Raw genomic sequence first — 115,343 nt, forward strand, 5'->3', positions numbered from 1 at the left:
CACTTTTTGCAGCGTGTGCAGCGGCTGATCTGGTTGACCATCGGGCTCTCGGCCCTGGCCACTGCCCTGCTCGGCGCCTGGGCCGCGCGCAGCGGCCTGCGCCCGCTGCGGCGCATGAGCGAGGTCGCTTCCAGTGTCTCGGCCCGCTCGCTGACCACGCGCCTGCCACAAGCGCAAATGCCGATCGAACTGGCCGAACTGGCCCAGGCCTTCAACGCCATGCTCGGGCGCCTGGACGACGCCTTCCAGCGCCTGTCGGCCTTCTCCGCCGACATCGCCCATGAACTGCGCACGCCCTTGTCGAACCTGCTGACCCACACCCAGGTCACCCTGACCCGCCCGCGCGAGCTGGAAGACTATCGCGAAGCCCTGCACGGCAATCTGGAGGAGCTGCAATGGATGGCGCAACTGGTCAATGACATGCTCTATCTGGCCAAGGCCGACCACGGCCTGTTGATGCCCCATCGCGAGCCGCTGGCGCTGGATGAGGAAGCCGATGCCCTTCTGGAATATTTCGCGCCCTTGGCCGAAGACGCCCAAGTGCGCTTGAGCCGCACCGGTGAGGCGCGATTTATCGGTGACCGGAGCATGCTGCGCCGCGCCCTCTCCAACCTGCTGGACAACGCGCTGCGGTTTACCGCGGCAGGCGGGGAAGTCAACGTGGGCATGAAGGTGATCGAAGGACAGATTCAGCTGCACGTGGAAAACAGCGGCGAGGGAATTGACCCGGCACTGCTGCCGCGTTTGTTCGACCGCTTCTACCGGGCCGATCCTGCCCGGCGTGAAGGCAGTAGCGAACATGCGGGATTGGGGCTGGCGATTACCCAGTCGATCGTTCGCGCCCATGGTGGGTCGATTCGTTGCGAATCGGTTGGGGGGTGGACGCGGTTTGTGATTGAGTTGCCGGTTGGGATTTAGATGATTGCCCGATTTGAGGGCTTCATCGCTGGCAAGCGATAGGACCGCAAAGCGGTCCCAAAAACATCACTCGTACCGCAAAGCGTAAGCCGGCTGGATCTGCGCCGCACGCCAGGCCGGGTAAATCGTCGCCAGGAAGCTCAGGGTAAAGCCTGCCGTACAGATCAACGCCACGTCAAACCACTGCAGCTCCGATGGCAAGGTACTGATGAAATACACATCGGAGGTGAAGATATGCTGCCCGGTGAGTCGCTCCAGCCAGCCGACCAGGGCACTGACATTGATGGCCGCAAAGACCCCGAGGATGCCGCCGATCAGGGTGCCGACGATACCGATCACCGTACCCTGAACCATGAAGATCGACATGATCTGCCGAGGCGTGGCGCCGATAGTGCGCAGGATGGCGATGTCCGCCCCCTTGTCGTTCACCACCATGATCAAGGTTGCGATGATGTTGAAGGCCGCGACCGCGACGATCATCAGCAGCAACAGACCGATCATGGTCTTTTCCATCTTCATCGCACTGAACAGGCTGCCTTGGGTATGGGTCCAGTCATCGGCCTTGAACTGATCGCCCAGGCCCGCGGCAATCGCCCCGGAAACCTGCGGCGCACTGTACAGATCCTTGACCTTGAGCCGCACGCTCTGCACCTGGTTCGGTTCCCAGCGCTGCATCTGCGCGGCGTCCGCCATATGGATCAGCGCCATGGAGCCGTCCAGCTCGGCGCCCACCTTGAACACGCCGACCACATTCAGCCGCTGCATGCGCGGAGTAATCCCGCCCGGTGCCGTGCTGACTTCAGGGACAATCAGGGTCAACTTGTCGCCGACATTCAAGCGAAAGCGCCGCGCGGTGATTTCCCCGACCACCACGCCGAACTCACCGGGCTTCAGGTCGTTCAAGCGACCCTGGACGATATGGTCGGCAACGATCGAGACCTTGCCTTCCTGGGCCGGGTCGATGCCGCTGATCTGGATCGGCTGCATCGCGCCCTTGTAGGAGAGCATGCCCTCCATTTCGGTGAAGGGCACGGCGGCCAGCACTTCCGGGTTTTTCAGCGCGGCAGCGGCAACCGGCTGCCAGTCGTCGAGCGGCTTGACACCCAGAACGGTCGCATGGGGAACCATGCCGAGGATGCGCGAGCTCATCTCCCGCTGGAAGCCGTTCATGACCGACAGCACCACGATCATGGCCAGCACGCCCAGTGCCAGGCCGATCATCGAGGTCATGGAGATGAACGAAATAAAATGATTGCGGCGCTTGGCGCGGGTATAGCGCGCGCCTATGAAGATCGATAACGGTCTGAACATTCCGGGGCACCGTAAGAAAAATAATGGACCCGGCACTTCCCCGCCCGGAGAAGCGCCGCGCACAGTCGGATCAGATGGCGACCAGTCGGCCTTCTTCCAGGCGCAACACCCGATCCATCTGCCGGGCCAGGTTCAAATCGTGGGTCACCACCAGGAACGCCGTGTGCGACGAGGTGCTCAACTCCAGCATCAGGTCCTGAATACCCTGGGCGGTATGGTGGTCGAGGTTACCGGTCGGCTCGTCGAGCATGACCAGGCCGGGACGGTTGACCAGCGCCCGGGCAATCGCCACACGCTGGCGTTCGCCACCGGACAATTCGGCTGGCTTGTGACCCAGGCGATGGGCCAGGCCCACGCGCGTCAACAACGCAGTGGCCCGCTCGCGCGCTTCGGGAATCGCCGTACGGCCGATCAGCAGAGGCATGCAGACGTTTTCCAGTGCGGTGAATTCCGGCAATAGGTGATGGAACTGATAGACGAAGCCCAGCGCGCGGTTGCGCAACAGCCCACGGGCCCGCTCGCCCAGCGCCGAGAGTTCTTCGCCAGCCAGCCAGACGCTGCCCTTGCTCGGCGTGTCGAGCCCGCCGAGCAGGTTGAGCAAGGTACTTTTGCCCGACCCGGAACTGCCGACAATAGCCACGCGCTCGCCAGAGTGCAGCTCCAGCGCCAGCCCCGACAACACTTCGACAGACTCCGGGCCTTCCTCGTAGGACTTGCCCAGGTTGCGGCAACTCAGCACTGCTTTATCACTCATGCCCAACTCACTCATAACGTAGCGCCTCCGCAGGCTGGGTGCGCGCAGCACGCCAGGCCGGATACAGGGTGGCGAGGAAACTCAGGACCAACGCCGCACCGCAGACCATCAGCACATCTTCGGCCATGAGTTGCGACGGCAGGTAGTCGATGAAGTAGACGTCCGCGTTCAGGAACTTGTGGCCGATCAGCGTTTCCAGCCCGGCAATCGCCGCGCTGACATTGAGCGCGGCGAATATTCCGACCACGGCGCCGATCAGGGTGCCGACAACGCCGATCACCGTGCCCTGGACCATGAAAATCGCCATGATCTGGCCCGGCGTCGAACCCAGGGTCCGCAGGATGGCGATATCGCCCTTCTTGTCGTTGACCACCATCACCAGCGTGGAAATGATGTTGAACGCCGCCACCGCGACGATCAGCAGCAGCAACAGGCCGATCATGGCCTTCTCCATGCGGATCGCCTGGTACAGGTTGCCGTGGGTGCGGGTCCAGTCGCGGGCGTAGTAGTCGTCGCCAAGCTTCTGGGCGATATACCAGGATGCGCGCGGCGCCTGGAACAGGTCGTCGAACTTCAGGCGCAAGCCCTGCACCTGATCGGCCTTCCAGCGATGCAGGCGCGACAGGTCCTCGATATTGGTCAGGCCCAGGTAGCCATCGAGCTCACCGGCGCCGACATGGAAAATGCCGACCACGGTAAAGCGCTTCATGCGCGGGAACATCCCGGCCGGGGTCACCGTGACCTCGGGGGCGACGAAGGTCAGCTTGTCGCCGATGGCAAGGCCGAGCTTGGTTGCCGCCTTGTCGCCGATCATGATCCCGAACTCGCCGGGTTTCAGCGCTTCGAGCTGGCCTTGCCTGATGAAGGCATCGATGATCGAGACGCTGCGCTCCCGGGCCGGGTCGATGCCGTTGAGCAACACCTTCTGCACTTTGCCCTCATGGGTCAGCAGGCCCTGCATCTGAGTGAACGGCGCAACCGCCAGCACTTGCCGATTCTGCTTTACTTGGTTGGCAAGAGCCGGCCAGTTGCTGATCGGTTGACCGGTTTCGAGGGTCGCATGGGGCACCATCCCCAGCACACGGGTACGCATTTCATGATCGAAGCCATTCATGACCGAAAGTACGACGATCATCACGACCACGCCAAGAGCGAGGCCGATCATCGAGGTCAGGGAAATGAACGACACAAAATGATTACGGCGTTTGGCACGGGTATAACGCGTACCGATATATACGAAGAGAGGTCTGAACATGTCGGGGCTTGTTCGGAGGAAAGAGGAACGTCCTTGTGGCGGGGCTTGAAGAGCAGCTTTACACTCAGACCACCGCCGCTACCATGGGTTCGCCATGTCGACATTAGATGAAGAAGATCGCCGCGAATACTACCGTATCGAGGATCGGATCGCACTGGAAATTAGCCCTCTGACAAGCGCTGACACGCTTGGCACGGACTTGTTGCAAGATGCGTCGCCACTGTTCAATCTGCTCAGTGAACTGCACCTGAGCGAATTCGAATCACAGCACCTGCTGCGCCAGCTCAGTGACAGCGACCGGCCCCTGGCCAATTTCCTCAAGGCCCAGAACAGGCGCATCGACCTGCTGAGCCAGGTGGTCGCGCAAACCATCCTGGGCAAGATCGGCGAGCCGCAACCGGTGGTTCTTTCCGAAGGCGGCATCGAGTTCAGCCAGGCTCAGGCCTACGCTCCCGGCACGCTTCTCTCGGTCAAAATGGCCTTGATGCCGCAGGCATTGGGGATGTTGTTGCGGGCCCGTGTCACCCACTGCGACGCGACCCCGGAAGGAAGCTTCGAGATCGGCGCTCTATTCGAGGCCCCTACCGACGCCCAACGGCAATTGCTGGCCCGCTATATTTTGCAGAAACAGGCGCAGCAGCGGCGCAGCGCCCGTGAGCACAGCGCACCAAACGCCATCTGACCTGATCTGCGAAGCCACTGGCGCTACCTGACACTTTTCTTGAAGGAACAAACGTGACCCTTATATATGGCCACCGCGGCGCCAAGGGCGAAGCCCCCGAAAACACCCTGACCAGCTTCCAGCAGTGCCTCAAGCACGGTGTACGGCGCTGCGAACTCGATCTGCACCTGTCTTCGGACAACGAGCTGATGGTGATTCACGACCCGAGCCTGCGGCGCACCACCGACCGACGCGGCAAGGTGGTCGAACATACGGCGGCCGAACTGGTCACCTACGATGCGCGCAAGGGTGGCCCGGGCTGGGTCAACCCTTGCCCGATTCCGAGGCTCGAGGAGTTGTTCGAGAAATGCGACTTCGACCACTGGCAACTGGAAGTCAAGAGTGCTTCGCGCATGCGCGCCGCGACCACGGTACTGGCGATCCGCGAATTGGCTCAACACTTCGGGTTGCTGGAAAAGGTCACCGTCACTTCAAGTTCGCGGGAAGTCCTCAAGGCAGCGCTTGAGCTGACCCCGGACCTGTCTCGCGGCCTGGTCGCCGAGTATGCCTGGCTCGACCCACTGAAGGTCGCGCAGAACTACGGCTGCGAGATGCTGGCCTTGAACTGGACGCTGTGCACCCCCGAGCGCCTGGCAAAAGCCCAGCGCCAGGGTTTGCATGTCTCGGTATGGACAGTCAACGAACCGGCGCTGATGCGCCGGCTCGTCGACTTCGGCGTAGATAGCCTGATTACAGACTTTCCCGGTTTGGCCAGCGCCACGCTCGAGAATTGCTGAAATCGGTCTCCCCGGCCGGCTCAGGCCACCGGCCGGAGTCGCTTAAAAAAGCCGGTTGAGGCCATCGTACGCCGCTACCCGATAGGCTTCGGCCATGGTCGGGTAGTTGAAGGTGGTGTTGACGAAATACTTCAGGGTATTGGCTTCGCCCTGCTGGTTCATGATCGCCTGGCCAATGTGGACGATCTCCGACGCCTGATAACCGAAGCAGTGCACGCCAAGCACTTCCAGGGTTTCGCGGTGGAACAGGATCTTCAACATGCCCTGTGGTTCACCGGCAATTTGCGCGCGCGCCATGCCCTTGAAGAACGCCTTGCCGACTTCGTACGGCACCTTGGCCTGGGTCAGTTCCTGCTCATTCTTGCCGATCGAGCTGATTTCCGGAATCGTGTAGATGCCGGTCGGCACATCGTTGACGAAGCGCCAGCTGCCATTATCGACAATGCTGCCGGCGGCCGAACGCCCCTGGTCGTGGGCGGCACTGGCCAGGCTCGGCCAGCCGATCACATCGCCGGCGCCATAGATGTTCGGCACACAGGTGCGGTAGTTCTCGTCCACTTCGATCTGGCCGCGGCTATTGACCTTGACCCCGATGTTTTCCATGCCCAGCTTGTCGGTGTTGCCGGTACGACCGTTGCACCAGAGCAAGGCATCGGCCTTGATTTTCTTGCCGGACTTGAGGTGCAGGATCACGCCGTTGTCGAGGCCTTCGACACGATCGTATTCCTCGTTATGGCGCACGGTGATGTTGTTGTTACTGAAGTGATAGCTCAGCGCCTGGGAGATCTCGGAGTCCAGGAAGCTCAACAGCTGGCCACGGTTGTCGACCAACTCCACCAGCACGCCGAGACCACTGAAGATCGAGGCATATTCGCAACCGATCACGCCAGCGCCGTAAACGATGAGTTTGCGCGGTGTGTGGCCCAGGCTCAGGATAGTGTCGCTATCGTAGATACGCGGGTGGTGGAAATCGATGTCGGCCGGGCGATAGGGGCGTGAACCGGTGGCGATGATGATGTGCTTGGCCACCAGCTTCTCGACCACGCCGTTGGCGCACACCACTTCGACGGTTTGCTCGTCGGCGAAGCTGGCGGTGCCGAAGAACACGTCGACCCGGTTGCGGGCGTAGTAACCGGTGCGCGAGGCGACCTGCTTGGAGATGACCTTTTCCGCGCTCTTGAGCACGTCCGGGAACGAGAACCAGCGCGGCTCACCAATGGCCCGGAACATCGGGTTGGTGTTGAACTGCATAATCTGCCGCACGGAGTGACGCAAGGCCTTGGAAGGGATGGTGCCCAGGTGAGTGCAATTGCCGCCGACCTGACGCCGACTGTCGACCATCGCTACCTTGCGCCCTGCTTTTGCGGCATTCATTGCCGCACCTTCCCCAGCCGGACCGGAACCCAGCACCACTACGTCGTAGTTGTAGACAGCCATGCGTACTCCTTCAGAACGGGCCGAGATGCCACTTTGGCATTCTCCGGCTACATCATGTCGCGCTCGGCAACATGAAAAAAAATCGGCTGCAGTCTAAACAAGCCTGAGCGCCGCGAACATTAACCCTTGGTCGCGTCGTAGGCTATTTTTGTCTGCACTACATCGTCAATCAGTTGCAACAACTGACCCTGAACTATTCATTCGCATCCATCTGCTCGAAAGCCGGTGTGACGCGAGTGGCGAAACCCTTATCGGCATGCATCACGAAAAATGCTGCGATTTCGTGTTGCAGCGCATAGTCCCAGCCTTCCTGCGGCCCGAGAATCATCAACAGCGTGGAGAGGCCATCAGCCATCAACGCCGAAGAATCGAGCACTGTCACTGCCGCCAACGCATGTTCCACGGGCCTGCCGGTGCGCGCATCGAGCGTGTGCGAGTAACGCTTGCCATCGCGCTCGAAGTAATTGCGGTAATCGCCAGATGTGGAGACGCCATAACCGTCGACCGAAATGATCTGCTGGGCCGTTTGACGGTCGTCACGCGGCACTTCCAGGGCCACGCGCCAATGGCTTCCATCGGGCTTGCGCCCGGCCGCACGCAACTCGCCGGTCACTTCGACCAGGTAACTGGTAACCCCCAGCGCCTGCAGGCGTTCGACCACCTCGTCTACCGCGTAGCCGGCAGCGATGCTGTTGAAGTCGACCTCCACAGCGGCATCCTTGCAGAGCCTGTCGCCTTGAATGCGCAAGTGCCGGTACCCGACCCGTTGCCGGGCACTGGCCAGCGCCTGCGCATCCGGCACCCTCGCCTCACGTGCCTGCGGGCCAAAGCCCCAGAGGTTGAGCAAGGGCCCGACCGTCAGGTCAAAGGCTCCCTGGCTTTGCTCGGCGAGCTGCTCGCCGACCTGCACCAGTCGCAGCAAAGGCTGCGGCATCACCTGACAGCTGTTAGCCGGCAAGACATTGAAGCGCTCGATGTCCGAGTCGCTGCGGTAGGTCGAAAACGTCCGGTCGATCACGGCCAGCAGCGTCTCGACCTCGCCCTTGACCTCTTCAGGCCCCGGGCTTCCCGGCGAACGCACATACTGAACCGTAAAACTGCTGCCCATGGTCGGGCCACTGACGCGCTCAAGCGAATCACCACCATCGCACCCTGCCAGCACCAGTACCAGACTGATCAGGCTGCAGATTCTCGGGCATGGATTCAACACAGACTCCCGTGCAGATGACAAAAAAAACGGGAACCTTGAAGGTTCCCGTTTTTCACGACTGAGCTGAAGCTTAGCGTGGGAAAGCTGGCGGGTTAACGTCAGCCATGTCTTCCATTACACGCACTACCTGGCAGCTGTAACCGAATTCGTTGTCGTACCAGACGTACAGAACAACGCGGTTGTCGTTGCAGATGGTGGCTTCGGCATCGACGATACCGGCGTGGCGCGAACCGACGAAGTCGGTGGAAACCACTTCCTGGGAATTGACGTAGTCGATTTGCTTGTGCAGATCGGAGTGCAGCGCCATGTAGCGCAGGTACTCGTTCATCTCTTCACGGGTGGCGGCTTTCTCGAGGTTCAGGTTGAGAATGGCCATCGACACGTTCGGCGTTGGAACACGGATCGCGTTACCGGTCAGCTTGCCGGCCAGCTCAGGCAGGGCCTTGGCAGCAGCAGTGGCGGCACCGGTCTCGGTGATGACCATGTTCAGCGCGGCGCTACGGCCACGGCGAGAACCCTTGTGGAAGTTGTCGATCAGGTTCTGGTCGTTGGTGTACGAGTGAACCGTCTCAACGTGACCGTTGACGATGCCGAACTTGTCGTTGACAGCCTTGAGCACCGGCACGATGGCGTTGGTGGTGCAGGAAGCGGCGGACACGATCTTGTCGTCAGGGGTGATCTCGCCGTGGTTGATGCCGTGAACGATGTTCTTCAGCTTGCCTTTGCCTGGCGCGGTCAGGACGACGCGATCGATACCCGGGCAGGCCAGGTGCTGGCCCAGGCCCTCGGCATCACGCCATACGCCGGTGTTGTCCACCAGCAGGGCGTTTTCGATACCGTACTGGGTGTAGTCCACCTCGGTAGGGTTCTTCGCGTAGATAACCTGGATCAGGTTACCGTTGGCGGTGATGGTGTTGTGCTCTTCGTCGATGGTGATGGTGCCATCGAACGGGCCATGCACCGAGTCACGACGCAGCAGGCTGGCACGTTTGACCAGATCGTTCTCGGCGCCTTTACGGACGACGATGGCGCGCAGACGCAGGCCGTCGCCACCACCGGTTTTTTCGATCAGGATGCGCGCCAGCAGACGACCGATACGACCGAAGCCGTACAAGACCACGTCAGTGCCTTTGCGGCCGGAACCGTTCTGCTTACCGACGACATCGGCCATTTCGTCGCGGACGAACTGCTCGGCAGTGCGGCCTTTGCCTTGTTCCTTGAACTTGACTGCCAGCTTGCCCAGGTCGACCGAGGCAGCGCCGAGCTTGAGTTCGCTCATGGCCTTGAGCAGCGGGAATGTCTCGTGTACCGACAGTTCACTTTCGTCGGACTGGCGATGGCGAGCAAAGCGGTGGGCTTTGAGAATCGCGATGACTGAACGGTTGATCAGGCTGCGGCCGTAGATCGAACTCACCACATTGTTATTGCGGTAGAGCTGACCGATCAGCGGAATCATCGCCTCGGCGAGCGCTTCACGATCGATCCATTCACCAAGACACTGGTCGGGCTTCTGAGTCACGGGAACCTTCCACATGTAGGGACAGAAAAAAGGGGCTACATTATGACGCCGTGCAACATTTCGATCAATGAGCGCCTGTCGCCCCCCTGTTTTTCAGGTGCTTCCCCCCGCCAGACATGCATTTCACCCGCACGAAACTGACAGCCGAGGCCTGCGCCCGGTACAATTGTTGTCTTTGTCGCAACGCTTGGAGCTCGACCTCCCGTGCCAGTTCTGCGTCTACCGAAACTCCCTGCCGTCGCAGGTAAACAACACTGGGGCAATTTGCCAGGCGCCGCCCTGAGCCTGGCCATTGCCGAAGCCGCCAGCGCCGCGAAGCGCTTTACCCTGCTGCTGACCGCCGACAGCCAGAGCGCCGACCGGCTTGAGCAGGAGTTGCGCTTCTTCGCCCCGAGTTTGCCGGTCCTGCACTTTCCCGACTGGGAAACCCTGCCCTACGACCTGTTCTCGCCGCACCAGGACATTATCTCACAGCGCATCTCGAGCCTGTATCGCCTGCCGGAGCTGGATCACGGCATTGTAGTGGTGCCGATCACCACGGCCCTGCACCGGCTGGCGCCCACCCGTTTTCTGCTCGGCAGCAGCCTGGTGCTGGACATCGGCCAGAAGCTCGATGTCGACCAGATGCGCACGCGCCTGGAAGCCAGTGGCTATCGCTGCGTCGACACGGTTTACGAGCATGGCGAGTTCGCCGTGCGCGGGGCGCTGATCGACCTGTTCCCGATGGGCAGCAAACTGCCCTATCGGATCGACCTGTTCGACGATGAAATCGAAACCCTGCGCACCTTCGACCCGGACAGCCAGCGCTCGATCGACAAGGTCGAATCGATTCGCCTGCTGCCGGCCCGCGAGTTCCCCTTGCAAAAGGAAGCCGTGACCCAGTTCAAGGCGCGCTTTCGCGAACGCTTCGACGTGGACTTTCGCCGCTGCCCGATCTTCCAGGACCTGAGCAGCGGGATTACCCCGGCCGGTATCGAGTACTACCTGCCGCTGTTCTTCGAAGAGACGTCGACCCTGTTCGACTACCTGCCCCAGGATACCCAGGTGTTTTCCCTGCCCGGCATCGAACAGGCCGCCGAGCATTTCTGGAGCGATGTGCGCAACCGCTACGAAGAGCGCCGCATCGACCCGTCACGCCCCCTGCTGCCACCGGCCGAGCTGTTCCTGCCGGTGGAAGACTGCTTCGCCCGGCTCAAGAGCTGGCCGCGCATCGTCGCCTGCCAGGATGACGTGGCTGCCACAGAGCGCTTCCCGGCGCAGCCGCTGCCCAACCTTGCCATCGAAGCCAAGGCCAACCAGCCACTGGCAGCGCTGTCGAACTTCCTCGATGAATTCCCCGGCCGGGTGCTGTTCACGGCAGAATCGGCCGGGCGCCGCGAGGTGCTGCTGGAGCTGCTCGAGCGCCTGAAACTCAGGCCCCAGACCGTCGACAGCTGGAGCGATTTCGTCAGCGGCAAGGACCGCCTGGCAATCACCATCGCACCGCTGGACGAGGGCCTGCTGCTGGAAGACCCGGCCCTGGCGCTGGTCGCCGAAAGCCCGCTGTTCGGGCAACGCGTGATGCAACGCAGGCGCCGGGAAAAACGCAGCGACGCCAGCAACGATGCCGTGATCAAGAACCTCACTGAGCTGCGCGAAGGCGCGCCGGTGGTGCATATCGACCACGGCGTGGGCCGCTACCTGGGCCTGGCAACCCTGGAAATCGACAACCAGGCAGCCGAATTCCTGACCATGGAATATGCCGAGGGCGCCAAGCTCTACGTGCCCGTGGCCAACCTGCATTTGATCGCCCGCTACACCGGCAGCGACGACGCCCTGGCCCCGCTGCACCGGCTGGGCTCGGAAGTCTGGCAGAAAGCCAAGCGCAAGGCCGCCGAACAGGTCCGCGACGTGGCCGCCGAACTGCTCGACATCTATGCCCGCCGCGCCGCCCGCGAAGGCTATGCCTTTGCCGATCCGTCAGTGGATTACGCCACTTTCAGCGCCGGCTTCCCCTTCGAGGAAACCGCCGACCAGCAAACGGCCATCGAGGCGGTACGCGCCGACATGCTCGCGCCCAAGCCCATGGATCGCCTGGTCTGCGGCGACGTCGGCTTCGGCAAGACCGAAGTGGCCATGCGCGCGGCGTTCATCGCGGTGCACGGCGGGCGCCAGGTCGCGATCCTGGTACCGACCACCCTGCTCGCCCAGCAACACTACAACAGCTTCCGCGATCGCTTCGCCGACTGGCCGGTGACCGTGGAAGTGATGAGCCGCTTCAAATCGACCAAGGAGGTCAACGCCGCCGCGGCCGACCTGGCCGAGGGCAAGATCGATATCGTCATCGGCACCCACAAGCTGCTGCAGGATGATGTACAGATCAAAAACCTGGGCCTGGTGATCATCGACGAAGAGCATCGCTTCGGCGTGCGCCAGAAGGAACAGCTCAAGGCCTTGCGCAGCGAAGTCGACATCCTCACCCTGACCGCCACGCCGATCCCGCGCACGCTGAACATGGCGGTCTCGGGCATGCGCGACCTGTCGATCATCGCCACGCCGCCGGCCCGGCGCCTGTCGGTACGCACCTTCGTCATGGAGCAGAACAAGAGCACTGTGAAAGAGGCGCTGCTGCGTGAGTTGCTGCGCGGCGGCCAGGTCTATTACCTGCACAACGACGTAAAAACCATCGAGAAATGCGCTGCCGACCTGGCCGAACTGGTGCCCGAGGCCCGTATCGGCATCGGCCACGGGCAGATGCGCGAACGCGATCTCGAACAGGTCATGAGCGACTTCTATCACAAGCGCTTCAACGTACTGATCGCCTCGACCATCATCGAAACCGGCATCGACGTGCCCAGTGCCAACACCATCATCATCGCGCGTGCCGACAAGTTCGGCCTGGCCCAGCTGCACCAGTTGCGCGGCCGGGTCGGGCGCAGTCACCACCAGGCCTATGCCTACCTGCTGACGCCACCGCGCCAGCAGATCACCCCGGATGCGGAAAAGCGCCTGGAAGCGATCGCCAACACCCAGGACCTGGGCGCCGGTTTCGTGCTGGCCACCAACGACCTGGAAATCCGCGGCGCCGGCGAATTGCTCGGCGATGGTCAAAGCGGCCAGATCCAGGCCGTGGGCTTTACCCTGTACATGGAAATGCTCGAGCGGGCCGTGAAGGCGATTCGCAAGGGCGAGCAGCCGAACCTGGACCAGCCGCTCGGTGGCGGCCCGGAAATCAACCTGCGCTTGCCGGCCTTGATCCCCGAGGACTACTTGCCGGATGTGCATGCCCGGTTGATCCTGTACAAACGCATTGCCTCGGCCGCGGACGAAGAAGGCCTCAAGGATCTGCAAGTGGAAATGATCGACCGCTTCGGCTTGTTGCCCGAGCCCACCAAGAACCTGGTGCGCCTGACGCTGCTCAAGCTGCATGCGGAGAAGCTGGGCATCAAGAAGGTCGATGCCGGCCCGCAAGGCGGGCGCGTCGAGTTCGCCGCCGAAACGCCGGTAGACCCGCTGGTATTGATCAAGCTGATCCAGGGCCAGCCCAACCGCTACAAGTTCGAGGGCGCGACGCTATTCAAGTTCATGGTGCCCATGGAGCGGGCCGATGAGCGTTTCAACAATATCGAAGCGCTGTTCGAGCGCCTCACTCCTAAATCTGCTTGAAGGAAGCACCATGCGTTTTATCCGTTCCCTGACCCTGCTGCTGGCACTGTTCGCGCCTGCCGTCTTTGCCGACGGCCAGTACCAGGTCGACATGATTCTGGTGCGCCAGAATGCCGTACCGGCCGTCACCACCGCGGTCGCGCCCGAAGACTGGGCGGCCGGTGCGCCGGTCATCAACGCCAAAGACGAGCGCCAGCCGGGCCTCACTGCCGAACTGGAGAAGCTGCAGGCCAGCGGCGACTACACCGTACTGCTGAACAAAGCCTGGCGGCAAAGCCTGGGCGAAACCCCCAGCAGCGTCGCCATCAGCGAAGGAAAGAGGCAATTCGGTCATTTCCCCATTGAAGGCAACCTGAGCCTGAGCCTGAACAAAACTACCAACGTGGTCGCCAATTTCTGGGTCAACCAGATCGACGGCAATGGCACCCTCACCGCCAGCGAACAGCTCACCCAGGAAAGCAAAACCCCCAGGAACGGCGATCTCATCTTCCTTGACGGCGGCCACCTGGCCCTGCTGATCAAGGTGACGCCGCTTTGAAATGAACGAGCGCCTGATCGACAACCTGCAGCCACGGCCTCGCCTGTGGCTGGGCAGCATCGAGTTCAGCGCCTTTGAACCGCGTAACGGCCGGATGCAGCGCTACATCCAGCACCGCGCCGCCCTGGCCTTCGGCTATGCCGGGGAATATGTCAGCAGCGCGAAAAATAGCGCGATCCTCAAGCATCAGGACCAGGAAACCCTGCGCATCCTGCGCCAGCCCGTGGCTGAAAAAGCCTTGCGCGAAACCCTGCAGAAAATCGGTTTCAAGATTGCCACCCGGCAAAGCAAGGCACTGCCCGAGAGCGCCGGCGACCTGTTCGAGTTGCCCAGTGACGGCGCCTGGTTGAGGTTCATCCTCAACGACCTGCCGGGCTTGCGCGAATCGGGCTGGGAAATCGAGTATGCCGAGGACTTTGCCTTCGACCTGACCCCGGTCGACGATTGGTACGCAGTGATCGACGAAGCGCCGGAGCGCGACTGGTTCGACCTGGAGCTGGGGATCGTGGTCAATGGCGAACGGTTGAGCCTGTTGCCGATCCTGCTCAACCTGCTGCGCACCCATCCGGAGTTGCTCAACCAGGCGATGCTGGCCAAGCGCCGGGACGACGAGCAGATCCTGGTGCCGATCCATCACACCCACAACGCCCGCACCCGCCCGCTGCAAGTCGCCCTGCCCTATGGCCGATTGAAACCGGTACTGGCCACCCTGGGCGATTTCTACCTGCGCGAGCCGGGCGAAGTCAGCTTGCGCCTGCCCACGCCTGATGCCACCCGGCTCAATGGCCTGCAGGACATTGCGCTGACCTGGGAAGGCGGCGAGCGGGTTCGCAGCCTGGCCGAACGCCTGCGCGACATCCGCACCCAGCCCGCGCAAATACCCGAGGGGCTCAACGCCACGTTGCGCCACTATCAGGTTGAAGGCCTGAGCTGGATGCAGGCCCTGCGCGAACTGGAGGTCGGAGGCATCCTGGCCGACGACATGGGCCTGGGCAAGACCCTGCAGACCCTGGCCCACCTGCTGACCGAAAAGAACGCCGGACGCCTGGACCGCCCGGCCATGGTGGTCATGCCCACCAGCCTGATTCCCAACTGGCAGGACGAAGCCGAGCGCTTCGCACCCGGGTTGCGCGTGCTCGCCCTGCATGGCATCGGCCGCAAGAAATACTTCGATCAACTGCAGGGCTATGACCTGCTGCTGACCACCTATGCCCTGCTGCCCAAGGACATCGAGCAGCTCAAGCCGCTGGCCTTGCACGTTTTGATCCTGGACGAAGCCCAGTACATCAAGACCCCCGGCAGCAAGGCCGCCCAGGCCGCCCGGCAACTCAATGCACGCCAGCGCCTGTGCCTGAGCGGCACGCCACTGGAAAACCATCTGGGCGAACTCTGGTCATTGTTCCACTTCCTGCTGCCCGGCTGGCTCGGCGACATTAAAGCGTTCAACCGCGATTACCGCGTGCCCATCGAACGCCAGGGCAACGAAGAACGCCTGCAACACCTGAACGCCCGCATCAAGCCGTTCCTGCTGCGCCGGACCAAGGAGCAGGTTGCCACCGAACTGCCGGCCAAGACCGAGATGGTTCACTGGGTCGAGCTCACCGATGCGCAACGCGATGTCTACGAGACGATGCGCCTGGCGATGGACCAGAAGGTCCGCGCCGAAATCACCCGCAAAGGCGTGGCCCGCAGCCAGATCATCATCCTTGAGGCACTGCTGAAACTGCGTCAGGTCTGCTGCGACCTGCGCCTGGTCAGCAGTGCCACGCCACCAGCGCGCGGGAGCAGTTCGGGCAAACTCAGCAGCTTGCTGGAAATGCTCGACGAACTGGTTGCCGAAGGTCGTCGAATCCTGTTGTTTTCGCAGTTCACCTCCATGCTTTCTCTGATTGAGGTAGAGCTGCAGCACCGCGGGATTGCCTATGCACTCTTGACCGGCGAAACCCGCAACCGCCGAGCGCCGGTGGAAGACTTTCAGAACGGCAAGCTGCAGGTTTTCCTGATCAGCCTCAAGGCCGGTGGCGTCGGCCTCAACTTGACCGCGGCCGACACGGTGATTCACTACGACCCTTGGTGGAACCCGGCTGCCGAGCACCAGGCGACCGATCGCGCGTACCGCATTGGCCAGGAAAAACCGGTGTTCGTCTACAAGCTGATCACGCGGGGGACGGTCGAAGAGAAAATCCAGCACCTGCAGCAGGAGAAATCGGCACTGGCAGCCGGCGTGCTGGATGGGCGCCAGGCCGGCGACTGGAAGCTGCAGGCCGATGACATCGAAGCGCTGTTTGCGCCGCTGCCGGGGCGCCGGCGTAAGTAGCACTGCCTTGGTCTGGTTCCGAAATCGGTTGCGCGCCTATCGCTGGCAAGCCAGCTCCCACGGGGGGCGTGGTAAAGCACCCCCCCCTTTTGTGAACAACATAGATCACTGTGGGAGCTGGCTTGCCAGCGATGCGGCCAGTACAAATACAACCCAACCTGACGCCAGCCCACTAACAACCATTCCCACCCCATCAGCCGTTCAAACCGGCAATGGCGCAAACAATGCCTCTATATCCTGCGGCTCAAGCGCCCAGCCTTTTGTCCCCCCACCCTCTAAAACACCCGCCGCGAGCTCAGCCTTCTTCTGCTGCAACTGTTGAATTTTCTCTTCCAAAGTGCCTCGGGCAATGAGCTTGCAGACAAACACTGGCTTGTCCTGGCCAATGCGATAAGCCCGGTCCGTCGCTTGATTTTCCACAGCCGGGTTCCACCAGGGGTCGTAGTGAATCACAGTATCGGCAGCGGTCAGGTTCAGTCCGGTACCGCCCGCCTCAAGGCTGATCAGAAATAGCTGGGTTTCGCCAGCCTGAAACCGCTGTACAGGTGTGCGCCGATCATCTGTTTCGCCCGTCAGTATCGAGTAGGCAAGATCACGCCTGTGAAGCTCTTCTTCAATAAGTGCCAGCATTGAAGTGAACTGGAAAAACAACAGGATTCGACGATCTTCGGCAACCAGCTCATCGAGCATTTGCATCAAGCTCTCGATTTTTCCGGCACCCGAGCGCGCAGCTTTGGTGGCAGGAATGTTCTTGACCAAGCGCAGATCACAACAGACCTGTCGCAACTTGAGCAACGCCTCAAGGATGACAATCTGACTGCGACCTATGCCACTACGGTCAATTTCGTCACGAACTTTCTTGTCCATTGCGACTCGCACCGTTTCGTAGACATCCCGCTGCACGTCGCTCAGCTCGACCGAATGGACGATTTCAGTTTTGGCCGGCAGCTCGCTTGCGACAAGTTCCTTCTTGCGCCTGAGCATGAATGGTTTGATGCGTGCGACCAAATGCCGCAAACGCTAACGATTGCCATGCTTTTCGATGGGCGTGCGATAGTTTCGATTGAATGTCTTGCTGTCGCCCAACCATCCGGGCAGCAAGAAATGGAACAACGACCAGAGTTCGCCCAGGTGGTTCTCCAGCGGAGTACCCGATAGGCACAAACGTTGTCGAGCCTCCAACTGTCGAGCAGCCTGGGCGGCCTTGCTGGTCGGATTCTTGATGTTCTGTGCTTCATCCAGAATCAGCACGCTCCAGGCATGCTGACCTAAGGTTTCGAGATCTCTCGGCAACAAGGCATAGGTTGTCAAAATCACATCGTATTGCGAAAACCGGCTGAAATCCTTCTGCCGATTGCCGCCATAAAGCGCCAGTACGCGTAGCTGTGGCGTAAAACGCAACGCTTCATCGAGCCAGTTGGGAATCAGGCTGGTCGGCATGACCACCAGGGCAGGTCGATCGAGGCGCCCCGCTTGTTTCTCACAAAGCAGGTGAGCGAGAGCCTGCAACGTCTTGCCCAAGCCCATGTCATCACCAAGAATGCCGCCAACCTCAAGGTGGCGCAGCGTCTGCTCCAGTTCAAGCCTTCGAGTTGATAGGGGCGCAGCGTCGCATCAAGCCCTGTTGGCGCCGCAACATGGCTAGCTGTCGCTTCATGAAGACGCCGGGCAAACTCACGCAGGCGCTCGCCGCCGCTCCATGCCATTGGCAAGCCATCCAGCGCGCTGAGACGAGCAGCATCCGGTGGCTGCAGGCGCAGCGTGCGGCCCTGGTGTTCGCCAAGATAAAGCTCGCCAAGCGTTGCCAACAGCATCTTGACCCGCGCGTAGGCAACGCGACCTTCAAGCTGCCTTTTCCGAACCGCCAGATATTCAGGTCAACCATTAAACTTTCGTCGTCTCGACGATTTGCCAGCACGCCCGGCTCCATCAAGTCCGGGCGGCTGCGCATCAGATGCAGCACGATGGGCAGCAAACTATGGCGCTCTCCATTGACGACGATACCCAGCTCCAGATCAAACCATTCGTGTGCCGTCGACTCTTCGACATCCGCGTACCACTGCTCCACCCCCTGGAGGTCGAAATGAAAGTTGCGGTGGATCTCGACCTGCCAACCTTCTGCTCGCAGCACCGGCAGATGAGTTTCCATGAAGGAAAGCCAACTCTCGTCGTCCGCTAGCTCGAACAACTCACCGGCATTGTCAGGTAGCGCGCCACTCTTTTTGCGGAGCGCTTTAAAGCCCAATTGCTGCAAGCACTCGCGCAGTGTTTTCTCGATTGCCGGCTGACGCTGGATGCGCTGGATTTCGCCGTCGCGTACAACAACAAGCTCGTCGATGCCTTTCTCTGCCGACTGTCCCGCATAGGTAAACAGCAGGCCGGCATGATGCTGCAACCGGTCCTTTTCACGGAAAGATTTGGGGTCATAACTGCCCAGCGCGAGCCGAGCTTGCGGCTCAATGCTGTCAATTACTCGCGCACTCAAGACCTCAGGGGTCGGGATGCGGATATCACGCAACTGTAGGCGATGGCTGAGCAACATGGCCATGCGCACCGGAACTTCTGGTGCCAAGGTGATGTGACATGCAGTTTTATCATCGAAATCATGCAGCAACCGTCCTATCTTGTGATGCTGTCTGTCCAGATAATAAAGCGGCTCTACCGCAATCACCTGCGCACCCGAACCGTCGGGGTATAACCACTGCCCCCATGCCGCCCACAAGGGGATGCGCCGGGCGATAGTTATTGGCACGTGCAACCACCAGCAAACGCGCAATCCTGATTTCCGACTCAAGCAAGTGCCTGGGCTGGCGCATCAACATTTCATCGACTGCGAAAACGGATTTGATATCGCGTAGGCTGCCGTCCTTTAGCTGACGCCCCTTGTAGAGGTTCAACGTCCAATGACCTGCCTGGGTGTACTCGGGAATGAGCCTGTAGAGCAACCTGACATTTGCCGGATAGGCTTGGCCATCGACCACCGGAGCGGGAAAGCTGCTTATCCAGCTTTCCAACGCACGATTCAGAGAGGTGGGGTGCGCACTGGTTTCACCCTGCACAGCTGGATTCTGCAAGTAAAACATGACGGCAGCGCAATGCTTGCAATCACTGATCACGGGGCAGGAGCAGGAGAAGTCCAATATTGGCGCATCGCCTGGTACAAGCACCGAGATGCTCTGCTCATATCGATTACCACCCGACCCCATGCACGCGGCATAGATAGTCGACTCGGTTATCTCGATGATATCCACGCGATCTTGCAAGGCATATCCACGACCTCGCTCGAGGGCTTTGCGGGAGAACTCGTCTTCCCAGTGTGAGTTGAGAAACTGTTGCAAGTGCACTGCCGTATCCCTGTCAGATGATAAATGGCCGGACGGGCCTCATCGCGGGTAAGCGGAACGCCGCCCGCGATGAGGCCGGCACAAACACAGCTAATTTGCTGTCAGCCCACCAACACCCGAGCCAAGGTCGCCTTCACCTTCCCCATGCCATCGACCAGCGCCTGCTCAATCTCCGCCATGGTAATCACCGCCGTGGACTTGCCCGCCGCCGGGTTCACCACCAGCGCCAGGCAGGCGTAACCCAGCTCCAGTTCACGCGCCAGCGCCGCCTCGGGCATGCCGGTCATGCCGACGATGTCGCAGCCATCACGCTCGAGCCGGGCGATCTCCGCCACCGTTTCCAGGCGCGGGCCCTGGGTACAGGCATACACGCCATGACTGCTGTAGGCGCACCCCTCGGCCGCCAGCGCTGCGATCAATTTCGCCCGCAGCGGCTCGCTGTAGGGGTAGCTGAAATCGATATGGGTGACATGCTCCAGATCGTCCGCGAAGTAGGTGTGCTCGCGACCGCTGGTGTAGTCGATCAATTGATGCGGCACGCAAAAATGCCCGGTACCCATGGCCGAATGAATCCCACCCACGGCATTGACCGCCAGGATTGCCTCGGCGCCGGCCTGCTTCAGGGCCCACAGGTTGGCGCGATAGTTGACCTGATGCGGCGGGAAACGGTGCGGATGACCATGACGGGCCAGAAACAGCACTTCACGGCCGGCGTACTCACCCTGCAGGATGTCTGCCGATGGCGCACCGTAAGGCGTATTCATCGGCAGCGCCTGACGGATGTTCAGCCCTTCGAGCTGGGTCAGCCCGGTGCCACCAATAATCGCGTAGACAGTCATTTCAAATCCTTAGTCGATCAACTGAGCCTCTCGCAAGGCTCCCAAAGCAGCAAGCCAGCGCGGATTCTGGCGGTATTCGGTGGTGGCATGGGCCTGCCCGCGCATACGCGCGATGCGTGGCGACGGCTTGACCCGCAGACGCTGGGCGGCCGACAGGGCCAGTTCCGCCGCCGCGCGGTCGTTGCAGACCAGGCCCATGTCGCAGCCAGCGGTCAGGGCGGCTTCGATGCGACTGGCCGCATCGCCCACCACATGCGCACCGGCCATGGACAGATCATCACTGAAGATGACGCCATCGAACTGCAACTCGCCACGCAGAATGTCCTGCAACCAACGACGGGAGAAACCCGCCGGTTGCGCGTCGACTTGCGGGTAGATCACATGCGCCGGCATCACCGCCGCCAATTGCCGGCTCAGGCGGGCGAACGGCACCAGATCGAGGGCGCGGATCTGCTCCAGGCTACGCTCGTCGGTCGGAATCGCTACATGCGAGTCGGCCTCCGCCCAGCCGTGGCCAGGGAAATGCTTGCCGCAAGCGGCCATGCCCGCCGCGTTCATCCCGCGAATGAATGCCCCGGCCAACAGGGCGGCGCGCTCCGGGTCGCCTTCGAAGGCCCGGCTACCGACCACTGCACTGCGCTGGTGATCAAGGTCCAGCACCGGAGCGAAACTGAGGTCCAGCCCCACCGCCAGCACTTCAGTGGCCATCAGCCAACCGCACTGCTCAGCCAGAAATTCGGCATTGGCGTTGTCGGCAATGGCGCGCATCGCCGGCAGGCGGACGAAGCCCTGGCGCAAACGCTGCACTCGCCCGCCTTCCTGGTCCACGGCCAGGATCAGGTCCGGGCGCACAGCGCGAATGGCCATGGTCAGCTCGCGCACCTGGCGCGGGCTTTCGATGTTGCGGGCAAAGATGATCAGGCCAGCCACTTCTGGCTGCCGGAGCAACTGGCGGTCTTCGGCGGTCAGCCAGGTACCGGCGATATCCACCATCAGGGAGCCTTGCAGGCTGGAACTCATAGGTGATCCTTCAATTCAGGGGAATACTGGCCCATTCGGGACAGGATGCCTCTTCGATCTGCACGCGGCAGTGCATGGGCACTTGATCGAACAGGCTCAACAGATCGGCATTGCGCAGTCGTACGCAGCCATGGGAAAGCGGCACACCGAGGGGTTCGCGATCGGGAGTGCCGTGCAAATAGATGTAACGACGAAAAGTATCGACCTGCCCCAGGCGATTGCGCTCCGGCTCGCAACCGCTGAGCCAGAGGATGCGGGTGAGAATCCAGTCGCGACCGGGGAACTGCTCGTCCAGCTCGGGTGTCCAGGTCTCGCCGGTCCAGCGTCGACCTCTGAGAACCGCGCCCAAGGGCAGGCCTGCGCCGATTTTGGCCCGGACCTGGTGAAGGCCACGCGGGGTACAGCCCGAGCCATTGCGCTCGCCTGCGCCGTTGAGCCCGGTGGAAACCGGCAGACGCACGACCAGCTTGCCATTGGCGAAGCCATACAAGCATTGGTCGGCGATGGAAATGTGCAACAGATCTAGGGTAGCCATGGGGGGCTAGCTTAGCCGATCAGGGCCCACCCGTGCACGCTCAAACCTTGGCGACGCTCGACGTCGAGCTGGATTTGCTGCGCGGTCGCAACTGAGCGACGGCCATGGCTTCGTCGGTCACCCCGCTTTCGGCACGCATGCCGGCAGCCAGGAAGGGCACCATCAGGCGCATGACCTGCTCGATCGAGGTATTGACCCCGAAATCGGTCTCGGCGATGGCCCGCAAGGCCTTGATGCCGGACATGCTGAACGCTGCAGCCCCGAGCATGAAGTGTACGCGCCAGAACAGTTCGATCGGCGGGATACGTGGGGCCGCCTCATTGACCAGCAGCATGTAGCGGCGGAACACCTTGCCGTACATGTCTTCGAGGTAACGACGCAAGTGACCCTGGCTTTGGCTGAATGCCAAGCCCAGCAAACGCATGAAAATCGACAGGTCATTGCCGCTGCGCGGCTGCACGACCAGGGCTTGCTCGACGAGGATTTCCAGAAGTTCTTCAAGGCTCGGACGATTTTCCGGCCGGGCCTGGCGACGTTCCAGCTCACGGTCGAGACTGATGCAGAATGGGCCGAGAAAACGCGAGAAGACCGCTTGAATAAGGGCCTTCTTGGAGCCGAAATGGTAGTTCACCGCCGCCAGGTTGACGCCGGCCTTGCTGGTGATCAGCCGCAATGAAGTTTCAGCAAAACCTTTTTCCGCGAACAACTGCTCGGCTGCATCGAGTATGCGTTCTACGGTTTCCGACTGGGCCATGACTTCTCCGACTGACAAACACTTGTTTGAAACATACGTTTCATACTGCCCGCTTGTCAAGCCTGGCTGGCCGCTTTCTGTCTGCCCGGTCACGTATTTAACCATATAAACCGCGGCCTGTAGCCAACCGCGACAAATGCCTTCTTTTATCTGGTGAACGCCGGCAAGCCAACCCCCCGAATAAAGGAGGATTGCCAAGGCCGACATACTGTATATAATTCCAGTCACTGTATAAAAAGACAGAGCGATCGACATGCTAAAACTGACGCCACGCCAAGCTGAGATTCTGGCTTTTATCAAACGCTGCCTGGAGGACAACGGTTTCCCGCCGACCCGCGCGGAAATCGCCCAGGAGCTGGGCTTCAAGTCCCCAAACGCTGCCGAAGAACACCTCAAGGCGCTGGCCCGAAAGGGCGCTATCGAAATGACCCCGGGCGCTTCGCGCGGCATCCGCATTCCGGGTTTCGAAGCCAAGCCTGAAGAGTCCAGCCTGCCGATCATCGGTCGGGTTGCGGCAGGCGCACCGATTCTCGCTCAGCAGCACATTGAAGAGACCTGCAATATCAACCCGGGCTTTTTCCACCCGCGCGCCGATTATCTGCTGCGCGTCCACGGCATGAGCATGAAGGACATCGGGATCTTCGACGGCGACCTGCTTGCCGTACACACTTGCCGCGAGGCTCGCAATGGCCAGGTCGTGGTCGCCCGGATCGGCGACGAAGTGACGGTCAAGCGGTTCAAGCGTGAAGGCAGCAAAGTCTGGCTGTTAGCCGAAAACCCTGAATTCGCCCCCATCGAGGTCGATCTGAAAGACCAGGATTTGGTGATCGAGGGCTTGAGCGTCGGCGTCATTCGCCGTTAAAGGAGGCGTCATGCAGTTTCCCCATGCACCCCAGCAAGCACAACTGCCTTTGTTCGAGGCATTCCTGGCTCAGCCCATGGCCCCGCTACTCAATCCTGTAGCGGAGTCACCATGGCACAACACCGAGCCCGAAGCCTTCAGTGAGCTGTCCTTCCGTGGCGCGGCCGGGAACTGCCAGAGCCTGCTGGCGCCGATCCTGCGAGAACTGAGCCAGGAGAAGGACGCCCGCTGGCTGACCTTGATCGCTCCCCCCGCCAGCCTGACCCAGGCCTGGTTTCGCGATGCCGGTCTGAATCGCGAGCGCATCCTGCTGCTGCAACCTCGAGGCACACAAAGCGCGATGCAGCTTACCTGCCAAGCCCTGCGCCTGGGCCGCAGCCACACCGTGGTCAGCTGGCTGAGCCCCCTGAACGCAAGCGGTCGGCAACAGCTGATCAACGCCGCGCGCGCAGGAAACGCACAAAGCCTGAACATTCGCCTGGGCTGAGGCCCGGCGATTGCCTTGAGTATTTTTTGACGTTGACCCTGCCGGCTTCTCCAGGACAGAGAAGCCGATCAATGGCAGGTATTTGAGAATTAACCGATAAACGGTATCAGTGCAGGACCCGCGGGCCCTCATCTTTCTCGATTTCGCCTTCCACCAGCTTGCCGGCCATCTGTACACCCACGCTCAACATGGCCTTGGCCACTTCCACGTGTTGTCCTTGCAGGAATGCCTTTGCGTCCTCGGAGAAATCCAGGGTTACCAGCGAACCCTCGTCCTCAGCGCGGCGCAGCTCAATCCGGCCGTCAGGCAACTCGACAATTTCTAGAAAGGACGTTGGCATAAGGGTCTGTTCTCCACGAAAGGCCAGCATTGTACCAGTGACTGCCCTTCTCAGCACTCACTCAGACCTTCACGAAAACGGATGGCCAGACTTTTCAGGTTTTGCCGCCAGCTTTCCATCTCTTCGCGAGTCAACACCGGCGCGTCGGGCTCGTCCAGGTTCACCGCTTGTATCAACGGCTGGGTCACGTCGCCCTTGGGCTTTTTCGGCGCCTTCGGCGGCTGGAACAAGGCTGCATAGGCTGATAACAGCTGCGCCAGCCAGGTTTCCGGTTGCTGGGCCAATTCGACCAGTTCGGCCATTTCCGGAATCGCAATCGACTCCAGCACTTGCGGCGTCAGCAGCAGCTCGGCGCGCGATGCATTGGCCTGGGGCAAGCGGTAAAAGCCGGCGATTTCATGGCACAGCCCGAGCAGCGCACCATAGAGATGAAACAACGCCGATTCGCGCTCGGCCTGCAGCAATGCCTGGGCATTCATGGCCCTGCTCTGCTCGGCTCTGCCCAAGGCTTCGAGGGCCAGGCCTGCAAAGTAGATCTTCTGATTGGTACGGGTATAGAGTTCTTGGGCCATGGTGGCTTGCTCCGAAGAGATGCGGGCGCTTTCGACTACCCCAGAATAACAAAGGCCGCGCCAAACCCGAAGGTTCAACGCGGCCTTGACCGAACAAGGCGCCTGAAGGATCAGCGCTTGTCTTCGACCTTCCAGCTATTACCGTCGTAGAACGCGCGCCAGCCGGTCGGTTTGCCGTCGACTTCTGTCTGGACGTATTGCTCCTTGGTCTTGCGGCTGTAGCGAATCACGGCCGGGCGACCATCGGGGTCCTTTTTCGGCGCCTCACAAAGGAAGTGATACTTCGGATCGATCTCGTCCTTGTGCGGAACGATCTCGATGACCAACGGCGCCCGGGTCTCGCGGTTCTTCGGAAACTGACTGGCCGCCAGGAACAGGCCCGAAGCGCCATCGCGCAGCACGTAGGTGTCGTTGACCTTCTCGCACTTGAGCTCCGGCATCTTCACCGCATCCATTTTCGGCGGCGCCGCTTCGCCGCTCTTGAGCAGCTTGCGGGTGTTCTTGCACTCGGCATTGGTGCAGCCGAAGAACTTGCCGAAACGACCGGTCTTGAGCTGCATCTCGCTGCCGCACTTGTCGCATTCCAGGCTCGGACCTTCGTAGCCCTTGATGCGGTAGCTGCCTTCTTCGATCTCGTAGCCGGCGCAATCGGGATTGTTGCCACAGATGTGCAGCTTGCGCTTTTCGTCAAGCAGGTAGGCATCCATCGCCGTGGCGCAGATCGGGCAGCGATGCTTGCCGAGCAGCACAAGGGATTCGGACTCACCTTCATCGTCGGCTGCGATTTCATCGCCCGGAATCAGGTTGATGGTCGCCTTGCAGCGCTCTTTCGGCGGCAGGGTGTAACCCGAGCAACCGAGGAACACGCCCGTCGACGCCGTACGAATCATCATTGGCCGGCTGCAGTCGCGGCAGGCGATGTTGGTCATGGTCGGCTGGTTGGCGCGCATGCCGCTGTCGGGTGCTTCGGCCACCTGCAGCTTGGTCTTGAAGTCGCCATAGAACTCGTCGAGCACGTTCTTCCAGTCGCGCTCGCCCTGGGCCACGTCATCGAGGTGCTCTTCCATGCCGGCGGTAAAGCCGTAGTCCATCAGGTTGGAGAAGCTCTCCGAGAGGCGCTCGGTGACGATGTCGCCCATTTTCTCGGAGTAGAAGCGACGATTGTGCAGCGCTACGTAGCCTCGGTCCTGGATGGTCGAAATGATTGCAGCGTAAGTCGAAGGACGACCAATGCCGCGCTTTTCCATTTCCTTGACCAGACTGGCTTCGGAGTAGCGCGCCGGTGGTTTGGTGAAGTGCTGGCTCGGATCGAGCTGAATCAGCTTGAGGTCTTCACCCTGGTTCATTTCCGGCAGTACGTCGTCATCGCCAGGCTTGGCCATTTGCGGCATCACCCGGGTATAACCGTCGAACTTGAGGATACGGCCCTTGGCGCGCAACTCGAAATCCCCTGCGGCAACGCTGACGGTGGTCGACAGGTATTGCGCCGGCGGCATCTGGCAGGCCACGAACTGGCGCCAGATCAGCTCGTAGAGGCGCTCTGCATCGCGCTCCATGCCAGTGAGCTTGCTCGGATGGGTATTGACGTCCGAAGGCCGGATCGCTTCGTGCGCCTCCTGGGCGCCTTCCTTGCTGCCGTAGACGATCGGCGCTTCGGGCAGGTATTTCTTGCCGAACTCGCTTTCGATGTAGCTGCGAGCCATTTCCACGGCATCGACCGACAGGTTGGTCGAGTCGGTACGCATATAGGTGATGTGACCCGCTTCATACAGACGCTGGGCCATCATCATGGTTTTCTTCACGCCGAAGCCCAGACGGTTACTGGCCGCCTGTTGCAGGGTCGAGGTGATGAATGGCGCCGATGGCTTGCTGCTGGTCGGCTTGTCTTCACGCTTGGCAACGCTGTAGCTGGAGGCCTTGAGCTTCTCCAGCGCCGCCATGGCATGGGCTTCGTTGAGCGGCTTGAAGGCTTCGCCCTTCTCGCGGGCCACTTCGAAACGCACCTTGGCGCCCTTGGCGGTGCCCAGGTCAGCGTGGACTTCCCAGTACTCTTCCGGAATGAACGCGCGGATCTCGCGCTCGCGCTCTACCACCAGTTTCACCGCCACCGACTGCACGCGACCGGCGGACAGGCCACGGGCGATTTTCTGCCAGAGCAGCGGCGAAACCATGTAGCCGACCACGCGATCGAGGAACCGGCGGGCCTGCTGTGCATTGACCCGGTCGATATCGAGCTCGCCCGGCTGGGAGAAGGCTTCCTGGATGGCTTTCTTGGTGATCTCGTTGAACACCACGCGCTTGTAGCGGCTGTCATCGCCACCGATGGCTTCGCGCAGGTGCCAGGCAATGGCTTCCCCCTCGCGATCCAAGTCGGTTGCGAGATAGATGGTGTCGGCATCCTTGGCCAGGCGACGCAGTTCTTCGATCACCTTTTCCTTGCCGGGCAGGATCTCGTACTTCGCTTTCCAGCCGTGCTCGGGATCCACCCCCATGCGCGCAACCAGCTGTTTACGGGCTTTTTCCTTGGGCGAAAGCGCAGGCGCTTCGCCAGCGGCCGCCTTGCCGCGCTTGGCAGCAGGCTCTTTGCTGGCGCTAGCCGAACCGCTGGTGGGCAGGTCTCGGATATGGCCGATACTCGACTTCACCACGTATTGGTTGCCCAAGTACTTGTTGATGGTCTTGGCCTTAGCCGGGGATTCCACAATGACCAGCGATTTGCCCATGGATCAGAAAATTCCTGAATTCTAGAAAAAAATTGGCGGCAGGTACCTGACGCGGCACCGCTATATATAGTGGCAACAGAGTGAGGTCAAGCGCGGGGAGCTATGCCTTCTCGGCACCCGGCCGGGAAAACAGGCTCGGTTCGGCCTGAATCAAAGCAAAGCGCGGCACTTGCTCGCCGTCAACCTCGACTGACTCCAGGAACATGCTCAACGGGCGAACCCACAGGCCATAATCGCCATACAGTGCCTGATAGACCACCACTTCCTCTTCTGTTTCGGAGTGGCGCGCGACACTGAAAACACGATACTCAGGTCCCTTGTAGTGACGGTAGAGTCCTGGCTGTATAGACATGTTGCACACCTCTTGAAAAATAATCTGCAAAAAAACAAAAACCGGGGCACAAGGCCCCGGCTTCCTTCCGCCTGACGCTTAAACGCGCTCGAAGACGGTCGTGATGCCTTGGCCGAGACCAATGCACATGGTCGAAACACCCAGGGTGCCGCCATTTTGCTTCATCACGTTGAGCAAGGTGCCGGAAATCCGTGCACCGGAGCAACCGAACGGGTGGCCCAAGGCAATGGCGCCACCGTGCAGGTTAACCTTCTCATTCATCTTGTCGAGCACTTTCAAATCCTTGAGCACTGGCAGGGCCTGTGCAGCGAAGGCTTCGTTGAGCTCGAAGAAGTCGATATCGCCAATGGAAAGGCCTGCACGCTTCAGGGCTTTCTGAGTGGCGGGTACCGGGCCATAACCCATGATGGCAGGGTCAACGCCGGCTACCGCCATGGAGCGGATAACCGCCATAGGCTGGATGCCGAGGTCCTGGGCACGCTGCGCCGACATCACGATCATGCACGAGGCACCGTCGGTAATTTGCGACGATGTACCGGCAGTCACGGTACCACCTTTAGGGTTGAACGCCGGCTTCAAGGCCGCCAGACTTTCCAGGGTGGTTTCTGGACGAATGGTTTCGTCGAAGTCGAAGGTTTTCAGGAAACCATCGGCGTCAAAACCCTGCATCGGGATGATTTCGTCCTTGAACTTGCCTTCCAGCGTCGCCTTGTGGGCCAGCTGGTGCGAACGCAAGCCAAAGGCATCCTGCTGCTCACGGGTGATACCGTGCATCTTGCCCAGCATTTCTGCTGTCAGGCCCATCATGCCCGAGGCCTTGGCCGCGTACAGGGACATGTGCGGGTTCGGATCGACGCCGTGCATCATGCTGACGTGGCCCATGTGCTCGACACCACCGACCACGAACACATCGCCGTTGCCGGTCATGATCGCCTGGGCTGCGGTGTGCAGGGCACTCATGGACGAACCACACAGGCGGCTGACGGTCTGGCCGGCAGCGGTGTGCGGGATCTGTGTCATCAGCGACGCCATGCGCGCGATGTTCCAGCCCTGCTCCATGGTCTGGTTCACGCAGCCCCAGATCACGTCCTCGACTTCAGCCGGATCGATCCTGGAATTGCGCTCCAGCACCTTGCTGATCAGGTGTGCAGACATGTCTTCGGCACGGGTGTTGCGGTGCATGCCACCCTTGGAGCGGCCCATCGGTGTGCGACCGAAGTCGACAATCACCACGTCTCTTGGATTCAAGCTCATAAATAAATTCTCGCTCAAGTGTTGGGCGCTTAACCGAAGAAGCTCTGGCCGTTCTTGGCCATTTCACGCAGCTTCGTGGTCGGGTAGTACAACGGGCCCAGATCGGCATACTGATCGGCCAGGGCAACGAATTGGGCAACACCGATCGAATCGATGTAGCGCAGAGCGCCGCCACGGAATGGAGGGAAACCAATACCGTAGACCAGACCCATGTCCGCTTCGGCCGCGGTCTCGACGATGCCGTCTTCCAGGCAACGCACGGTCTCCAGGCACAGCGGGATCATCATCCAGTTGAGGATGTCTTCGTCGGTCACTTCGCGCTGCTCGTGGACAATCGGCTTGAGCACTTCAAGTACCGATGCATCGGCAACTTTCTTCGGCTTGCCGCGCTTGTCCATTTCGTAGGCGTAGAAACCCTTGCCGTTCTTCTGGCCCAGGCGGTTGGCTTCGTAGAGCGCATCGACGGCCGAACGACGGTCGTCCTTCATGCGGTCCGGGAAGCCTTCGGCCATGACGTCACGACCGTGGTGGCCGGTGTCGATGCCGACCACGTCCATCAGGTAGGCAGGACCCATCGGCCAGCCGAACTTTTCCATGACCTTGTCGATGCGCACGAAGTCGACACCGGCGCTGACCAGCTTGGCGAAACCACCGAAGTACGGGAACAGTACGCGGTTGACCAAAAAGCCCGGGCAGTCGTTGACCACGATCGGGTTCTTGCCCATTTTCTTGGCGTAGGCAACGGTGGTTGCCACAGCGACTTCGCTGGACTTCTCACCGCGGATGACTTCGACCAGCGGCATCATGTGCACCGGGTTGAAGAAGTGCATGCCCACGAAGTTTTCCGGGCGCTTGAGGGCCTTGGCCAGCAAGTTGATGGAAATGGTCGAGGTGTTGGAGGCCAGGATCGTGTCCTCCTCGACCTGCCCTTCGACTTCAGCCAGTACCGCTTGCTTGACCTTTGGGTTCTCGACAACGGCTTCGACGATGATGTCGACATTGCCGAAATCGCCGTAGGACAGGGTCGGACGAATGGCGTTGAGGGCCTCGGCCATCTTCGCCGGGCTCAGACGACCTTTTTCAACGCGATTGCCGAGCAGTTTCGACGCTTCGTTCAGACCCAACTCAATGGCCTCTTCACGAATATCCTTCATCAGGATCGGCGTGCCCTTGACGGCGGACTGGTAGGCGATACCGCCACCCATGATGCCAGCACCCAGTACGGCGGCCTGCTTCACGTCCCTGGCGACTTCGTCATAGGCCTTGGCTTTGCGCTTGAGTTCCTGATCATTCAGGAACAGGCCGACCAGGCTTTGTGCAGCCGAGGTCTTGGCCATTTTGGCGAAACCGGCGGCTTCGATTTCCAGCGCCTTGTCCCGACCGAAGTTGGCGGCTTTCTGGATGGTCTTGATCGCTTCGACCGGCGCAGGATAGTTCGGACCGGCTTGACCGGCGACGAAGCCCTTGGCGGTTTCGAAGGCCATCATCTGCTCGACGGCATTGAGCTTGAGCTTGTCGAGCTTGGGCTGGCGCTTGGCCTTGTAATCGAACTCGCCGCTGATGGCGCGCTTGATCAGGTCCAGGGCGGCGGCCTGCAGCTTGTCGGCGGCAACCACGGCATCCACGGCGCCGACTTTCAGCGCGTCTTCGGCACGGTTTTCCTTACCGGCGGCAATCCATTCGATGGCGTTGTCGGCACCGATGATGCGCGGCAGGCGCACGGTACCGCCGAAGCCCGGGTATATACCCAGCTTGACTTCCGGCAGGCCGATTTTGGCGTCGGCAGCCATCACGCGGTAGTCCGCGGCCAGGCACATTTCCAGACCGCCACCCAGGGCGATGCCGTTGATGGCTGCGACGGTCGGTACTGCGAGATCTTCGAAATCGCTGAAAATCCGGTTGGCTTCCAGGTTGCCTGCAACCAGTTCGGCTTCCGGCAGCTTGAAGTTGTCGACAAACTCGGTGATATCCGCGCCGACGATGAAGACGTCCTTGCCACTGCTGACAATGACGCCCTTGATCGAGCTGTCGGCCTTGATGGTGTCTACGGCCTGACGCAGTTCGTTCAGGGTTAGACGGTTGAACTTGTTGACGGACTCACCCTTGAGGTCGAACTTCAGTTCGACGATGCCACTTTCAAGAGCCTTAACCGTGATGGCTTTACCTTCGTAAATCATCAACTGATCTCCACGATATGGAAGCTGAACAGTACACGCTGAACGCTGAGGCAAACCCGGGTTGGCTAAGTTGCCAATAACCCTGGGCCTGGCCGCCAGTCACACCCGCCAGCGCGATAGTCGGGATTCTGTAAGAGCATTCTGACGATACAAACGCTCAATTCATACGCCCGTTTGATTTGGGTACGCGTACATTCACGGAAAACCGGGCAATTGTCAAATGTCCTGAATCCCCATGAAATCGCGACTTTCCGGTCACTTCCATTGGTCACCCGGGCAAAAACAATTGCGCTTATCTCCAAACATTCATGGAAGCCATAGCCAACACGGCCTACAGCCAGACGCTAGCGCTCAACACGCCGTTCATGACAAAAGAGGGAGCGATTTACAGCAATACCGAGCATATGAGCTTAGCCCGACTACACTGTGCACGCAGAAGCGAAATGCGATTAATTTTTGTCGAAGAATTACCGGCCTGCCTGGCCAACCCGGCCCGATGCTGACTATCGGGCTTTTTATTGCCTGCGATTTTCCTCTCTGAGCGCGACACAGAGCGTCGCCAGATGCATTCCCACGCGGAGCGTCACTAGTGTCCGGTTAAAAATCCAGGGGGTGCTTTTTACCCCTTGCGCTGCCTGGGTTTGAGCCATGATCGGCTCGGTGCGACTTGGTTTTGTGGGCAGATCCAGCTGTTGTAGCGACCTTATTGGCCCCTTCCGCCCTTACGGCGGGTTACTTTTGTTGGGGCAAAAGTAACCAAAACCCCTGGTCCCTGCATACGGCCCTGCGCTGCGCTCCGGGTTCCCTCCTTCCGTCATTGCTCCCGTGGGGACGCGCCGACGGGCCGTCCCTGGCCCTTCGGCGCTTGCTCGGCTTCCTGCCTCGCACCCCACTCCGCAACGACTCCACTCGGCCTCCTGAAGGGACGATCTGTGTCGTCTGCAATTGCGCGCATTGAAAAGCAAGGGCAAAAGCGAAAAACGAAAACGGCTTTTGCTTTTGATTCCGCGATGGTCCAGCCACCGCCGAACGTCCCTTCAGGAGGCTGAACGCAGGCGTTGCGGAGCTGGGTGCGAGGCAGGAGCCGAGCAAGCACCGAAGGGCCAGGGACGGCCCGTCGGTGCGCCCCGGCGGGAGCAATGCCGGAGTGAAGGGACCCGAAGCGCAGCGTAGGGCCGGATGCAGGGACAGGGGTTTTGGTTACTTTTGCCCAGTCAAAAGTGACCCGCCGTAAGGGCGGAACGGGCCAGCAAGGCCGCTACAGCAACTGGATATGCTCACCCCTTCACGAGCCCATAATCCTCATTCCCAGCCTCCCCGTTTTTTACCGGACACTAGTGACGCAGAGCGCGGGAACGAGGATCGGCAACCGGGTGTGAGGTTCGGTGTCGCTCTTATGCGAGCGCCTTCAGCACTGCCGCAATATCCTGCAAAATAGCCGCCTCGCCACTTTCACCCCAATACAGGGCAATCAACTGCGGGCCTGCCTCGACCTTGTAGACATTGGCCGGCAGTGTGGCGAAATGCTCCATCAGCGCGGGATCGTCGCAAGGTTCACGCCACTGGTTGAGCCAGACTCCAGGTGTGGTCTGCCAATAGCACCAAGTGGCTGTCTGCCCTTGCCTGCGCGGACGGTGGTATTGAGCACAAGGGTTGGGCGGCTCCTTGGGCAACCAATGCGGCCACTCCTGAGGCGCCAGTTGCATCGCCAGGCCAATGCGCCGGGCCCCCATGCGCAGGGCCATGCGCCCGCTCTGGCTGCGCGAAGGGCGCAACCAGACCATGGGGCTCAAAATCAGCGCAAGGATTGACACAACTACTATCCAGACCGTCATATGTGTTATCCCTATAAAGCTTTTGAAAAGAGTGGGTTAGCGTTCTATTGGCCCACTCAGCCTGAAACCGACCATACTTAATACAATCGCAATCGTTCAGGAGAGCCCTCATGCCCTACCAACACATCCTGGTCGCCGTCGACCTGACCGAAGAATGCGATCCGGTGATCCACCGTGCCCGCGAGATTTCAACAGGCAGTGGGGCCAAGCTTTCGATGGTGCACATCGTCGAGCCGATGGCCATGGCGTTCGGTGGCGATGTGCCGATGGACTTGTCGCAACTGCAGCAACAACAGTTCGATCAGGCCAAGGAGCGCCTGGAGCGCCTGATCCTGAAGTACCCTGAACTGTCCAAGGACAATTCCCACCTGACCTATGGCCAGCCGCGCCAGGAAATCCATGACCTGGCCACCAAGCAGGAATGCGACCTGATCGTCGTCGGCAGCCATGGCCGCCACGGCCTGGCCTTGCTGCTGGGGTCGACTGCCAATGACGTGCTGCATGGCGCGCCTTGCGACGTGCTTGCCGTTCGACTGATGAAAAAATCAAACCCAAAGGCCTGACCAGAACGGTCAGGCCTCGTTTTACTCAGGCGTCCAGTTCGGCCCAGCGCTCGACCAGCGTGTCGAGCTCGACCTGCAACTGCTCCAGTTTCGCCAATACCGCAGTAGTCTCGTCGATTGGGCGCTGATAGAAGCCTGCGTCCGAGATTTCGGCCTGCACACCCGCCATTTGCTGCTCCAGCGCGTCGATCTGGCCTGGCAACGCTTCCAGCTCACGCTGCAACTTGTAGCTGAGTTTTTTCTTTGCCGCAGGTGCTGCTTCAACCGCTGCCGCCGGTACCGCAGCAGGTGCAGTCACCACGGCGCTGTTGAGCTCGGCCTTGCCCGACTTGTTTTCGCTCACGCCGAGCAGTTTCGGTGAACCACCCTGGCGCAGCCAGTCCTGATAACCCCCCACGTATTCGCGAACCTTGCCTTCGCCCTCGAAAACCAGCGTACTGGTCACCACGTTATCGAGGAATGCCCGGTCGTGGCTGACCATCAATACAGTGCCCTGGAAGGTCAGCAAGACCTCTTCCAGCAGTTCGAGGGTTTCCACGTCCAGGTCGTTGGTCGGTTCGTCGAGCACCAGCAGGTTGGCCGGTTTGCTGAACAGCTTGGCCAGCAACAGGCGTGCACGCTCACCGCCCGACAACGCCTTGACCGGCGTGCGCGCACGCTGCGGGCTGAACAGGAAGTCGCCGAGATAGCTCAGGACATGGCGGTTCTGACCATCGATCTCAATGAAATCGCGACCTTCGGCCACGTTATCGATCACGGTCTTTTCCAGGTCCAGCTGATGGCGCAACTGGTCGAAGTAGGCCACATCGATGCGCGTACCCTCCTCGACCTTGCCGCTGGTAGGTTGCAAGCCGCTGAGCATCAGCTTCAACAAGGTGGTCTTGCCGGTACCGTTGGCACCGAGCAGGCCGATACGGTCGCCGCGCTGCAGGACCATGGAAAAGTCCTTGATCAGGAACGGGCCACCCGGGTGGGCGAAGCTGACGTTCTCGAGAACCATCACCTGCTTGCCGGACTTGTCGGCGGTATCGAGCTGAATATTGGCCTTGCCGGTACGCTCGCGACGCTCGCTACGCTCGACGCGCAATGCCTTCAAGGCACGCACGCGGCCTTCGTTACGGGTACGCCGAGCCTTGATGCCCTGGCGGATCCAGACTTCTTCCTGGGCCAGGCGCTTGTCGAACAACGCGTTGGCCGTTTCTTCTGCGGCCAGGGCAGCTTCCTTGTGCACCAGAAAGCTGGCGTAGTCGCCGTTCCAGTCGATCAGGCCGCCGCGATCCAGTTCGAGAATCCGCGTTGCCAGGTTCTGCAGGAAGGAACGGTCGTGGGTAATGAACAGCACGGCCCCCTGGAAGGTGCTCAGGGCTTCTTCCAGCCAGGCGATCGCGCCGATATCCAGGTGGTTGGTCGGTTCGTCGAGCAGCAGCAGGTCCGGCTCGGAAACCAGTGCCTGAGCCAGCAGGACGCGACGGCGCCAGCCACCGGACAATTCGGCAAGCGTCTTGTCGGCCGGCAACTGCAGGCGGCTCAGCGTACTGTCCACCAGTGTTTGCAAGCGCCAGCCGTCACGGGCCTCGAGGTCGTGCTGGACGTGCATCAGCTTGTCCAGGTCGGCTTCGGTGACGATGTTCTGGCTCAGGTGGTGATACTGCGCGAGCAACTCACCTACACCGTCCAGGCCCTGGGCAACGACGTCGAAAACCGTCCGCTCGTCGGCTACCGGCAATTCTTGCGGCAATTCGCCAATCTTGAGCCCTGGCGCACGCCAGACCGACCCGTCATCGGGCTTCTGGTCGCCCTTGACCAGCTTCATCATGCTGGATTTGCCAGTGCCGTTGCGGCCGATAATGCACACCCGCTCACCACGGGCGATCTGCCAGGACACCTTGTCCAACAACGGCATCGCGCCGAAAGCAAGGGACACATCGCTGAATTTGAGCAGGGTCATGATCTTCTCCAAAAACCGGGCGCGCATTCTACCTGACTTGGGCCACCTTCACAGTAAATGAAGCGTGGCACCCGGCCGTTCGGCGCCTTGCCCACCACTTAACATCTCGATACAAGCACAATGCTTTCACCGGCCCCGGCCTAAAGGCTAAGCTAGGCAATAGTTGTGCTGGCACAGCCATCACTTGTAACGATTTATTTTCCCGGAAGTCCCATGCGCGGTCGCCTGCTCAGCCTTTTATCCTGCCTGCTCCTCTCTGCCTCGGCCGTCTCGACCGTCCAGGCCGCCGACCTGGCCCAGCAACGCCAGTACTATGATGAAGCCAAGCGCGCGCTGGCCAAGGGCGACTCCGGCCCCTATTTCCGCTATAGCCAGGCGCTGCGCGATTATCCGCTCGAGCCCTACCTGGCCTACGACGAACTGACCGCCCGGCTGAAAACCGCGAGCAACACCGAGATTGAAACGTTTCTCGCCGAGCATGGCGACCTGCCCCAGGCAAACTGGATGAAGCTGCGCTGGCTGCGCTGGCTGGCCGAACGGGGCGAATGGCAACCCTTCGTCAAATATTACGACCCCAGGCTCAACTTCACCGAGCTGGACTGCTTGTATGGCCAGTACCAGCTCAGCCATGGCCAGCGCGCCGAAGGCTACGCCACCACCGAGAAGCTCTGGCTGGTCGGCAAGTCGCAACCCGCTGCCTGTGATGCCTTGTTCGACCGCTGGGCCGCTGAAGGCCAACTGACTGAACAGAAGCGCTGGCAACGCGCCAAGCTGGCGGCCCAGGCGCGTAACTATGGCCTGGCCAACAAGCTGGTCGACAACATGACCACCCTCGCTCCACAGGGCAAATTGCTGATCGATGTGGCGCAAAAGCCCACGCTGCTCAACCAGCCATCGCGCTTTGTGCCGGCCGGCGAAGCCATGTCCGACGTGGTCAGCCTCGGCCTGCGTCGCCTGGCCCGGCAGGATCCGGACCGGGCCATGGCCATGCTCGACGACTATGCCAATCGCATGCATTTCTCCCGCGACGAGAAAGTCGCCATCGCCCGTGAAATCGGCCTGACCCTGGCGCGTAGTTACGACAGCCGGGCGCTGGACCTGATGACCCGCTACGACCCTGAGCTGCGCGACAACACCGTGACCGAATGGCGCTTGCGCCTGTTGTTGCGCCTGGGCCGCTGGGAAGATGCCTACCAGCTGACCCAGCGCCTGCCCCAGGACCTGGCCACTACCAGCCGCTGGCGTTACTGGCAGGCCCGTAGCCTGGAACTGGCGCAACCGCGTAATCCGCAAGTCCCTCAGCTGTACAAGGCCGTGGCGCGGGAACGGGACTTCTATGGCTTCCTGGCCGCAGACCGCGCACAGACACCCTACCAGCTGAACAACAAGCCGCTGGTACTCAGCCAGCAGACCATCAACAAGGTACGCAATACCCCGGGCGTGCGTCGCGCACTGGAGTTCCACGCGCGGGGTGAAATCGTCGATGCTCGTCGCGAGTGGTATCACGTCAGCCGCCACTTCAGCCGTGACGAGATGGTTGCCCAGGCCAAGCTGGCTTACGACATGCGCTGGTACTTCCCGGCCATCCGGACCATCAGCCAGGCGAAGTACTGGGACGACCTGGACATTCGCTTCCCGATGGCCCATCGCGACACCCTGGTGCGTGAAGCCAAGCTTCGCGGGCTGCATTCGAGCTGGGTCTTCGCCATTACCCGCCAGGAAAGCGCCTTCATGGCCGATGCCCGCTCCAGCGTCGGCGCCACTGGCTTGATGCAGCTGATGCCGGCAACCGCCCGGGAAACCGCGCGCAAGTTCAGCATTCCGCTGGCCTCGCAGCAGCAAGTGCTGGACCCGGACAAGAACATCCAGCTGGGCGCCGCCTACCTGAGCCAGGTTCATAGCCAGTTCAATGGCAACCGGGTGCTGGCGTCGGCGGCTTATAACGCCGGCCCTGGCCGCGTTCGCCAATGGCTGAGGGGCGCCAATCACCTGAGCTTCGATGTCTGGGTCGAATCCATTCCGTTCGACGAAACGCGCCAGTATGTGCAGAACGTTCTGTCGTACTCGGTGATCTACGGGCAGAAGCTCAACTCACCGCAACCACTGGTCGACTGGCACGAACGCTACTTCGACGATCAGTGATACCTGCCTGGCAAGTGTGCCCTCCCCCGCACACTTGCCATGACACGCCCACTTACTCCAGCACGACGACCGGCATACCCACTTCCAGCACGCCATTGCTGTCGTTGACCAGATTCTGCCCGAACATCACATCCCCTTCCTTTTGCCGGTAGGTCTTGAGCGTCGTCAGGGGTTCGCGGTCTTCGCTGCGCTCGCCGGTCTGCGGGTCGATCGTGGTCAGGATGCAACGGGTGCAGGGCTTGATGACTCGAAACTCAACGTCGCCGATGCGAATGCGTTTCCAGCCATCCTCGGCAAATGCCTCACTGCCCTCGATCACCAGGTTCGGCCGAAACCTGAGCATTTCCTGGGGCCGCCCGATTCGCGCCGACAAATCGTCGAGTGACGCCTGCCCGATCAACAGCAAGGGAAAACCATCGGCAAACGCGACGCGGTCCTGTATTTCACCGTAGCCCGATTGCAGCATGCGCGCCCGCTCCTGCGGGACTTGCACCAGACGCGTGGGCTTGCCGATAAAATCGCTCAGCCACCTGGCGGCCTCGTCACCCGCATCAGGGACACGCAGCGTATCGCGCCAGATGGTGACGCCGCGCAGCTCAGCGCCGGCGCCCGGCAGCGGTACATCGAGCGACGACTGCCCCTCTGCGCTCAGGGTCAAGCCGCCTTCGGCATTCCACAGTGCCGTAAGCTGGCTCATGTGCGGCAGGGCACGCTGAGTCAGGAAGCGACCACTGCTCTCTTCAACCAACATCCAGCGTCGATCCCCGACAAGCCCGAGCAAGTCCAGTGACGACCGCTGCAAAAGCTCGGCCCGAGCAGATTTGAGGGGGTATCGATAGAGTGCGCTGAGACGCATGGCGGCCTGTTCCCGGGTAGGTAAAGAGCAACCTTATACAAAGTGGCGGGACGCTGGACAAGCGGTTATTCCCTAAGCCATCACCTCATCAAGCATCAGACGCTGGCGTACCACATCGACCAGTTTGTCAGGCTGGAATTTGGACAAGAAGTTATCGCAACCGACTTTCCTCACCATCGAATCGTTGAAACTGCCTGACAGTGAGGTGTGCAATACCACGTAAAGTCCACGCAAACGCGGGTCGTTGCGGATCTCGGTGGTCAGGCGATAGCCATCCATCTCGGGCATTTCGGCATCGGTGAACACCATGAGCAACTTCTCGGTGATGTTCTCACCGGCATCGGCCCAGCCCTTGAGCATCCGCAATGCCTTGAGACCGTCACTGGCGACGTGCATCTTCACACCGAGCTGGGACAAGGTCTCGCGCAATTGGGCCAGGGCTACCGTGGAGTCGTCTACCAGCAGCACTTCTCGGCCACGGGCACGCGACAGGATCGGATCATCGAGCTTGTCCCTGGAAACCTTGGCGCTGTAAGGCACGATCTCGGCGAGCACCTTTTCCACGTCAATGATCTCGACCAACTGCTCGTCAACCTTGCTGATGGCCGTCAGGTAGTGCTGGCGGCCAGCGCTCGTCGGAGGCGGCATGATCGATTCCCAGTTCATGTTGACGATGCGATCGACACCGCCCACAAGGAAGGCCTGCACCGACCGGTTGTACTCGGTCACGATAATCGTGCTGCCCGGCCCCGGTTCCAGCGGGCGCATGCCGATGGCCTGGGACAAGTCGATCACCGGCAACGTCTGCCCTCGCAAGTTGACCACCCCGCAAACAAAGGCGTGACGCTGCGGCATCAACGTCAGTTTCGGCATCTGCAAGACTTCTTGCACCTTGAAGACGTTGATCGCGAAGAGCTGACGCCCCGCCAGGCGGAACATGAGAATCTCCAGGCGATTCTCACCCACCAGCTGCGTTCTTTGATCTACCGTGTCGAGAATGCCAGCCATGAAAGACTCCCGGGACTGTGTTCAGAATGAGTACATGGAGACGTTATCGGCTGAGTATCCGGGAGCTTGAACCTGGGCAAAAATGCCTTCAATACAATTGATGTCATTTTGGCATCATGCTTTACTGGGCACATCTTTTCAGTTACATCTGTTCTTCACTCGCATTGGATCCAAAGCCCCCCCCTCAGGGAAACCCTTAGTGGTCATCAGGTACAACCTGATGTTCGCGATATCCAATAGCCATTAATGTGACGCCATTCTCGTTGCATGAATGGAGTCAGGCTTTTGTTTGCGATCGCGGGGTTGTGGCCGAACCGCATTACGATTTTCTGTGCGCGCTCTATCGAGCCAAAGGGCGAGATCATTTCCGCTCTTCTTTGCGTGTGCCCGATCGCAATCCAACGCATCGAGAGCCTTGCCCGGAGCGCCAACTTGCTGGTTACCCTCAAGCAATCAGAATTGGCCTACAGACATAAATCAAAGCGCAGCGTTAACTTAATGCGGCCTGGTAGCGATCACACTCCACGGATCGCACAATGTTCTGGAGCTTTGGCATGCTGACTGACAAACCGGTTCCGCCCCCCGTTCATGAGTTCATGATCGACGCGCAAATCATGCTGACCCAATCACAGGAATGCCTGCATCACCTGGAATTGATCGGCAACGACCGTGATGCCAGCAACTGCATGGTCAACGCCCTGGGCACGCTGGCCGAGCGGGCCGAGGCAAGGTCGCTGACCAACATTTCCGGATTCTGCCAGCAAATCAATTTCCTGCTGAACCTGGCGCAACCGCACGACCGCTTGCACGGCGATGCCCTTCAGGCATTGAGTAACTGCCTGACTTTACTGGCTTGGCAACTGGAGCTTATCGATCACCGGACCGGCCAACTGAGCCTGGACGAAAGCGAGCAACTCAGCCTGATCGACGAGTTCGCCAGCGCACTGGGGGTCAACGACCTGCGACTGACAAGCAACCCTCCACCCACGTTCGCCGAAGAAAACATCAACGCCTGATCCTGGGCCAAGCATCTCCTGGGAAACTCGCTCCGCCTTGCGCAACCCCTGCATTTCTGCCAAAAAACAAAGCATTTCGGACAACTAAGCAGATGCACCATCCTACTCCCTGCTTATTTTCACAGGGACTGTCGTCGGCATTAAGCAGCAACTTATGAAATAGCCCGAAGTTTTGTACATCGCTGGCAAGCGATTCTCTACGATCACCACACCACACCACACCACACCACTCAAGTTTGTTTGCTAAACCATTGATGCCATCCTGCTAATAATTGCGCAAGCTGGAACAATCGTCCCACTCACGAAAACTGACCGGTTGGACATCTATCAAGTCACGCGACCAAATGTTTTCGAGGTGTTACCATATTCCACCTTTACCGAGTGCGCTGGCGTGGGCGACATTCCAGAAGGAGCCTATAGTGCTTCGACGTTAGTGCAGGTTCTATTCAAGCGGCTCAAGCCTGACAATCCTGATAATGTTGTTAACGGCATTCGCCAATCAACATCCTTGCCCATCATGCCTTACAGACGCCTCTAAGGTTTTCAAAAGCGAATATTCATTGGCGCCACTCTCTATGTATGCCAGCTTCAAGACCCGCAAACTTTGGCCTCTTGGCAGACCTCATGTACGCTGGCTGGTCGCAATGCTTTGCATCGCGGCGACACTGGGTAATTTGTTGCTCTATTTCAGTGCATCAGCAATGCCTTCAAGTCTGCTCGTCCTGAACCTTGCAGCGATGCTCGGTCTCGGTTGGCAATACCGTCAGTCAAGAAGTTCGATTGAGTTGCGCCCGCAAGAGCTTGCCGATCGTCTGCTGCAGGTCCAGGAGAACGAACGCCATCGCCTGAGCCGTGAACTGCATGACGACATTGGCCAATTGTTGACTGTCGCCAAACTCCAGGCCGATTGGCTGCAGCGTCGCGTGCCCGCGGTGCTCCAGGAGCACTGTGCAAGCTTGAGCGGCACGCTGGATGAAACCCTGGCCAATGTGCGCGATGTCTCTGCGGTGCTCAACCCTCGCCAACTGGCCAGTCTGGGCCTGGAGGCCAGCTTGCGCGCTCACTTGCTGCGCACGCTCGATAAGGCGCCGGTGCACTGGAGCCTGGAGTGCCATCAGCGCCTGGCTGGCATTCCCGAAGAAATGGCTGTCGCCGCCTTTCGCATTACGCAGGAGGCTGTCACCAATATGTTGCGCCATGCCCAGGCCAAAAACCTGCTGGTGCGCTTGCAGCGCCAACAGGAAGGGCTGTTGCTGTTTATCTCCGACGATGGCCTGGGCTTCGCCCCAGCTCCCCATCCTGGCCGGGAGGGGCAGCGCGGCATGGCCGGGATGCTCGAGCGCGCCGATTTGCTGGGCGGCACGTTGTCGGTCAAAAGCCTGCCCGGAAAGGGTACGCAAATCGAAGCACTCTTCCCCTGGGCACCGCGTTCCCTTGAACGAGCCAACATCAGTAGAAATCCATGACCTGCAATTTACTTCTGGTGGATGATCACTCGTTGATCCGGGCCGGCGTGCGCGCCCTTGTCGCAGACATTCCCGGCTACGCCGTCATTGGCGAAGCCAGCGATGGCGCGCAGCTGCTCGAACTGGTCCAGCGCATCGACCCGGACATCATCTTGCTGGACATCTCCATGCGCACGACCGGCGGCCTGGAAGCACTGCAACGCTTGCAGGCCGTGCGCCCGCGCAGCAAGGTGCTGATCCTGTCGATGCACACTGACCCGCAACTGATCATGCAAGCGCTTGAACTGGGTGCCCACGGCTACCTGCTCAAGGACACCACCGCCACCGAGCTCGAGCAAGCCCTCTGCGCCTTGCGCAACAACGAGCGCTACCTGAGCCCGGCCATTGCCCATACGGTCATCAACCAGGCACTGACACACGCACAGACGAGCAAGCCGGCACTGACCGACCATCACAACCTGACTGCGCGCCAACTGGAAATCCTGCGGCTGATCGTGCGGGGCAAGTCGACCCGGGAAATCGCCCACGGCCTGGGCCTGAGCATCAAGACCGTGGAAACCCACCGCTCGCAAATCATGAAGCGACTGCAGATCTACGATGTTGCGGGCCTGGTACTGTTCGCGGTCAGGGAGCGAATCATCAGTCTTGACGATTAGGGCGATTGGCCAACAGCGGTGAGTCCTGGGGCAGGTGCATGGACAACAGCCCTTCGCAAACAGCCCAACTTTCATGACACTTATGCAAAGCCCTCGCTCTAGTTCGCTTCACGGTTATCGGTTAGACTGCCCCTCCTCGCGCACGACACCCGTTGAAATCCATTTCCCCGATCCCGTCAGGCTTATCTCGATGAGTGTACTCATTCCCTGCATCATTGCCGGTGGGGCCGGCACCCGGCTCTGGCCAGTCTCGCGCGAAGCGATGCCCAAACCTTTCATGCGCCTGCCCGATGGCGAAAGCCTGCTGCAGAAAACTTTTGCCCGCGCCTGCGGGCTCAAGGATGTGGGACGGGTATTGACGGTAACCAACCGCGACCTACTCTTCCGAACCCTGGATGACTATCGCCCGCTCAACGAAACAGGCGTGGCCCTGGACTTTATCCTCGAGCCCTTCGGTCGCAACACTGCACCGGCGATTGCCGCAGCGGCGTTGCATGGGGCACGGATGTATGGCGAAGACGCCTTGCTACTGGTGATGCCGGCCGATCACCTGATCCAGGACCTCGATGCGTTTGCCCAGGCAGTCGCCAGCGCTCGGCAATTGGCCGATCAAGGCTGGCTGGTGACCTTCGGGTTGAAGCCCGACACAGCGCAAACCGGTTTTGGCTATATCGAAAAGGGCGCAGTGCTTGGCAATGGCGGCCATCAGGTTGCGCGCTTCGTCGAAAAGCCCGATGCAGCGACTGCCCAGGCCTATCTCGACGGTGGCTTGCACCTGTGGAATGCCGGCATGTTCTGCATGCGCGTCGACAGTATTGTGCACGCGCTGCAAACCCACAGCCCGGAGGTCATCGCTGCCGTCCAGAACTGCCTGGAACACAGCCACAGCAAGGCTGACAAACAGGAATTGCAACTGGAACTCGACAGCAATAGCTTTGCCCTGGCGCCGGACATTTCCATCGACTATGCCGTGATGGAGCGCTCGCAGAACGTCGCGGTGATTCCCTGCCAACTGGGTTGGAGCGATATCGGCTCCTGGCAGGCAGTACGCGAACTGAGCCCGGCCGACAGCCAGGGCAATCAATGCAGTGGCGAAACCGTTCTGCGCAATGTCACCAATTGCTATATCGACTCCCCCCAACGCCTGGTCGGCGGCATCGGCCTGGACGACCTGATCATCATCGATACCCCGGATGCACTGCTGATTGCCGACGCCAGGCGCAGCCAGGAGGTCAAGCTGATCGCCCAGCAGCTCAAGCGCCAGGGCCATGATGCTTATCGACTGCATCGCAGCGTAACCCGCCCCTGGGGCACCTATACAGTGCTCGAGGAGGGCCAAGGCTTCAAGATCAAGCGCATCACGGTCCGGCCTGAAGGCTCGTTGTCGCTGCAGATGCACCATCATCGCAGCGAACACTGGATCGTGGTCAGTGGCATGGCACGGGTTACCAATGGCGATGAAGCGTTTCTGCTCCACGCCAACGAATCAACCTTCATCAAGCCAGGCCGGGCACACCGCCTGAGCAACCCCGGCGTCATCGATCTGATCATGATCGAGGTGCAGAGCGGCGAATATCTGGGCGAGGACGATATCGTACGCTTTACTGATATCTATGGACGTGCTCCGAATCCCGCCAACACCTGATACCCCTTGCCTGTCGGTCACGGTCGAAGTACGGCTGCAGGGAAACCACTGAGTCTTCGTTGTTTCACCCCGTGTAAACAAAGGAACGATTGAGCGGTTTTCCACTCAAAACAAGCATACCGTCACTGCCTGGTGAACAAGGGATCTCAGTCATGCGCATACTGTGGACACTGCCCTATCTGCCTTGGCCTACCACCAGTGGCGGCAGGACCCGACAATTTCATCTATTGCGTGCCATGGCCGAGCGAGGCCACCGCATCACCTTGCTGGTCCAGTCGCGGTCCGACCTCACCGAACAAGCCCGACAAGCGCTGGAACCCTGGCTCGAACGGTTGATCGTGCTACCCAGGCGCGCACTCAAAAACCCGCTGACACTGCTGGCGCTGACCAACCCGGCCTACCCCACCCTGACGGTCGTCAATGGCCTTGCCCCGCGCTTGCGCCACGAGTTCGAACGTTTGCTGGAAGAGGACTGGGATGTCATCCAGATTGAACACAGCTACAGCTTTCAACCCTTTGAGCGCGCGCTGCAAGCTTCCAGGCGGCCTTTTGTACTGATCGAGCACAACATCGAGTCGGCAATGGGCATATGCGCAGAGCTGCTGCCGCTGTGGGTGCGGCCCTTCACCGCATTCGATCGCTGGCGTTATCGGCGCTGGGAGACACGGGTCTATGCCCAGGCCACCGAAGTGGTGGCCGTCAGTCAACGCGATGCCGACTATATCAGCAGCATGATCGAACGCCCCGTTCAGGTGGTCGTCAATGGCGTCGATTGCGCCCACTATGAGCAAATCAGCCCTGCCCTGCATAGCCAGCGGCTCTTGTTCGTCGGCAACTTCGAGTACGGCCCCAACGTTGACGCGATCGAATGGGCGCTGGAAGAAATCCTGCCGCAAGTGTGGATGAGCAACCCGGCCGTGCGCTTTGCCATCTGTGGCCACGCCTTGCCGTCGAGCTGGAAGCTGCGCTGGAGCGATCCACGGATCGAATGGCAGGACTTTTGCCAGGACTTGCGAGACCTGCAGCGCCATTCGGCGATCTTTTTCGCGCCGCTGCGCTATGGCGGCGGCTCCAAGGTCAAAGTGCTGGAGGCCATGGCCGCCGGGCTACCGGTAGTGACCACCAGCCAGGGCGTTTCCGGGCTTGACGTGGAGAACGGCCAGCACTACCTGGGCAGTGATGACCCGGCGGACCTGGCGTTGATCATCAGCCAATTGCTCTCTCAACCCCTGCGATTCAAGCAATTGTCGGAAGCGGCCCGCACCTTTGTCTGCCAGGAGCACGACTGGAGCGTGGCCGCCAACCAGTTGGAGAGCGTTTACGCACAGCTGCTGGCTACCTCACGCAATAGCCCTGCCCCCCAACAGCCAGAAATCTTCGGCCGCTCAGCCAAGTAGCTCACTGAACGGGATGAAGTTCACCGGATCCCCTTCGGCCAGGGTCCGACCTTCGAGCACTTCGACCAGGCCATCGGCCCAGGCCGCGCTGCGCAGCACGCCGGAGCTCTGGTTGGGGTAGATCACCGCTCGCCCCTGCTCCAGGCGACCACGCAGGTACTCGCGACGATTGCCAGGCTTGGTCCAACTGAAGGCAGCCGGTACGGCAAACTGCAGGGGGGCCACGTCGGCGACGCCCAGACGACGCAGCAGATAAGGCCTGGTCAACAGCGCGAAGGTCACCAGGGTTGAAGCCGGGTTGCCTGGCAAGCCAATGACTGGAACCCCACGAAAATGCCCGAATGTCAGCGGCTTTCCAGGCTTGATGGCGAGCTTCCAGAGCGACAGATCACCCTCCTCGCGCAAGGCAACCCCAAGAAAGTCCGCTTCGCCGACCGAAACCCCGCCCGTAGACAGAATCAGGTCCACATCCTTGAGCTCGCCCAGCCGTTGCCGGGTCTTTTCCAGATCATCCGGCAGGATCCCGGCATCGACCACCTCGCACTCCAGGCGCGCCAACCAGCTGCACAACACCCGGCGGTTGCTGTTGTAGATCTGCCCAGGCCCCAGCGCCAGCCCGGGTTCGACCAGCTCATCGCCGGTAGACAGCACTGCCACCCGCGGCCTGCGCAGCACCGTCAACTCGGCGCAGCCCAATGATGCCGCCAGGCCCAGTTCGATCGGCCCCAGCACCATGCCGGCCGCCAATACCTGCTCGCCGGCCCGGGTTTCCTGACCCTGCGCCCGAATGTTCTGCCCGACGCGCAGGCTTTGGCGAAAGCTCACGCGCTGATCGGCCTGGACTTCGACGTTCTCCTGCATCTCGACGCAGTCGGCACCCGCCGGCAAGGGGGCACCGGTAAAGATTCTGGCGCAGGTCCCGGACTGCATTGGCGCAGGGGCTTGACCGGCAAAGATCCGCTGGCTGACGACCAGCGGTTCGCCCGTCCAGTCCGCCAGGCGCAGGGCATAGCCGTCCATGGCACTGTTGGGCCAGGGCGGCAGATCAAGGGTCGATACCAACGCATCGGCCAGCACCCGGCCATCGGCGTCGGCCAGCTTCACGACTTCTCGCTCAAGAATCGGCGAGGCCTCGGCCAGCGCGATCAAGCGCGCCAGGGCCTCTTCCACCGGCATCAGCGGCCGCGCCGCCCCCAACTCAGCCACGACTTTCGCAGGGCGCAACCTGCTTGAGGTGAATGACGAAGTTGCATGGACGATGCCGGGCATCCAATTGCTCGGCAAGGATCCCGTCCCAGCCGGTACGACAGGCATTGGTCGAGCCCGGCAGGCAACATACCAACGTGCCATTGGCAAGGCCGGCCAGTGCACGCGATTGCACGGTCGAGGTGCCGATATCGGCCACCGAGATCTGCCGGAACAATTCACCAAAGCCATCGACCTGTTTGTCGAGCAGACAGGCGACCGCTTCCGGCGTGCTGTCGCGCCCGGTAAAACCGGTGCCGCCGGTAATCAGCACCACCTGCACCAAATCGTCGGCGATCCAGGTGGCGACCTGCGCACGGATCTTGTACAGGTCGTCCTTGAGCAAGACGCGTGCGGCCAGGTTGTGGCCGGCAGCGGTCAAGCGATCGACGAAGACCTGGCCCGAAGTATCGGTTTCCAGCGTGCGGGTATCGCTGACTGTCAGAACGGCAATATTGAGCGGCGCAAAAGGTACTTCAGCCTTGGCTTTCATGGGGCCTTGTCCAATGAATGAGGGGATGGGCGGTGTTATATCACAGGCAGGCACTGGCTCGCGCCTGCCCTTGGCATGGGCTCTGCAAGGCTGCTTTAACAGGTCATATCGAAGCCCCCAGCCTTTTCACACGTGCAGTATTTGGCCGCTATTCTTGATTCTCAGGACAGCGAAAAAGGAACTTGCAGACGTCGTTTACGTCTCAAGCACAGTACTAACAGCACAACCTTATCGGAGACACATAATGACTCAACGGACCCTTCCCGCATTCATGCTTGCATTAGGCCTGGCCACCCTCGCCGGTTGCTCTACGCCTACTGTGATCACCCTGAATGACGGGCGTGAAATCCAGGCGGTCGACACCCCCCGGTATGATGATGAGTCGGGGTTCTACCAGTTCGAACAACTGGACGGCAAGCAGACCCGCATCAACAAGGACCAAGTCCGCACGGTTAAAGAGCTGTAATACTGGCCCGGCAAGGCCGCAGTCAGAGACTGCGGCCCAGGTGGATTCAGGCTCTTGTCGTTGCTGAATTTTTGAGTAATATTTTCAGCATGTCGGAGTGTAGCGCAGGCAGGTAGCGCGTCTCGTTCGGGACGAGAAGGTCGCAGGTTCGAATCCTGTCTCTCCGACCAAATCGCATGGTTCCAGGCTACGTTCGGCAGCCGCGGAACCCCCTGGAAAGCCCGCTTTGTGCGGGCTTGCGCGTGATCGGCCATCGCCCCCTGTCGCCCGTCGTCGGACCAACGCTTTAACGTTTGCCCACTTTCTTCTGCGCAATCACAATGCGCGGTCAAATTTTTTCTGAGGTTCAGTAACATGCGTAAAACACTTGCCACCCTGGCGCTTGGCTTTCTCTTCACCCAAGGCGCAATGGCCGGCGATGGCACCACTGCAATCGGCGGTGGCCTGGGCGGCGTCCTGGGTAATGTTATCGGCCAGCAAGTCGGTGGCAGCACGGGCGCGGCGATCGGTGCTGGTGTCGGTGGTGCAGCCGGCAGCGCGGTAGCTGCGAAAAAAGGCAACAAGACCAAGGCAGCCATCGGTGGCGGCCTCGGCTCGGCAGGCGGCTCCCTGATCGGTGGCAAACTCGGCGGCAAAACCGGCTCGACTATCGGCGCCGGCCTTGGCGGCGCAGCAGGCGGCGCGCTGGGCAACAACCTGGCCGACGACAGCCGTCACGGCAAGCACAAGCACAGGTAAACCGCGACGCACCGAACACCAGCCACAAGAAAGCCCGCATCAAGCGGGCTTTCCTGTTTCAAGCTGATGACCGCAGTCTGCTTACAGCGCCGGCTCGGCAGCAGGCGCTTGAACAACTTCCGGGTCTACATGGACGAAGTTCAACTGCAGACGCTCGCTGCTCCAGGCGCGAATCCTGTTGGTCAGCTCAAGGTCGTTGTTGAGCTTCTGACCGTACGACGGCACGATTTCCTTCAGCTTGGCCCGCCATTCTGGCGTCTTGACGCGCTCCGGGAAGGTACGCTCAAGCACGGTCAGCATGATCGGTGCGGCAGTCGATGCACCTGGCGAGGCGCCCAGCAAGGCTGCGATGGTGCCATCCTTGGAACTGACCACTTCGGTACCGAACTGCAGGACACCGCCATGCTCGGCATCCTTCTTGATGACCTGCACACGCTGGCCGGCCTGCAGCAGCGACCAGTCTTCGGACTTGGCCTCGGGGAAGTATTCACGCAGCGAATCCATGCGGTCTTCCTGGCTCAGCATCAGCTGGCCCATCAAGTAGGTGCTCAACGACAGGTTGTCGAGGCCTGCGTGGGTCATCGGCATGATGTTGTGGGTGGTCAAGGCGTCGAACATGTCCAGCATCGAGCCGTACTTGAGGAACTTGGTCGAGAAGGTCGCGAATGGGCCGAACAGCAGCACTTCCTGGCCGTCGATCACACGGGTGTCCAGGTGCGGCACGGACATCGGCGGCGCGCCTACCGACGCCTTGCCGTATAGCTTGGCCTTGTGCTGGGCAACGATCTGCGGATTACGGGTGACGAGGAACTGACCACCGACCGGGAAGCCGGCGTAACCTTCAGCTTCAGGAATGCCTGACTTCTGCAGCAGCTTGAGCGCACCGCCACCGGCGCCGATGAACACAAACCTGGCTTTGACGCTGGTTTCCACGCCCTTGTTGGCAAGGTCGGCGACCACGACGGTCCAGGTGTTGTCGGCATTGCGCACGATATCACGCACTTCATGCCGCACATGCAGCTTGACGTTCTGGTTGCGGGTCAGCGACGCGATCAACTGGCGGGTGATTTCACCGAAGTTGACGTCGGTGCCGATCGATATGCGGGTGGCAGCGACTTTTTGATCGGCTGGACGCCCTTCCATCACCAGCGGCACCCACTTGCGGATCTGTTGGTGGTCTTCGGAGTATTCCATGCCACGGAACAGCGAACTGTGCTGCAGTGCCGCATGGCGCTTCTTGAGGAAGGCAACGTTCTCGTCACCCCACACGAAACTCATGTGCGGTACGTTATTGATGAAGGACTTGGGATTGCTCAGCACGTTCTGCTGAACCTGGTAGGCCCAGAACTGCTTGGAGATCTCGAAGCTCTCGTTGATGGCCACGGCCTTGCTGATGTCGATACTGCCATCGGCGGCTTCAGTGGTGTAGTTGAGCTCACAGAATGCCGAATGACCGGTACCCGCGTTGTTCCAGGCGTTGGAGCTCTCTTCGGCAACCTTGTCCAGGCGCTCGTAGATATCGATCGACCAGCCCGGCTCCAGCTCATTGAGATAGGTCCCAAGGCTTGCGCTCATGATGCCGCCGCCGATCAGCAGCACGTCCACGGTCTTCTCGGGCTCGCTGTGCCTGGAGCAGCCGATGACGCTCAGGCACAGGAGCATCAGCAGGATTTTTTTCATAAGTCAGTCCAATTGAAGTGAAAGGTTGGCAATGACTGATCGTCTCGAGGTGCACGCCCGATTTTGTTGTTGCTCGCGCAATGCCTTCTCCGGCGCAGTCCAATAGAGGCTGGCCTGGATCTACCTGGTAACAGGTTAGCTGGCTGGCGGCTGAGGGTATCGATGATTCGAGGCAGTCATACCGTGCTTTTGCCCTGGGCTCCTTTGCGGAACGCATCGCGGGAACCAGCCCGTCGAAGCAACGCCTCCTTGTCCGGGAGGCTGTTGGCCTGGCATAAGCGCTGAATTGCGGGAAGGACGATTGCAAAGTGCGTGCCGCTTTCTACTCAGGCCCTGAGAACCATGGTGGCGGACGTTCGATGCGTTTTACCGGCAGCGGCCATTGGCGGAAAGCCGCCAATAATCGGGTATCTACCCGCAGATGTGGCGGATTTCCCCCTACCACTCCAGCGTCAGGCGGCTTTCGAAATAACGTTCCTGGCCGGTCAGCGGGTCCTTGAAACGCAGGCTTTGCGCCAACAGTTTCAGTGGCTTGCTGTAATCATCTTCGGCCTGTCTGACTTCAGGATAGAAAGGATCGTTGCAGATACTCGCGCCCAGCGCCGTCATGTGCACTCGCAACTGATGGGTCTTGCCCGTGATCGGATACAGTGCATAGCGCCACAGCTCCCCGTGTTTTTGCAGCACCTCGGCACGGGTTTCGCTGTTGCTGGTGCCGGGCACCTCGTGCATGCGGAAGAAGGGTTCGCCGTTGACCATGCGGCTCTTGTGCACCAGCGGGAAATCCAGCTCGGGCAAGGCTCGGGCGATGGCTTCATAGCGCTTGTCGATCTGCCGATTCGGGAACAGCGACTGGTAGGCCGAACGGCTCTGCGGGTTGGCCGAGAACAACACCAGCCCGGCGGTGTGGCGATCGATGCGGTGCAGGGGCACCAGATGAGGGTTGTCGAGGCGTCGGATCAGGCGGCGCAGCAAGGTCTGCTCGACGTATTCGCCCGTGGGCGTTACCGGTAGAAAATGGGGTTTGTCCGCCACCACCAGGTGCTCGTCGATGTGCAGAATATGTTCCTGGACAGGAATTGGCTTTTCGTTCGGCACTTCGCGAAAGTAATGAATGCGCAAGCCTTGCTTGTACGCCAGCTCGACCGTTATCGGTGCACCCTGGGCATCCAGTACGCGACCACGAGCGATCCGGTCGAGCCATTGGTCGCGGCTGATCGCCTTGAAATGCTCGCACAGGCAATCGAGGACCGTTGCCCAGCCCCCCGCAGGCAAGCAAACGGTACTGGCTTGATGCTGAGCCGGATCGAAGGGCATGGACATGGAAACACTCTAAAGGCAGGTAATGCCGTCATTATCACGTGTTGGATGCGCCCAGCCTAGCCCGCCTGGGCTGCTGCCGCGTCGGTGAACTCCTTGAGCCAGCGCAATACATCCACGGCTTCCCAGCGCGTCGGGTCATAGAGTGCGTAAAGCAATCCCTGATAACCGACGACATCCAGCGGGCGGTGATAGCCTGCGCGTTGAAACAGTGCTTCGATCTCGGCAAAGCACGTATTGAAATGCAGCTTGTTGAAGGGTGTTTTCCCTTCCGTTACCAGACCGTCGAGGCGCAACTCCAGCACGGCCTCCTGGACCACATCGACAGACATGCGATTAACGCTGTATTTCAATTGATCGACATTGACCACTGTCCTGCCCCCTCACTGGTGCGTTGAAGCATCCTGTAGAAAATACTGTATCTTTATACAGCATAAGGGGCAGGACTTTTTTCAGTCAATGATCAGACGACAGAAGGACCTCGATCAGAAGCAAAAAGGATCAGGCCCGATCGATAACCCGTGCCCTTGCGAATCGTCAGGATCTCCCGACGAGGATCTGCAACTGTCAGCCCGACATGGACCCATGAATCGAATTCGAGAATGAGTTGGTCGAACACGAGGTCGGATTCAGCGATCAGCGACGCCAGACGATAGGGTGCGAGCCCCGGGACATTGATATCCGCCGCCAGGCCGCTCATGTGTGCGCTGCGCTCGGAACCACCGATCGCCTTGTTGAGTTCGGGTGAACGGTAGCCACTGCTGACCACGACCGGACGCTTGGCAAGTGCCCGGACTTTCTCGAGGAATTCGGCCAGGCGCTTGAGGTTACTCATCACCGCCGCATCCGGTGTGTTATCGATCCCCCGCCGCGAAGCCGTCTCGGAAACGGTCAGTTCTCCCAATGTGAAGTAGGGTGTCAAATTCATGTTCGCCTCTCCTTGGCGCAATTCAAATGAAGGGGACCGGCAAACGTTTGCATGGCAACGCCGGCCCACGGCCATTCTCCATCGATGGGCAATGGCCTGCACTTTCAGATATGAATCAGCATATGACCCGGCTGGAATCCGGCTGCCAGGGTAAGGGGCTCAGCGCAGGAAGGAGACAACCTGCTCGGCATCGAACGGCCAGTTCAATTCGGCTCCGGTATCGATACGCCGCAAGACCGGAATGTGCAGAGAGTAGGCCTCGTGCAAACTGTCGTTCTCCGCAATATCAACCAGTTCAACTCGCAGGCCGTGCTCGACCAGGGGCATCAACACCGCCTCCGCCACTTCACACAGATGGCATCCGAGCGTGCCGAACAATTGACATTCAGGGGGCATGGGCAGCTTCCTGCAATATTTTCGAGGGACCGATAGTTTAGGTCCAACCCTGGGCAGCGTCGAGCCCGGGCGCGTGCCGTGCTTGCGTGTTCAGTACAGGCAAGGATTCCAAACTATGATTCAGGTCATTGGTCGTACCGGCCCAAAGCCCGATGCTTGACGCCTTTTCCAATTGCACGCCTTGCGGAGTTTCCCTTGTTCGCCAATCTCCTGATCATCCTGGCCTCCTCGCTCGTCGTCATTGCGGTGTTTCGACGCCTGCAACTGCCGCCGGTGCTGGGCTATCTGTGCGTTGGCTTGTTTGTCGGGCCGACGGCGCTGGATTGGATCAATGAAAGCGAGGAACTGCCCGACCTTGCCGAGATGGGCGTGGTGTTTCTGCTGTTCTCGCTGGGGCTGGAGTTCTCCCTGTCGAAAATGCTGGCAATGCGTGGGGTAGTGTTCGGGCTGGGCATTTTGCAGGTCATCTGCACATCGGGGTTGCTGGCCGGCCTGCTCGCGCTGCAGGGTATGCCGACCCCTGCAGCATTTCTGCTCGGGGCCGGCCTGGCGCTCTCCTCGACCGCCATCGTCAGCAAGGAGTTGACCAGCCTGGGTGAGATCTTCAGCAGCCATGGCCAGAACGCCATTGGCGTGCTGTTGTTCCAGGATGTCATCGCCGTACTGCTGCTGACCCTGGTGCCGGTGTTCGCAGGTGATGGCGGCCAGGCATGGTACTGGGCATTGCCACTGACCCTGGCCAAGACCGTGCTGTTGTTCTTTGGCCTGCTGTTGGCCAGCCGCTGGGTGTTGCCGCGGCTGTTCCATGAAGTCGCCGCCTCACGCTCTGCCGAATTGTTCGTGCTGTTGGCGTTGGTGATCGTATTGCTGGCCGCCTGGCTCACTCATCTGCTGGGCCTGTCGCCCGCCCTGGGTGCATTCCTGGCCGGCATGCTGTTGGGCGAAAGCCACTATCGGCATCAGATCGAGGCCGATATCCGGCCCTTTCGCGACATTCTGCTGGGGCTGTTCTTCGTCAGTATCGGCATGTTGATCGATTTGCACCTGTTCGTCAGCCATGGCCTGGCAATCGCTGGCCTGACCCTGCTGCTGTTGCTTTTGAAAGGCAGCGTGGTGGCGGTGCTGGTCAAGTTACGCGGCAGCGACAGCGAAACCGCCTGGCGCAGCGGCTTGGCCCTTGCCCAGGGCGGTGAGTTCTGTTTTGCCTTGATGGCGCAGATGCAGCAAAGCCACCTGCTGCCCGCAGAAATTGGCAGCCTGCTGCTGGCCGCGACGTTTTGCTCGATGGTGATGACGCCGCTGCTGTTGCGCGCCGCGCCCTCGATTGCGGCGCGCCTGCACCGCAAACCGAACCAGGAAGTGCAACTCGATGAGATCAGCGCCCATAGCGCCGGGCTGGACGCCCATGTGGTGATCTGTGGTTATGGCCGGGTTGGCCAGTCGATCGGGCGCTTTCTGCGCCGTGAACAACAGCGCTACATCGCCCTGGACGATGATCCGGTGCGGATCCGGGAAGCCGCCGCTGCGGAGAACTGCGTCCATTATGGCGATTCGCGCCGGGGCGAGCTGCTGGCGGCTGTCGGCCTGGAGCGCGCCAGGTTGGTAGTGATCGCCGTCGACAAGACCGACATCGCCCTGATTGTGCTCAAGGCTGCCCGCCTGATCAACAGTGACGTGCCGATCCTGGTTCGTACCCGCGATGATAGCGTGCTGGCCGAACTCAAGGCGGCCGGCGCCAGTGCAGTGGTGCCGGAGTTACTGGAGTCGAGCCTGATACTCGCCTCCCATGCACTGGTCATGCTGGGTGTACCCGAGGACCATGTGCAGAGCCGGGTCAATGAAGTCAGGCAGTCTCGCTACCGGCTGCTGCAGGGTTTCTATCACGGCGCCCAGACCAACCTGATCGACAGCCAGGGCCAGCCCAGGGTGCTGATGCATGCCGTCAACCTTGGTGCCGATGCTTACGCCTGTGGGCGCCCGCTCGAGGAGCTGGCGCTGGAACAAATGGGCGTGCAGCTGCAATCGGTCCAGCGCCAGGGTGAGGACCTGACGACCGACGCCAGCACTTGCCTGCACGCTGGCGATGCGGTGCTGCTGAGCGGTTCGATGGCCGCCATCGAAGCCTGTGAAGCCCGGTTGCTGGGCGGCCGTTGAGCTTTGCTCAATCCTGGCTGTTGGCGCCGATCTTGTGGATCGACAGGTCGGCGCCGTAATACTCCTGCTCCTGGCTCAGGCGAATGCCGGTGATGGCCTTGATCGTGCCGTATACGGCAAATCCGCCCGTCAGCGCCACCACGACGCCCGCGGCGCTGCCGATCACCTGACTGGCCAGGCTGACCCCACCCAAGCCGCCCAATGCGGACTGACCAAAAATGCCGCAGGCAATACCACCCCACACCCCGCAAATACCATGCAAGGGCCAGACACCCAGCACATCGTCGATTTTCCATTGGTTCTGGGCCGCGGTGAAGCACCAGACAAACAGCGCACCGGCAACGACGCCGGTCATGAGTGCGCCAACCGGGTGCATCAGGTCCGAGCCCGCGCATATTGCCACCAACCCCGCCAGCGGGCCGTTATGCAGAAAACCTGGGTCATTGCGACCGACCACCAGGGCTGCAACCGTACCGCCCACCATGGCCATGAGCGAGTTGACCGCTACCAGCCCACTGACCGCTTGCAGGGTCTGGGCGCTCATCACGTTGAAACCGAACCAGCCGACAATCAGAATCCATGAGCCCAAGGCCAGGAACGGAATGTTCGACGGCGCAAACGCCACCAACCGCCCTTCCCGATACCGGCCATTGCGCGGGCCCAGCAGCAATACCGCTGTCAACGCCAGCCAGCCACCCACGGCATGCACCACCACGGAGCCGGCAAAATCGTGAAAGCCGGCGCCGAACCTTGCCTGCAACCATGCCTGCACACCGAAGTTGCCGTTCCACACCACGCCCTCGAAGAACGGGTAGATGAACGCCACGATCAGCGCCGTCGCGCACAGTTGCGGGACGAAACGGGCCCGCTCGGCAATGCCGCCGGAAATGATTGCCGGAATCGCCGCAGCAAAGGTCAGCAGGAAGAAGAACTTGACCAGCCCGTAACCATGGTCGGCGCTGAGCACCGCCGCTGGTTGCAGAAAACTGACCCCATAAGAGATCCAGTAGCCTATAAAGAAATAAGCCAGCGTCGACACAGCGAAGTCACTGAGGATCTTGGACAGGGCATTGACCTGGTTTTTGTGCCTGACCGTCCCGACCTCCAGAAAGGCGAAGCCGGCGTGCATGGCCAGCACCATGACCGCACCGAGCAGAATGAACAGCGTGTTGGAGCCATGGACCAATGAGTCCACCGCACTTTGCAGATTTTCCATAGGGGAGACAGGCCTGAAGTCACGGAAAAGCACCAAAGCAGGTCGAATGCCCGCGGCACGCACCGAATTGGACCAACTGACAGACGACTCCCTGGTGTCAGTGAACCTCTTTGGCGCAAGGCAATGCCGGAATAAAATCGACGCTCGGGTTTTTCCTCGGGTTTAATTCGTTTAGGTTAAGGTTCTTGCGCCGGGACACGATCCCATGCCCGAATGCAGCGCGACGACCTCGTTCTACGCACCATGGCAAAGCAAAAGCTGTACCAGGCAAATCGAACTGAACCTTCGTTGCCTGCCTGAACTCGAAATACCCAGAAGCCACTTACGGAGATACCCATGGCCAGCAAGACGGCAAAGACTGCTCAAGACATATTGATGGCTGACTTTCAGACCCTGGTTCGCGACACGGAAAAATTGCTGGAGCACACCGCGACCTTGGCCGGTGACCAGGCTGACGAATTGCGCACGCAAATTCACGACAGCCTGCTGCGTGCCCGCGAGACCCTGAAGATGACCGAAGACTCGATGCGCGAGCGCGGCGAAGCCGCCGTTATCGCCACCGAAGAATATGTCCAGGCCAACCCCTGGCAGTCGATCGGCATCGCCGCCGGCGTGGGCTTTCTGATTGGCCTGCTGGCCACAAGGCGCTGAGATGACGATGGGCACGGAAACCGACCCGACGGGCACGGGCACAAGCTCATCGACGCGGCGCCTGGGTGCCGCCTTTCTCGGGCTGCTGCACAGTCATGTCGAACTGTTCGGCATCGAGCTGCAAGAGCAAAAGGCGCGCACCCTCGGCCTGCTGTTGTTCGCGGGGCTGACGCTGGTTTTTGCCTTGCTGTTGCTGACAGCCCTGTCCGGGCTGGTGCTGGTCTTGCTGTGGGACACTTATCGACTGGCCGGCATTGTCGGGCTATGTGTGTTCTACGGCCTGGCCGCACTCTTCTGTGGCTTGCGCTTGAAGGCAGCCATCTTCGATGAGTCTTCGCCCTTCAGTGCCACCCTCGAAGAGCTGGCCAATGACCGGGAGCGCCTGCTGCCATGAATACTCCTGAACTGCCGCAGACCAATAGCCGGCGCGAGCTGCGCAAGGCGCTGGTGCGCTTGCGCATGGAGATGCATCGCCAGGAGATTCGTCACGAATCCCGGCAGCTGGTCAACCCACTCCACCGCATGCGCACCATGGCTGGCAACTTGCAAGGCGGCCTGGGCATCAAGCATGCCCCGCTATGGGGCATGGGCGCAGTCATCCTGCTCGGCTTCCTGACCGGCAAAGGCGCAAAAAACGCAGGCACCGGCAGCCTGACGAGAATGATCCGCCTGGGCACCAGCCTGATTCCCCTGATCAAGCTGGTGATGCAGGGGCCCGCGCAAAAGAAATGAAAGGCCGGCATCTGCTCCGGGGACATTTGAAACCCTTGCAGCGGGCCGCCTGACACGGGAAGCTAGGGTATCGCTCATGTAACGGAGACAAGGCCTTGGATTGGCACACCCTGCTTACCCGCGAACGCTTGGGCAAACCCCTGCACAGCCCTGAGGAACTGGGTCGAAGCCCCTTTCACAAGGACCATGACCGCATCATCTTTTCCGGTGCCTTTCGCCGCCTGGGCCGCAAGACCCAGGTGCACCCGGTGTCGAGCAACGATCATATCCACACACGCCTGACCCATTCCCTGGAGGTCAGCTGCGTAGGGCGCTCGCTGGGCATGCGCGTGGGTGAAACCCTGCGCGACAGCCTGCCGGATTGGTGCGAGCCCAGCGATCTGGGTATGGTCGTGCAGTCTGCGTGCCTTGCCCACGATATCGGCAACCCGCCGTTCGGACACTCGGGCGAAGATGCGATCCGCCACTGGTTCCAGCAAGCTGCCGGTCGCGGCTGGCTGGACGCGATGAGCGAGGTCGAGCGCAATGACTTTCTCAACTTCGAAGGCAACGCCCAGGGCTTCCGGGTGCTGACCCAACTGGAGTACCACCAGTTCGACGGCGGCACCCGACTGACCTACGCGACCCTGGGAACCTACCTGAAGTACCCCTGGACAGCGCGGCACGCCGACTCCCTGGGCTACAAGAAACACAAGTTCGGTTGTTATCAGAGCGAATTGCCGCTGCTCGAACAGATCGCCCGGAAGCTCGGCCTGCCCAAGCTTGAAGAGCAACGATGGGCACGTCACCCGCTGGTGTACCTGATGGAGGCCGCCGACGACATCTGTTATGCGTTGATCGATCTGGAAGATGGCCTGGAAATGGAACTGCTCGATTACGCCGAGGTGGAATCCCTGCTGCTGGGGCTGGTGGGCGACGACCTGCCGGAAACCTATCGTCAACTTGGCCCGCGCGATTCGCGACGGCGCAAACTGGCCATTTTGCGTGGCAAGGCCATCGAGCACCTGACCAACACGGCCGCACGCGCCTTTGTCGATCAACAAGAGGCTCTGCTCAACGGCACCCTGCAGGGGGACCTGGTCGAACATATGCATGGCCCCGCCAAGCGCTGCGTGCTCAGTGCGAAAGAGATGGCGCGGGAGAAAATATTTCAGGACAAGCGCAAGACGCTCCATGAGATCGGCGCTTACACCACCCTGGAGATTCTGCTGAACGCCTTCTGCGGAGCAGCTCTGGAACAACACGGTGGGCGCACGCCTTCCTTCAAGCACCAGCGCATCCTCGACCTGCTGGGTAACAATGCACCTCACCCCTCGTGGCCTTTACATACTTCATTCCTGCGTGTAATCGACTTTATCGCCGGCATGACCGACAGCTACGCCAGCGAAATGGCCCGGGAAATGACCGGACGCTCCAGCCCTATGTAAGATGGCACCCGTGCGGATGTCGAGATTGTCGACAACCGCGCGACCCTTCTTCTGCCAGAAATACCGCACACTTCTTTCAGAAAATACTGATGACAGCAAATGCCATCAGTTCGAATAATCCCACTCAACTCTATGTAAGCATTTGCCTGAAATCCTTCAGGCAAAAGCCCGAAGTACACGCTTGTCTTCCCGCAAGATAACTCTGCCCGGATGACCCAATGTCGATACAACAACCGCATATATTGCTGGTAGAGGATCATCCTTTCCAACTCATCGCTACGCAGATCCTCTTGAACAACCACGGTTTCCTGCGACTGACCTCGGCATTGGACGCCAATGAGGCACTAAGGATCATGGCCCGCGCAGAGCACATCGATGTTCTGTTGTGCGACCAATGCCTGCCAGGCATGACCGGGTTGAAACTCATTGAGACTGCCAGCCAGTGGGGCTGGATTGACCGGGCCATATTGCTCAGCAGCCTTGCGCAAGAAGAACTGCAGGCGCTGCATCACCAGGCGCTGCAACAGAACCTGCCCATGTTGGGCTATCTGAGCAAACCCTTGAATACTCATGCGCTGGCGCTACTGCTGGCACTGCCTCGCTGAAACTGCCTGGCTTTCTTACAATGATGCAGCTAAATCAATGTAGGAATATTCACACAACTTGGAAAATCAACTAAACACCCCTACCAAATCCGCAATAAAGAGTAGCCAATACACAGTTGACAGTTTCACAAAGCAGAAAAAACCGTACTACCAGCCTTCGTTTTCTGTAGGACAATTCCTATATGCGGCTGACGAGCATGTCTGTTCATGTGCCACCCCCTACATATCGGCTAAGGTGCGCGTTTTCTTCGCAGCCTGTACGGGAAACTAATATGCACTCTGTTTTTATTGTCGACGATCATCCGGTCATTCGCCTGGCGGTTCGTATGTTGTTGGAAAACGAGGGCTACCGCGTCATCGGAGAGTCCGATAATGGGGTAGACGCCATGCAAATGGTTCGCGAGTGCGTGCCGGACCTGATCATTCTGGACATCAGCATTCCCAAGCTCGATGGCCTGGAAGTTCTGGCCCGCTTCAACTCAATGAATATTCCATTGAAGATACTGGTGCTGACCGCCCAGAGCCCTGCGCTGTTTGCCATCCGCTGCATGCAGTCGGGGGCCTCCGGCTACGTCTGCAAACAGGAAGACCTCAGTGAACTGCTCAGCGCCATCAAGGCTGTATTGTCGGGTTACAACTACTTTCCGAGCCAGGCCCTCAACGCTGTCCGTCAGGATGATGGTCCGCAAACGGACGCAGAGCGGTTCAAGCTGGTGAATGATCGGGAACTCATGGTCCTGCAACTTTTTGCTCAAGGGCGAACAAACAAGGAAATTGCCAAGGGCATGTTTCTAAGCAACAAGACTGTCAGCACATACAAAAAGCGACTGATGCAAAAACTCCACGCCAGCACTCTGGTGGAACTTATCGAGATAGCCAAACGCAACGCGTTGGTGTGAGAGCGAAAATGCATAGGCGCTCGAACCTTCACTGGCTTCTGGTCACGGGCTTGTGCGTGAGCATCCCGACTTTTGCAGCACCCGCCCCTGTGGCACATTACGCACTGCTCAGCCGGACCGGTACGGCAAAACTCGACGTCGCCTTGACTCCTGCGCAGCAACACTGGTTGCAAGGCAAGCACGAACTGGTACTGGGTACATCGGCGCCCGATTACCCTCCTTTCGACATGACGCCCAGCGGCCGCGACTACGAGGGGCTCACCGCCGACTATGCCGGGCTGATCGCCAGCAGTCTGGCCATCCCGGTTCGCGTCGAGCGCTACCCCGACCGTGCAGCTGCCGTGCAAGCACTGGTCGATGGCGCCATCGACATGCTGGGCAGCGCCAATGGATTCGAGGCCGCGTCAAAGGCCATAGCCCTGTCGACGCCTTACGCCGTAGACCAACCGGTACTGGTCACCCGCGAGGACGAAACCCGGTCCGTGGTACGTGAACTTTCCGGCCTGCGCCTGAGCATGGTGTACCACTATTTGCCACAGTCGGAAGTCGAGACCAGCTATCCCGGGGCGTCGATTCAGACCTACCCTTCCTATCAGAATGCCCTCAATGCGGTAGCCTTTGATCAGGCCGATGTTTTTCTGGGCGACACCCTCTCGACCCACTACCTGATCAACCAGGGCTACCTCAAGAACGTAAAAATGGCCAACTTCGGCAAGCATGAGCCAGTGGGTTTCAGTTTTGCGTTGCGTAGAGACGACCAGACACTGCTACAGATCATCAACGCTACCCTGAGCGCCGTACCCGCGAACATTCGCCAGAGCATTTTCAAACGCTGGGGTGCAGGCAGCGACATACTGCTGACCGACCACAAGCTGCAACTGTCCCGGCGAGAAGAGCGCTGGCTAGCGCGCAACCCGGTGGTGCGCGTGGTGGTGGCGGAGAACTTCGCGCCGCTCTCGTTTCTTGATGGCGCAGGCAACTTTCGCGGCATCAGCGCCGACTTGCTGGAGCTGATCCGCCTGCGTACGGGCCTGCGCTTCGAGGTCCAGCGCAGCGGTGCCATCAGCGACATGATCGAGCGAGTAACCCAAGGCAAGGCCGACCTGATCGCCACGATCGTCTCGAGCCCGGAACGCGAGGCGCAGCTCGATATCAGCCGCCCCTACCTGGAGAACTCCCATGTACTGCTGACACGCAAGGGCCCCGAGCGCCCCATGCACCTGGACATGCTGGCCAACCAACGCCTGGCGATCAGCCGAGGCAACCCCCTGGTCAACTACCTGCGCCAGCATTATCCACAGATACAGCTTATTGAAGCCGAAGATGAAATGGGCACGGCGACGCTCCTGGCCGATGGCCAGGTCGATGCAGCCGTCAACTCGCTGATCATCGCCAATTACATCATCGCATCGCCCCGGTTTCAGGACACGCTGGTCATCAGCTCGACGATCGGCACCGAGCAGGCGGCCTTCTCGTTGGCCACCGCCCGTGGCGCCGATGAGCTGAGCAGCATTCTCGACAAGGCCTTGCTGAGTATCGCGCCCGACGAACTTGGCATCATCAACAGCCGCTGGCGCGGCTACAGCCCCGCCGTCGACTCCTACTGGCGCAGGCATCAGCGCCTGATCTACCAGATCATCCTCGGCACCGGCCTGTTGCTGCTGCTGTCCCTGGCCTGGAATGGCTATATGCGTCGGCAGATCAAACAACGCGAGCTGGCCGAGCGCGCGCTCAGCGATCAACTGGTGTTCATGCGCGCACTGGTCAATGGCACGCCCCACCCCATCTATGTGCGTGATCGCCAGGGCTTGCTGCAGACCTGCAATGACAGCTACTTGCACGCCTTTTCCTGCCGGCGCGAGGAGGTCGTCGGCAAGACCGTGCTCGAGGGTGTGCTGGACGACAAACAACAGGCAGCCCAGTTTCACGCCGACTATTTGCGGTGATGGCGCATGACGATCTCCTGATCCAGGACCGCCCTCTGCACATCGGCGACCGGACACTGACCATCTATCACTGGATCCTGCCCTACCGTGATTCCCTGGGCACGGTCCAGGGCATCATCGGCGGCTGGATCGATATCAGCGAACGCCGGCAACTGCTCGAGGACCTGCGACTGGCCAAGGAACAGGCCGACGACGCCAACCGTGCCAAAAGCACCTTCCTGGCGACCATGAGCCACGAAATCCGCACGCCGATGAACGCGATCATCGGCATGCTCGAACTGACCCTCAAACGGGCTGACCAAGGCCACCTGGACCGGCCTTCCATCGAAGTGGCCCATGACTCGGCCAAGGATCTGCTGGAGCTGATTGGCGACATTCTGGACATTGCGCGCATCGAATCCGGGCGGCTGACACTCAATCCTGAACGAGTCAACTTGCGCGAGCTGGTCGACTCGGTCGTGCGGGTATTCGACGGCCTGGCTCGCCAGAAACAGCTGAGCATGATCCTGACGCTGGATCCGGGTGCCGATCGGCAGGTATCGATCGACCCGCTGCGCTTCAAGCAGATACTGTCGAATCTGATCAGCAATGCCATCAAATTCACCGAACAGGGGCAGGTCCGCCTCAACTTGCGCTTGCATCCCGGCGGGCAGCCTGGCCAGGCGATGCTCGAACTGCAGGTGCAGGACAGTGGTGTCGGCATCAGCAGTGCCGATCAGAAGCGGCTGTTCAAGCCATTTGCCCAAGCCGAGCCCTGTGGTTCGATGGCCAGGAATGGCACCGGGCTGGGGCTGGTCATTTGCCGGACGCTCTGCAAAATGATGGGGGGTGATCTGACCCTGAGCAGCCAATACGGGCAGGGAACCCAGGTTCGGATCGACATGCCGATCGAATGCCTGGAACCCACCGCCATGCCCGAGCCCGGCCCCGCCTCCGAAGCCGAAGCCGAGCAGCAGCCCTTGCCATTGCCCGCACTGAACGTGCTGGTGATCGACGATCACCCCGCCAATCGCCTGCTGGTGTCACAGCAATTGGCCTATCTGCAGCTTCGCCACAGCACGGCAGCCAATGGCGAAGCCGGCCTGAATATCTGGCTGGACGGAAGCTTCGATGTCGTTATCGTGGACTGCAGCATGCCGCTGATGAACGGCTATGAAGTGACGCGGGCCATCCGCGACCACGAAATGCGACAGTGCATGAAGCCCTGCACCATTCTCGGCTACACCGCCAATGCACAACCCGAGGAACGCGAGCGGTGCACCCGGGCCGGCATGAATGACTGCCTGTTCAAGCCCATCAGCCTGGCCGCATTGCACCAACGCCTGGCCAGCATCCCGGCACTGCCCTTGCCCGATTCCCTGCAAAAGGAAGCCGTATTTTGCCTGGCTGCGGTAGGAACGCTGACCGGCGACGACCCACGGTTGCTCAGGCGTTTGTTTGCGGAAATTCTCCAAAGCGGTCGCCAGGACCAGACCCAACTCAGGAATCTGCCATTGCAGGACGATCGCCAGCCCTTGATCGCAATGGCCCACAAAATCAAGGGTGCCGCGCGCATCGTCCAGGCCAGCCGCTTGATCCAGTGCTGCGAAAAACTGGAGGCCAGTTGCAACCGGGCGCACAACGACCCTGAAATAGAAGCGCTGCGCCAACAAACGCTCGATGCAATGCTTGAACTCGAAAAAGCACTGCGTCAGCAGTTGAAAAGGACCACCCATACTTCAGCCGACAACTCGCACCCGTAAACAGACGGCATCGCGCCACAGAGTTTCAGAACGCTTCGCTGGGGTTTAACTATGCTCAAAAACTGCAGTGGACCTTATCTTCCGGTAGAGATCTGCTATGCCCAGCACCGAGCAGCGCCGCTTTCCCTTGCACGTGCACATCAGTGCCATGTTCACTTTTCTTTTATTGCTGACCGGGATCATGCTCGGCTTGTTCAACTATCGACAGAACAGCGATTTGATCCTGTCCAGCAGTGAACAGCTGTTTACACGCATCGAAGAAGAAGTCCGGCTTGACCTGCAACATACCTATCAGCCCATCCGCCACCTGCTCAGCCTGCTGGCTACCAGCGACAACACGGGCGCTGCCGACCTGCGGCAACGCCTTGCACTGCTCAGGCCATTCAGCCAGGCGCTGACCGACAACCCCAACCTCGCATCGCTCTATACCGGCTACAGCGATGGCGACTTCTTCATGGTCCGCCCTCTGCGCACCGCGCTATCGCAGGCGGCCTTCCAGGCACCGTCGAACGCCGCCTTCCAGGTCTGGAGCATCGAGCGCGAAACAGACGGCAGCATGCATTCCAGATCGCTGCTGTTCGATCGGGACCTGAACCAGATCGCTGCTCGCGACATCACCGACGAACGCTACGATCCACGCAACCGTCCCTGGTTCAACCAGGCCAGTACCGAGCTGGACCAGATCACGACTGCCCCCTACGTATTCTTTTCCACTCGCGATGTCGGCACTACCCTGGCCCGGCGTGCCAGCAGTACCGTGGTACTGGGCGCCGACCTGACACTGGCGGACTTGAGCGCCACCCTCGCCAGGCACCGGGTCACGCCCGGAACACAGGTCGTGCTGTTCGATGAAGCGAACAATGCGGTGGCCTATCCCGAGAGTGACAAGCTGATCATTGAAACCGGGACCGCCCATCTGATCAAGGCACAGGACCTGCACCCGGTAATCAAGCAATGGCTGGAGCAAGGCTCGGCCACCAATCGTCGCCTGGAGGCTGACGGCCGCGAGTGGGTGATTTCTCGCAGCCATATGGCAGAAGGAGGGCCTCGCGGCCTCGAACTGGCTCTGCTGGTTCCCGAGGATGAGTTATTGGCCGACGCCTACCAGCTGCGTTGGCGCGGCGCGCTGCTCACCCTCGGCATCCTGCTGCTGTGCCTGCCTCTGGGCTGGCTGATCTCCAGGATCCTGGTCAGGCCATTGCGCTCGCTGGTTCAGGAAGCCGATGCCATCCGCAGCTTCAACTTCAATTACCCGCTGACCCGACGCTCCCCGGTCCTGGAGGTCGACCAACTGACCGTTTCGATGCAGCGGATGAAACAGACCCTGGCGAGCTTCTTCGAAATCACCGCCAGCCTCAGCGCAGAGACGCGCTTCGCACCGCTGCTGCAGCGTATCTTGCAGGAGACCGTGAGTATCAGTCAGGCCCAGGCAGGCCTGATCTACCTGCTCGACAGCAGCAACGGGCAGATGGAACCCAACCGGTTGATCATCAACGGTGTGTTGCACGACCCCAAGTCGCTGGGTATCGAAAGCCACTCCCCGGACGAGGCGCACACCCCAGCCTGGCTGAAGTTGCTCAACCGCGAACGCGACAGCCTGGTCGCGGCTGTGGGGTTCGACCAGGCCGGCGACCTGCGCGAAATACTGCATGAACTCGAGAGCCCGCGTGTTCATCTGGTCGGCATCCGCCTGCACAATCGCAGCAATGAAACGGTCGGTGTACTCGTTCTGCTGCACCAGGACACCGGCGCCTCCACCGATCTGGACAAGCTCAGGCATGATCGCATCGCCTTCATCCAGGCGGTCTCCGGCGCAGCGGCAGCGTGTATCGAAAGCCATCGCATGCAAGCGCGGCAACAGCAGCTGCTCGACTCGTTCATACAGATCATTGCCGGTGCAATCGATGCCAAGAGCCCCTACACCGGCGGGCATTGCCAGCGGGTACCGGCGTTGACGCTGATGCTCGCGCGGGCAGCGGCAGACAGCCAGGCGCCGGAATTCAGCCAGTATCAACCCACCGACGAAGAATGGGAGGCACTGCATATCGCGGCCTGGCTGCATGATTGCGGCAAGGTCACCACCCCTGAATATGTCGTCGACAAGGCGACCAAGCTGGAAACCCTGTACGACCGCATCCATGAGGTACGCACCCGTTTCGAAGTGCTCAAGCGCGACGTCTGGGTCGACTATTGGCAAGCGCTGGCCCAGGGTGCCGAAGAACCCTCCCAGGCCATCGCGCGCGATACCCGGCTTGCCAGCCTGGACGACGACTTTGCCTTCATCGCCCAAAGCAATCTGGGTGGTGAATACATGGATGAAGGCAGCCAGCAGCGTCTGCGCCAGATCGCCGGGCGCACCTGGCTGCGTACCCTGGACGATCGGGTGGGGGTTTCCTGGGAAGAAAACCTGCGCCAGGCACGCACGCCGCCCTCCCCGTTGCCGACCCTGGAACCCCTGTTGGCAGACAAGCCCGAGCATCTGTTCGAACGCCCCGCCAGCGAACAGATCGCCGACGACAACCCCTGGGGCTTCAAGCTCGATGTCCCGCTGTACAAGTTCAATCGCGGCGAGTTGTACAACCTGAGCGTTGGCCGCGGCACCCTGACCGAGGAGGAGCGCTACCTCATCAATCACCACATGGTGCAAACCATCCTGATGCTCAGCCAGCTACCCTTCCCCAGTCATCTGCAGAGCGTTCCGGAGATTGCCGGCGGCCATCACGAAAAAATGGACGGCACCGGCTATCCCAAGCGCCTCAAGCGTGAGGACATGAGCCTGCCGGCCCGAATGATGGCTATCGCCGATATCTTCGAGGCGCTGACAGCCACAGACCGTCCTTACAAGAAAGGCAAGACCTTGAGCGAAGCATTGTCGATCATGGCGAGCATGTGCCGTGACGCCCATATCGATCCGCAGCTGTTTCAGCTGTTCGTCGAGTCGGAGATAGCGCTGCAATACGGGCGAATTTATCTGGATAGCCAACAAATCGACGAAATCGATGTGGCCGCCTTGCTCGACAAGGCCGGGCTCGGTGCGCGCAAAGAGGCTGCCAGTGGCGGGGCTGTAACCTGAGGGAGGGTGGAGCGGGAGCAACGACCGGACAGGTCGTTGCTCCGTCTGGCATCAGGCGACCGGATTGATCGGCTTTTCCGGGTACCATACGTCCAGCAGCGGGCTGACTTCGACGCTGGTCAGTTCGCTACGGGCCTTGAGCCAGGCTTCGACCGTGGTGCGCTGTTCTTCGCTGACCGAACCACGCTTGCCCAGGCAAACCAGACCGTAGTCATCGCCGCCCACGTAGCCGAGGCCATTGGCCTCCATGGCCTCTTTAAGGAATGCGTCGAGGAAGGCGTCAATAGCTTCTTCAGCCAGATCTTCTTTGAAGTCCAGGTTCAGCTCAAAACCCAGCTCCTGGAATTCATCCACGCAGAGTTTTTTGCGCAGACGCTGGGAACGGTTAGTGGCCATGAAACAATCCTCTTGAGTAATATCGCGCGGCACTTTACCAGTTTCAGCCGGTCAATGCCTGACTCTGTGGGACAAAGCAGCCCCGCAACGCAAAAAAAACGCCATCGATGCACCTCGTTCGGGCACAAGCCCGCCCAGCTTGGGGCATAATGGCCGCTACATTTATTCGTGTTGGGGCTTGCTTTTTTCATGCCCTCGCTTTTTTTACCCCTCGCCTGCAGGGTTTTACTTCAAATGATCAAGTCTTTACGCCCACTGCTTATCGCCGGCCTGCTGCTGCCGCTGGCCCTGCCTGTCAACGCCGCCCCGCTGAACACTACGCTGTCGCCCAAGGTTCAACAGGCCCTGAAGGCCAGCAAATTGCAGGACTCGGCCCTGTCTCTGGTCATGCTGCCGCTCAATGGCCCCGGCACGCCCACCGTGTTCAACGCAGACGTCTCGGTCAACCCGGCTTCGACCATGAAGCTGGTCACCACCTACGCGGCGCTGGAAATGCTCGGCCCGACCCATCAGTGGAAAACCGAGTTTTACACTGACGGCCCGCTGAGCAACGGGACTCTGCAAGGCAACCTGTACCTCAAGGGCGGCGGCGACCCCAAGCTGAACATGGAAAAGCTCTGGCTGCTGATGCGCGACCTGCGCGCCAACGGCGTGCAGACCGTCACCGGTGATCTGGTCCTGGACCGCAGCCACTTCGTCCAGCCACAACTGCCGGCTTTCAATGACGACGGCGGCGACGACAACAAGCCCTTCCTGGTCAAGCCCGACTCGCTGCTGGTCAACCTCAAGGCCCTGCGTTTCATTGCCCGCAACGACGCAGGCAAGGTGTCGATCTCGGTCGAGCCACCGATCGCCAGCATCCGCATCGACAACCAGGTCAAGGCCCTGAACTCGAACAAATGCACGGGCAATGTCCGTTACAACCCGGTGACCCAGGCCGACGGCATGAGCGTGACGGTCACCGGCCAACTGGGCAACGGCTGCAGCTCGCAGACCTACCTCTCGCTGCTTGACCACCCCACCTATGCAGCCGGAGCCGTGCGGGCCATCTGGAGCGAACTGGGCGGCAGCATCCAGGGCCAGAGCCGCGTCGACGTGGTCCCCAAAAATGCCCGCCTGCTGGCCCGGGCGTTCTCGCCCGACCTGGTGGAAGTCATTCGCGACATCAACAAATACAGCAACAACACCATGGCCCAGCAATTGTTCCTGAGCCTCGGTGCGCAGTTTCGCACTGATGCCGACGGCGACGACGCCAAGGCCGCTCAGCGCGTCGTGCGCCAGTGGCTGGCGAAAAAGGGCATCACCGCGCCACACCTGATCATGGAGAACGGTTCCGGCCTGTCGCGCGCCGAGCGTGTCAGCGCCCGGGAAATGGCCAGCCTGCTGCAAGCCGCGTGGAAGAGCCCCTATGCCGCCGAGTTCATCAGCTCGATGCCATTGACCGGTATGGACGGGACCATGCGCAAGCGCCTGAAACGCACCGCCATGACCGGTGAGGCGCACATCAAGACCGGCACCCTGAACACCGTTCGGGCCATTGCCGGCTACAGTCGTGACAGCAACGGCAATACCTGGGCAGTGGTCGCCATTCTCAACGACCCACGGCCTTGGGGCGCTTCTTCGGTGCTCGACCAGGTACTGTTGGACCTGTACCGGCAACCGAAGCTGGCCGACAGCACGGCAGCACTGCAACCCTGAGGCCACACAGCGCTGCCGGCCCCAGGATCCGGCAGCGCTTACTCCAGCTCCGATTCGACCCGGTCCCGGCCGCCCTGCTTGGCCGCGTAGACGCCGGAATCGGCCCTGAGCAACAGCGCATCGGCGCCTTCACCCGCACGCCAGCCGGCGATTCCGAAGCTGGCCGTCACGATCTCCACGTCTTCCACCGGAACGCTGCGCAACCCCTGCCACAGTTCGATGGCCAAGGAATAAGCCTGTTCGGCATCGCTGCCCGGGCACAGCACCATGAACTCTTCGCCGCCCAGACGGCAAAACACATCGGTGCGCCGCAGACGCTGATTGATACGCTGGCACAGGCTCTGCAGGACCCTATCGCCCACGGCATGGCCATACTGGTCGTTGATCCGCTTGAAGTGATCGATATCGAGCATGATCACTGCCAGATCCAGATGATCTCGCTGCGCCCGCTCCAATTCCGCCTTCAACCGCTCCTGGAAATAACGGCGGTTGTGGATGCCGGTCAGCGCGTCGGTCACCGACAAGGCGCGCAGCTCCTCCTCCACCCGTTTCAGGTCGGAAATGTCGGTGAGATACCCATGCCAAAGCGTGCCGCCATCGGGCAAGGGCTCCGGGGTCGCCTCGCCACGCACCCAACGCAAGCCGCCCAGCGGCAGCTGCACCCGGTACTCCTCGCGCCACGGACTCAGACGCTCGGCCGACAAGCGGATCGACGCCCGCACCCGTCCCAGATCGTCAGGATGAATTCGCTCGAAAGTGGCCGTCGCGTCGCGCTGCAACAACTGCGGATCGAGCTCATAGATATCGCGCAAGCCTTCGCTGGCATAACTGAAACAGGACGTGCCATCAGCGTTGAGCTGGAACTGATAAATACCGCCCGGCACTTCGGCGGTCAGTTTCTCCAGCAGGCGGTCGCGCGCCGCCAGGGCTTCATGGACGCGTTTGCGCTCGGTGACATCGATACAGATTGCCAAATGCCCGACCCACAAACCATGCTCATCGAGCACCGCCGTGGCCAGCATGTTGGCCGACAGGCCACTGCCGTCCTTGCGTAGCAGCGTCCACTCACGAGGTTCGCGGCCACCGTCTTCGAGCGTTTCGGCGAGCATGGCCTGGGCTACCGGGACTTCGCGACCGAATCGCTGGCTCAGAATGGTCGCGCGGGCTTGCAACTCTTCTCGCAGAATCAAGTCTTCCAGGGTCAGGCGCCCCACGACCTCGGCACTGCGGTAGCCGAGCATCAACTCCGCACCGGCGTTGAAGGTACTGATCACCCCACGCAGGTTGGTGGCGATGATTGCCACCTGCGTGGCTGCATTCAGCACACTGCGCAATTGCCCATGGGTATCGCGCAGCTCCCGCTCGCTGACCCGCAGCTCCGACGTGCGCTGCTCGACCAGGGTCAAGGCACGCTGGCGCTGGCTGACCAGGCTGTAGAGCAAGGCGCTGAGCAACAGGCTGAGCAAACCGCCGAAGAGGACGACCGCATTGACCACGGCATAACGATTGGCCTGCATGAATGCGGTACTGGGCCGGATATCGAGCTGGTAATCGTGATCAGCCATGCGTAGCAGGTGAGTCGCCGCCAAGTGAGTCTGGGCGGCTTCGTTGGATGACTCGAACAACACCTCGGGCTCGCCATCGGCAGACAGGTCGAGAATCCGTACGAAGAGATTGTCCTGGCTCTGCAGCGGCAGGCCATCGGCCATCAGTTGGCGCATGCTGATCACCGCCAACACGAATCCTGCCGGATGGGCTTGGGGTGCCTGCGGCGAGAACACCGGTGCGACCATCAATACGCCACGGGCATAGGCCGGCTCGACCCCGACCAGGTTCAGCGGCGGCGAAACCGCCATGCTCCCCGGCAGCATGGCACGTGCCAGCGTCGCGCGACGCACGTCCTGAGACAGCAGATCGAAGCCCAGTGGCAATCCCTTCTGGTTTTGCGGCTGCGTATAGAAAACCGGGTAATACTCGGGCTGGGGAGCGGAAGGCACGAGCGAGCCGTCGGCATCCAGGCCGCCGATGACAAAGCCGGCACCCAACTCATCACGGGCACGCCGCAGGAATTGCTCAAGGTTGCGCTCGGTCACCCGGGGAGACCAGGAGTAGGCTTGGGTGCGCAACAGCAACGGCCGGGCATAGCCGTTGAATTCCTGACGTGTCACCTCGGTGGCGAACACGAAAAAACGGCGCAGGCCGTCGAGTCGTTGCTCCTGATCCTCGAACCGCTCTTCAATACGGCTGAAGCGCTCACTTGCGAGCAACTCGAAACGCTGGCGCATTTGTCGCTGATAAAAGTCATGGGTGGCCAGGGCCAACAAAGCCGTCAGCAGGCCGCCCGCCACGAACGCCAGGACGGCAACGAGCCAAGCAGACACGTCCTCGCTGATAAATCCGAGAATTTTTGGACGAACGGCATGCAACGACATAAGCAAAACTCACAGCGCCGGCGTGCTTGGGTTCACATTGGCTTTGCTACAGTTATAGCCATTGGCCACTACCTTGCCTAGTCGTCCCTTGCGCGAAAAATGCGACCAGCGAGCCCCTTGGCAAAGGGGCTCTCAATGGTCTGCGTTCCAGGCTCAACGCGCCTGGATACGCCAGGCACGATGGATCTTGCTGTTACGGGCAAAATCCGGATCCAGCGTCTGGGCAGTGATCTCTTCGACCGCGTAGCGCTCGGCAAGGTTCTGGTCCAACTGGAACTTGCGGAAGTTATTGGAGAAGTACAGCACGCCTCCCGGCGCCAGCCGAGCCACTGCCAGATCCAGCAACTCGACATGATCGCGCTGAACGTCAAACACGCCTTCCATGCGCTTGGAGTTCGAGAACGTCGGCGGGTCGATGAAGATCAAGTCGTATTCGTCCCGGCTGGCCTGCAACCACGCCATCACGTCACCCTGCTCCAGGCGGTTCTTGTCCGAGAAACCATTGAGCGACAGATTGCGTCGCGCCCAGTCCAGGTAGGTTTTCGACAGGTCGACGCTGGTAGTGCTGCGCGCGCCGCCCTTGGCGGCATGCACGCTGGCGGTTGCGGTGTAGCAGAACAGGTTGAGGAACCGCTTGCCGGCTGCTTCACGCTGGATGCGCATGCGCATGGGCCGATGGTCGAGGAACAGACCGGTGTCCAGGTAGTCGGTCAGGTTGACCAGCAGCTTGATGCCGCCTTCGTTGACCTCGGTGAACTGGCCCTGGGAGCTTTGCCGCTCATATTGGCGAGTACCGCTCTGGCGTTCGCGACGCTTGATCACCACCCGGCTCTTGTCGATATTCAACGCCTGCGGAATCGCCGCCAGAGCATCGAACAGACGGGCCTGGGCTTTCTCCGGGTCGATCGAACGCGGTGCGGCATATTCCTGAACATGCACCCAATCGTTGTAGAGATCGATGGCCAGGGCATATTCGGGCATGTCGGCGTCATAGACCCGATAGCATTCGATACCTTCGCGGCGTGCCCACTTGCTCAATTGCTTGAGGTTCTTCTGCAGGCGGTTGGCGAACATCTGCCCGCCTTCGCTCAGCCGCGCCTGCTCAACTATGGGAGCCGGTGCCGGCGCGGGTTTGATCGGGTTGCCGTTCTTGTTGTACTGACGCTCTTGCGGCTCGGCTGGCGCCTGATCGTAAGCCGCCTGCTCACGTTCTGCCTGGCGCTGCTCCGGGGTGCGACGATCACCCGTGACGAACTGGTCCGGCAACACCTTGATCAGCAGCAGCTTGCACGGCAATGCACCGTTCCAGAACGAATACTGTTTATGGCTGCGAATCCCCATGCGCTTGCCCAGGTCCGGCGCACCGGTGAAGACTGCCGCCTCCCAGTTCAAACAGGCTTGGCGCAGACGCTCACCGAGGTTCTGATAGAGATACAGCAGGCTGGCTTCATCTCCCAGGCGCTCGCCGTAGGGAGGGTTGCAGATCACCAGACCTTTCTGGTTCTGATCCGGACGCGGCTCGAAGGTCGCCACTTCACCCTGGTAAATCTTGATCCAGTCGCTCAGGCCCGCCCGCTCGACGTTATTGCGGCCCGGTTGAATCAGGCGCGGGTCGGCTTCGTAACCCCGAATCCACAACGGTGGCTTGGCCAACCCGACTTCGGCACGGGCCAGGGCCTCGTCATGCAGCTTGCGCCACAAGGCCGGAACATGCCCCAGCCAGGCCGAGAAGCCCCAGCGTTCACGCCTGAGGTTCGGCGCAATGTCCGCGGCAATCATGGCCGCTTCAACCAGGAAAGTACCGACGCCGCACATCGGGTCGGCCAGCGCGCCGCCCTGGGCTGCAATACGCGGCCAACCGGCGCGCACCAGAATCGCTGCCGCGAGGTTTTCCTTGAGCGGTGCCGCACCCTGTTGCAAGCGGTAGCCACGCTGGTGAAGGCTGTGGCCGGACAAGTCCAGCGAGAGGATCGCTTCACCCCGGTCCAGGCGCAAGTGCACCCGCAGATCGGGGTTCAGCTTGTCGATCGAGGGGCGCTCGCCGGTGGGCGTACGCAGTTTGTCGACGATCGCATCCTTGACCTTCAGCGCGCCGAAGTGGGTGTTGTCGATGCCCGAGCCATGCCCACTGAACTCGACCGCCAGGGTGCCATCGGGCAGCAGATGATCCTGCCAGTCCACATCGTGCACACCGTCGTACAGGTCTTCGGCATTTTTCATTGCAAAGCGCTTGAGCACCAGCAATACGCGGTTGCCCAGACGTGACCACAGACACAAGCGATAGGCCGTCTCCATGTCGGCCATGCCGCGAATGGCCGAGGTGTGCTCGCGCACCTCTTCAAGGCCAAGCCCGGTGGCTTCCTCAGCGAGCAGGCCTTCGAGGCCTTTGGGGCAGGTGAGAAAGAGTTCGTAACGATCCGACATGGGTTATCCAGAATCTTGTGCAATGAGTGAAAGGGCAAGCGCATCGCCCCTTCGATGTTTAATCGAGCGCTTTTCTTGAAGAGCGCCCGCGTGGCACCACCAAGGTGCCTGTCCACCCCCGAAACAATGGCCAAGGCGTCAGCAAAAGCCTTTGATCACGGGGTAGAGAAAATTCTCCATCAAAAAGAGCCCTGTTTTGACCCTTCGTCGTTTTATTTCCGAGGTCTGAGCTAAGGTTTTTGCACTAGCCAACTGATCTCAGCGATGGATCAAAGCCTGATCATAGCGGGCTTTGCGACATTTCCATCATTGAAGCAATTTTTTACTTATCGTCCAACCACATGAATGATTACGTCCTTATGACAAAACGATCATTCACACTTGCTCCTGCATTGGTTAGAACTCAATACAGGTTGTCACCGCAATGGGGCAACACCTTTGCTCGCCACGCCGGCAGCGAGCACACACCAGCAGAATGATTCTGCCCGGCCTCAGAAGAGGCCGAAGGGACATAACAGTCAACAAGTGAGGGCAACACCCTATGAGAAGACTTAAGCGTGATCCGTTGGAACGAGCATTTTTACGCGGATATCAGTACGGCATCCATGGCAAATCCCGCGAGCTTTGCCCTTTTACTCTACCGTCGGTACGCCAAGCCTGGATTAACGGCTGGCGCGAAGGACGCGGCGACAACTGGGACGGTATGACCGGCACTGCGGGTATCCACAGACTCAACGAACTTCACGCCGTTGGCTGAGCGAGGATCTGAATCGACTTACCATGCGCGCCCCATCCGGGCGGCGGGCTAAGGCCCAGGGGCCCCTTCAAGGGGCCCTTTTTTATGTCTGACTGTTTCAGCGAGCCGGCATGGCCGCGATCGCATCCACCGATTCACGGATCAAGGCCGGGCCCTTGTAGATGAAGCCCGAATAGATTTGCACCAGGCTCGCACCTGCCGCGATCTTTTCGGCGGCGTGCTTGCCCTCGGTAATGCCTCCGGCGGCAATGATCGGCATCTTCCCGGCCAGCTCACCTGCCAGCACCTTGACGATGTGGGTGCTCTTTTCGCGTACCGGCGCACCGGACAGACCGCCGGCCTCGTCGCCATGCTCAAGGCCTTCGACACCTTCGCGACCGAGGGTGGTGTTGGTGGCGATGACCGCATCCATACCCGACTCCAGCAATGCCGCAGCCACCAGTACGGTTTCTTCGTCGCTCATGTCCGGCGCGATCTTGATCGCCAGCGGGACGCGCTTGCCCAGTTGCTGTGCCAGGACTTCACGGCGTTCGGCCAGGGCGCCGAGCAATTGCTTGAGCGACTCGCCGAATTGCAGGCTGCGCAGGCCCGGGGTGTTGGGCGAGCTGACGTTGACGGTAATGTAGCTGGCGTGGGGGTAGACCTTGTCCAGGCAGATCAGGTAGTCGTCGACAGCGCGCTCGACCGGGGTGTCGAAGTTCTTGCCGATGTTGATCCCGAGGATGCCGGTGTATTTGGCAGCCTGCACGCGCGTGATCAGGTTGTCGACGCCGAGGTTGTTGAAGCCCATGCGGTTGATGATGGCTTCAGCCTCGGGCAGGCGGAAGATCCGCGGCTTGGGGTTGCCGGGTTGCGGGCGCGGGGTCACGGTGCCGATTTCGACGAACCCGAAGCCCAGTTGGGCGAAGCCGTCGATGGCGGCGCCATTCTTGTCCAGGCCGGCAGCCAACCCCACCGGGTTGGGGAAGTCGAGGCCCATGACGGTTACCGGCAGCTTGGCCGGTGCCTTGGTCAGCAAGCCATTGAGGCCCAAACGGCCGCCGGCACCTATCAGGTCCAGCGACAGGTCGTGGGAGGTTTCCGGGGAGAGTTTGAACAGTAGCTGGCGGGCCAGGGTATACATGGGCGGGCTTAGCTCGACGGTGGGATCAATTAAGGGGGCGATTATAGCCGGGGCCGGGGTATGGGGCGAAGCTAATTCCGGGTTTTGGGAGGCGAGCCTATCCACCCTCCTATTCAGGGCATGCCCCAAACCGAGCGACCAAGCCCACCAATGGAGCACACTGGCATATGCCTTGCTTGCCCCACTCCCATCAGCACCCGCCCCAACGTCGGAGCAGGTCACAGACAACGGCGTCGTCCCCGGCCTGCACACCCGCGACAGGCCGAACGACGCTTTTTCATGAGTGGCACAAACATGCACAACACACCAGTGAACCCACTGGCCTGGGTCAACGGCAGCGATGCCCCGGAAAAGCACAGCCTCGACATCGGCTTCATGGCCCTGAGCGACTGTGCTTCGGTCGTCGTCGCAGCCACCCAAGGCTTTGCCCAACCCTACGGCCTGACCCTCAACCTCAAGCGCCAGAGCTCCTGGGCCACCCTGCGCGACAAACTGGTCAGCGGCGAGCTCGATGCCGCCCACAGCCTCTATGGGCTGATCTACGCCGTACACCTGGGCATCGGCGGCACCAACGCCACCGACATGGCCGTGCTAATGGGCCTGAACCAGAACGGCCAAAGCATCAATCTCTCGCCCCACCTGCAAGACCACGCCGTGACCAACCCTGAAGCACTCAAATGTCACGTGCACCAAAGCAGAACAAAACTCACCTTTGCCCAGACCTTTCCTACCGGCACCCACGCCATGTGGCTGTATTACTGGCTCGCCAGCCAAGGCATCCATCCGCTGCAGGACGTAGAAAGCGTCGTCGTACCGCCACCGCAAATGGTCACCCACCTGCAAGCCGGGCGCATCGATGGCTTCTGCGTCGGTGAGCCGTGGTCGGCCAGCGCCGTCAAACAGGGCCTGGGCTTTACCTTGGCAACCAGCCAGACGATCTGGCCCGACCACCCGGAAAAAGTCCTGGGCTGCACCCGCGCCTTCATCGAACAGTACCCCAACACCGCGCGGGCACTGGTCATGGCCATCCTCGAAGCCAGCCGCTTTATCGAACAAAGCCAGGAAAACCGCCGCAGCACTGCGCAGCTGCTCAGTGGCAAGGACTACCTGGATGCCCCACTGGACTGCATCGAACCTCGCCTGCTCGGCAACTACGAAGACGGCTTGGGCAACGCCTGGCAAGACCCTCACGCGTTACGGCTCCATAATAAAGGGGAGGTCAACCAACCGTACCTGTCTGACGGCATGTGGTTCATGACCCAGTTCCGCCGCTGGGGCCTGCTGCGCGATGACCCGGACTACCTTGGCGTTGCCCGGCAAGTCCAGCAAATGGCGCTGTACCGCGAGGCCGCCGAGGCACTGGGCGTGCCCTGCTCCGCCGAGTCGATGCGCAGCAGCCGCTTGATCGACGGAACAGTCTGGGACGGCACCGACCCTGCCGGCTACGCGCGCAGCTTCAAGCTGCATGCGTTGGTCGATTCCTTGCCACTGCAAGCCAACCGCTGACAGGAGCCCGCAACCATGCTGCGAATCCTGCTGATCAACGACACCGCCAAGAAGGTCGGGCGCCTGCGCGCCGCGCTGATCGAGGCCGGCTTTGAAGTAATCGACGAATCCGGCCTCACCATCGACCTGCCCGCGCGCGTCGAAACGGTGCGACCGGACGTGATTCTGATCGATACCGAGTCACCGAGCCGCGATGTCATGGAGCAAGTGGTCCTGGTCAGTCGCGACCAACCGCGCCCCATCGTCATGTTTACCGACGAACACGACCCCGATGTGATGCGTCAGGCCATCAAGTCCGGCGTCAGTGCCTACATTGTCGAAGGTATCCACGCGCAGCGCCTGCAGCCCATCCTGGACGTGGCAATGGCCCGCTTTGAAAGCGACCAGGCCCTGCGTGCCCAGCTTCTGGCGCGCGACCAGCAATTGGCCGAGCGCAAGCGCATAGAACTGGCCAAGGGAATGCTGATGAAAATGAAAGACTGCAAGGAAGAAGAGGCCTACACCCTGATGCGGCGCCAGGCCATGAGCAAGCAGCAGAAACTCATCCAGGTGGCCGAGCAAATCATCGCCATGAACGACTTGTTGAAGTAGAGCGCTTCTGGCCCAGCTCTTGCAAATCAATTCCTGCAGGTAGCCAACGGCGGTTGCCCACATTCATGACAAAGACGTCGCACGCCCTCCAGCGCAAGCCGGTCGGGTGGCGGCGTTTTTTTGTTCTGCCCCGGCGTACGGGGTTCGACTCCCGTTGAGACTCTTACCGCAGTTGAGGTGTTCGATGAATACGAGCTTCTGGAAATCCGGCCACGCCCCTACCTTGTTCGCAGCGTTCCTGTATTTCGACCTCAGTTTCATGGTCTGGTATCTGCTCGGCCCGCTGGCCGTACAGATCGCCACCGACCTGCAACTGACCACCCAGCAACGCGGCCTGGTTGTCGCCACGCCGATCCTGGCCGGTGCGATCATGCGCCTGTTCATGGGCGTGCTGGTCGATCGCCTGTCGCCCAAGGCCGCTGGCCTGATCGGCCAGGTGATTGTCATCTGCGCACTGTTCGGCGCCTGGAAGCTCGGCATTCACAGCTATGAGCAGGCGCTGCTGCTGGGCGTGTTCCTCGGGGTCGCCGGTGCCTCGTTCGCGGTGTCGCTGCCGCTGGCCTCGCAATGGTACCCGCCACAGCACCAGGGCAAGGCCATGGGCATTGCCGGTGCAGGCAACTCCGGCACCGTCCTGGCCGCACTGTTGGCCCCGGTCCTGGCCGCCAGTTTTGGCTGGGGCAATGTCTTCGGGCTCGCATTGATTCCGCTGGTGCTGACCCTGGTGATCTTCGCACTGGTCGCGCGCAACGCCCCACAACGGCCCAAGGCCAAATCGGTAGCCGACTACCTCAAGGCCCTGGGTGACCGTGACAGCTGGTGGTTCATGTTTTTCTACAGCGTGACCTTTGGCGGCTTCATCGGCTTGGCCAGCGCCTTGCCCGGCTACTTCAACGACCAGTACGGCTTGAGCCCGGTGACTGCCGGCTACTACACCGCCGCCTGCGTCTTCGGTGGCAGCATGATGCGCCCACTGGGTGGCGCCCTGGCCGACCGTTTCGGCGGCATCCGCACCTTGCTGGCCATGTACAGCCTGGCTGCCATCTGTATCGCTGCCGTAGGCTTCAACCTGCCCAGCTCGGTCGCTGCGCTTGCGCTGTTCGTCAGCGCCATGCTCGGCCTTGGTGCAGGGAACGGCGCCGTGTTCCAACTGGTACCGCAGCGCTTTCGTCAGGAGATCGGCGTGATGACCGGTTTGATCGGTATGGCCGGCGGCATCGGCGGCTTCCTGTTGGCCGCGGGCCTTGGCGCGATCAAACAACACAGCGGCGACTATCAGCTGGGCTTGTGGCTGTTCGCCAGCCTGGGCATCCTGGCCTGGTTCGGCCTGCACGGCGTGAAAAGCCGCTGGCGCACCACCTGGGGCTCGGCAGCTGTCACCGCCGCCCGCGTCTGAGCCGATGACCATGAGCCTGCAACTGAGTTTCGCCCAGGCCAGCGCCACCGGGCCACGTACGGAGAACCAGGACGCCTTGCGCCTGGTGACTCCGGCACCAGCCCTGGCCGCCAGCAAGGGCTACCTGTTCGCCCTGGCGGATGGCGTCAGCCAGTGCGCCGATGGAGGCCTGGCAGCACGCTCCAGCCTGCAGGCATTGGCCCTGGATTATTACGCGACACCGGAGACCTGGACCGTCGCCCAGGCGCTTGACCGCCTGCTGCTGGCACAAAACCGCTGGCTACAGGCCAATGGCGGGGGGCAGCCACTGCTGACCACCCTCAGCGCCCTGGTCCTGCGCGGCCAACGCTTTACCCTCGCCCATGTGGGCGACTGCCGGGTTTATCGCTGGCACGACGGGCGCCTGCAGCGCATCAGTGAGGATCACGTCTGGGACCAACCCGGCATGCAACACGTGCTCAAGCGCGCGCTGGGCCTGGATCAACACCTTGTGGTCGATTACCTGGAAGGCGAACTGCGCCAGGACGAAGGTTTCCTGCTACTGAGCGACGGTGTCTGGGCATCGCTGAGCGAAGCGGAAATCAGCGCTGTCTTGCGTGAGCAGACGGATCTGGACGATGTCGTCCGCACCCTGGTCAACGCGGCACATCTGGCTGGCAGCCAGGATAACGCCAGCGCCTTGCTGGTGCAGATCGACCAGCTCGGCGCCTCGAGCCTGGGCGATACCCTGGCGCAACTGCAACAGTGGCCGCTACCGCCACCACTCAAGCCCGGCCAGGCGATCGATGGCTGGCAGGTCGAAGCCACCCTGGGGCAATCGCGCCAGTCGCTGCTGTACCGGGTACGTGACGCCCAGAAGCAACCCTGGCTGCTCAAGACCCTGCCAGCGAGTCGCCAGGACGACCCCGGGGCCCAGCAGAGCCTGCTGCTCGAAGAATGGTTTCTGCGGCGAGTGGCTGGCCGCTGCTTTCCCGAGGTCCACCCTGCCAGTCAGCGTCAGCACCTGTACTACCTGATGCGTGAATACCCCGGTCAAACCCTGGCCGAACTGTTTCAACAGGTCGGCCCCCTGCCTCTGGCGCAATGGCAGGTGCTGGCCAGGCGTCTCCTGCAAGCGGTCGGCATGCTTCACCGCCGCAACATCCTGCACCGCGATATCAAGCCGGAAAACCTGCACCTGGGAACTGACGGGGAACTGCGCCTGCTGGATTTCGGCCTGGCCTATTGCCCGGGCCTGTCCCAGAACCTTGCCAACGAGCTCCCCGGCACGCCCAGCTATATCGCACCGGAAGCCTTCGACGGCACCCCGCCCAGTCCGCAACAAGACTTGTACGCAGTCGGCGTGACCCTGTTCTACCTGCTCACCGGACACTATCCCTACGGCGAAATCGAGGCATTCCAGCACCCGCGCTTCGGTACTCCGACCAGTGCCAGCCGGTTCCGCCCGGACCTGCCCGACTGGCTCGACCAGAATCTGCAACGTGCCCTGCTCGCAAACCCCGATGAACGTTTTGAAACCGCCGAACAATGGCTGCTGCTGCTCGAACAGGGCGAACGCCAGACCTTGAGCACGCGACCCCGGCCCCTGCTGGAGCGTGAGCCCCTGAAAGTCTGGCGGACCCTGGCCACCGTGTCGTTACTGATTAATTTGTTGCTGTTGATCTGGCTGCTCAAAGCCTGACGCCAGCCCCTTGAGAGGAATGGACCATGAATGCAAAAGTCTGGCTGGTCGGCGCAGGCCCCGGCGACCCCGAGCTGTTGACCCTCAAGGCCGTGCGCGCCCTGAATCAGGCGGACGTGGTACTGATCGATGACCTGGTCAACCCGGCCGTGCTCAGCCATTGCCCCGCCGCAAGGATCATTCCGGTCGGCAAGCGCGGTGGCTGCCGCTCCACGCCGCAAGCCTTCATTCATCGCCTGATGCTGCGCTATGCCCGTCAGGGCAAATGCGTGGCGCGACTCAAGGGTGGCGACCCGTGCATTTTCGGCCGCGGTGGCGAAGAAGCCCAATGGTTGCAGGAACGAGGTGTCGAGGTCGAACTGGTCAACGGCATCACTGCCGGCCTGGCAGGCGCCACGCAATGTGGCATCCCCTTGACCCTGCGTGGTATCAGCCGTGGCGTAACGCTGGTCACGGCGCACACCCAGGACGACAGCACCTTGAACTGGCAGGCATTGGCCCAGGGCGGTACGACGCTGGTGGTCTATATGGGCGTGGCCAAGCTGGACGAGATCCAGGCGCAGCTGCTCGCCGGCGGGATGGCCGCTGCAACGCCGGTGGCGATGATCGAAAACGCGTCCCTGCCCCAGCAGCGTGAATGCCGCAGCAACCTGCTGCAGATGCGCGCCGATGCCCTGGCCTTCAAGCTGCAAAGCCCGGCGATCCTGGTCATTGGCGAAGTCGCCGCAGGGGTCGATGCTGCACTGCAATCCCAGGTCGCCACAGGCTGAACGGCAAATCGCAGGCAAAGAAAAGCCCGGCCTGAGCCGGGCTTTTCGTTAGCGTCAGACCAATTACTTGGCTTGAGCTTCTACTTGCGCTTCTACGCGACGGTTTACAGCACGGCCAGCGTCGGTTGCGTTGTCAGCAACTGGACGGGTTTCGCCGTAGCCAACCGATTCAACGCGGCTGGATTCAACACCGTACTGGTTGGTCAGAACCTGTTTGACGGCGCCTGCACGGCGCTCGGACAGTTTCTGGTTGTAAGCGTCAGGACCGACGGAGTCAGAGTGACCTTCAACAGTGGTGGTGGTGGATGGATACTGCTGCATGAAGTCAGCCAGGTTCTTGATGTCGCCGTAGCTGTCTGGCTTCACAACCGACTTGTCGAAGTCGAACTTGACGTCCAGCTCAACACGTACGACTTCAGCGACCGCTGGGCAGCCGTCAGCGTCAACGGTAACGTTGGCTGGGGTGTCAGGGCACTTGTCGACGTTGTCGCAGACGCCGTCGTTGTCGCTGTCGGCGCAGACTTCAGCAACTGGAGCAGGAGCTGGTTCGGCTTTCTTGCCACCGCCGAAGTTCACACCGATACCGACGCTTGGCGCCCACTCGGTGTTGCCTTGGTCGATGTTGTACTGCGCTTCAACGCCAGCACGGGCGTAGAAATTATCGGTGAAGTACAGCTTGGCACCGCCGCCCAGGTTGGCGAAGGTAGAGCTGTCACGACCGCTGCGAGCGTTCTGACCGATGCTCTGATCGGAGAAGCCTGCCGAAACGTACGGACGCAGCATGTCGCCTGGTGCGTTGAAGTGGTACAGAGCGTCCAGGGCGGTGTTGGAGCCCTTGATGTTCTTGCCGGAATCGCTACGCACGTTATGGACTTCGTCGTAGCCCAGACGCAATTCAACGTCATCGGTCAGGAAGTAACCAACGGAGCCGCCGAACAGGTTGCCGTCGTTCTTGAAGTTACGCTCGCTGTCGTAGTATTCCTTCTTGGCGAAGCCTTCGATTTCGACCGCGCCTTGGCCTTGTGCCAGAGCGCCGAACGAAGTTGCGGCTACAAGAGAACCAATGGCCAAGCCCAAGGTGTTTTTCAGTTTCATCCGTTAAATCCCCATCTGGTGATTGTTAAGTAGTCCCACGTACCTTGGGGACAACTCGACGGCAAGTCTAGCAGACTTGCCGGTACGTTAGAGATATTTGCGCCTACTTAAGTTTCAGCAATACCCGCAAATTTCTCGCGTAGCTTGTCTAGAGCGCGTTTGTATCGCATCTTAGTCGCGCTCAAACCCATGTGCATGATATCCGCGATTTCCTGAAATTCCAGTTCTGCAACAAATCGTAGCACCAGAATTTCACGATCAATCGGGTTCACATACACAAGCCATCGGTCAAGTCCACCCCGTTCTTCGGGTTTCGGCGCCTTCTCTTCCGATGCTTCCTCGAGTGGATCAAGACTCAAGGCATCCATCAGCCGACGCTTGCGCCGCTCCTTGCGATACTGAGTGATACATTCGTTGTAGGTGATGCTGTAGAGCCAGGTCTTGAACTTGGATTTACCCTCAAAGTTCTTCAGACCATAGAGCACCTTCAACATCACCTCCTGACAGACATCGTCAGCATCACGATCGTTCCCTAAATAACGTGCACACACGTTAAAAAGGGTCCGCTGGTAACGCCGCATCAACTCTTCATAGGCGCGCGTAACGTGGAACAGCTCCTCATGCGAACGCGCCACCAACTCCTCGTCGGAGAGCTCGCGGGGGTCGTAACGCATAGTCAGCGAATGTACTTTATTCAAAACAAGTCTGGCCGAAGTCAGGTCAATGTCCGCCACAGCTCGGGCTGCGAGCATATTTGCGGCGGCATACATTAGCAGGATTTACCCGGTTAGCGGCTACTAACGCGCTGTTCGAGCATCATCTTGTTGGACAATGACACTAATTCGCCATCATCGGTTAGCAACGTCGTCTTGACCGTGCCAATCTCTTCGATTTGCCCTTCGACCTCTCCAACCCGGACCTGTTGCCCGACCTGGTACAACTCACGAACATAAATTCCAGCCAGGATCTGACCGGCGATTTCCCGGCTTCCCAGCCCCATGGCCAGGGCAACTGCCAGACCAACGGTAATCAAACCAATGACGATTACGTGGTTGAGCAAGTCAGTCTTGACCTCGAGCTGGCTAATGGCCACCGAGATACTGATGATAATGACGAGCCACTGGGCAATTCGCCCCAGCCCGCTCGCATAATCGAGCCCGACCCCTTCGGCAGCGCCGCGCACCAGGCCATTGGCCAGCTGCGCCAGTAGAACACCGACCAGCAGCACCAGCGCCGCGCCGAACACCTTCGGCAGATACAGCGCAAGCATGTCCAGCGTAGCCGAAACCCGCTCCAAACCCAGGGATTCAGCTGCCGAAACCAGAAAAATCAGCAATACGAACCAATAGACGATCTTGCCGATCAAGGTCGAGATCGGCACCTTGATACCGCCCCGGCTCAGCAGCTTGGTCAGGCCCGTGCCGCCCATCAGGCGATCGAGGCCCAGCTTGGCCAGCAACTTGGACAGCAGCGTGTCCAGCAACTTGGCCACGACAAAGCCCAGCAACACCACCACCAACGCGCCAAACAGGTTGGGGATGAAGTTCGCGACCTTGGTCCACAATGCAGTCATTGCAGTCACCAGGCTCTGCGTCCAGAGATCAAGTTCCATATTCAATCAGCCTTATCTGCATCACGGGCAGAGATAGTACGACGCGACACCGGCGCAACATGGGCCGAGCCATTGTTCACGGCAATCATCAAGGCCTGGGTCCAACGACCAAGCAGGCTGAACAGATCACCCGCCCCGACCTGACGGTTGGCGGTTTTCAGGACACGTCCCAGGCAAGCATCGTCATCCCGGTTGGATGTCGATGACCGGAGCATGTCCCGCAAGGATTCTTCAAACGGATCGTGCATAGGCACCTCGCGCAATGTCAGTCAAAGACGAGGCCCATCTTTGGCAGGTCACATGGACGCCGCAGGAGGATGTCAGGGGATATTTCAAGCGCACCCTGACCTCACACCCAGCGCAAACGACGAAACAGCCACCACTGCCCTGCTGCAACGCCCAACATCAGCAGGCATGCCACCGCAAACCCCCAGTGGCTGTCCGCACCCGGAATTCCGCCCACGTTGATGCCAAGCAAGCCAGTTAGAAAGCTCATTGGCAAAAAAATTCCCGTAATAATGCCAAACCGATACATGGTACGGTTCATGCGCACGTTCAGGCGCCGATCCTCGGTTTCCAGGACCAGCCCCACGCGCTCGCGGGTCAGCTCCAGCTCCTCGAGGTAACGAATGAGGCTGTTGTTGAGTTCATTCCAGTAACTGGCGTCATCTTCGACGAACCAGGGGCAGTTATTGCGCGCCAACTGGGCATAGATTTCCCGCTGAGGGGCCAGAAACCGGCGCAGACTTGCCGCTCGTCGGCGAATTTGCACCACGCTGCCATGCTCGGGAGTATACCGTTCGTCGGAATCGAGTTTTTCTTCCTCTTCATCGACCACTTCAGAGAGGTCACTGACCAGCGCCTGAACCTTTTCAGTCAGGTACTGCGCCAGAGAGAGGATCAGTTCGGAGGCCGTTTTCGGCCCCCGCCCTTCGGCCAGCTGCACCAGCAGCTCATCGGTCGCCCGCAAGGGTCGCAGGCGCAAGGAGATGACACGTTGCGCTTCGGCGAAGATTCGCACCGAAACCATATCCTCGGGCTCGGCGCCGGGGTTCAGGTTGATACCGCGCAAAAACAGCAACAACGCAGCATCGGGCAAGGGGACCATGCGAGGCCGGGTGTTTTCTTCCAGCAGCAGGTCACAGACGAACTCATTGAGCCCACTGGATTTGCGCAACCAGGTCTGGGTTTGTGGATGACTGCGATCCCAATGCAACCAAAGGCTTTCCGTTGGCTGCAACTGCAATCCGTTCAGCTCGGTCCGGGCAATCGAACGCGCACCGCCCTTTCCATCCAGCACCAGGGCATGTACCAGCCCCCATTGCGCGTTATCTTCCTCGAACATCCCTACTCCACAAACCGGTTCCAGACAGCCACTTACTCAGGCATCTTCAATGGGCTGGGGGACACGATCACGCCATTGTTGTCGGCATAGATGTATTCACCCGGGCGGAAGGTCACGCCGGCAAAGGTCACGGCCACGTTGAGATCGCCGATGCCGCGCTTGTCGGTTTTCATCGGATGGCTGGCCAGTGCCTGCACGCCGAGATCGGTCTGGGCGATGACATCCACATCGCGGATGCAGCCGTAGATCACCAGGCCTTCCCAACCGTTCTTGGCTGCCTTTTCCGCCAGCATGTCACCCAGCAACGCCCGGCGCAGCGAGCCGCCACCATCGACCACCAGCACCTTGCCCTTGCCGTCCAGCTCGACCTGCTCTTTGACCAACGAGTTGTCCTCGAAGCATTTGATCGTGACGATCTGGCCCCCGAAGGAATCGCGACCGCCAAAGTTGCTGAACATTGGCTCAAGCACTTGAACCAGCTCTGGGTAGGCATCGCACAAGTCAGGCGTAAGGTAGTGCATGGGTAACTCCTGTCACTGAGAAGACAATGGGCAATCGAATTACGCAGTTGGACGAACGTTGGCCGCCCGGGTTCAAGCATCAGGCTACACATCGATACCGATGCGGTCACCCTCATAAGCGATCTCGAGCATCATCAGGCCCGCACAACCTTCCTGCAACGGTCGCCCGCTGGGCAGTTGAAACGCCATGCCATGCCGCTGGCAACGCAACACGCCGTTACTCAGGGTCGCCATATGGAGCGGCGCCCCCCGATGCGGGCAGCTGTCTTCCATCAGCAACGGCTGATTGTCCAGCACCAGCAGCAACAGGCGGCGACCGGCCACCTGAAAGGTGTTGCGGTAGCCTTCATCCAGGTTGATCAGACGCTCGAGCGGAACGAACATAATGCTGACTCAATAACCGAAAATGACCAGAACCACTGTAATCGTCACATCTTAGCTGGAACAGCGCCTGAGCGAAATGCCCCGTATTAGAGCCCTACCGCCAGAGACGACTGCTCCTCCAGCAAAGGTGTAGCCTGATCCAGCAGCCAACGCTCGACCAGCGGCCAGACTTGCGCCTGCGCGCTCTTGCTGACCAACATCTCGACATGGCCGAAATTATCGGTAAAACCTTGCTCACGCCCCAGGCTGACAAACTGTCGCTGCTCGGAGCCAAACTGCTCATAAAGCTTGCGGCACGCCCAGATCGGGTCCTGATAGTCACCCACGGCGCCGACGGCAAGCACCGGCACCCGCACCTCGCTCAAACCACCCCACCAATCGCGCTCGGCATCACGAAAGCGGCCGAACAAGCCGTACCAGCGCAGGCTTTCCAACGCCAGCCCGATAGGTTCGTCTTCCGGCCCGCGCTTGAGACGCGATCCGGAAATCTGGGCAAAGCGCTTGAGCAGCAGGCGCCCTCCCCACTCCACCGGTGGGATCTTCAATGGCCAGTAGGTCCGGCTGACCTGGCTGCCGAAAAACGCCGCGCTCGCCACCTGTGCCTGGTCCAGATAGTGTCCACCCAGCGCAGCCGCCAGGGTAGTCCCACCCAGCGAATGCCCGAGCCAGTGCGGTACCTGGCCACTCTGCTCGCAAACGAACGCGGCGATTGCCGGCAGGTCGTAGCGCGCATAATCGGCCACCCGGTTTTGGCGGTAGTCGCGATTGCGCGGGGACAGCCCATGCCCGCGCATTTCCGGAATCCACACATCGAAACCGGCACGGGCCAGGAAAGCGCCCAGGCCGATACCACGCGGTGAAAACCAGAAACGCCGATTGGAAAAACTGCCGTGAAGCAGAATGATCGGCACGCCACGCACCTCGGCCTGATCAGCCATGCCCAGGCGGGTCACGGCCAGTTCGACGGTGCCGTCCGAGCTGTTGCCAGCCTTGATCCGGTAAACGTCTTCACTGAGGTCGCCTCGCCGTTCGGCACTGAGCAAGGCGACGGGAAATAGGTTGCTGCTGCTTTGCATAGGGTTCTTGCACAAAAAAGGGCGAGACCCATCACTGGAACGCGCCCTGCATAAACAATTGAAGGGAGCGCCCGGCGATCCTGCCAGGCGCGCACCTCACTCAGTGGATCAGATTGCGCCCTGGCCTTCAGCCAGGAAGAACCAGGTTTCCAGTACGGAATCGGGGTTCAGCGAGACGCTTTCGATGCCCTGTTCCATCAGCCACTTGGCCAGGTCAGGGTGGTCGGAAGGGCCCTGGCCGCAAATACCGATGTACTTGCCGGCCTTGTTACAGGCGGCAATGGCATTGGCCAGCAGCTTCTTGACCGCAGGATTTCGCTCGTCGAACAGGTGCGCGATGATCCCGGAGTCACGGTCCAGGCCCAGGGTCAGCTGGGTCAGGTCGTTGGAGCCGATGGAGAAACCGTCGAAGTACTCGAGGAACTCTTCGGCCAGGATCGCGTTGGATGGCAGTTCGCACATCATGATCACGCGCAGGCCGTTCTGGCCGCGGGCCAGGCCGTTTTCGGCGAGCAGGTCGACGACCTGGCTGGCTTCGCCCAGGGTACGGACGAACGGCACCATGATCTCGACGTTGGTCAGGCCCATCTCGTTGCGCACGCGCTTGAGGGCACGGCACTCGAGCTCGAAGCAGTCACGGAACGCCTCGCTGATGTAACGCGAGGCGCCGCGGAAGCCCAGCATCGGGTTTTCTTCTTCCGGCTCGTAGAGCTTGCCGCCGATCAGGTTGGCATATTCGTTGGACTTGAAGTCCGACAGGCGGACGATGACCTTTTTCGGCCAGAAGGCCGCGGCCAGGGTGCTGATGCCCTCGACCAGCTTCTCGACATAGAAGCCGACCGGGTCGTCGTAACCGGCAATGCGCTTGTCGACGCTTTCCTTGAGCTCGGCCGGCAGGCCGGCGTAGTTCAGCAGCGCCTTGGGGTGCACGCCGATCATGCGGTTGATGATGAATTCCAGGCGGGCCAGGCCCACGCCGGCGTTCGGCAGCTGGGCGAAGTCGAAGGCGCGGTCCGGGTTGCCGACGTTCATCATGATCTTGAACGGCAGGTCAGGCATGGCATCGACCGAGTTCTTGCGAATGTCGAAGCCCAGCTCGCCTTCGAAGATAAAGCCGGTATCGCCTTCGGCGCAGGAAACGGTCACGCCCTGGCCGTCCTTGAGGACCTGGGTGGCATTGCCGCAGCCGACCACGGCCGGAATACCCAGCTCACGGGCGATGATCGCCGCGTGGCAGGTACGGCCGCCACGGTTGGTGACGATGGCGCTGGCGCGTTTCATGATCGGTTCCCAGTCCGGGTCGGTCATGTCGGAAACCAGCACATCACCCGGCTGGACCTTGTCCATCTCGGCGATGTCGTTGATCACGCGAACCTTGCCGGCGCCGATGCGCTGGCCAATCGCCCGACCTTCGACCAGCACGGTGCCGGTTTCCTTGAGCAGGTAGCGTTCCATCACGTTGGCGCTGGTGCGGCTTTTAACGGTCTCTGGACGCGCCTGGACGATGTACAGCTTGCCGTCGTCACCGTCCTTGGCCCATTCGATGTCCATCGGGCGCTGGTAGTGCTTCTCGATGATCATCGCCTGCTTGGCCAGCTCGGTGACCTCGGCATCGCTCAGGCAGAAACGCGCACGTTCGGCGCGATCGACGTCGACGACCTTGACCGAACGACCGGCCTTGGCCTCGTCGCCGTAGATCATCTTGATGGCCTTGCTGCCCAGGTTGCGGCGCAGGATGGCAGGACGGCCGGCCGCCAAAGTATTCTTGTGGACGTAGAATTCGTCCGGGTTCACCGCACCCTGCACGACGGTTTCACCCAGGCCGTAGGCACCGGTGATGAAGACCACGTCACGGAAGCCCGACTCGGTGTCGAGGGTGAACATCACGCCGGCGGTACCGGTTTCGGAACGGACCATGCGCTGCACGCCGGCCGACAGGGCGACCAGCTTGTGATCGAAGCCCTGGTGCACGCGGTAGGCAATGGCGCGGTCGTTGAACAGGGAGGCGAACACTTCCTTGGCGGCGCGGATCACGTTTTCGACGCCACGGATGTTCAGGAAGGTTTCCTGCTGACCGGCGAACGAGGCATCCGGCAAGTCTTCGGCGGTTGCCGAGGAGCGCACGGCAACCGCCATGTTCGGGTTGCCCTGGGACATTTCGGCGAATGCAGTGCGGATTTCGGCGTTCAGACGCTCCGGGAACTCGGCTTCCATGATCCATTGACGGATCTGTGCACCGGTCTTGACCAGCGCATTGACGTCATCGACGTCCAGCGCGTCGAGCGCCGCGTGGATCTGGTCGTTCAGCCCGCTCAGCTCGAGGAAATCACGATAAGCCTGAGCCGTAGTGGCAAAGCCACCGGGGACCGATACACCGGCACCCGCGAGGTTACTGATCATCTCGCCCAGGGATGCGTTCTTGCCCCCCACATGCTCCACATCATGGACGCCGAGCTTATCGAGGGAAACTACGTACTCTACCAAGGTGATCTCTCCACTAACTGTGTTGGATGTGTTGGAAAAGCTCAGGACGCTGGAGGCTCCAAAGGGGGAGCGTTCCGAGCGATTGTGGCCTGGACCCGGAAAATAAGTGAGAATGCTGGCCATTCAGGGCCGGCAAATCGCGCCCATCATATCCAAGATTCGTCACCAGCTTAAGGCCCAAGGTGCAAATGAAACGATCTGCTTTCTTTATTTCCGACGGCACCGGCATCACGGCCGAGACACTCGGGCAGAGCCTCTTGGCACAATTTGAAAATATCGGCTTCAACAAGTTCACGCGACCGTACATCGATAGCGTGGATAAAGCGCGCGTCATGGTACAACAAATCAACAATGCCGCCGAGAAGGACGGCGCCCGCCCGATCATCTTCGACACCATCGTCAACCAGGACATCCGCGAGATCCTGGCGACCTCCAATGGCTTCATGATCGACATCTTTTCGACCTTCCTGGCCCCGCTGGAACAGGAACTGACCGCCCATTCGTCCTATTCGGTGGGCAAGTCCCACTCGATCGGCGGCAACTCCAACTATATGGAGCGGATCGAGGCGGTCAACTTCGCGCTGGACAACGACGACGGTGCCCGCACCCACTACTACGACAAGGCCGACCTGATTCTGGTGGGTGTATCGCGTTGCGGCAAGACCCCTACCTGTCTGTACATGGCCATGCAATTCGGCATCCGCGCGGCCAACTACCCGCTGACCGAGGACGACATGGAGCGCCTGCAGCTGCCGCCGGCGCTCAGGGCTCACCAGCACAAGCTGTTCGGCCTGACCATCGACCCCGATCGCCTGACCGCCATTCGCCACGAACGCAAGCCCAACAGCCGCTACGCCAGTTTCGCCCAGTGCGAGTTCGAAGTGCGCGAGGTAGAAAACCTGTTCCGCCGCGAAAACATTCCCAACATCAATTCCACGCATTTCTCGGTGGAAGAGATCTCGGCGAAGATTCTGGTGGAAAAAGGGGTGGAGCGGCGGCTCAAGTGATTCCGGTCCGGCGCGCTGCGTTGTAGATACCGTCTTGCCCCTTACCGGGCAAGCGTTATCTTTGGGCAGATGCGACCCCTGTAGCCGCTGCCGAAGGCTGCGCTCGGCCGCGTAGCGGGCGCAGGATCTCAAGGCCGCCGAGGGAGCCCCTGCGGGACTCTAGCGCAGCCTTCGGCAGCGGCTACGCCAACCGCGCCAACCAGAAACGAAAAAGCCCCGACAAGTCGGGGCTTTTTCTCACCGCAAGGTCAAGGCATCAAACCGTCGCCTGACCGCTGAGCGCCAGGTCGACCAGCTCCCGGTTCGCCACTGCATACATGGCGTAATCGGTACTCGCTGCCGCACGCAACTCGTCGAGCATGGCACGCCAGCGCACCACCATCGTCTTGTGCTGTCGCACCCACAACTGAACCCGCTCATCCATATCCTTCGGTGCATCCTGCATCTGCAGGACGGAAATGGTGATCGCCCGCTGCTGCAAGTCGATATCGTCGCGGAATGCTTCGCGCGCCAGCGCCTGCCAGTTGTTCTCCACCGACAGGTTGCTGATTTCCTGCAGGTACCAGGTCAGGTCCAGCGCGCTGCCCACCGCGAAGAAGGCCTTGGCCACCTCCGCTGCATCCTGGCCGGTAACGTCAGAGGCCTCGATGATAGGCAACAGCGTGTACAGGTGCGTCGTGCCAGCCACCATGCGCGCCAGCAACTCAGGCACACCGGCTTCGACATAACCCTGGTAGCGAGTCTGCCAGCGCTCGCGGGTAGGCCCCTCGAGCAATTCGTCGAGCTTCAGGCCCAGCGCCGCGATGTGCGGGCCGAAGTGCGCCACGTCGCGACCGGCATCCTGTTCGTTGCGACGGCTGCGCAGGAACCAGCGGGTGGCCCGGCGGCCCAGGCGCATCAGCTCGTCCATCAGGGTCAGCTGGATTTCGGCCGGCACCTGATAGTCCAGTGCCTCGACCTGGCGGAACCAGTGCGGCAGGTGGAAAATGTCGCGCACGATCACATAGGCCCCGGCCACATTCGCCGGGCTCATGCCAGTGGACTCCTTGAGCCGCTGGACGAAGGTGATACCCATGTTGTTGACCAGGTCGTTGGCGATCTGGGTGCTGACGATTTCGCGCTTGAGGCGGTGACGACGCATCGCAACAGCGAACTTGTTGACCAGTGACGGCGGGAACGCAGTCTCCATGTCGCGGGTCAGGTAGTCATCGTCCGGCACCTTGGACTTGAGCAGGGCTTCCTTGAGGTCGATCTTGCTGTAGGAGATCAGTACCGACAATTCAGCCCGGGTCAGGCCGTGATTGGCGGCCAGACGTTCGGTCAGTTGCTCCTCCGATGGCAGGAACTCGATGACGCGGTCCAGCTTGCCCCGCGCTTCCAGGTCGGCCATCAGGCGCTTGTACTCGGCGATTCGCTCGTAGGCACGGCGGGCCGCCAGGGACAAGGCCTGGGTCTGCTTGTAGTTGTTGCCAAGAACCAGACCGCCAACCTCATCGGTCATGCTGCTGAGCAACTGGTTGCGCTGCTTCTCGGTCATGTCGCCGGCATGCACGACTTCGTTGAGCAGGATCTTGATATTCACTTCGTGGTCGGAGCAGTCCACACCACCGGCGTTGTCGATGAAGTCGGTATTGGTAGCGCCGCCATTGAGGCCGAACTCGACGCGGCCCAGCTGGGTCATGCCCAGGTTGCCGCCCTCGCCCACCACCTTGCAGCGCAACTCGTTGCCATTGACGCGCAGCGCGTCGTTGGCCTTGTCGCCCACGTCGGCATGGCTCTCTTCGCTGGACTTGACGTAGGTACCGATACCGCCGTTCCAGAGCAGGTCGACCGGCGCCTTGAGCAAGGCGTTGAGCAGCTCGGTCGGGGTCAGCTTGTCGGCTTCGATAGCGAAGCGCTCTTTCATCTGTTCGGAAATCGCAATGCTTTTCAAGCTGCGCGGGAAGATCCCGCCGCCTGCGGACATGATGCTGGTGTCGTAGTCGCTCCAGGCCGAACGCGGCAGATCGAACAGGCGCTTGCGCTCGGCAAAGCTGCTGGCCGGGTCCGGATTCGGATCGATGAAGATGTGCAGGTGATTGAACGCCGCCACCAGTTGCAGTTTGTCCGACATCAGCAAGCCGTTGCCGAACACGTCGCCAGCCATGTCGCCGATGCCGACCACGCTGGTCGGATCTTCCTGGACGTTGATGCCGCGCTCACGGAAGTGACGCTGCACGCCGACCCAGGCGCCCTTGGCGGTGATGCCCATTTTCTTGTGGTCGTAACCTGCCGAACCACCGGAAGCGAAGGCATCGCCGAGCCAGAAGCCGTAATCGATGGCGATACCATTGGCGATATCGGAGAAGGTCGCGGTGCCCTTGTCCGCCGCGACCACCAGGTAAGGATCGTCTTCATCGTGGCGAACCACGTTGGCCGGTGGCACGACGCCGCCTTCCTTGAGGTTGTCGGTAATGTCGAGCAGACCGGAAATGAAGATCCGGTAGCAGGCAATGCCCTCGGCCGCGATCTCATCGCGATTACCGCCCAGTGGCAGGCGACGCGGCAGGAAACCGCCCTTGGCGCCGACCGGCACGATGACCGAGTTCTTCACCTGCTGGGCTTTCACCAGACCGAGCACTTCGGTACGGAAGTCTTCTTCACGATCCGACCAGCGCAGGCCGCCACGCGCAACGTTGCCGAAACGCAGATGCACGCCCTCGACTCGCGGCGAATAAACGAAGATCTCGAATTTCGGCACCGGCTTGGGCAGTTCCGGAATCAGCTTGGGGTTGAACTTGAAGCTGAAGTAGGACTTGTTCTGGCCGTTGGCATCGGGCTGGTAGAAGTTGGTACGCAGGGTGGCCTTGATCAGGTCCAGGTAGCGACGCAGGATACGGTCTTCGTTGAGCACCTGAACATCGTCCAGGGCTGTCAGAATCGCGTGCTCCAGGCGCTGCTCGAGGTCATCGCTGCTGAGCTTGCGTGCCAGGTAGAAGCGGGTCTTGAACAGCCGGGTCAACTCGCGAGCGATGTCGGCGTGGTTGTTCAGGGTGCTGGCGATATAACCCAGGTCGAAGCCCAGGCGGATCTGCTTGAGGTAACGGGCGTAGGCACGCAGCAGCGCCACGTCGCGCCATGGCAGCCCTGCGGTCAGCACCAGGCGGTTGAACGCATCGTTCTCGGCATCGCCGCGCACGATGTGCACGAATGCGTCCTGCAGCGTGTCGTTGAGCTGCTGGATATCCAGGTTCAGGCCTTCGCTGTAGGTGAAGGCGAAGTCATGAATCCAGAACTCGCGGCCATTGATGTGGCGCAGGCGATACGGGAACTCGCCCAGCACGCGAAGGCCGAGGTTTTCCAGGATCGGCAGCACGTCCGACAGGGCCAGCGGTGTATCGGCGTGGTACAGCTTGCAGTGCAGTTGCTGGCCGGACTGGGTCAATGGCTGGTAGAAACTCATCACCAGCGGCTTGGTATCGGACAGGGTCAGCAGGTGCTGCATGTCCACGACCGCCGAATGCGGGGCGAAACGCTCACGGTAGCCAGCCGGGAAGCCTTTCGGGATGTCGGCCAGCACATTGGTGCCCTGGGCCTCGCCAAAGCTTTCGATGACCAGGCTGGCGTAATCGTCCTGCCAGGAACGGCAGGCCTGGATCACTTCGTTTTCCAGTTGAATCGGGTCGATGTCGATGCGGTTCTTTGGATCAACCCGCAGAATCAGCTGCACGCGCGCCAGCACCGACTCGGAGAAGAAGGTCCAGAATTCGCAGTCGGTGGCCTTGAGGCGCTCCATCAGCACCTGCTGGATCTTCTGCCGAACTTCGGTGGAATAGATATCGCGCGGCACATAGGCCAGGCCATAGCAGAAACGGCCGTACGGGTCCTTGCGCAGGAATACGCGGATCTTGTTGCGTTCCTGAATCTGCACGATCGACATCACGGTGCTGAACAGTTCATCGACCGGCGTCTGGAACAGGTCGTCACGCGGCAGGACTTCCAGAACCTGGGCCAGTTCCTTGCCCAGGTGAGCCTTGGCATCGAAATGGGAACGACGCTCGATTTCCGCGACCTTGCGGCGAATGTACGGAATCTGGCGCACGCTCTCGCCATACACCGACGAGGTGTACAGCCCCATGAAACGGCATTCCTTGATGACCTTGCCGTCGGCATCGATCTGGCGGATCGACACGAAATCAGGGTAGGCCGGGCGGTGCACGCGGCTCGGGTGCGCAGCCTTGGCGAAGGACAGCAGCAGCGGCTCTTTCAGGTAGTTGACCGCGTAATCTTCGATGCGCAGGTCATCCGGGGTCAGGCCGGCACGCAGCAGACGGGTCAGGCCCAGGAACGACTGCTCGTCATAGACCAGATGACCGCCCTGGGCATCGGCGTTGACCACGAACTCTTCATAGCCGAGGAAGGTGAAGTGGTTGCCAAGCAGCCATTCGAGGAAGCCTTTGACTTCGGTCTTCTCGTCATCGGTGCCCTGGCCGCTCTGATCGACCAGCGCCAGCATGTCGCGGACCTTGGCTTTCATCGGCTCGAAATCGGCCACGGCCACTCGCACCTCGACCAATACCTGCTCCAGCTCGCGGGTCAGCAGGTTCAGCTCGGCGGTATGGGCGCAGCGATCGATTTCCAGGTACATCAGCGATTCTTGCAGCACGCCCTCGCCCTGGGTGCCCTTGGGCAGGATTTCCAGCAGCTCGCCCTTGCTGCCACGGCGCACGCTGAGCACGGTGGTCTGCAGGGTATGGATGCTGTAGCCGCGACGGTTCAGCTCGGTACGGACCGAGTCCACCAGGAACGGCAGGTCATGGTGCAGCACTTCGACGGCCGTGTGGGTCGATTGCCAGCCATGGCGCTCGTAGTCGGGGTTGTAGACTTGAACCTGGGGATGGGCGTGATCGAAACGCTCCAGCAGGCGCCAGGCCGACAAGGTGCAACCGGCCAGGTCGGAAAGCCGACGCTGGGTAAGCTCGTCCAAAGAGATGATGCCGAAGAATTGCTCGGCGAACAGCGCCACTTGTGGCAGTGCCTGTTCACTGATGTGCTGCGCCAGGGCCGTCTGCAGTTGATGCTGGTAGTCGGCTTTGCTGGCTGCGGTGAAGAACGCCATCTGTGGTACTCCGCTTGGGCTTTGTTTTTGAATGGAGCGTCGCGCGCCTCCCCCTTGCTGGGTTCAACGATAGCCAACCCAGCGGCAGAAGGAGGTAAATCGTAGATGGGCATCTACAAAAACGACTGCCGTCTGTGCAGCTGTGTCTTTAGAGGTGTCCATCCAGCACGCAGCTTAACGAGTGCCTGCCTGGGGCTGCTTGCGGTGCTGCGACATATTCGGTCATTGGCAGGCAGCCAGGGCGTGTCTTGCCGGGGGAAGACTGGCAGAATCGTGCTTCCACTTAGATGCCGAGCCACAGCCATGCAAATGACTACCGCCCACCTGATCGCCAACCCGTGCGATGACGAAGAAGACAACATGGCGATGCTCTGCTGCCACAGTGCCAAGGGCGAAATGTTCTTGATGACCCGCTATCCGGACGAGGACGAGCTCGAAATCACCCTGGATGGCGAGCCTTCCACCCTCGAGGGCGTGAAAGTGACCCTGAGCCCCACCCGCTTGCTGATCGAAATCGGTGCAGCCGATGCCGATGCCCTGAACGGCGACGACCACCTGGAAATCCATCACAGCACTGCAGCGTCGGACCTGGCAGAGGTCGAGTTGACCCTGCAGAACATTCTCAGAGGCACTGATACCTACATCAGCGAGCTCGCCTGAGCACCCGCGGAGGTCCCATGTCGCGCCCGATTTTCGATGCCCACTGCCACATCATCGACCCCCGCTACCCGCTGATCGCCAACAATGGCTACCTGCCCGAGCCCTTCAGTGCCGACGACTACCTGGCGCAGACTCGTCCGTTGGGCATCTGCTCAGGTGCGGTGGTGTCCGGTTCGTTCCAGGCGTTCGACCAGCAGTATCTGCTGGCGGCATTGCAGTATCTGGGGCCGGACTTCGTCGGGGTCACGCAGCTGCCCGCCTCCGTCAGCGATAGCGAGCTGCAGTCGCTCAACGCCCAGGGCATACGCGCCCTGCGTTTCAACCTCAAGCGTGGCGGCTCGGAGCAGCTCGATCAGCTTGAAACGCTGGCCAGGCGGGTTCACGAGGTCGTCGTCTGGCATGTCGAGCTGTACATCGACTCGCGTGAACTACCCGACCTTGAGGCGCGCCTGCTGCAACTGCCCGCCGTCAGCATCGACCATCTTGGCCTGAGCCACGAGGGGCTGCCGAGCATTCTGCGCCTGGCCGAGCGTGGCGTGCGAATCAAGGCCTGCGGCTTCGGCCGGGTCGACTTTGCGGTGGCGCCGGCGCTGAAGGCGATTCATGCGGCCAATCCGCAGGCGTTGATGTTTGGCAGCGATCTGCCGTCGACGCGCGCGCCGCGGGCGTTTGAGGCTTCGGATATTGGTTTGCTTCGGGATGCGCTGGGCGAAGACGGGGCGGAGCTGGCACTATGGGGAAATGCCCGGGATTTCTATCGCCTGTGAGTCTTCTCGTGACCGCTTCGCGGTCAATCGCAGGCAAGCCTGCTCCTACAAGGGTTGCGAGAGTCCTGTAGGAGCTGGCTTGCCAGCGATGAGGCCAGACCAGTCCTCAGAGATAAATATCCTGCACACCGTTGGTCGGCACACCCCCGGATAGATTAAAGTAACCCCCCCTGCCCCGGCGCTTTTCGTCGTCGCCCGGCCTTATCTCCAGGAACCGTCACTGATGGAACATCGTGAGGCGCTGATCGCGCTGCGAACCTTTCTCTCGACACAGATTCTCGGCCAGGAAAAACTGATCGAACGCTTGTTGATCGTGCTGTTGGCTGATGGCCACATGCTCGTCGAAGGGGCGCCGGGCCTGGCCAAGACCAAAGCCATCAAGGAATTGGCCGAAGGGATCGAGGCGCAGTTCCATCGGATTCAATTTACCCCCGACCTGCTGCCCGCCGACATCACCGGCACCGAGATCTACCGTCCGGAAACCGGCAGCTTCGTCTTCCAACAGGGGCCGATCTTCCACAATCTTGTACTGGCCGACGAAATCAACCGGGCACCGGCCAAGGTCCAGTCGGCGCTGCTCGAGGCCATGGGTGAACGCCAGGTCAGCGTCGGCCGCAGCACCTACGACTTGTCGCCGCTGTTCCTGGTGATGGCCACGCAAAACCCCATCGAGCAGGAGGGTACCTATCCCTTGCCCGAAGCGCAGCTCGACCGCTTCCTGATGCACGTCAAGATCGGCTTCCCGGATGCCGCCGTCGAGCGGCGCATCCTGCAGCAGGCGCGCGGCGAAGCCCTCAACGGCGAATCCAAGCCGGAGCGCCGGGTCAGCCAGCACGCGATCTTCGCTGCACGCAAGGAAATACTTGGCCTGTACATGGCCGACGCGGTGGAGGAGTACCTGGTGCAGCTGGTCATGGCCACGCGCACGCCAAGCAAGTTCGACCCGGAAATGGCCGACTGGATCGCCTACGGCGCCAGCCCGCGTGGTTCCATCGCCCTGGACCGCTGCGCGCGGGCCCATGCCTGGCTGGCCGGGCGCGACTTCGTCAGCCCCGAAGACATCCAGGCGGTACTGTTCGACGTGCTGCGCCACCGCATCATTCTTTCGTTCGAGGCCGAAGCTGCCGGCATCGACCAGGACCGGGTGATCCAGCACATCCTCGACGTCGTGGCCGTTGCCTGAGCCCATGCCGAACCGTCCGCTGGCCGCCCCCGGCATCCGCGTCAGCCTCACAGAGCTGATCGAGATGCGCCATCGCGTGCGCGAAGTGCAGCTGTTTTCCTCGCCCGGTCAGCGCAGCCCGCTGATCGGCCTGCATCATTCGAAACTGCGCGGGCGTGGCGTTGATTTCGATCAGGTGCGCGTCTACCAGGCCGGCGATGACGTGCGCAGCATCGATTGGCGCGTGACCGCCCGGACCCAGGAGCCGCACACCAAACTGTTCCATGAAGAGCGCGAACGGCCGATCTACATCCTGGTCGAGCAAAGTCGGCGGCTGTTCTTCGGTTCGGGGCTGATGTTCAAATCGGTACTCGCCGCCCAGGCCGCCAGCCTGATCGGCTGGGCCGCACTGGGCCATAACGACCGTATCGGCGGGCTGGTCTTCGGCGACAACGAGTACTACGAAATCAAGCCCAGGCGCAGCAAGCAGAGCTTGCTGCAATTGCTCAACCGGATGGTACGGGTCAATCACTCCCTGCACACCGAAAGCCAGCCCGATCGCGAATCCCTTGGTCTGGCCCTGCGCCGCGCCCGCGAAGTGCTGCGCCCTGGCAGCCTGGCCATCGTCATCTGCGACGAGCGCGCCCTGACCGACGCCGCCGAGCAACAGCTGAGCCTGCTTGCTCGTCACTGCGACCTGTTGCTGCTGCCATTGTCCGACCCGCTCGACCATGCCCTGCCCGCCGCCGGCCTTCTGCGCTTTACCCAGCGCGGCGCGCAACTGGAGCTCGATACACTGGACGCCAATCTGCGCCAGAGTTACCGGGCCCAGGGCGAGGCGCGCATCGCCCGCTGGGAGTTCCTGGCGCAGAAGTTGCGCGTGTTGTTGATGCCCTTGAGTACGCAGAGCGAGATGATCGAACAGCTGCGTGAATACCTGAACCCCGAGCGCCCGAGGAAACCGCGGTGAGTTCGCTCGAGCAATTGCAGCCACTGATCGCGCCGCCGCCGATCAGCGCCTGGCCGCCGGCACCCGGCTGGTGGGCACTGCTGGTGTTGCTGCCATTATTCGCCTGGGGCCTGTGGCGGCTGCGGCGCTATTGGCCGCTCAGATCCCGGCAAGCCCCCACCGAACAACCACTGGACCCGATCCGCCTCGAAGCCCTGGCCGAACTGGCCCGGCTGCCCAAGCCCTATGACGGTGCACCGGCCGGTGCCTGGCTGCAGCAGATCAATGCCTTGCTCAAGCGTATTTGCCGCAACCACTACCCCAACAGTCACAGCCACACACTCAATGGCCGGCAATGGTTGGCGTTTCTCGACAACCGCTGCCCGGCTGCCGGGTTGACCCGCTGGATGGTACTGGTCGAAGGCGCCTACAAACCTGAATGCAAACTCGACGACAAGGCCATTGCCGGGCTCAGCCAGTCCGTCGAAACCTGGATTCGCAAGCATGTTTGAGCTCGCCTGGCCCTGGGTCTTCGCCCTGCTGCCCCTGCCCTGGGTGCTGCGCCTGATACTGCCGGCCGCCGACAGCGGCGAGCCGGCGCTCAGGATCAGTTTCCTCAATGAACTTGAAGGCCTGGCCGGGCGCCGGGCGCGGCTTAACCTGCCGACCTGGCGCCAGCAGGGGCCATTCGTCCTGCTCTGGTTGCTGCTACTGCTGGCCGCTGCCCGCCCCCAGTGGCTCGGCGAGCCACTGCCGGTTGCCGCCAGCGGGCGCGACCTGCTGGTAGCGGTGGACGTCTCGGGCTCCATGGATTTCCCCGACATGCGCTGGGAGGACGAAGAAGTCAGCCGCCTGACCCTGGTCAAGCACTTGCTCGGCGACTTCCTCCAGGGGCGCAGGGGCGACCGGGTCGGCCTGATCCTGTTCGGCAGCCAAGCCTATTTGCAGGCACCGCTGACCTTCGACCGGCGTACCGTCCGGGTCTGGCTGGACGAGGCGCGGATCGGCATCGCCGGCAAGAATACCGCCATCGGCGATGCCATTGGCCTGGCGGTCAAGCGCCTGCGCCAGCGCCCGGCACAAAGCCGGGTGTTGATCCTGGTCACCGACGGCGCCAACAACGGTGGCGAAATCCATCCGCTGACCGCGGCACGCCTGGCTGCCCTGGAGCACATCAGGGTCTACACCATCGGCATCGGCGCCACCCCGGAAGAAACCGGCACCCTGGGGATGCTCGGGCTCAACCCGAGCCTGGACCTGGACGAGCCGACGCTCAAGGAAATCGCCGCCATCACCGGCGGCAGCTATTTCCGCGCCCATGACGGGCTGGAGCTGGACGCCATCGGCAAGACACTCGACCAACTGGAACCGGTAACCCAGCAACCGACCCAGGCCCGTCCTACCCAGGCCCTTTACAGTTGGCCGCTCGCTGCAGCGCTGCTGGTCAGCCTGCTGCTGGTGATTCGCGAGCGCTGGCCGGACAACCCATTGCAACGCCTGCTCAATCGGCCGAACTTTCTGCAACCGCATCCCGAATGGCGCGACAGGCTCAAACGCCTGCGCCTGCGGAGGCGTCGATGATCGCGCTCTGGCCTCACTGGTTCCGGCCCTGGTGGCTGCTGCTGTTGCCGCTGCTCGGTTGGCTGCTCTGGCAACTCTGGCATCGGCAAAAACGCGCCGGCCGCTGGCAGATGATCCTGCCCAAAGCCTTTCATTCGGTTCTGCTCAGAGGTGGCAACGGGCGTGACAGCAAACTGCCCTGGATCGCCCTTGGCCTGGCCTGGCTACTGGCCGTACTGGCGTTACTGGGCCCCAGTTGGCAGCGTGTCGAACAGTCCAGCCAGAAGCCGGCCGACCCTTTGGTGGTAGTGCTGGAACTGACCCCGGAGATGCTCGCCAGCGACACGCCACCCACCCGCCTGGAGCAGGCGCGGCGCAAGTTGCTCGATCTGCTGGAGCGACGCAGCGATTCGCAAACGGCCATCATCGTCTACGCCGGCAGCGCCCACACGCTGGTGCCGCTGTCCGACGACCTGGCCACCAGCCGCAATCTGCTCGAAGCGCTGAAGCCGTCGATCATGCCTGAAGCCGGGCACCGTGCCGACCTTGCCGTCAGTAAGGCCCTGGCCCTGCTCGCCCAGGGCGCACTTGGCCAGGGGCGGATACTGCTGATCGGCTCTTCGCTCAACGAACAGGAGCGCCAAGGCATCCGCCAGGCGCTCGGGCGTCAGGGCCCCAGCCTGCTGATGCTGGGGATCGGCACCGCAGACGGCGCACCGGTTGCCGAGGAAAACGGCCAATTGCTCAAGGATGCGCAGGGTGCGATTCTCCTGCCGCGCCTGGACAATGCCAGCCTCAAGACCTTTATCGGCGAGATTGGCGGGCGCTATCGCCAGGCCCGCCTGGACGATCTCGACCTGCGCAACCTGGGCCTGCTCGCCGACCCTCAGAGCCTGCGCGGCAGTGGTCAGACCGTGCAACTCGACACCTGGGCCGACCAGGGCCACTGGCTACTGCTGCCCCTGCTGTTGCTGGCCGCCTGCGCCGGACGGCGTGGCTGGTTGTTTTGCCTGCCATTGCTGCTGTGCCTGCCGCAGCCAGGCTACGCTTTCGAATTCAGCGATTTGTGGTTGCGCCCCGACCAACAGGGCCAGCTCCTGCTCGAACGGCAGCAACCTGCCGCCGCCGCACGCCATTTCGAAGACCTGCAATGGAAAGGCCTAGCCTTGTACGAAGCCGGCGACTATGCCGCTGCCGCACAAGCATTTGCTCAAGGAAACAGTGCCGCCGCCCATTACAATCGCGGTAACGCCCTGGCCCGCAGTGACGAACTGGAAGCGGGGCTGGATGCCTATGAACAGGCCCTGGAACGCCAGCCCGATTTGCAGCCCGCGCAGCAGAACAAGGCCCTGGTCGAACGCCTGTTGGAGGAAAAGCGCCAGCAGGCCGCGGCCGAAGCCGCCCGCAAAGAGCAAAACGCCAGTGAACAGGCTGCGCAAGATGCCCAGTCCGAAGCGGCTGCCGCTGCCGCACAGCAGCAGGCCGGCGCGAGTGAGTCCGAGCAGCAAAACGGTCAGAGTTCCGACGAGCAGGGCAAATCCGACCAGCCGACGGATGCTGCCGGGAGTGCCGATGGCGAAGGCGAAGACGACGAGCAGACCACCCGGCCACCGCCACGGCCAGCCACCAGCACGCTGGACGGTGAACAGCGTCAGGCGCTCGAACAATGGCTGCGACAAATCCCCGATGAGCCGGCGGAATTGCTGCGGCGTAAATTCTGGTATGAACAGCAACAGCATCAGGAAACAACCCGATGAGTCGCTTCAGCGTCTTTCTACTCAGCCTTTTGTTCACCCTGCAGGCCCAGGCCGCAGCGTTGATCGCCAGTGTCGACCGCACGCTGCTCAATTCCGGTGAAACCGTCGAGCTGACCCTGGAAACCCGTGACATCACCCAGTTTGGCAAGCCGGACCTGTCCCCCCTGGACGCCCTGTTCGAAGTGCGCAGTACACGCCAGGTCAACCGTTTGACCACCCTCGATGGCCAGACCCAGGCCACTACCCGCTGGATCATCACCCTGCTGCCCCTCCAGAATGGCACCGTGGAAATCCCCGCGCTGCATCTGGGCGAGGTGCAAAGCCAACCGATCAGCCTGCAAATCAATCAGAGCGAAGAGAGCGCCATCAGCACCCTGACGCCGGTATTCATCGATGCCAGCCTCGACGAGGACAGCGTCTACGTCCAGGCCCAGACCATTCTGACACTGCGCATCTATCATTCAGTCTCGCTCTATGACGACAGCAGCCTCTCTCCCTTGCAGATTTCCAACGCCCGCATCGAGCAACTGGGTGAGTCGCGCACCTATGAAAAGCTCATCAATGGCATCCGTCACGGCGTCATTGAAATGCGCTATGCGATCTACCCCCAGCAAAGCGGCAAGCTGATCATCCCCGCCCAGGTGTTCAGCGCCACCCCCGTCGAAACCGGTACAGGCCAGGTACCTGGCGTCCCCAAGCCCGGCAAGCAAACCCGAGTCAGTTCCGCCGAAATACCGCTGACCGTCAAAGCCAAGCCCGCCGACTACCCGGTCGACACGCCCTGGCTGCCGGCGCGCAGCATCAGCCTCGAGGAAAGCTGGAGCCCGGACACGCCCGGGAGCCAGGTCGGCGACTCCTTGACCCGGACCCTGACCCTGAAGGCCGAAGGGCTTTCCAGTGCGCAGTTGCCGCCCTTGCCCGCCACCGAAGTCGATGGCCTGCGGCGCTATCCGGACCAACCGCGAATGAGTAACCAGAACACTGACCGTGGCCTGGTCGGCAGCCGCGAGGAACGTGAAGCGTTGGTACCCACTCGCAGCGGTGGCATCGAACTGCCGGCGCTGGAAGTGGTCTGGTGGAATACCCATGAGGACCATCTGGAGCGCAGCAGCCTGCCTGCCCGCACCCTGCATGTCGTCAACAACCCGAGCCTGGCGGTCGAGACGCCGGCCAGCAGCGAAAGTCCGGCCCAATCCGGCGCAGCGCTGTGGCACTGGCAGTTGAGTACGCTGCTGCTGGCCTGCACGACCCTGCTGGGCTTCGGCTTGTGGTGGCGCGCACGCTGGCAACCGGCGGTCCTGCGTGCCACGCAGAGCGGGCCGAGCCCGCGCAGCCTGCTCGATGACCTCAAGCGCGCCTGCCAGGCCAACGACCCGCACGCCACCCGCCAGGCGCTCGATGCCTGGGCACGCCAGCAGCCGGAAACGCTGGCGGACATGGCCGCGCGCTTCGTGCCGCTGTCCGATGCACTCGATGGGTTGAACGGCGCGCTGTACAGTGAAACCGGTCAATTCTGGCAAGGCGATGAACTCTGGCGAGCGATCGGAACCATCCCGCCCGCCGAACACATCCAGGCGCCGGTGACCGATACCAGCAGCCTGCCGCCGCTTTACCCTAAATGAAACCCGGCCTGGATCGACACGATCCGGCCCTTGTTGCGGAACACTTCATGCGTCTGTTTCACACCTCCGACTGGCACCTGGGGCAAAACCTCCATGGCCAGGAGCGTGACTTCGAACATGCCAGCTTCCTGACCTGGCTGCTCGGCCAACTGGCCCGGCGCCAGCCGGACGTGCTGCTGATCGCGGGCGATATCTTCGACACGGTCAACCCCCCGGTCAAAGCCCAGGAACGACTCTACGACTTTATCGTCAGCGCCCATGAGCAGCAGCCGAACCTGACGATCGTGATGATCGCCGGCAACCACGACTCCGGCTCGCGCATCGAACTGCCCGCGCCGCTGATGCGCCGCCTGCGCACCCACGCCCTGGGACGGGTGCTATGGCTGGACGACGGCCAGCTCGACGCCGAGCGACTGCTGATTCCCCTGCCGGACGCCACCGGCCAGACTGCCGCCTGGTGCCTGGCACTGCCTTTTCTGCGCCCGGCTGAAGTCACCGGCGCAAGCCTTGGGGATGACTACTTGCGTGGCATCGCCAAGGTGCACGAACTGCTGATCGATGCCGCCAATGCCAGGCGCCAGCCGGGCCAGGCGCTGATTGCCATCAGCCACGCGCACATGGCCGGCGGCACGGTGTCCGAAGACTCCGAGCGAAGCCTGATCATCGGCAGCGCCGAAGCCCTGCCCGCGAGCCTGTTCGGCTCCAGCATCAGCTATGTCGCCCTCGGCCACCTGCACAAGCCCCAGCGGGTCAACGGCGAGGAGCGTATTCGCTACTGCGGCTCGCCCATCCCGTTGTCGTTCTCCGAGATCGAATACCCGCACCAGATTCTCGAGATCAATTGCACGGGCGAAACCCTGGACAGCGTCGAAACCCACCTGATTCCGCGCGCGGTCGAACTGTTGCGGCTCGGCCCGGCGCCGCTTGCCGAGATTCTGCTGCACCTGGCCGAGCTGCCAAACACCGATCTGCTCGCCGACCTCGCCCGGCAGCCCTGGCTGGAAGTACGCGTACGCCTCGACGAACCCCAGCCGGACCTGCGCCAGCAGATCGAAACAGCGCTGCAGGGCAAGGCCGCAAGGCTGGTACGGATCGGCGCCGAGTATGCCGGCAGCCAAGGTCGCGATGGCGACGACAACGAGCGCCTGATCGAACTCGACCAACTCAGCCCCCAGGAGTTGTTCAGCCGCGTCTGGCAGGACAGCTACGGCAGTGCAGTGGACCAACAGACGCTGGATGATTTCGCCCTGCTCCTGCAACAGGTTCAACTGGAGGGTGAACACACATGAAGATCCTCGCCATCCGCCTGAAGAACCTGGCTTCGCTGGCCGGACCTCTGGAAATCGATTTCACTGCCGAACCGCTCGCCAGCGCCGGCCTCTTTGCCATCACCGGCCCCACCGGTGCCGGCAAAAGCACCCTGCTCGATGCCCTTTGCCTGGCCCTGTTCGGTGCGGTACCGCGCCTGAGCAAGACCGGCCGCGACGGCAAGGTCCCCGAGACCGAGGGGGAGATCGCCACCGGCGACCCACGCACCCTGCTGCGCCGTGGCACCGGTACCGGTTTTGCCGAGGTCGATTTTCTCGGCATCGACGGGCGCCGCTACCGCGCCCGCTGGGAAGCCAATCGCGCCCGCGACAAAGCCGGCGGCAAGCTGCAACCCAGCCGCCAGAGCCTGTACGACTTGGACGCCGAACAGCTGCTGACCAGCCTCAAGCCTGAATTCAAGGCCATGCTCGAAGCCTGCCTGGGCCTGAACTTCGAACAGTTCACCCGCGCCGTGCTGTTGGCCCAGAGCGAATTCAGCGCCTTCCTCAAGGCCGACGACAACGAACGCAGCGAACTGTTGGAGAAGCTCACCGACACCGCCCTCTATACTCGCCTGGGCCGCCGAGCCTTCGAGCAAAGCAAAGAGGCACGCGAGGCACTGCGCCTGTTGCAGGAGCAGGCTGGCGGCATCGCTCCACTTGCGTCCGAGCTGCGCGAAGGCCTGGACTTGCGCCTGGAGAACGCCCGGCTGCAACTCAAGACCGAACAGGCCAGGTTCAAGCAGCTCGAGCAACAGCAACAGTGGCAACGCGAGCTGCAACGCCTGCAAGACGAACGACAAGCCACCACAGATGAACTGCAGCAGGCGACGCAGGCCTGGCAGGACCAGGCCGCTGCACGCCAGGACCTCAGCCGCCTGGAGCAACTGGCGCCGCAACGCCACCTGTTCATCCGCAGCGCCGAACTACAGGCGCAGCTGAGCCCGTTGACACGACAAATCGACGAGCAGCAACGTCGTCAACTCGACCTGCAGAGTCGTCAGCTCGAACGCCAGAATAGCCAGGCCGATGCCCATGCCGCACTCAATCAGGCGTTACAGGCCCAAAGCGATGCGGCCCCGAAACTACGCCAGGCATTCGAGGCCCACAGCACCCTCGCACATCTGAACCAGACATTGAGCCAGCTCAACGTGTCGCGACAGGCAGCCGAACTCGCCAGCAGCGAGGGCCAGGCCAGGCTGCTGGCCTTGCGCGAACGCCAGCAGGCCAGCGAGCAACGCCTGGCGCAGATCACCGCGCAACTGCAACAAAGTGCCGAACTTGCCACTGTTGCCGAAGCCTGGAACCTGCATCGCCAGCGCCTGCAACAGATCGTGCAACTCAGCGCGCGCCTGGGCAAGGGCCGTGAAGAATTGCCGGCGATCGAGCAACGGGCGACCCAGGCAGAGTCCGAACTGGCGGCCCGGCATCAGCGCCTGAACGACCTGTACGCCCAGGCTGATTGCCCCGCCGAGGCAGTGGCCGAACGTCTGCAATCACTGACCCGGCAACTTCAGGAAAGCCGCCTGCAACTGCGCAGTCTTGACGAACTGGAACGCCACTGGCTGCGCCAGCAGGAGCTGGAGCAACGTGTGCAGGTAATGCGCCAGGCCCAGCAACAGGCTGGCGAACAACGCGAGCTGCGCACACGTGAAGGTGTGGCCCTGAAGGCCGAACACCAAGAGGCCGAGCAGGCGCTGAACGTCACCCTGCAAGTGCTGCAACGCCAGCGCCTGGCCCGTAGCGCCAGCGTCGAACAGCTGCGCGGCCAATTGCAGGACGATCAACCCTGCCCGGTCTGCGGCAGCATCGAGCATCCCTGGCACCAATCCGATGCCCTGCTCCAGGCGCTGGGCAGCCATGAAGAAGGTGAAGAAACCCGCGCCCGTGAAACCGTGCAGAAACTGGCCGACCGCCTGGCCGAACTGCGCGCCGAGGTGCAGGGGTTGATCGAGCAGCAGAAGCAGCTCAAGCCGCAGGAAGAGCAACTACTCGGCCAGCAACAGAGCGCGCTCCAGCAACTTCAGGAGCATCCCCTCTTCCCACAGATGCTGGAACAGCCCGCGCAACGACGCGAGACCTGGATCTGTGAACAACTGCAGCAGATCAACCCGCAAGTCATCGCCGCCGAAGCGCAACAGAATCGCTTGCTGGCCCTGCAACAACAGGCCAATCAGCTGCAGCATCAGCTGCTTGCGGCCCAGCAGGCCTGCCAGGCCGCGGTACAGCAGCTCAACGAGCAACAGCGCAGCCTGCTCAACGACAGTCAGCGCCTGGACGATGAGCTGGCGGCATTCTCCAGCTTGCTGCCGAGCGAAAGCCTTGAGCAACTACGACATAACCCCGCCGCAGGCTTTCTCGAGCTGGACCGCAAACTGGCCTCGCGCCTGGAACAAATCGATCAGCGCCGCGACGAACAACAGGAATTCGATGCGCGCCAGCGCAACATCGAGCAGGAGCAATGGCAGCAGCAAAGCCGTGAGCAGGAGCTTTCGACCCTGCAGCAACGCTGCAGCGTGCTCGACGGCCAACTGCAGGTCAGTGGCGAACAATTGAGCCAATTGCTCGGTGAGCATTCCAGTGCCCAAGCCTGGCAGGGACAGTTGGAACAAGCGGTGGAACTGGCACGCCAGAGCGAGGCAGCGGCCAATCGGGATTTGCAGGCCATCGCCACCGAACAAGTGCGACTGAGCAGCGAGCTCAAGGCCGGCCTGCAGCAACAGCAAGCACAGGAACAGGCGCTTGGCGATCTGCAAGCGCGTGTGCTGGCGTGGCGTGGCCAGCACCCGGAACTGGACGATGAGGGCTTGCACGCTTTGCTCGACTATAGCGAAAGCCAGGTCGGCGAACTGCGCCAGCAGCTTCAACAGAGTGAAAAAGGCCTCGAACAATTGCGTGTTCGCCTGCAGGAACGCGAGTTGCGCCTGCAAACTCATCAGGCGCAGCACAATGGCAATCTCGATGGCGCCAGCCTGGAAGTTGCCCTGCAACAATTGCACGACCAGTGTACGGCCCAGGAACAGGTCTGCGCCGAGCTGCGCGCCGAACAGGCCGAGGACCAGAGGCGCCTGAGGGCCAACCAGGCACTGCAGGAACGCATTGCCAGCGCCAACGAGCAATACCAGCGCTGGGCGCGGGTTGCCGCACTGATCGGTTCGGCGACCGGCGATACCTTCCGCAAGATTGCCCAGGCCTACAACCTCGATATCCTGTTGCACCACGCCAACGCGCAACTGCGTCAGCTGGTCAAACGCTATCGCCTCAAGCGCGGCGGCAGCATGCTCGGCCTGTTGGTGCTCGATACCGAGATGGGCGACGAACTGCGCTCGGTGCACTCGCTGTCCGGTGGCGAAACCTTCCTGGTTTCGCTGGCCCTGGCCCTGGGCCTGGCCTCAATGGCATCGAGCACCCTGAAGATCGAATCGCTGTTCATCGACGAAGGTTTCGGCAGCCTCGACCCCGAATCCCTGCAACTGGCCATGGATGCCCTCGACGGCCTGCAAGCCCAGGGTCGCAAGGTTGCGGTCATCTCCCACGTGCAGGAAATGCACGAACGCATCCCGGTCCAGATCCAGGTACGTCGCCAGGGCAACGGTTTGAGCAGTGTGGAGGTCAGTGGATGATTCTTTACTCGTTCCGGCGCTGCCCCTACGCCATGCGCGCGCGCATGGCACTGCGCTACAGTGGCTGCCCGGTGGAGATCATCGAGGTCAGCCTCAAGGCCAAGCCCGCCGAGATGCTGGCCTTGTCGAGCAAGGGCACGGTACCGGTATTGAACGTTGATGGCCGAGTGATCGACGAGAGCCTGGAGATCATGCGCTGGGCGCTTGAACACAACGATCCGCAGGATTGGCGACTGTGCAACGATCCGCAAGCCCGAGAGCAAGCCGAGTGGCTGATCAGCGAAAACGATCAGGTGTTCAAAGTGCATTTGAATCACTACAAGTACGCCGATCGCTATCCGGAACTCCCGCTTGAGCATTACCGCGAGCAAGCTTGCGTTTTTTTGCAAAGGCTCGAGGAGCGCTTGCAGCATCAGACGTATTTGTTCGCCGATCATCCGAGCCTGGCCGATGTGGCCATCATGCCCTTTGTTCGCCAGTTCGCGGCCGTAGATCCCGACTGGTTTGCGCAGTCGCCGTACCGACGGCTCCAGGCCTGGCTGCAGGACTTTCTCGAATCGGCCTTGTTCAAGGCCATCATGGCCCGCTGAATCAGGCCGCCGCCAGGTCTGCCACCGGATTGCAACGCGGCAACAGCAGAGCGCTGGCTTCTCGTTCGCGCACAGGGTCGCGTTCCAGCGCATCGGCAGCCAGAATGGGCGTGGAATAGAGAAACAGAACGACAGTCGCAATACGCCAAATCATGCTTTGAATCCCTCAGCGAGATAAAGAGTCAATATTTCAGCGTCAAATTTAAGCACATGGCCATATGCCAGTGCCAAGGGTATTTCACCGTTGTAATAAACAAGTCATTGCCGGTCGATGAACTTCAGGTCCGAGGGTGAGTCGATTGCCACCTTCTGCACGGTCTTGCCAAGCAAACCGGTGCCCGGATCGCGCTGGAGCACGACGATCTGGTGGCTCTTCTGGTTGGCGATCAGCACGAATTTCCCGCTCGGATCGAGGCTGAACTCCCGGGGGTGATCGCCTTCCACCGAGCGCCGCTGCAAGGGTTTGAGCAGGCCGCTGCCGGGGGCGATGGCAAAGACCAACAGTTCATTGGCCGTACCACGGTTGCTGGCATACAGAAATCTGCCGTCGGCAGAAACATGAATCGCCCCACCCGCCTTTGCCGCAACGTCCGGGCTATCGGTCAAAGGCAGCATCTGACGCGGCACCAATGTACCGCCTTGAAAATCGAAAACCACGACCTGAGCGCTCATCTCCAACGTCAGGTAAGCCTGCCTGCCGTTCCCCCCGAACACCAGGTGGCGCGGCCCGCTACCGGGTGGCAAGGTCACTGCCGGCGGGTTGGCCGGGGTCAATGGCCGGTTTTTGTTGCCGGCGTCAAAACGATAGATAAACACCTTATCGGCCCCCAGGTCACAGGCAAACACGTAGCGCTCATCCTTCGATGACACCACCGAATGCACATGGGCCGAGCCTTGCCGCTCTGGGTTGACCTGGCTGGCCGTATGGGCGTCCTGCTGCACCACCGCCGAAAGCTCGCCGTTGGCGCCCACAGGCAGCACGCTGAGACTGCCCCCGGGCTCGGGTTGCACGGCATAGTTGGCGACGAACAGATAAGCCTGATCGCCGCTCAGGCTCGAATGGGTCGGCTCATCACCCTGGCTTGGCACCTGATTGATCGGGCTCAGTTCATGGGTTTTCGGGGCGATGGCGAAACTGCTGACGCGTCCGACCGGGTCTGCCTGGCCAGGCCCGTTTTCATTGACCGCGAACAGGTATTGCCGGTCACGGGACAGGGTCAACCAGGATGGGTTGGCGCTTTTGACCACCTGCAGCGGCTCACTGGAAATCTGGCCTTTGTCGCTGTCGAAGTGATAGCGGTAGATACCTTCGCTGTTGCCTTGGGTGTAAGTCCCCACCAGCAGATCGTAATCGGCCGCTGCAGCGTGATGGGGAAACAGGCCCAGGGCACCGGCAATCAATAGAGGCATGAGCAGGCTTTTCATCGGGAGCGTTCCTCGCAGGCGGGTCAAGGGTTCTGCGAGGAAGTTGGCAGGTTCAAGAAGCGGACGAGTCGTCGTCCTGGTCGTCTTCTTCACTGGCAGAAAAGGCACTTATGCAGACTAGCCGATGCTCGCCATTGGCATTGGTGATCAGCCAGCTCTCGGACGCTGTATCGAAGGTTGCCGTGGCGACTTCGGCCGGAGTGAAAAACCAGCGCTTGAGGTCGCGGCCATCCATGGATTCGATTCGCAGCCCGCCCTCATCGGGCCGGGTGAAGTCGAAGGCGTGCAGGCCATCGATCAGCAGCATGTCGCAGGTTTCAAGAACATCTAGCAATGAATCGGTAGTACCTGTCATGACAAACAATCGCTTGAGAGAAGCTGGCCATTATAAGCCTAAACGCCGACCTCGTTTCCACACTGTGGGAGCTGGCTTGCCAGCGATGCAGGTGACGCGGCCTGCCTGCATTACTGCGGTGAAGTCATCGCTGGCAAGCCAGCTCCCACAGGGGGACAAAAAAAACCGCAGCCTGGGCTGCGGTTTATTTTTTTACTGAGCCAATCAGTGAGCAAACAACGACCCACCCACCTTGCCCGCCAGTTTCTCCGGCTTGATCAGGAACCGCGCCAGCGCCGGCAGCAGCCACAACGCACCAAACATGTTCCAGAGCAACATGAAGGTCAGCATCAGGCCCATGTCCGCCTGGAACTTGATCGCCGAGAAGATCCAGGTCGCCACGCCGATAGCCAGGCACAGGCCTGTGAACAGCACCGCCTTGCCGGTGGATTTCAGCGTCTGGTAGTAGGCCTCCTGCAGTGGCAGCCCGGCACGCAGGAAGCTCTCCAGGCGGGTGTAGATATAGATGCCATAGTCGACACCGATGCCCACGCCGAGGGCTACGACCGGCAAGGTCGCTACCTTCACGCCGATCCCCATGAACGCCATCAGTGCGTTGCCCAATACCGAGGTCAACACCAGCGGCAGGACGATACACAAGGTCGCCGCCCACGAGCGGAAGGTGATCATGCACATCACCGCCACGCAGATGTACACCAGGATCAGAATGGTCAGCTCCGCCGACTTGATCACCTCGTTGGTGGCCGCTTCGATCCCGGCGTTACCGGCTGCAAGGATGAACTCCAGACCTTCCTTGTTGTTTTCCTGGGCGAACTCTTGCACCGCCTTGACCGCGCGATCGAGGGTCTCGGCCTTGTGGTCGTTGAGGTACACCAGCACCGGTGCCAGCGAGCAGTCGTTGTTGTACAGGCCATCGGCACGGGCGATGGAGTTGTTCAGCACGTCGGGGTTGCGCGACAGGGTTTCCCATTTCAGGTTGCCCTCGTTCATGCCCTTGATCATCTGCTTGGATACGGTCACCAGCGAGACGGCCGATTGCACGCCCGGGGTGTTCTGCATCTTCCACATCAATTCATCGATCGGGGCCATGGCAGCAAAGGTCGAGCAGCCTTCGGACTTCGTCTTGACCATCACCACCAGTACGTCGGAGCTGGTCGAATAGTTGTCGATGATGAACTTGTTGTCCTGGTTGTAGCGCGAGTCCGGACGCAGCTCCGGCGCGCCCTGATCGAGGTCGCCGATCTTCAGGTTCTGGCTGTACCAGAGGCCGCCACCGAAGGCGATCAAGGCCAGAGCAATGGACACCGGCGCCACCTTGGCACTGGCAAAGTTCGACAGCAGGCGCCAGAACGGGTGCTCGCGAGTCGCATCCTTCTTGCTGCGCGCAATGGATTTTTTACTGATGCCGACATAGGAAATCGCTACCGGCAACAGAATCAGGTTGGTGAACACGATCACTGCCACACCGATCGACGCACCGATGGCCAGCTCGCGGATAACGCCGATATCGATGATCAGCAAGGTGATGAAGCCAACGGCGTCGGCCAGGATCGCGATCATGCCCGGCAGGAACAGTTGCCGGAATGTTCGCCGCGCCGCCGTCAGGGCGTTGTCGGCGTCGCTCGATTGCAAGGCGATACCGTTGATCTTCTGTACCCCGTGGGAGATACCGATAGCGAAGATCAGGAACGGCACCAGCATCGAGTAAGGATCCAGCCCGAAGCCGACGGCATGCATCAGGCCCAGCTGCCAGACCACCGCCACCAGGGTGGTGATCAATACCGCGATGGTGCTGCGGATACACCAGGTGAACCAGTACAGCAGCACCAGGGTGATCAGGAACGCGACGCCGAAGAACATCACCACCATGATCAGGCCGTCGATCAGATCACCGACTTTTTTGGCGAAGCCGACGATATGAACCTTCACATTGGGGTTCTGCGCCTGGTACTTATCGCGAATTTTCTCTTCGAGCTGGTGAGAGAACTGCTGGTAGTCCAGCTTCAGCAACTTGCCCTGATCCTCCGGATCGGGGTAGGACTCGAGCAATGGCACATCAACGATGCTCGACTTGAAGTCGTTGGACACCAGCCGGCCGACCTGGCCGGACTTGAGTACGTTGTTGCGCAGATCCTCAAGGGAGTCGGCCGAGCCGTTATAACTCTGCGGTATCACCTCGCCGCCGGCGAAGCCCTCTTCGGTCACCTCGGTCCAGCGTACGCTCGGGCTCCACAAGGACTTGAGGCCGGAACGGTCCACGCCGGGGATGTAGAACACCTCGTCGTGAATCTGACGCAGGGTCTCCA

91 protein-coding genes, 1 tRNA gene and 2 pseudogenes (2 of these 94 only partly in view) are annotated in these 115,343 nt (G+C 61.0%); 46 read left to right on the top strand and 48 right to left on the bottom strand.

Annotated elements, in window-relative coordinates; translation table 11 throughout:
• Positions 1-918: the 3' portion of a heavy metal sensor histidine kinase gene (locus NVV94_RS18280; protein WP_309304256.1), read on the top strand. 441 nt of this gene lie to the left of the window's left edge; the window shows 918 of its 1,359 coding nt (coding positions 442-1,359); its start codon lies off the left edge, out of view; its stop codon occupies positions 916-918.
• A gap of 66 nt (positions 919-984) precedes the next feature.
• On the opposite strand, the gene NVV94_RS18285 is transcribed toward NVV94_RS18280, so the two are convergent.
• From NVV94_RS18285 to NVV94_RS18295, 3 genes are all read right to left on the bottom strand, one after another.
• Positions 985-2,229, bottom strand: a complete 1,245-nt coding sequence (locus NVV94_RS18285; protein ID WP_258443791.1) for a lipoprotein-releasing ABC transporter permease subunit — start codon at positions 2,227-2,229, stop codon at positions 985-987.
• Between the two features lie 70 nt (positions 2,230-2,299).
• A complete protein-coding gene (gene lolD, locus NVV94_RS18290; protein ID WP_258443792.1) occupies positions 2,300-2,983 on the bottom strand; it encodes a lipoprotein-releasing ABC transporter ATP-binding protein LolD in 684 nt (227 codons plus the stop codon).
• A gap of 7 nt (positions 2,984-2,990) precedes the next feature.
• Positions 2,991-4,238 carry a lipoprotein-releasing ABC transporter permease subunit gene (locus NVV94_RS18295; protein WP_258443793.1) on the bottom strand — a complete coding sequence of 416 codons (1,248 nt, stop codon included), beginning with the start codon at positions 4,236-4,238 and terminating at the stop codon, positions 2,991-2,993.
• 94 nt (positions 4,239-4,332) lie between these two features.
• Here NVV94_RS18295 and NVV94_RS18300 point away from each other — a divergent pair, with 94 nt between their 5' ends.
• Positions 4,333-4,920 carry a PilZ domain-containing protein gene (locus NVV94_RS18300; protein WP_258443794.1) on the top strand — a complete coding sequence of 196 codons (588 nt, stop codon included), beginning with the start codon at positions 4,333-4,335 and terminating at the stop codon, positions 4,918-4,920.
• A gap of 53 nt (positions 4,921-4,973) precedes the next feature.
• Positions 4,974-5,696 carry a glycerophosphodiester phosphodiesterase gene (locus tag NVV94_RS18305; RefSeq protein ID WP_258443795.1) on the top strand — a complete coding sequence of 241 codons (723 nt, stop codon included), beginning with the start codon at positions 4,974-4,976 and terminating at the stop codon, positions 5,694-5,696.
• A gap of 42 nt (positions 5,697-5,738) precedes the next feature.
• On the opposite strand, the gene sthA is transcribed toward NVV94_RS18305, so the two are convergent.
• The 3 genes from sthA to NVV94_RS18320 all read right to left on the bottom strand — a co-directional run bounded on the left by sthA (position 5,739) and on the right by NVV94_RS18320 (position 9,877).
• Positions 5,739-7,133, bottom strand: a complete 1,395-nt coding sequence (gene sthA / locus NVV94_RS18310; protein WP_258443796.1) for a Si-specific NAD(P)(+) transhydrogenase — start codon at positions 7,131-7,133, stop codon at positions 5,739-5,741.
• A gap of 193 nt (positions 7,134-7,326) precedes the next feature.
• Positions 7,327-8,298 carry an FAD:protein FMN transferase gene (locus NVV94_RS18315; RefSeq protein WP_258447744.1) on the bottom strand — a complete coding sequence of 324 codons (972 nt, stop codon included), beginning with the start codon at positions 8,296-8,298 and terminating at the stop codon, positions 7,327-7,329.
• A gap of 115 nt (positions 8,299-8,413) precedes the next feature.
• Entirely contained in the window at positions 8,414-9,877 is a 1,464-nt protein-coding gene (locus NVV94_RS18320; RefSeq protein ID WP_258443797.1) for a glyceraldehyde-3-phosphate dehydrogenase, read from the bottom strand.
• Positions 9,878-10,066: 189 nt separating this feature from the next.
• On the opposite strand from NVV94_RS18320, the gene mfd reads away from it, so the two are divergent.
• Genes mfd through NVV94_RS18335 form a run of 3 tightly spaced genes read left to right on the top strand, consistent with a single transcriptional unit; the run spans position 10,067 to position 16,362 of the window.
• Positions 10,067-13,507, top strand: coding sequence for a transcription-repair coupling factor (gene mfd / locus NVV94_RS18325; RefSeq protein ID WP_258443798.1), 3,441 nt, complete (start codon positions 10,067-10,069; stop codon positions 13,505-13,507).
• A 10-nt stretch (positions 13,508-13,517) separates the two neighbouring features.
• Positions 13,518-14,045: a CsiV family protein gene (locus NVV94_RS18330; protein ID WP_258443799.1), complete on the top strand. Its 528-nt coding sequence runs from the start codon at positions 13,518-13,520 to the stop codon at positions 14,043-14,045.
• Position 14,046: 1 nt separating this feature from the next.
• On the top strand, positions 14,047-16,362 hold the full coding sequence (locus NVV94_RS18335; RefSeq protein ID WP_258443800.1) for a DEAD/DEAH box helicase: 2,316 nt from the start codon (positions 14,047-14,049) through the stop codon (positions 16,360-16,362).
• Between the two features lie 201 nt (positions 16,363-16,563).
• On the opposite strand, the pseudogene NVV94_RS18340 reads toward NVV94_RS18335, so the two are convergent.
• The 6 genes and pseudogenes from NVV94_RS18340 to NVV94_RS18365 form a co-directional block, all read right to left on the bottom strand.
• Positions 16,564-18,910: pseudogene (locus NVV94_RS18340) on the bottom strand (DEAD/DEAH box helicase).
• A 55-nt stretch (positions 18,911-18,965) separates the two neighbouring features.
• Complete coding sequence (locus tag NVV94_RS18345; protein ID WP_258443801.1) at positions 18,966-19,706, bottom strand: SWIM zinc finger domain-containing protein; 741 nt, start codon at positions 19,704-19,706, stop codon at positions 18,966-18,968.
• A 101-nt stretch (positions 19,707-19,807) separates the two neighbouring features.
• Complete coding sequence (locus tag NVV94_RS18350) at positions 19,808-20,545, bottom strand: S-methyl-5'-thioinosine phosphorylase (RefSeq protein ID WP_258443802.1); 738 nt, start codon at positions 20,543-20,545, stop codon at positions 19,808-19,810.
• 9 nt (positions 20,546-20,554) lie between these two features.
• Positions 20,555-21,553: a beta-N-acetylhexosaminidase gene (nagZ, locus tag NVV94_RS18355; protein WP_258447745.1), complete on the bottom strand. Its 999-nt coding sequence runs from the start codon at positions 21,551-21,553 to the stop codon at positions 20,555-20,557.
• A gap of 22 nt (positions 21,554-21,575) precedes the next feature.
• A complete protein-coding gene (locus tag NVV94_RS18360; protein WP_258443803.1) occupies positions 21,576-22,100 on the bottom strand; it encodes a L,D-transpeptidase in 525 nt (174 codons plus the stop codon).
• A gap of 40 nt (positions 22,101-22,140) precedes the next feature.
• Positions 22,141-22,854 (bottom strand): TetR/AcrR family transcriptional regulator, encoded by a 714-nt coding sequence (locus NVV94_RS18365; protein ID WP_258443804.1) that lies wholly within the window; start codon positions 22,852-22,854, stop codon positions 22,141-22,143.
• A gap of 253 nt (positions 22,855-23,107) precedes the next feature.
• Here NVV94_RS18365 and lexA point away from each other — a divergent pair, with 253 nt between their 5' ends.
• Complete coding sequence (lexA, locus tag NVV94_RS18370) at positions 23,108-23,716, top strand: transcriptional repressor LexA (RefSeq protein WP_258443805.1); 609 nt, start codon at positions 23,108-23,110, stop codon at positions 23,714-23,716.
• A 10-nt stretch (positions 23,717-23,726) separates the two neighbouring features.
• Positions 23,727-24,203: an SOS-induced cell division inhibitor SulA gene (gene sulA, locus NVV94_RS18375; protein ID WP_258443806.1), complete on the top strand. Its 477-nt coding sequence runs from the start codon at positions 23,727-23,729 to the stop codon at positions 24,201-24,203.
• Positions 24,204-24,309: 106 nt separating this feature from the next.
• Here sulA and NVV94_RS18380 read toward each other — a convergent pair whose 3' ends face one another.
• The 7 genes from NVV94_RS18380 to NVV94_RS18410 all read right to left on the bottom strand — a co-directional run bounded on the left by NVV94_RS18380 (position 24,310) and on the right by NVV94_RS18410 (position 33,456).
• A complete protein-coding gene (locus NVV94_RS18380; RefSeq protein ID WP_258443807.1) occupies positions 24,310-24,543 on the bottom strand; it encodes a hypothetical protein in 234 nt (77 codons plus the stop codon).
• 50 nt (positions 24,544-24,593) lie between these two features.
• Positions 24,594-25,115 carry a DUF6586 family protein gene (locus NVV94_RS18385; protein WP_258443808.1) on the bottom strand — a complete coding sequence of 174 codons (522 nt, stop codon included), beginning with the start codon at positions 25,113-25,115 and terminating at the stop codon, positions 24,594-24,596.
• A 110-nt stretch (positions 25,116-25,225) separates the two neighbouring features.
• Positions 25,226-27,838 carry a type I DNA topoisomerase gene (topA, locus tag NVV94_RS18390; protein ID WP_258443809.1) on the bottom strand — a complete coding sequence of 871 codons (2,613 nt, stop codon included), beginning with the start codon at positions 27,836-27,838 and terminating at the stop codon, positions 25,226-25,228.
• A gap of 100 nt (positions 27,839-27,938) precedes the next feature.
• Positions 27,939-28,190 (bottom strand): DUF1653 domain-containing protein, encoded by a 252-nt coding sequence (locus NVV94_RS18395; RefSeq protein ID WP_258443810.1) that lies wholly within the window; start codon positions 28,188-28,190, stop codon positions 27,939-27,941.
• Between the two features lie 78 nt (positions 28,191-28,268).
• Complete coding sequence (gene fadA, locus NVV94_RS18400; RefSeq protein ID WP_258443811.1) at positions 28,269-29,444, bottom strand: acetyl-CoA C-acyltransferase FadA; 1,176 nt, start codon at positions 29,442-29,444, stop codon at positions 28,269-28,271.
• A 29-nt stretch (positions 29,445-29,473) separates the two neighbouring features.
• Complete coding sequence (gene fadB / locus NVV94_RS18405; protein WP_258443812.1) at positions 29,474-31,621, bottom strand: fatty acid oxidation complex subunit alpha FadB; 2,148 nt, start codon at positions 31,619-31,621, stop codon at positions 29,474-29,476.
• Positions 31,622-33,015: 1,394 nt separating this feature from the next.
• Positions 33,016-33,456, bottom strand: a complete 441-nt coding sequence (locus tag NVV94_RS18410) for a hypothetical protein (protein ID WP_258443813.1) — start codon at positions 33,454-33,456, stop codon at positions 33,016-33,018.
• Positions 33,457-33,566: 110 nt separating this feature from the next.
• Here NVV94_RS18410 and NVV94_RS18415 point away from each other — a divergent pair, with 110 nt between their 5' ends.
• Positions 33,567-34,019, top strand: coding sequence for a universal stress protein (locus NVV94_RS18415; RefSeq protein ID WP_258443815.1), 453 nt, complete (start codon positions 33,567-33,569; stop codon positions 34,017-34,019).
• A gap of 25 nt (positions 34,020-34,044) precedes the next feature.
• On the opposite strand, the gene NVV94_RS18420 is transcribed toward NVV94_RS18415, so the two are convergent.
• A complete protein-coding gene (locus NVV94_RS18420; RefSeq protein ID WP_258443816.1) occupies positions 34,045-35,967 on the bottom strand; it encodes an ATP-binding cassette domain-containing protein in 1,923 nt (640 codons plus the stop codon).
• 213 nt (positions 35,968-36,180) lie between these two features.
• On the opposite strand from NVV94_RS18420, the gene NVV94_RS18425 reads away from it, so the two are divergent.
• Positions 36,181-38,109, top strand: coding sequence for a transglycosylase SLT domain-containing protein (locus tag NVV94_RS18425; protein ID WP_258443817.1), 1,929 nt, complete (start codon positions 36,181-36,183; stop codon positions 38,107-38,109).
• Between the two features lie 52 nt (positions 38,110-38,161).
• On the opposite strand, the gene NVV94_RS18430 is transcribed toward NVV94_RS18425, so the two are convergent.
• Positions 38,162-38,965 carry an MOSC domain-containing protein gene (locus NVV94_RS18430; protein ID WP_258443818.1) on the bottom strand — a complete coding sequence of 268 codons (804 nt, stop codon included), beginning with the start codon at positions 38,963-38,965 and terminating at the stop codon, positions 38,162-38,164.
• Between the two features lie 72 nt (positions 38,966-39,037).
• Positions 39,038-39,973: a chemotaxis protein CheV gene (locus NVV94_RS18435; protein WP_258443819.1), complete on the bottom strand. Its 936-nt coding sequence runs from the start codon at positions 39,971-39,973 to the stop codon at positions 39,038-39,040.
• A 554-nt stretch (positions 39,974-40,527) separates the two neighbouring features.
• On the opposite strand from NVV94_RS18435, the gene NVV94_RS18440 reads away from it, so the two are divergent.
• The 5 genes from NVV94_RS18440 to NVV94_RS18460 all read left to right on the top strand — a co-directional run bounded on the left by NVV94_RS18440 (position 40,528) and on the right by NVV94_RS18460 (position 46,153).
• Entirely contained in the window at positions 40,528-40,989 is a 462-nt protein-coding gene (locus NVV94_RS18440; RefSeq protein WP_258443820.1) for a hypothetical protein, read from the top strand.
• Positions 40,990-41,564: 575 nt separating this feature from the next.
• A complete protein-coding gene (locus tag NVV94_RS18445; protein WP_258443821.1) occupies positions 41,565-42,455 on the top strand; it encodes a sensor histidine kinase in 891 nt (296 codons plus the stop codon).
• Positions 42,452-43,111: a response regulator transcription factor gene (locus NVV94_RS18450; protein WP_258443822.1), complete on the top strand. Its 660-nt coding sequence runs from the start codon at positions 42,452-42,454 to the stop codon at positions 43,109-43,111. The genes NVV94_RS18445 and NVV94_RS18450 overlap by 4 nt, the downstream gene beginning before the upstream one ends.
• A 190-nt stretch (positions 43,112-43,301) precedes the next feature.
• Positions 43,302-44,756 (top strand): mannose-1-phosphate guanylyltransferase/mannose-6-phosphate isomerase, encoded by a 1,455-nt coding sequence (locus NVV94_RS18455; protein WP_258443823.1) that lies wholly within the window; start codon positions 43,302-43,304, stop codon positions 44,754-44,756.
• Between the two features lie 152 nt (positions 44,757-44,908).
• Positions 44,909-46,153 carry a glycosyltransferase family 4 protein gene (locus tag NVV94_RS18460; RefSeq protein ID WP_258443824.1) on the top strand — a complete coding sequence of 415 codons (1,245 nt, stop codon included), beginning with the start codon at positions 44,909-44,911 and terminating at the stop codon, positions 46,151-46,153.
• Here NVV94_RS18460 and glp read toward each other — a convergent pair.
• Positions 46,142-47,329: a gephyrin-like molybdotransferase Glp gene (gene glp, locus NVV94_RS18465; RefSeq protein WP_258447747.1), complete on the bottom strand. Its 1,188-nt coding sequence runs from the start codon at positions 47,327-47,329 to the stop codon at positions 46,142-46,144. The genes NVV94_RS18460 and glp overlap by 12 nt on opposite strands.
• Positions 47,330-47,351: 22 nt before the next feature.
• Positions 47,352-47,891 carry a molybdenum cofactor biosynthesis protein B gene (gene moaB / locus NVV94_RS18470; protein WP_258443825.1) on the bottom strand — a complete coding sequence of 180 codons (540 nt, stop codon included), beginning with the start codon at positions 47,889-47,891 and terminating at the stop codon, positions 47,352-47,354.
• Between the two features lie 244 nt (positions 47,892-48,135).
• Between moaB and NVV94_RS18475 the strand changes: the two genes are divergently transcribed.
• From NVV94_RS18475 to NVV94_RS18485, 3 genes are all read left to right on the top strand, one after another.
• Entirely contained in the window at positions 48,136-48,357 is a 222-nt protein-coding gene (locus NVV94_RS18475; protein WP_258443826.1) for a YgdI/YgdR family lipoprotein, read from the top strand.
• Between the two features lie 93 nt (positions 48,358-48,450).
• Positions 48,451-48,527, top strand: a tRNA-Pro gene (locus NVV94_RS18480).
• Between the two features lie 184 nt (positions 48,528-48,711).
• Positions 48,712-49,095 (top strand): glycine zipper domain-containing protein, encoded by a 384-nt coding sequence (locus NVV94_RS18485; protein WP_258443827.1) that lies wholly within the window; start codon positions 48,712-48,714, stop codon positions 49,093-49,095.
• Between the two features lie 81 nt (positions 49,096-49,176).
• On the opposite strand, the gene NVV94_RS18490 is transcribed toward NVV94_RS18485, so the two are convergent.
• The 5 genes from NVV94_RS18490 to NVV94_RS18510 all read right to left on the bottom strand — a co-directional run bounded on the left by NVV94_RS18490 (position 49,177) and on the right by NVV94_RS18510 (position 53,419).
• Positions 49,177-50,775: a malate:quinone oxidoreductase gene (locus NVV94_RS18490; protein WP_258443828.1), complete on the bottom strand. Its 1,599-nt coding sequence runs from the start codon at positions 50,773-50,775 to the stop codon at positions 49,177-49,179.
• A 438-nt stretch (positions 50,776-51,213) separates the two neighbouring features.
• On the bottom strand, positions 51,214-52,098 hold the full coding sequence (locus NVV94_RS18495) for a pseudouridine synthase (protein WP_258443829.1): 885 nt from the start codon (positions 52,096-52,098) through the stop codon (positions 51,214-51,216).
• Positions 52,099-52,154: 56 nt separating this feature from the next.
• Positions 52,155-52,466, bottom strand: coding sequence for a transcriptional regulator (locus NVV94_RS18500; protein WP_258443830.1), 312 nt, complete (start codon positions 52,464-52,466; stop codon positions 52,155-52,157).
• Between the two features lie 92 nt (positions 52,467-52,558).
• Positions 52,559-53,023 carry a D-Ala-D-Ala carboxypeptidase family metallohydrolase gene (locus tag NVV94_RS18505; RefSeq protein ID WP_258443832.1) on the bottom strand — a complete coding sequence of 155 codons (465 nt, stop codon included), beginning with the start codon at positions 53,021-53,023 and terminating at the stop codon, positions 52,559-52,561.
• A gap of 159 nt (positions 53,024-53,182) precedes the next feature.
• On the bottom strand, positions 53,183-53,419 hold the full coding sequence (locus NVV94_RS18510) for a glutaredoxin family protein (RefSeq protein ID WP_258443834.1): 237 nt from the start codon (positions 53,417-53,419) through the stop codon (positions 53,183-53,185).
• 195 nt (positions 53,420-53,614) lie between these two features.
• Here NVV94_RS18510 and NVV94_RS18515 point away from each other — a divergent pair, with 195 nt between their 5' ends.
• Positions 53,615-55,573, top strand: a complete 1,959-nt coding sequence (locus NVV94_RS18515) for a monovalent cation:proton antiporter-2 (CPA2) family protein (protein ID WP_258443835.1) — start codon at positions 53,615-53,617, stop codon at positions 55,571-55,573.
• A gap of 7 nt (positions 55,574-55,580) precedes the next feature.
• Here NVV94_RS18515 and NVV94_RS18520 read toward each other — a convergent pair whose 3' ends face one another.
• On the bottom strand, positions 55,581-56,789 hold the full coding sequence (locus NVV94_RS18520) for an ammonium transporter (protein ID WP_258443836.1): 1,209 nt from the start codon (positions 56,787-56,789) through the stop codon (positions 55,581-55,583).
• Between the two features lie 336 nt (positions 56,790-57,125).
• Between NVV94_RS18520 and NVV94_RS18525 the strand changes: the two genes are divergently transcribed.
• The 8 genes and pseudogenes from NVV94_RS18525 (at position 57,126) to NVV94_RS18560 (ending at position 67,864) form a co-directional block, all read left to right on the top strand.
• Positions 57,126-57,440: a YqjD family protein gene (locus tag NVV94_RS18525; RefSeq protein WP_258443837.1), complete on the top strand. Its 315-nt coding sequence runs from the start codon at positions 57,126-57,128 to the stop codon at positions 57,438-57,440.
• Between the two features lies 1 nt (position 57,441).
• Positions 57,442-57,834 (top strand): phage holin family protein, encoded by a 393-nt coding sequence (locus tag NVV94_RS18530; RefSeq protein ID WP_258443838.1) that lies wholly within the window; start codon positions 57,442-57,444, stop codon positions 57,832-57,834.
• Positions 57,831-58,172, top strand: coding sequence for a hypothetical protein (locus tag NVV94_RS18535; protein WP_258443839.1), 342 nt, complete (start codon positions 57,831-57,833; stop codon positions 58,170-58,172). Before NVV94_RS18530 ends, NVV94_RS18535 begins: the two co-directional genes overlap by 4 nt.
• 95 nt (positions 58,173-58,267) lie before the next feature.
• Positions 58,268-59,599, top strand: a complete 1,332-nt coding sequence (locus NVV94_RS18540; protein ID WP_258443840.1) for a deoxyguanosinetriphosphate triphosphohydrolase — start codon at positions 58,268-58,270, stop codon at positions 59,597-59,599.
• Between the two features lie 218 nt (positions 59,600-59,817).
• Complete coding sequence (locus NVV94_RS18545; RefSeq protein WP_258443841.1) at positions 59,818-60,204, top strand: response regulator; 387 nt, start codon at positions 59,818-59,820, stop codon at positions 60,202-60,204.
• 272 nt (positions 60,205-60,476) lie between these two features.
• Positions 60,477-61,103: a response regulator transcription factor gene (locus NVV94_RS18550; protein WP_258443842.1), complete on the top strand. Its 627-nt coding sequence runs from the start codon at positions 60,477-60,479 to the stop codon at positions 61,101-61,103.
• A gap of 8 nt (positions 61,104-61,111) precedes the next feature.
• A pseudogene (locus NVV94_RS18555) lies at positions 61,112-64,791 on the top strand (transporter substrate-binding domain-containing protein).
• A 97-nt stretch (positions 64,792-64,888) separates the two neighbouring features.
• Positions 64,889-67,864: an HD domain-containing phosphohydrolase gene (locus NVV94_RS18560; RefSeq protein ID WP_258443844.1), complete on the top strand. Its 2,976-nt coding sequence runs from the start codon at positions 64,889-64,891 to the stop codon at positions 67,862-67,864.
• A 51-nt stretch (positions 67,865-67,915) separates the two neighbouring features.
• On the opposite strand, the gene NVV94_RS18565 is transcribed toward NVV94_RS18560, so the two are convergent.
• Complete coding sequence (locus NVV94_RS18565; RefSeq protein WP_258443845.1) at positions 67,916-68,260, bottom strand: YggL family protein; 345 nt, start codon at positions 68,258-68,260, stop codon at positions 67,916-67,918.
• A gap of 234 nt (positions 68,261-68,494) precedes the next feature.
• Between NVV94_RS18565 and dacB the strand changes: the two genes are divergently transcribed.
• The gene (dacB, locus tag NVV94_RS18570; protein ID WP_258443846.1) at positions 68,495-69,958 is read left to right on the top strand and encodes a D-alanyl-D-alanine carboxypeptidase/D-alanyl-D-alanine-endopeptidase; all 1,464 of its coding nucleotides are present in this window, start codon (positions 68,495-68,497) and stop codon (positions 69,956-69,958) included.
• A 38-nt stretch (positions 69,959-69,996) separates the two neighbouring features.
• On the opposite strand, the gene NVV94_RS18575 is transcribed toward dacB, so the two are convergent.
• On the bottom strand, positions 69,997-72,390 hold the full coding sequence (locus NVV94_RS18575) for a diguanylate cyclase (RefSeq protein ID WP_258443848.1): 2,394 nt from the start codon (positions 72,388-72,390) through the stop codon (positions 69,997-69,999).
• A gap of 153 nt (positions 72,391-72,543) precedes the next feature.
• Positions 72,544-74,814: a bifunctional 23S rRNA (guanine(2069)-N(7))-methyltransferase RlmK/23S rRNA (guanine(2445)-N(2))-methyltransferase RlmL gene (rlmKL, locus tag NVV94_RS18580; RefSeq protein ID WP_258443849.1), complete on the bottom strand. Its 2,271-nt coding sequence runs from the start codon at positions 74,812-74,814 to the stop codon at positions 72,544-72,546.
• Positions 74,815-75,355: 541 nt separating this feature from the next.
• Between rlmKL and rmf the strand changes: the two genes are divergently transcribed.
• Positions 75,356-75,571: a ribosome modulation factor gene (rmf, locus tag NVV94_RS18585; RefSeq protein ID WP_008368461.1), complete on the top strand. Its 216-nt coding sequence runs from the start codon at positions 75,356-75,358 to the stop codon at positions 75,569-75,571.
• A gap of 97 nt (positions 75,572-75,668) precedes the next feature.
• Here the strand turns inward: rmf and NVV94_RS18590 are convergent, their stop codons facing one another.
• Positions 75,669-76,694 (bottom strand): quinone-dependent dihydroorotate dehydrogenase, encoded by a 1,026-nt coding sequence (locus NVV94_RS18590; RefSeq protein ID WP_258443850.1) that lies wholly within the window; start codon positions 76,692-76,694, stop codon positions 75,669-75,671.
• 294 nt (positions 76,695-76,988) lie between these two features.
• Here NVV94_RS18590 and NVV94_RS18595 point away from each other — a divergent pair, with 294 nt between their 5' ends.
• The 5 genes from NVV94_RS18595 (at position 76,989) to cobA (ending at position 82,638) form a co-directional block, all read left to right on the top strand.
• The gene (locus NVV94_RS18595) at positions 76,989-78,200 is read left to right on the top strand and encodes a CmpA/NrtA family ABC transporter substrate-binding protein (protein WP_258447748.1); all 1,212 of its coding nucleotides are present in this window, start codon (positions 76,989-76,991) and stop codon (positions 78,198-78,200) included.
• A gap of 15 nt (positions 78,201-78,215) precedes the next feature.
• Entirely contained in the window at positions 78,216-78,791 is a 576-nt protein-coding gene (locus NVV94_RS18600) for an ANTAR domain-containing response regulator (RefSeq protein ID WP_258443851.1), read from the top strand.
• A gap of 184 nt (positions 78,792-78,975) precedes the next feature.
• On the top strand, positions 78,976-80,187 hold the full coding sequence (locus NVV94_RS18605; protein WP_258443852.1) for a NarK/NasA family nitrate transporter: 1,212 nt from the start codon (positions 78,976-78,978) through the stop codon (positions 80,185-80,187).
• Between the two features lie 10 nt (positions 80,188-80,197).
• Entirely contained in the window at positions 80,198-81,868 is a 1,671-nt protein-coding gene (locus NVV94_RS18610; protein WP_258443853.1) for a bifunctional protein-serine/threonine kinase/phosphatase, read from the top strand.
• Positions 81,869-81,894: 26 nt separating this feature from the next.
• Positions 81,895-82,638: a uroporphyrinogen-III C-methyltransferase gene (gene cobA, locus NVV94_RS18615; protein WP_258443854.1), complete on the top strand. Its 744-nt coding sequence runs from the start codon at positions 81,895-81,897 to the stop codon at positions 82,636-82,638.
• Positions 82,639-82,701: 63 nt separating this feature from the next.
• Here cobA and NVV94_RS18620 read toward each other — a convergent pair whose 3' ends face one another.
• The 9 genes from NVV94_RS18620 to ppsA all read right to left on the bottom strand — a co-directional run bounded on the left by NVV94_RS18620 (position 82,702) and on the right by ppsA (position 91,155).
• Positions 82,702-83,733 (bottom strand): OmpA family protein, encoded by a 1,032-nt coding sequence (locus NVV94_RS18620; RefSeq protein ID WP_258443855.1) that lies wholly within the window; start codon positions 83,731-83,733, stop codon positions 82,702-82,704.
• A gap of 107 nt (positions 83,734-83,840) precedes the next feature.
• Complete coding sequence (sigX, locus tag NVV94_RS18625) at positions 83,841-84,431, bottom strand: RNA polymerase sigma factor SigX (protein WP_258447749.1); 591 nt, start codon at positions 84,429-84,431, stop codon at positions 83,841-83,843.
• An 89-nt stretch (positions 84,432-84,520) separates the two neighbouring features.
• The gene (locus tag NVV94_RS18630) at positions 84,521-85,345 is read right to left on the bottom strand and encodes a mechanosensitive ion channel family protein (protein ID WP_258443856.1); all 825 of its coding nucleotides are present in this window, start codon (positions 85,343-85,345) and stop codon (positions 84,521-84,523) included.
• Positions 85,346-85,347: 2 nt separating this feature from the next.
• Entirely contained in the window at positions 85,348-85,599 is a 252-nt protein-coding gene (locus NVV94_RS18635; RefSeq protein WP_408733419.1) for a CrfX protein, read from the bottom strand.
• Between the two features lie 95 nt (positions 85,600-85,694).
• A complete protein-coding gene (locus NVV94_RS18640) occupies positions 85,695-86,690 on the bottom strand; it encodes a zinc transporter ZntB (RefSeq protein ID WP_258443858.1) in 996 nt (331 codons plus the stop codon).
• A gap of 32 nt (positions 86,691-86,722) precedes the next feature.
• A complete protein-coding gene (gene rraA / locus NVV94_RS18645) occupies positions 86,723-87,211 on the bottom strand; it encodes a ribonuclease E activity regulator RraA (RefSeq protein WP_258443859.1) in 489 nt (162 codons plus the stop codon).
• An 84-nt stretch (positions 87,212-87,295) separates the two neighbouring features.
• A complete protein-coding gene (locus tag NVV94_RS18650; RefSeq protein WP_258443860.1) occupies positions 87,296-87,595 on the bottom strand; it encodes a Rieske (2Fe-2S) protein in 300 nt (99 codons plus the stop codon).
• An 86-nt stretch (positions 87,596-87,681) separates the two neighbouring features.
• On the bottom strand, positions 87,682-88,671 hold the full coding sequence (locus NVV94_RS18655; protein ID WP_258443862.1) for a lysophospholipase: 990 nt from the start codon (positions 88,669-88,671) through the stop codon (positions 87,682-87,684).
• 108 nt (positions 88,672-88,779) lie between these two features.
• A complete protein-coding gene (gene ppsA, locus NVV94_RS18660; protein ID WP_258443863.1) occupies positions 88,780-91,155 on the bottom strand; it encodes a phosphoenolpyruvate synthase in 2,376 nt (791 codons plus the stop codon).
• Between the two features lie 188 nt (positions 91,156-91,343).
• On the opposite strand from ppsA, the gene NVV94_RS18665 reads away from it, so the two are divergent.
• Positions 91,344-92,162, top strand: a complete 819-nt coding sequence (locus tag NVV94_RS18665; RefSeq protein ID WP_258443864.1) for a pyruvate, water dikinase regulatory protein — start codon at positions 91,344-91,346, stop codon at positions 92,160-92,162.
• A gap of 256 nt (positions 92,163-92,418) precedes the next feature.
• Here NVV94_RS18665 and NVV94_RS18670 read toward each other — a convergent pair whose 3' ends face one another.
• On the bottom strand, positions 92,419-97,260 hold the full coding sequence (locus NVV94_RS18670; protein WP_258443865.1) for an NAD-glutamate dehydrogenase: 4,842 nt from the start codon (positions 97,258-97,260) through the stop codon (positions 92,419-92,421).
• Positions 97,261-97,563: 303 nt separating this feature from the next.
• Here NVV94_RS18670 and NVV94_RS18675 point away from each other — a divergent pair, with 303 nt between their 5' ends.
• From NVV94_RS18675 to NVV94_RS18725, 11 genes are all read left to right on the top strand, one after another.
• Positions 97,564-97,920: a hypothetical protein gene (locus tag NVV94_RS18675; RefSeq protein ID WP_258443866.1), complete on the top strand. Its 357-nt coding sequence runs from the start codon at positions 97,564-97,566 to the stop codon at positions 97,918-97,920.
• A gap of 17 nt (positions 97,921-97,937) precedes the next feature.
• On the top strand, positions 97,938-98,687 hold the full coding sequence (locus NVV94_RS18680) for an amidohydrolase (protein WP_258443868.1): 750 nt from the start codon (positions 97,938-97,940) through the stop codon (positions 98,685-98,687).
• Between the two features lie 223 nt (positions 98,688-98,910).
• Positions 98,911-99,870 (top strand): MoxR family ATPase, encoded by a 960-nt coding sequence (locus NVV94_RS18685; RefSeq protein ID WP_258443870.1) that lies wholly within the window; start codon positions 98,911-98,913, stop codon positions 99,868-99,870.
• 4 nt (positions 99,871-99,874) lie between these two features.
• Positions 99,875-100,819: a DUF58 domain-containing protein gene (locus NVV94_RS18690; RefSeq protein ID WP_258443871.1), complete on the top strand. Its 945-nt coding sequence runs from the start codon at positions 99,875-99,877 to the stop codon at positions 100,817-100,819.
• The gene (locus tag NVV94_RS18695; RefSeq protein WP_258443872.1) at positions 100,816-101,310 is read left to right on the top strand and encodes a DUF4381 domain-containing protein; all 495 of its coding nucleotides are present in this window, start codon (positions 100,816-100,818) and stop codon (positions 101,308-101,310) included. Before NVV94_RS18690 ends, NVV94_RS18695 begins: the two co-directional genes overlap by 4 nt.
• On the top strand, positions 101,303-102,379 hold the full coding sequence (locus NVV94_RS18700) for a VWA domain-containing protein (RefSeq protein WP_258443873.1): 1,077 nt from the start codon (positions 101,303-101,305) through the stop codon (positions 102,377-102,379). The genes NVV94_RS18695 and NVV94_RS18700 overlap by 8 nt, the downstream gene beginning before the upstream one ends.
• Positions 102,376-104,115, top strand: a complete 1,740-nt coding sequence (locus NVV94_RS18705) for a VWA domain-containing protein (protein ID WP_258443874.1) — start codon at positions 102,376-102,378, stop codon at positions 104,113-104,115. The genes NVV94_RS18700 and NVV94_RS18705 overlap by 4 nt, the downstream gene beginning before the upstream one ends.
• A complete protein-coding gene (locus NVV94_RS18710; RefSeq protein WP_258443875.1) occupies positions 104,112-105,737 on the top strand; it encodes a BatD family protein in 1,626 nt (541 codons plus the stop codon). The genes NVV94_RS18705 and NVV94_RS18710 overlap by 4 nt, the downstream gene beginning before the upstream one ends.
• Positions 105,738-105,784: 47 nt before the next feature.
• Positions 105,785-107,026 carry an exonuclease SbcCD subunit D C-terminal domain-containing protein gene (locus NVV94_RS18715; protein WP_258443876.1) on the top strand — a complete coding sequence of 414 codons (1,242 nt, stop codon included), beginning with the start codon at positions 105,785-105,787 and terminating at the stop codon, positions 107,024-107,026.
• On the top strand, positions 107,023-110,667 hold the full coding sequence (locus NVV94_RS18720) for an AAA family ATPase (RefSeq protein ID WP_258443877.1): 3,645 nt from the start codon (positions 107,023-107,025) through the stop codon (positions 110,665-110,667). Before NVV94_RS18715 ends, NVV94_RS18720 begins: the two co-directional genes overlap by 4 nt.
• Positions 110,664-111,257, top strand: coding sequence for a glutathione S-transferase (locus NVV94_RS18725; RefSeq protein ID WP_258443878.1), 594 nt, complete (start codon positions 110,664-110,666; stop codon positions 111,255-111,257). The genes NVV94_RS18720 and NVV94_RS18725 overlap by 4 nt, the downstream gene beginning before the upstream one ends.
• 1 nt (position 111,258) lies before the next feature.
• Here NVV94_RS18725 and NVV94_RS18730 read toward each other — a convergent pair whose 3' ends face one another.
• From NVV94_RS18730 to NVV94_RS18745, 4 genes are all read right to left on the bottom strand, one after another.
• Positions 111,259-111,411: a hypothetical protein gene (locus tag NVV94_RS18730; protein ID WP_258443879.1), complete on the bottom strand. Its 153-nt coding sequence runs from the start codon at positions 111,409-111,411 to the stop codon at positions 111,259-111,261.
• A 104-nt stretch (positions 111,412-111,515) separates the two neighbouring features.
• Positions 111,516-112,682, bottom strand: coding sequence for a lactonase family protein (locus tag NVV94_RS18735; protein WP_258443880.1), 1,167 nt, complete (start codon positions 112,680-112,682; stop codon positions 111,516-111,518).
• A 52-nt stretch (positions 112,683-112,734) separates the two neighbouring features.
• Positions 112,735-113,037, bottom strand: coding sequence for a DUF5629 family protein (locus NVV94_RS18740; protein WP_258443881.1), 303 nt, complete (start codon positions 113,035-113,037; stop codon positions 112,735-112,737).
• 204 nt (positions 113,038-113,241) lie between these two features.
• Positions 113,242-115,343 carry the 3' portion of an RND family transporter gene (locus NVV94_RS18745; RefSeq protein WP_258443882.1) on the bottom strand. 274 nt of this gene lie beyond the right edge of the window, so only the last 2,102 of its 2,376 coding nucleotides appear in the window; its start codon lies beyond the right edge, outside the window; it ends in the stop codon at positions 113,242-113,244.

This window comes from Pseudomonas sp. LS1212 (genome assembly GCF_024741815.1).
Lineage (GTDB): Bacteria > Pseudomonadota > Gammaproteobacteria > Pseudomonadales > Pseudomonadaceae > Aquipseudomonas.

Coding starts and splice junctions, on each gene's coding strand:
- NVV94_RS18300 (WP_258443794.1), top strand. CDS start 4,333: ATGTCGACATTAGATGAAGAAGATCGCCGCGAATACTACCGTATCGAG.
- NVV94_RS18415 (WP_258443815.1), top strand. CDS start 33,567: ATGCCCTACCAACACATCCTGGTCGCCGTCGACCTGACCGAAGAATGC.
- NVV94_RS18475 (WP_258443826.1), top strand. CDS start 48,136: ATGACTCAACGGACCCTTCCCGCATTCATGCTTGCATTAGGCCTGGCC.
- NVV94_RS18685 (WP_258443870.1), top strand. CDS start 98,911: ATGGAACATCGTGAGGCGCTGATCGCGCTGCGAACCTTTCTCTCGACA.
- dacB (WP_258443846.1), top strand. CDS start 68,495: ATGATCAAGTCTTTACGCCCACTGCTTATCGCCGGCCTGCTGCTGCCG.
- rmf (WP_008368461.1), top strand. CDS start 75,356: ATGAGAAGACTTAAGCGTGATCCGTTGGAACGAGCATTTTTACGCGGA.
- NVV94_RS18460 (WP_258443824.1), top strand. CDS start 44,909: ATGCGCATACTGTGGACACTGCCCTATCTGCCTTGGCCTACCACCAGT.
- rraA (WP_258443859.1), bottom strand. CDS start 87,211: ATGCACTACCTTACGCCTGACTTGTGCGATGCCTACCCAGAGCTGGTT.
- NVV94_RS18520 (WP_258443836.1), bottom strand. CDS start 56,789: ATGGAAAATCTGCAAAGTGCGGTGGACTCATTGGTCCATGGCTCCAAC.
- NVV94_RS18510 (WP_258443834.1), bottom strand. CDS start 53,419: ATGCCCCCTGAATGTCAATTGTTCGGCACGCTCGGATGCCATCTGTGT.
- moaB (WP_258443825.1), bottom strand. CDS start 47,891: ATGAAAGCCAAGGCTGAAGTACCTTTTGCGCCGCTCAATATTGCCGTT.
- NVV94_RS18730 (WP_258443879.1), bottom strand. CDS start 111,411: ATGATTTGGCGTATTGCGACTGTCGTTCTGTTTCTCTATTCCACGCCC.
- NVV94_RS18715 (WP_258443876.1), top strand. CDS start 105,785: ATGCGTCTGTTTCACACCTCCGACTGGCACCTGGGGCAAAACCTCCAT.
- NVV94_RS18710 (WP_258443875.1), top strand. CDS start 104,112: ATGAGTCGCTTCAGCGTCTTTCTACTCAGCCTTTTGTTCACCCTGCAG.
- NVV94_RS18350 (WP_258443802.1), bottom strand. CDS start 20,545: ATGACTGTCTACGCGATTATTGGTGGCACCGGGCTGACCCAGCTCGAA.
- NVV94_RS18485 (WP_258443827.1), top strand. CDS start 48,712: ATGCGTAAAACACTTGCCACCCTGGCGCTTGGCTTTCTCTTCACCCAA.
- NVV94_RS18680 (WP_258443868.1), top strand. CDS start 97,938: ATGTCGCGCCCGATTTTCGATGCCCACTGCCACATCATCGACCCCCGC.
- NVV94_RS18530 (WP_258443838.1), top strand. CDS start 57,442: ATGACGATGGGCACGGAAACCGACCCGACGGGCACGGGCACAAGCTCA.
- NVV94_RS18670 (WP_258443865.1), bottom strand. CDS start 97,260: ATGGCGTTCTTCACCGCAGCCAGCAAAGCCGACTACCAGCATCAACTG.
- sulA (WP_258443806.1), top strand. CDS start 23,727: ATGCAGTTTCCCCATGCACCCCAGCAAGCACAACTGCCTTTGTTCGAG.
- NVV94_RS18380 (WP_258443807.1), bottom strand. CDS start 24,543: ATGCCAACGTCCTTTCTAGAAATTGTCGAGTTGCCTGACGGCCGGATT.
- NVV94_RS18385 (WP_258443808.1), bottom strand. CDS start 25,115: ATGGCCCAAGAACTCTATACCCGTACCAATCAGAAGATCTACTTTGCA.
- NVV94_RS18620 (WP_258443855.1), bottom strand. CDS start 83,733: ATGAAACTGAAAAACACCTTGGGCTTGGCCATTGGTTCTCTTGTAGCC.
- NVV94_RS18450 (WP_258443822.1), top strand. CDS start 42,452: ATGACCTGCAATTTACTTCTGGTGGATGATCACTCGTTGATCCGGGCC.
- NVV94_RS18495 (WP_258443829.1), bottom strand. CDS start 52,098: ATGTCCATGCCCTTCGATCCGGCTCAGCATCAAGCCAGTACCGTTTGC.
- NVV94_RS18575 (WP_258443848.1), bottom strand. CDS start 72,390: ATGTCGTTGCATGCCGTTCGTCCAAAAATTCTCGGATTTATCAGCGAG.
- NVV94_RS18435 (WP_258443819.1), bottom strand. CDS start 39,973: ATGGCTGGCATTCTCGACACGGTAGATCAAAGAACGCAGCTGGTGGGT.
- rlmKL (WP_258443849.1), bottom strand. CDS start 74,814: ATGTCGGATCGTTACGAACTCTTTCTCACCTGCCCCAAAGGCCTCGAA.
- NVV94_RS18445 (WP_258443821.1), top strand. CDS start 41,565: ATGTATGCCAGCTTCAAGACCCGCAAACTTTGGCCTCTTGGCAGACCT.
- NVV94_RS18725 (WP_258443878.1), top strand. CDS start 110,664: ATGATTCTTTACTCGTTCCGGCGCTGCCCCTACGCCATGCGCGCGCGC.
- NVV94_RS18650 (WP_258443860.1), bottom strand. CDS start 87,595: ATGTTCGTTCCGCTCGAGCGTCTGATCAACCTGGATGAAGGCTACCGC.
- NVV94_RS18565 (WP_258443845.1), bottom strand. CDS start 68,260: ATGGCCACTAACCGTTCCCAGCGTCTGCGCAAAAAACTCTGCGTGGAT.
- lexA (WP_258443805.1), top strand. CDS start 23,108: ATGCTAAAACTGACGCCACGCCAAGCTGAGATTCTGGCTTTTATCAAA.
- topA (WP_258443809.1), bottom strand. CDS start 27,838: ATGGGCAAATCGCTGGTCATTGTGGAATCCCCGGCTAAGGCCAAGACC.
- NVV94_RS18295 (WP_258443793.1), bottom strand. CDS start 4,238: ATGTTCAGACCTCTCTTCGTATATATCGGTACGCGTTATACCCGTGCC.
- NVV94_RS18595 (WP_258447748.1), top strand. CDS start 76,989: ATGCACAACACACCAGTGAACCCACTGGCCTGGGTCAACGGCAGCGAT.
- NVV94_RS18365 (WP_258443804.1), bottom strand. CDS start 22,854: ATGGCCCAGTCGGAAACCGTAGAACGCATACTCGATGCAGCCGAGCAG.
- NVV94_RS18545 (WP_258443841.1), top strand. CDS start 59,818: ATGTCGATACAACAACCGCATATATTGCTGGTAGAGGATCATCCTTTC.
- NVV94_RS18430 (WP_258443818.1), bottom strand. CDS start 38,965: ATGCGTCTCAGCGCACTCTATCGATACCCCCTCAAATCTGCTCGGGCC.
- NVV94_RS18420 (WP_258443816.1), bottom strand. CDS start 35,967: ATGACCCTGCTCAAATTCAGCGATGTGTCCCTTGCTTTCGGCGCGATG.
- NVV94_RS18455 (WP_258443823.1), top strand. CDS start 43,302: ATGAGTGTACTCATTCCCTGCATCATTGCCGGTGGGGCCGGCACCCGG.
- NVV94_RS18505 (WP_258443832.1), bottom strand. CDS start 53,023: ATGAATTTGACACCCTACTTCACATTGGGAGAACTGACCGTTTCCGAG.
- NVV94_RS18395 (WP_258443810.1), bottom strand. CDS start 28,190: ATGTCTATACAGCCAGGACTCTACCGTCACTACAAGGGACCTGAGTAT.
- NVV94_RS18665 (WP_258443864.1), top strand. CDS start 91,344: ATGAAACGATCTGCTTTCTTTATTTCCGACGGCACCGGCATCACGGCC.
- sthA (WP_258443796.1), bottom strand. CDS start 7,133: ATGGCTGTCTACAACTACGACGTAGTGGTGCTGGGTTCCGGTCCGGCT.
- NVV94_RS18360 (WP_258443803.1), bottom strand. CDS start 22,100: ATGGCTACCCTAGATCTGTTGCACATTTCCATCGCCGACCAATGCTTG.
- NVV94_RS18700 (WP_258443873.1), top strand. CDS start 101,303: ATGTTTGAGCTCGCCTGGCCCTGGGTCTTCGCCCTGCTGCCCCTGCCC.
- NVV94_RS18740 (WP_258443881.1), bottom strand. CDS start 113,037: ATGACAGGTACTACCGATTCATTGCTAGATGTTCTTGAAACCTGCGAC.
- NVV94_RS18410 (WP_258443813.1), bottom strand. CDS start 33,456: ATGACGGTCTGGATAGTAGTTGTGTCAATCCTTGCGCTGATTTTGAGC.
- NVV94_RS18560 (WP_258443844.1), top strand. CDS start 64,889: ATGCCCAGCACCGAGCAGCGCCGCTTTCCCTTGCACGTGCACATCAGT.
- NVV94_RS18600 (WP_258443851.1), top strand. CDS start 78,216: ATGCTGCGAATCCTGCTGATCAACGACACCGCCAAGAAGGTCGGGCGC.
- lolD (WP_258443792.1), bottom strand. CDS start 2,983: ATGAGTGATAAAGCAGTGCTGAGTTGCCGCAACCTGGGCAAGTCCTAC.
- NVV94_RS18605 (WP_258443852.1), top strand. CDS start 78,976: ATGAATACGAGCTTCTGGAAATCCGGCCACGCCCCTACCTTGTTCGCA.
- NVV94_RS18640 (WP_258443858.1), bottom strand. CDS start 86,690: ATGTTCGAGGAAGATAACGCGCAATGGGGGCTGGTACATGCCCTGGTG.
- fadB (WP_258443812.1), bottom strand. CDS start 31,621: ATGATTTACGAAGGTAAAGCCATCACGGTTAAGGCTCTTGAAAGTGGC.
- NVV94_RS18440 (WP_258443820.1), top strand. CDS start 40,528: ATGCTGACTGACAAACCGGTTCCGCCCCCCGTTCATGAGTTCATGATC.
- NVV94_RS18320 (WP_258443797.1), bottom strand. CDS start 9,877: ATGTGGAAGGTTCCCGTGACTCAGAAGCCCGACCAGTGTCTTGGTGAA.
- NVV94_RS18285 (WP_258443791.1), bottom strand. CDS start 2,229: ATGTTCAGACCGTTATCGATCTTCATAGGCGCGCGCTATACCCGCGCC.
- fadA (WP_258443811.1), bottom strand. CDS start 29,444: ATGAGCTTGAATCCAAGAGACGTGGTGATTGTCGACTTCGGTCGCACA.
- NVV94_RS18335 (WP_258443800.1), top strand. CDS start 14,047: ATGAACGAGCGCCTGATCGACAACCTGCAGCCACGGCCTCGCCTGTGG.
- NVV94_RS18735 (WP_258443880.1), bottom strand. CDS start 112,682: ATGAAAAGCCTGCTCATGCCTCTATTGATTGCCGGTGCCCTGGGCCTG.
- NVV94_RS18675 (WP_258443866.1), top strand. CDS start 97,564: ATGCAAATGACTACCGCCCACCTGATCGCCAACCCGTGCGATGACGAA.
- NVV94_RS18655 (WP_258443862.1), bottom strand. CDS start 88,671: ATGCAAAGCAGCAGCAACCTATTTCCCGTCGCCTTGCTCAGTGCCGAA.
- NVV94_RS18330 (WP_258443799.1), top strand. CDS start 13,518: ATGCGTTTTATCCGTTCCCTGACCCTGCTGCTGGCACTGTTCGCGCCT.
- NVV94_RS18535 (WP_258443839.1), top strand. CDS start 57,831: ATGAATACTCCTGAACTGCCGCAGACCAATAGCCGGCGCGAGCTGCGC.
- NVV94_RS18550 (WP_258443842.1), top strand. CDS start 60,477: ATGCACTCTGTTTTTATTGTCGACGATCATCCGGTCATTCGCCTGGCG.
- NVV94_RS18630 (WP_258443856.1), bottom strand. CDS start 85,345: ATGGAACTTGATCTCTGGACGCAGAGCCTGGTGACTGCAATGACTGCA.
- NVV94_RS18425 (WP_258443817.1), top strand. CDS start 36,181: ATGCGCGGTCGCCTGCTCAGCCTTTTATCCTGCCTGCTCCTCTCTGCC.
- NVV94_RS18720 (WP_258443877.1), top strand. CDS start 107,023: ATGAAGATCCTCGCCATCCGCCTGAAGAACCTGGCTTCGCTGGCCGGA.
- glp (WP_258447747.1), bottom strand. CDS start 47,329: ATGCCGGTGGAAGAGGCCCTGGCGCGCTTGATCGCGCTGGCCGAGGCC.
- NVV94_RS18490 (WP_258443828.1), bottom strand. CDS start 50,775: ATGAAAAAAATCCTGCTGATGCTCCTGTGCCTGAGCGTCATCGGCTGC.
- NVV94_RS18610 (WP_258443853.1), top strand. CDS start 80,198: ATGAGCCTGCAACTGAGTTTCGCCCAGGCCAGCGCCACCGGGCCACGT.
- NVV94_RS18705 (WP_258443874.1), top strand. CDS start 102,376: ATGATCGCGCTCTGGCCTCACTGGTTCCGGCCCTGGTGGCTGCTGCTG.
- NVV94_RS18590 (WP_258443850.1), bottom strand. CDS start 76,694: ATGTATACCCTGGCCCGCCAGCTACTGTTCAAACTCTCCCCGGAAACC.
- cobA (WP_258443854.1), top strand. CDS start 81,895: ATGAATGCAAAAGTCTGGCTGGTCGGCGCAGGCCCCGGCGACCCCGAG.
- NVV94_RS18525 (WP_258443837.1), top strand. CDS start 57,126: ATGGCCAGCAAGACGGCAAAGACTGCTCAAGACATATTGATGGCTGAC.
- NVV94_RS18690 (WP_258443871.1), top strand. CDS start 99,875: ATGCCGAACCGTCCGCTGGCCGCCCCCGGCATCCGCGTCAGCCTCACA.